At 65.6% G+C, this 115,343-nt stretch carries 95 protein-coding genes and 3 pseudogenes (1 of these 98 running past the window's edge); 57 read left to right on the top strand and 41 right to left on the bottom strand.

The window, feature by feature from the left end; translation table 11 throughout:
* The 5 genes from aceE to msrA all read left to right on the top strand — a co-directional run.
* Window positions 1-2,283 carry the 3' portion of a pyruvate dehydrogenase (acetyl-transferring), homodimeric type gene (aceE, locus tag CAG29_RS20795; protein WP_085585318.1) on the top strand. It extends 363 nt beyond the left edge of the window, so the window shows 2,283 of its 2,646 coding nt (coding positions 364-2,646); the start codon falls outside the window, past its left edge; the stop codon is at window positions 2,281-2,283.
* An 11-nt stretch (window positions 2,284-2,294) separates the two neighbouring features.
* Window positions 2,295-4,259: a dihydrolipoyllysine-residue acetyltransferase gene (aceF, locus tag CAG29_RS20790; protein ID WP_085640368.1), complete on the top strand. Its 1,965-nt coding sequence runs from the start codon at window positions 2,295-2,297 to the stop codon at window positions 4,257-4,259.
* 278 nt (window positions 4,260-4,537) lie between these two features.
* Window positions 4,538-5,935: an alkaline phosphatase D family protein gene (locus tag CAG29_RS20785; protein WP_085640370.1), complete on the top strand. Its 1,398-nt coding sequence runs from the start codon at window positions 4,538-4,540 to the stop codon at window positions 5,933-5,935.
* 236 nt (window positions 5,936-6,171) lie between these two features.
* The gene (locus tag CAG29_RS20780) at window positions 6,172-8,868 is read left to right on the top strand and encodes a GGDEF and EAL domain-containing protein (protein WP_085585324.1); all 2,697 of its coding nucleotides are present in this window, start codon (window positions 6,172-6,174) and stop codon (window positions 8,866-8,868) included.
* A 119-nt stretch (window positions 8,869-8,987) separates the two neighbouring features.
* Window positions 8,988-9,653, top strand: coding sequence for a peptide-methionine (S)-S-oxide reductase MsrA (gene msrA, locus CAG29_RS20775; RefSeq protein ID WP_085585326.1), 666 nt, complete (start codon window positions 8,988-8,990; stop codon window positions 9,651-9,653).
* Between the two features lie 54 nt (window positions 9,654-9,707).
* On the opposite strand, the gene CAG29_RS20770 is transcribed toward msrA, so the two are convergent.
* The 4 genes from CAG29_RS20770 to putP form a co-directional block, all read right to left on the bottom strand.
* Complete coding sequence (locus CAG29_RS20770; RefSeq protein WP_085585328.1) at window positions 9,708-10,547, bottom strand: 23S rRNA (adenine(2030)-N(6))-methyltransferase RlmJ; 840 nt, start codon at window positions 10,545-10,547, stop codon at window positions 9,708-9,710.
* A 97-nt stretch (window positions 10,548-10,644) separates the two neighbouring features.
* A complete protein-coding gene (locus CAG29_RS20765) occupies window positions 10,645-11,391 on the bottom strand; it encodes a DUF4123 domain-containing protein (protein ID WP_085585330.1) in 747 nt (248 codons plus the stop codon).
* Window positions 11,336-13,351, bottom strand: coding sequence for a type VI secretion system tip protein VgrG (locus tag CAG29_RS20760; protein WP_085695066.1), 2,016 nt, complete (start codon window positions 13,349-13,351; stop codon window positions 11,336-11,338). Before CAG29_RS20760 ends, CAG29_RS20765 begins: the two co-directional genes overlap by 56 nt.
* A 362-nt stretch (window positions 13,352-13,713) precedes the next feature.
* On the bottom strand, window positions 13,714-15,198 hold the full coding sequence (putP, locus tag CAG29_RS20755; RefSeq protein ID WP_085585334.1) for a sodium/proline symporter PutP: 1,485 nt from the start codon (window positions 15,196-15,198) through the stop codon (window positions 13,714-13,716).
* 458 nt (window positions 15,199-15,656) lie between these two features.
* On the opposite strand from putP, the gene putA reads away from it, so the two are divergent.
* Window positions 15,657-19,610 carry a trifunctional transcriptional regulator/proline dehydrogenase/L-glutamate gamma-semialdehyde dehydrogenase gene (putA, locus tag CAG29_RS20750; protein WP_085695065.1) on the top strand — a complete coding sequence of 1,318 codons (3,954 nt, stop codon included), beginning with the start codon at window positions 15,657-15,659 and terminating at the stop codon, window positions 19,608-19,610.
* 143 nt (window positions 19,611-19,753) lie between these two features.
* Entirely contained in the window at window positions 19,754-21,556 is a 1,803-nt protein-coding gene (locus CAG29_RS20745) for an acyl-CoA dehydrogenase (protein ID WP_085695064.1), read from the top strand.
* A 106-nt stretch (window positions 21,557-21,662) separates the two neighbouring features.
* Here CAG29_RS20745 and CAG29_RS29150 read toward each other — a convergent pair whose 3' ends face one another.
* The 4 genes and pseudogenes from CAG29_RS29150 to CAG29_RS20730 form a co-directional block, all read right to left on the bottom strand.
* On the bottom strand, window positions 21,663-22,394 hold the full coding sequence (locus tag CAG29_RS29150; RefSeq protein ID WP_371857108.1) for a methyl-accepting chemotaxis protein: 732 nt from the start codon (window positions 22,392-22,394) through the stop codon (window positions 21,663-21,665).
* 135 nt (window positions 22,395-22,529) lie between these two features.
* Window positions 22,530-23,555: pseudogene (locus CAG29_RS29145) on the bottom strand (cache domain-containing protein); the annotation flags it as partial.
* Window positions 23,556-23,699: 144 nt separating this feature from the next.
* The gene (locus CAG29_RS20735; protein WP_085585342.1) at window positions 23,700-23,999 is read right to left on the bottom strand and encodes a cell division protein ZapA; all 300 of its coding nucleotides are present in this window, start codon (window positions 23,997-23,999) and stop codon (window positions 23,700-23,702) included.
* Window positions 23,996-24,226: a hypothetical protein gene (locus tag CAG29_RS20730; RefSeq protein WP_085585344.1), complete on the bottom strand. Its 231-nt coding sequence runs from the start codon at window positions 24,224-24,226 to the stop codon at window positions 23,996-23,998. Before CAG29_RS20730 ends, CAG29_RS20735 begins: the two co-directional genes overlap by 4 nt.
* A 274-nt stretch (window positions 24,227-24,500) precedes the next feature.
* Here CAG29_RS20730 and CAG29_RS29140 point away from each other — a divergent pair.
* From CAG29_RS29140 to selO, 5 genes and pseudogenes are all read left to right on the top strand, one after another.
* Window positions 24,501-25,223: pseudogene (locus CAG29_RS29140) on the top strand (MCP four helix bundle domain-containing protein); the annotation flags it as partial.
* Window positions 25,224-25,253: 30 nt separating this feature from the next.
* Window positions 25,254-26,126, top strand: coding sequence for a methyl-accepting chemotaxis protein (locus CAG29_RS29135; protein ID WP_371916646.1), 873 nt, complete (start codon window positions 25,254-25,256; stop codon window positions 26,124-26,126).
* Between the two features lie 178 nt (window positions 26,127-26,304).
* Window positions 26,305-28,047, top strand: a complete 1,743-nt coding sequence (locus tag CAG29_RS20720; protein WP_085695063.1) for a potassium/proton antiporter — start codon at window positions 26,305-26,307, stop codon at window positions 28,045-28,047.
* Window positions 28,048-28,081: 34 nt separating this feature from the next.
* Entirely contained in the window at window positions 28,082-31,435 is a 3,354-nt protein-coding gene (gene mscK / locus CAG29_RS20715) for a mechanosensitive channel MscK (RefSeq protein ID WP_085585351.1), read from the top strand.
* 48 nt (window positions 31,436-31,483) lie between these two features.
* On the top strand, window positions 31,484-32,947 hold the full coding sequence (gene selO / locus CAG29_RS20710) for a protein adenylyltransferase SelO (protein ID WP_085640380.1): 1,464 nt from the start codon (window positions 31,484-31,486) through the stop codon (window positions 32,945-32,947).
* A 6-nt stretch (window positions 32,948-32,953) separates the two neighbouring features.
* Here the strand turns inward: selO and CAG29_RS20705 are convergent, their stop codons facing one another.
* Together CAG29_RS20705 and CAG29_RS20700 are read right to left on the bottom strand one after the other, a co-directional pair.
* A complete protein-coding gene (locus CAG29_RS20705; RefSeq protein ID WP_085640382.1) occupies window positions 32,954-33,316 on the bottom strand; it encodes a type II toxin-antitoxin system PemK/MazF family toxin in 363 nt (120 codons plus the stop codon).
* Window positions 33,316-33,585 (bottom strand): AbrB/MazE/SpoVT family DNA-binding domain-containing protein, encoded by a 270-nt coding sequence (locus CAG29_RS20700; protein ID WP_085695062.1) that lies wholly within the window; start codon window positions 33,583-33,585, stop codon window positions 33,316-33,318. Before CAG29_RS20700 ends, CAG29_RS20705 begins: the two co-directional genes overlap by 1 nt.
* A gap of 237 nt (window positions 33,586-33,822) precedes the next feature.
* On the opposite strand from CAG29_RS20700, the gene trxC reads away from it, so the two are divergent.
* Window positions 33,823-34,257 (top strand): thioredoxin TrxC, encoded by a 435-nt coding sequence (gene trxC / locus CAG29_RS20695; RefSeq protein WP_085695061.1) that lies wholly within the window; start codon window positions 33,823-33,825, stop codon window positions 34,255-34,257.
* A 109-nt stretch (window positions 34,258-34,366) separates the two neighbouring features.
* Here the strand turns inward: trxC and CAG29_RS20690 are convergent, their stop codons facing one another.
* A complete protein-coding gene (locus CAG29_RS20690) occupies window positions 34,367-35,137 on the bottom strand; it encodes a ParA family protein (protein WP_085585361.1) in 771 nt (256 codons plus the stop codon).
* 364 nt (window positions 35,138-35,501) lie between these two features.
* Here CAG29_RS20690 and CAG29_RS20685 point away from each other — a divergent pair, with 364 nt between their 5' ends.
* The 21 genes from CAG29_RS20685 to CAG29_RS20585 all read left to right on the top strand — a co-directional run bounded on the left by CAG29_RS20685 (window position 35,502) and on the right by CAG29_RS20585 (window position 54,494).
* Window positions 35,502-36,227 (top strand): beta-ketoacyl synthase chain length factor, encoded by a 726-nt coding sequence (locus tag CAG29_RS20685; protein WP_085585363.1) that lies wholly within the window; start codon window positions 35,502-35,504, stop codon window positions 36,225-36,227.
* Window positions 36,203-37,012 carry a 1-acyl-sn-glycerol-3-phosphate acyltransferase gene (locus CAG29_RS20680; RefSeq protein ID WP_085585365.1) on the top strand — a complete coding sequence of 270 codons (810 nt, stop codon included), beginning with the start codon at window positions 36,203-36,205 and terminating at the stop codon, window positions 37,010-37,012. The genes CAG29_RS20685 and CAG29_RS20680 overlap by 25 nt, the downstream gene beginning before the upstream one ends.
* Complete coding sequence (locus CAG29_RS20675) at window positions 36,993-37,253, top strand: phosphopantetheine-binding protein (RefSeq protein ID WP_085585367.1); 261 nt, start codon at window positions 36,993-36,995, stop codon at window positions 37,251-37,253. The genes CAG29_RS20680 and CAG29_RS20675 overlap by 20 nt, the downstream gene beginning before the upstream one ends.
* Window positions 37,254-37,261: 8 nt before the next feature.
* Window positions 37,262-37,516 carry an acyl carrier protein gene (locus CAG29_RS20670; protein WP_007947135.1) on the top strand — a complete coding sequence of 85 codons (255 nt, stop codon included), beginning with the start codon at window positions 37,262-37,264 and terminating at the stop codon, window positions 37,514-37,516.
* The gene (locus CAG29_RS20665; RefSeq protein ID WP_085585369.1) at window positions 37,513-38,058 is read left to right on the top strand and encodes a hypothetical protein; all 546 of its coding nucleotides are present in this window, start codon (window positions 37,513-37,515) and stop codon (window positions 38,056-38,058) included. Before CAG29_RS20670 ends, CAG29_RS20665 begins: the two co-directional genes overlap by 4 nt.
* Complete coding sequence (locus CAG29_RS20660) at window positions 38,055-39,758, top strand: acyl-CoA synthetase family protein (RefSeq protein WP_085585371.1); 1,704 nt, start codon at window positions 38,055-38,057, stop codon at window positions 39,756-39,758. Before CAG29_RS20665 ends, CAG29_RS20660 begins: the two co-directional genes overlap by 4 nt.
* Window positions 39,751-40,485, top strand: a complete 735-nt coding sequence (locus CAG29_RS20655) for a glycosyltransferase family 2 protein (protein ID WP_085585373.1) — start codon at window positions 39,751-39,753, stop codon at window positions 40,483-40,485. Before CAG29_RS20660 ends, CAG29_RS20655 begins: the two co-directional genes overlap by 8 nt.
* On the top strand, window positions 40,482-41,429 hold the full coding sequence (locus tag CAG29_RS20650) for a glycosyl transferase (RefSeq protein WP_085695060.1): 948 nt from the start codon (window positions 40,482-40,484) through the stop codon (window positions 41,427-41,429). Before CAG29_RS20655 ends, CAG29_RS20650 begins: the two co-directional genes overlap by 4 nt.
* Window positions 41,410-42,954, top strand: a complete 1,545-nt coding sequence (hutH, locus tag CAG29_RS20645) for a histidine ammonia-lyase (RefSeq protein WP_085631032.1) — start codon at window positions 41,410-41,412, stop codon at window positions 42,952-42,954. The genes CAG29_RS20650 and hutH overlap by 20 nt, the downstream gene beginning before the upstream one ends.
* Window positions 42,947-43,372, top strand: a complete 426-nt coding sequence (locus tag CAG29_RS20640; protein ID WP_085585379.1) for a thioesterase family protein — start codon at window positions 42,947-42,949, stop codon at window positions 43,370-43,372. Before hutH ends, CAG29_RS20640 begins: the two co-directional genes overlap by 8 nt.
* Complete coding sequence (locus CAG29_RS20635; RefSeq protein WP_085585382.1) at window positions 43,369-43,971, top strand: outer membrane lipoprotein carrier protein LolA; 603 nt, start codon at window positions 43,369-43,371, stop codon at window positions 43,969-43,971. The genes CAG29_RS20640 and CAG29_RS20635 overlap by 4 nt, the downstream gene beginning before the upstream one ends.
* A complete protein-coding gene (locus CAG29_RS20630) occupies window positions 43,955-46,312 on the top strand; it encodes an MMPL family transporter (RefSeq protein WP_085695059.1) in 2,358 nt (785 codons plus the stop codon). Before CAG29_RS20635 ends, CAG29_RS20630 begins: the two co-directional genes overlap by 17 nt.
* On the top strand, window positions 46,309-47,472 hold the full coding sequence (locus tag CAG29_RS20625; RefSeq protein WP_085695058.1) for a sodium:proton antiporter: 1,164 nt from the start codon (window positions 46,309-46,311) through the stop codon (window positions 47,470-47,472). The genes CAG29_RS20630 and CAG29_RS20625 overlap by 4 nt, the downstream gene beginning before the upstream one ends.
* Window positions 47,459-48,706 (top strand): NAD(P)/FAD-dependent oxidoreductase, encoded by a 1,248-nt coding sequence (locus CAG29_RS20620; RefSeq protein WP_085695057.1) that lies wholly within the window; start codon window positions 47,459-47,461, stop codon window positions 48,704-48,706. Before CAG29_RS20625 ends, CAG29_RS20620 begins: the two co-directional genes overlap by 14 nt.
* Window positions 48,703-49,428 carry a class I SAM-dependent methyltransferase gene (locus CAG29_RS20615; RefSeq protein ID WP_085640398.1) on the top strand — a complete coding sequence of 242 codons (726 nt, stop codon included), beginning with the start codon at window positions 48,703-48,705 and terminating at the stop codon, window positions 49,426-49,428. The genes CAG29_RS20620 and CAG29_RS20615 overlap by 4 nt, the downstream gene beginning before the upstream one ends.
* An 89-nt stretch (window positions 49,429-49,517) precedes the next feature.
* Complete coding sequence (locus tag CAG29_RS20610) at window positions 49,518-50,000, top strand: hypothetical protein (protein WP_085585501.1); 483 nt, start codon at window positions 49,518-49,520, stop codon at window positions 49,998-50,000.
* The gene (locus CAG29_RS20605) at window positions 49,997-51,193 is read left to right on the top strand and encodes a beta-ketoacyl-[acyl-carrier-protein] synthase family protein (protein ID WP_085695056.1); all 1,197 of its coding nucleotides are present in this window, start codon (window positions 49,997-49,999) and stop codon (window positions 51,191-51,193) included. Before CAG29_RS20610 ends, CAG29_RS20605 begins: the two co-directional genes overlap by 4 nt.
* On the top strand, window positions 51,190-51,669 hold the full coding sequence (locus tag CAG29_RS20600; RefSeq protein ID WP_085695055.1) for a hotdog family protein: 480 nt from the start codon (window positions 51,190-51,192) through the stop codon (window positions 51,667-51,669). The genes CAG29_RS20605 and CAG29_RS20600 overlap by 4 nt, the downstream gene beginning before the upstream one ends.
* Window positions 51,662-52,390, top strand: coding sequence for a 3-oxoacyl-ACP reductase FabG (fabG, locus tag CAG29_RS20595; protein WP_085631047.1), 729 nt, complete (start codon window positions 51,662-51,664; stop codon window positions 52,388-52,390). The genes CAG29_RS20600 and fabG overlap by 8 nt, the downstream gene beginning before the upstream one ends.
* Complete coding sequence (locus tag CAG29_RS20590; protein WP_085585397.1) at window positions 52,390-53,616, top strand: beta-ketoacyl-ACP synthase; 1,227 nt, start codon at window positions 52,390-52,392, stop codon at window positions 53,614-53,616. Before fabG ends, CAG29_RS20590 begins: the two co-directional genes overlap by 1 nt.
* Before the next feature lie 440 nt (window positions 53,617-54,056).
* Window positions 54,057-54,494 carry an excinuclease gene (locus CAG29_RS20585; RefSeq protein ID WP_085640404.1) on the top strand — a complete coding sequence of 146 codons (438 nt, stop codon included), beginning with the start codon at window positions 54,057-54,059 and terminating at the stop codon, window positions 54,492-54,494.
* Between the two features lie 75 nt (window positions 54,495-54,569).
* On the opposite strand, the gene CAG29_RS20580 is transcribed toward CAG29_RS20585, so the two are convergent.
* Window positions 54,570-55,475, bottom strand: a complete 906-nt coding sequence (locus CAG29_RS20580; RefSeq protein WP_085585403.1) for a LysR family transcriptional regulator — start codon at window positions 55,473-55,475, stop codon at window positions 54,570-54,572.
* 178 nt (window positions 55,476-55,653) lie between these two features.
* Between CAG29_RS20580 and CAG29_RS20575 the strand changes: the two genes are divergently transcribed.
* Window positions 55,654-56,868 carry an MFS transporter gene (locus CAG29_RS20575; protein WP_371857676.1) on the top strand — a complete coding sequence of 405 codons (1,215 nt, stop codon included), beginning with the start codon at window positions 55,654-55,656 and terminating at the stop codon, window positions 56,866-56,868.
* Between the two features lie 126 nt (window positions 56,869-56,994).
* On the opposite strand, the gene hemE is transcribed toward CAG29_RS20575, so the two are convergent.
* The 11 genes from hemE to CAG29_RS20515 form a co-directional block, all read right to left on the bottom strand.
* Window positions 56,995-58,062: a uroporphyrinogen decarboxylase gene (gene hemE / locus CAG29_RS20570; RefSeq protein WP_085585407.1), complete on the bottom strand. Its 1,068-nt coding sequence runs from the start codon at window positions 58,060-58,062 to the stop codon at window positions 56,995-56,997.
* 240 nt (window positions 58,063-58,302) lie between these two features.
* Window positions 58,303-59,721 carry an FAD-dependent oxidoreductase gene (locus tag CAG29_RS20565; protein ID WP_085585409.1) on the bottom strand — a complete coding sequence of 473 codons (1,419 nt, stop codon included), beginning with the start codon at window positions 59,719-59,721 and terminating at the stop codon, window positions 58,303-58,305.
* 31 nt (window positions 59,722-59,752) lie between these two features.
* Window positions 59,753-64,198, bottom strand: a complete 4,446-nt coding sequence (gene gltB / locus CAG29_RS20560; RefSeq protein ID WP_085631053.1) for a glutamate synthase large subunit — start codon at window positions 64,196-64,198, stop codon at window positions 59,753-59,755.
* 350 nt (window positions 64,199-64,548) lie between these two features.
* Window positions 64,549-66,156: an AAA family ATPase gene (locus CAG29_RS20550; protein ID WP_085585413.1), complete on the bottom strand. Its 1,608-nt coding sequence runs from the start codon at window positions 66,154-66,156 to the stop codon at window positions 64,549-64,551.
* A gap of 10 nt (window positions 66,157-66,166) precedes the next feature.
* Complete coding sequence (gene aroB / locus CAG29_RS20545) at window positions 66,167-67,267, bottom strand: 3-dehydroquinate synthase (RefSeq protein WP_085695054.1); 1,101 nt, start codon at window positions 67,265-67,267, stop codon at window positions 66,167-66,169.
* Window positions 67,268-67,398: 131 nt separating this feature from the next.
* On the bottom strand, window positions 67,399-67,917 hold the full coding sequence (gene aroK / locus CAG29_RS20540; RefSeq protein WP_085585417.1) for a shikimate kinase AroK: 519 nt from the start codon (window positions 67,915-67,917) through the stop codon (window positions 67,399-67,401).
* A 4-nt stretch (window positions 67,918-67,921) separates the two neighbouring features.
* The gene (gene pilQ, locus CAG29_RS20535; protein WP_085585419.1) at window positions 67,922-70,000 is read right to left on the bottom strand and encodes a type IV pilus secretin PilQ; all 2,079 of its coding nucleotides are present in this window, start codon (window positions 69,998-70,000) and stop codon (window positions 67,922-67,924) included.
* A gap of 13 nt (window positions 70,001-70,013) precedes the next feature.
* Window positions 70,014-70,538, bottom strand: coding sequence for a pilus assembly protein PilP (locus CAG29_RS20530; protein WP_085585421.1), 525 nt, complete (start codon window positions 70,536-70,538; stop codon window positions 70,014-70,016).
* On the bottom strand, window positions 70,535-71,176 hold the full coding sequence (pilO, locus tag CAG29_RS20525) for a type 4a pilus biogenesis protein PilO (protein ID WP_085585423.1): 642 nt from the start codon (window positions 71,174-71,176) through the stop codon (window positions 70,535-70,537). The genes CAG29_RS20530 and pilO overlap by 4 nt, the downstream gene beginning before the upstream one ends.
* A complete protein-coding gene (locus CAG29_RS20520; RefSeq protein ID WP_085585425.1) occupies window positions 71,173-71,739 on the bottom strand; it encodes a PilN domain-containing protein in 567 nt (188 codons plus the stop codon). The genes pilO and CAG29_RS20520 overlap by 4 nt, the downstream gene beginning before the upstream one ends.
* Window positions 71,739-72,803: a pilus assembly protein PilM gene (locus CAG29_RS20515; protein ID WP_085695053.1), complete on the bottom strand. Its 1,065-nt coding sequence runs from the start codon at window positions 72,801-72,803 to the stop codon at window positions 71,739-71,741. The genes CAG29_RS20520 and CAG29_RS20515 overlap by 1 nt, the downstream gene beginning before the upstream one ends.
* A 219-nt stretch (window positions 72,804-73,022) precedes the next feature.
* Here CAG29_RS20515 and CAG29_RS20510 point away from each other — a divergent pair, with 219 nt between their 5' ends.
* Window positions 73,023-75,461 carry a penicillin-binding protein 1A gene (locus CAG29_RS20510; RefSeq protein ID WP_371916645.1) on the top strand — a complete coding sequence of 813 codons (2,439 nt, stop codon included), beginning with the start codon at window positions 73,023-73,025 and terminating at the stop codon, window positions 75,459-75,461.
* A gap of 174 nt (window positions 75,462-75,635) precedes the next feature.
* Here CAG29_RS20510 and CAG29_RS20505 read toward each other — a convergent pair whose 3' ends face one another.
* From CAG29_RS20505 to rpmE, 3 genes are all read right to left on the bottom strand, one after another.
* Window positions 75,636-76,904, bottom strand: a complete 1,269-nt coding sequence (locus CAG29_RS20505; RefSeq protein ID WP_085585431.1) for a malic enzyme-like NAD(P)-binding protein — start codon at window positions 76,902-76,904, stop codon at window positions 75,636-75,638.
* Between the two features lie 182 nt (window positions 76,905-77,086).
* Complete coding sequence (locus CAG29_RS20500; RefSeq protein ID WP_085585433.1) at window positions 77,087-77,869, bottom strand: thermonuclease family protein; 783 nt, start codon at window positions 77,867-77,869, stop codon at window positions 77,087-77,089.
* A gap of 41 nt (window positions 77,870-77,910) precedes the next feature.
* Entirely contained in the window at window positions 77,911-78,129 is a 219-nt protein-coding gene (gene rpmE, locus CAG29_RS20495) for a 50S ribosomal protein L31 (protein ID WP_085585435.1), read from the bottom strand.
* A gap of 203 nt (window positions 78,130-78,332) precedes the next feature.
* On the opposite strand from rpmE, the gene CAG29_RS20490 reads away from it, so the two are divergent.
* The 10 genes from CAG29_RS20490 to CAG29_RS20445 all read left to right on the top strand — a co-directional run bounded on the left by CAG29_RS20490 (window position 78,333) and on the right by CAG29_RS20445 (window position 91,172).
* Window positions 78,333-80,552, top strand: a complete 2,220-nt coding sequence (locus CAG29_RS20490; protein WP_085631063.1) for a primosomal protein N' — start codon at window positions 78,333-78,335, stop codon at window positions 80,550-80,552.
* Between the two features lie 174 nt (window positions 80,553-80,726).
* Window positions 80,727-82,463: an arginine--tRNA ligase gene (gene argS, locus CAG29_RS20485; RefSeq protein WP_085695052.1), complete on the top strand. Its 1,737-nt coding sequence runs from the start codon at window positions 80,727-80,729 to the stop codon at window positions 82,461-82,463.
* A gap of 1 nt (window position 82,464) precedes the next feature.
* Window positions 82,465-83,184, top strand: a complete 720-nt coding sequence (locus CAG29_RS20480) for an SPOR domain-containing protein (RefSeq protein ID WP_085695051.1) — start codon at window positions 82,465-82,467, stop codon at window positions 83,182-83,184.
* Window positions 83,185-83,425: 241 nt separating this feature from the next.
* Entirely contained in the window at window positions 83,426-83,956 is a 531-nt protein-coding gene (gene hslV, locus CAG29_RS20475) for an ATP-dependent protease subunit HslV (protein ID WP_007968352.1), read from the top strand.
* Between the two features lie 53 nt (window positions 83,957-84,009).
* On the top strand, window positions 84,010-85,347 hold the full coding sequence (hslU, locus tag CAG29_RS20470) for an HslU--HslV peptidase ATPase subunit (RefSeq protein ID WP_085585443.1): 1,338 nt from the start codon (window positions 84,010-84,012) through the stop codon (window positions 85,345-85,347).
* Window positions 85,348-85,488: 141 nt separating this feature from the next.
* Window positions 85,489-85,860, top strand: coding sequence for a gamma-butyrobetaine hydroxylase-like domain-containing protein (locus CAG29_RS20465; protein WP_085585445.1), 372 nt, complete (start codon window positions 85,489-85,491; stop codon window positions 85,858-85,860).
* Between the two features lie 259 nt (window positions 85,861-86,119).
* Window positions 86,120-87,799, top strand: coding sequence for a class II poly(R)-hydroxyalkanoic acid synthase (phaC, locus tag CAG29_RS20460; protein ID WP_085585447.1), 1,680 nt, complete (start codon window positions 86,120-86,122; stop codon window positions 87,797-87,799).
* A gap of 61 nt (window positions 87,800-87,860) precedes the next feature.
* On the top strand, window positions 87,861-88,715 hold the full coding sequence (phaZ, locus tag CAG29_RS20455) for a poly(3-hydroxyalkanoate) depolymerase (protein WP_085585449.1): 855 nt from the start codon (window positions 87,861-87,863) through the stop codon (window positions 88,713-88,715).
* A 126-nt stretch (window positions 88,716-88,841) separates the two neighbouring features.
* Window positions 88,842-90,524: a class II poly(R)-hydroxyalkanoic acid synthase gene (gene phaC, locus CAG29_RS20450; RefSeq protein WP_085631067.1), complete on the top strand. Its 1,683-nt coding sequence runs from the start codon at window positions 88,842-88,844 to the stop codon at window positions 90,522-90,524.
* A gap of 27 nt (window positions 90,525-90,551) precedes the next feature.
* Window positions 90,552-91,172, top strand: coding sequence for a TetR/AcrR family transcriptional regulator (locus tag CAG29_RS20445; RefSeq protein WP_085585453.1), 621 nt, complete (start codon window positions 90,552-90,554; stop codon window positions 91,170-91,172).
* 201 nt (window positions 91,173-91,373) lie between these two features.
* On the opposite strand, the gene CAG29_RS20440 is transcribed toward CAG29_RS20445, so the two are convergent.
* The 3 genes from CAG29_RS20440 to CAG29_RS20430 form a co-directional block, all read right to left on the bottom strand.
* Window positions 91,374-92,183, bottom strand: coding sequence for a phasin family protein (locus tag CAG29_RS20440; RefSeq protein WP_085585455.1), 810 nt, complete (start codon window positions 92,181-92,183; stop codon window positions 91,374-91,376).
* A 10-nt stretch (window positions 92,184-92,193) separates the two neighbouring features.
* Entirely contained in the window at window positions 92,194-92,616 is a 423-nt protein-coding gene (locus CAG29_RS20435) for a phasin family protein (RefSeq protein WP_085585457.1), read from the bottom strand.
* 251 nt (window positions 92,617-92,867) lie between these two features.
* The gene (locus CAG29_RS20430; protein WP_085695050.1) at window positions 92,868-93,143 is read right to left on the bottom strand and encodes a polyhydroxyalkanoic acid system family protein; all 276 of its coding nucleotides are present in this window, start codon (window positions 93,141-93,143) and stop codon (window positions 92,868-92,870) included.
* Between the two features lie 154 nt (window positions 93,144-93,297).
* Between CAG29_RS20430 and ubiE the strand changes: the two genes are divergently transcribed.
* The 11 genes and pseudogenes from ubiE (at window position 93,298) to CAG29_RS29125 (ending at window position 101,417) form a co-directional block, all read left to right on the top strand.
* Window positions 93,298-94,068, top strand: a complete 771-nt coding sequence (gene ubiE / locus CAG29_RS20425) for a bifunctional demethylmenaquinone methyltransferase/2-methoxy-6-polyprenyl-1,4-benzoquinol methylase UbiE (RefSeq protein ID WP_085585461.1) — start codon at window positions 93,298-93,300, stop codon at window positions 94,066-94,068.
* Window positions 94,068-94,691 (top strand): SCP2 domain-containing protein, encoded by a 624-nt coding sequence (locus CAG29_RS20420; protein WP_085585463.1) that lies wholly within the window; start codon window positions 94,068-94,070, stop codon window positions 94,689-94,691. The genes ubiE and CAG29_RS20420 overlap by 1 nt, the downstream gene beginning before the upstream one ends.
* Entirely contained in the window at window positions 94,688-96,292 is a 1,605-nt protein-coding gene (gene ubiB, locus CAG29_RS20415) for a ubiquinone biosynthesis regulatory protein kinase UbiB (protein WP_085631068.1), read from the top strand. The genes CAG29_RS20420 and ubiB overlap by 4 nt, the downstream gene beginning before the upstream one ends.
* 81 nt (window positions 96,293-96,373) lie before the next feature.
* The gene (gene hisI / locus CAG29_RS20410; RefSeq protein WP_085585467.1) at window positions 96,374-96,778 is read left to right on the top strand and encodes a phosphoribosyl-AMP cyclohydrolase; all 405 of its coding nucleotides are present in this window, start codon (window positions 96,374-96,376) and stop codon (window positions 96,776-96,778) included.
* A complete protein-coding gene (locus tag CAG29_RS20405; RefSeq protein ID WP_085585469.1) occupies window positions 96,771-97,103 on the top strand; it encodes a phosphoribosyl-ATP diphosphatase in 333 nt (110 codons plus the stop codon). Before hisI ends, CAG29_RS20405 begins: the two co-directional genes overlap by 8 nt.
* Window positions 97,104-97,128: 25 nt before the next feature.
* Window positions 97,129-97,407 (top strand): twin-arginine translocase TatA/TatE family subunit, encoded by a 279-nt coding sequence (locus CAG29_RS20400; RefSeq protein WP_085585471.1) that lies wholly within the window; start codon window positions 97,129-97,131, stop codon window positions 97,405-97,407.
* 10 nt (window positions 97,408-97,417) lie between these two features.
* Window positions 97,418-97,864, top strand: a complete 447-nt coding sequence (gene tatB, locus CAG29_RS20395; RefSeq protein ID WP_085695049.1) for a Sec-independent protein translocase protein TatB — start codon at window positions 97,418-97,420, stop codon at window positions 97,862-97,864.
* Window positions 97,861-98,649, top strand: a complete 789-nt coding sequence (gene tatC, locus CAG29_RS20390; protein ID WP_085585475.1) for a twin-arginine translocase subunit TatC — start codon at window positions 97,861-97,863, stop codon at window positions 98,647-98,649. The genes tatB and tatC overlap by 4 nt, the downstream gene beginning before the upstream one ends.
* Complete coding sequence (locus CAG29_RS20385; RefSeq protein WP_085695048.1) at window positions 98,646-99,353, top strand: 16S rRNA (uracil(1498)-N(3))-methyltransferase; 708 nt, start codon at window positions 98,646-98,648, stop codon at window positions 99,351-99,353. Before tatC ends, CAG29_RS20385 begins: the two co-directional genes overlap by 4 nt.
* 147 nt (window positions 99,354-99,500) lie before the next feature.
* Window positions 99,501-100,502 (top strand): annotated as a pseudogene (locus CAG29_RS29130) (methyl-accepting chemotaxis protein); the annotation flags it as partial.
* A 42-nt stretch (window positions 100,503-100,544) separates the two neighbouring features.
* Complete coding sequence (locus CAG29_RS29125) at window positions 100,545-101,417, top strand: methyl-accepting chemotaxis protein (RefSeq protein ID WP_371857106.1); 873 nt, start codon at window positions 100,545-100,547, stop codon at window positions 101,415-101,417.
* A gap of 287 nt (window positions 101,418-101,704) precedes the next feature.
* Here the strand turns inward: CAG29_RS29125 and CAG29_RS20375 are convergent, their stop codons facing one another.
* From CAG29_RS20375 to CAG29_RS20320, 12 genes are all read right to left on the bottom strand, one after another.
* On the bottom strand, window positions 101,705-102,439 hold the full coding sequence (locus CAG29_RS20375; protein ID WP_085585481.1) for an amino acid ABC transporter ATP-binding protein: 735 nt from the start codon (window positions 102,437-102,439) through the stop codon (window positions 101,705-101,707).
* Window positions 102,432-103,391: an amino acid ABC transporter permease gene (locus CAG29_RS20370; protein WP_085656850.1), complete on the bottom strand. Its 960-nt coding sequence runs from the start codon at window positions 103,389-103,391 to the stop codon at window positions 102,432-102,434. Before CAG29_RS20370 ends, CAG29_RS20375 begins: the two co-directional genes overlap by 8 nt.
* 129 nt (window positions 103,392-103,520) lie before the next feature.
* Window positions 103,521-104,318, bottom strand: a complete 798-nt coding sequence (locus CAG29_RS20365; protein WP_085585485.1) for a transporter substrate-binding domain-containing protein — start codon at window positions 104,316-104,318, stop codon at window positions 103,521-103,523.
* Between the two features lie 220 nt (window positions 104,319-104,538).
* A complete protein-coding gene (gene mdoH / locus CAG29_RS20360) occupies window positions 104,539-107,112 on the bottom strand; it encodes a glucans biosynthesis glucosyltransferase MdoH (protein WP_085631077.1) in 2,574 nt (857 codons plus the stop codon).
* Window positions 107,105-108,889: a glucan biosynthesis protein G gene (locus CAG29_RS20355; RefSeq protein WP_371856121.1), complete on the bottom strand. Its 1,785-nt coding sequence runs from the start codon at window positions 108,887-108,889 to the stop codon at window positions 107,105-107,107. The genes mdoH and CAG29_RS20355 overlap by 8 nt, the downstream gene beginning before the upstream one ends.
* A gap of 306 nt (window positions 108,890-109,195) precedes the next feature.
* Window positions 109,196-109,633, bottom strand: coding sequence for a D-aminoacyl-tRNA deacylase (gene dtd / locus CAG29_RS20350; protein WP_085585489.1), 438 nt, complete (start codon window positions 109,631-109,633; stop codon window positions 109,196-109,198).
* Window positions 109,630-110,601, bottom strand: coding sequence for a prolyl aminopeptidase (gene pip, locus CAG29_RS20345; RefSeq protein WP_085585491.1), 972 nt, complete (start codon window positions 110,599-110,601; stop codon window positions 109,630-109,632). Before pip ends, dtd begins: the two co-directional genes overlap by 4 nt.
* 104 nt (window positions 110,602-110,705) lie before the next feature.
* Complete coding sequence (locus tag CAG29_RS20340; RefSeq protein WP_085695047.1) at window positions 110,706-111,623, bottom strand: alpha/beta hydrolase; 918 nt, start codon at window positions 111,621-111,623, stop codon at window positions 110,706-110,708.
* Between the two features lie 67 nt (window positions 111,624-111,690).
* Entirely contained in the window at window positions 111,691-112,638 is a 948-nt protein-coding gene (locus CAG29_RS20335; RefSeq protein ID WP_085631081.1) for a choline ABC transporter substrate-binding protein, read from the bottom strand.
* Window positions 112,639-112,938: 300 nt separating this feature from the next.
* Window positions 112,939-113,742, bottom strand: a complete 804-nt coding sequence (gene hutG / locus CAG29_RS20330; protein ID WP_085695046.1) for an N-formylglutamate deformylase — start codon at window positions 113,740-113,742, stop codon at window positions 112,939-112,941.
* 10 nt (window positions 113,743-113,752) lie between these two features.
* Window positions 113,753-114,958 carry an imidazolonepropionase gene (gene hutI / locus CAG29_RS20325; RefSeq protein ID WP_085631085.1) on the bottom strand — a complete coding sequence of 402 codons (1,206 nt, stop codon included), beginning with the start codon at window positions 114,956-114,958 and terminating at the stop codon, window positions 113,753-113,755.
* 100 nt (window positions 114,959-115,058) lie between these two features.
* On the bottom strand, window positions 115,059-115,343 hold a 285-nt coding region (locus tag CAG29_RS20320), incomplete at its 5' end, for an aromatic amino acid lyase (protein WP_170930459.1).

Here is a 115,343-nt window from a genome sequence, read left to right as displayed (position 1 = left end):
GCCCCGACCGACGAGCACGGCGGCGACCTGATCTACTTCCAGGGCCACACCTCTCCGGGCGTCTACGCCCGTGCGTTCATGGAAGGCCGCATCAGCGAAGACCAGATGAACAACTTCCGTCAGGAAGTCGACGGAAACGGTCTGTCGTCCTACCCGCACCCATGGCTGATGCCTGACTTCTGGCAGTTCCCGACCGTGTCCATGGGTCTGGGCCCGATCCAGGCGATCTACCAGGCGCGCTTCATGAAGTACCTGGAGCACCGCGGCTTCATCCAGCCGGGCAAGCAGAAAGTCTGGTGCTTCCTGGGCGACGGCGAGTGCGACGAGCCGGAATCCCTGGGCGCGATCTCCCTGGCCGGCCGCGAGAAGCTGGACAACCTGATCTTCGTCATCAACTGCAACCTGCAGCGCCTCGACGGCCCGGTCCGCGGCAACGGCAAGATCATCCAGGAACTCGAAGGCGTGTTCCGCGGCGCCCAATGGAACGTGACCAAAGTCATCTGGGGCCGTTTCTGGGATCCGCTGCTGGCCAAGGACGTCGACGGCATCCTGCAGCGCCGCATGGACGAAGTCATCGACGGCGAATACCAGAACTACAAGGCCAAGGACGGCGCGTTCGTCCGCGAGCACTTCTTCAACACGCCTGAACTCAAGGCCATGGTCGCCGACCTGTCCGACGACGAGATCTGGAAGCTCAACCGTGGCGGCCACGACCCGTACAAGGTCTACGCGGCGTACCACGAAGCGGTCAACCACAAAGACCAGCCGACCGTTGTCCTGGCCAAGACCATCAAGGGTTATGGCACCGGCGCCGGCGAAGCGAAAAACACCGCGCACAACACCAAGAAGGTCGACGTCGACAGCCTGAAGCTGTTCCGCGACCGCTTCGACATCCCGGTCAAGGACGAAGACCTGGAAAACCTGCCGTTCTTCAAGCCGGAAGAAGGCAGCGCCGAAGCCCGTTACCTGGCCGAGCGCCGCGCCGCGCTGGGCGGTTTCGTGCCGCAGCGCCGCGCGCAGAGCTTCAGCGTGCCGACCCCGGACCTGGACACCCTCAAGGCCATCCTCGATGGTTCGGGCGACCGTGAGATCTCCACCACCATGGCGTTCGTGCGCATCCTCGCGCAACTGGTCAAGGACAAGGAAATCGGCCCGCGCATCGTGCCGATCATCCCGGACGAGGCCCGTACCTTCGGCATGGAAGGCATGTTCCGTCAGTTGGGCATCTACTCGTCCGTCGGTCAGCTCTACGAGCCGGTCGATAAAGACCAGGTGATGTTCTACAAGGAAGACCAGAAAGGTCAGATCCTTGAGGAAGGCATCAACGAAGCGGGCGCCATGAGCTCCTTCATCGCGGCCGGTACTTCGTACTCCAGCCACAACCAGCCGATGCTGCCGTTCTACATCTTCTACTCGATGTTCGGCTTCCAGCGCATCGGCGACCTGGCCTGGGCGGCCGGCGACAGCCGTACCCGTGGTTTCCTGATCGGCGGCACCGCCGGCCGCACCACCCTCAACGGTGAAGGCCTGCAGCACGAAGACGGTCACAGCCACATGCTGGCCGCGACCATCCCGAACTGCCGCACCTACGATCCGACCTACGGCTACGAGCTGGCGGTGATCATTCAGGACGGCATGAAGAAGATGACCGAAGAGCAACAGGACGTCTTCTACTACATCACCGTGATGAACGAGTCCTACCAGCAGCCAGCCATGCCGGCCGGTGCCGAAGAAGGCATCAAGAAAGGCATGTACCTGCTGGAAGAAGACACCCGCGATGCGGCGCACCACGTTCAGCTGATGGGCTCCGGCACCATCCTGCGCGAAGTGCGTGAAGCGGCGAAGATCCTGCGTGAAGAGTTCAACATCGGCGCCGACGTGTGGAGCGTCACCAGCTTCAACGAACTGCGTCGCGACGGCCTGGCCGTAGAGCGCAGCAACCGTCTGCACCCGGGCCAGAAGCCGAAGAAGAGCTATGTCGAAGAGTGCCTGAACGGCCGCAAGGGTCCGGTCATCGCCTCCACCGACTACATGAAGCTGTTCGCCGAGCAGATCCGTCAGTGGGTGCCGTCCAAGGAGTTCAAGGTCCTGGGCACCGACGGCTACGGCCGCAGCGACAGCCGCAAGAAACTGCGTCATTTCTTCGAAGTCGACCGTCATTTCGTGGTGTTGGCAGCCCTGGAAGCCCTGGCTGACCGCGGCGATATCGAACCTAAGGTGGTGGCCGAGGCCATCGTCAAGTTCGGCATCGACCCGGAAAAACGCAACCCACTGGACTGCTGAGGAGAAACTCTGTGAGCGAACTCATTCGCGTACCTGACATCGGCAGCGGTGAAGGTGAAGTAATCGAACTGTTTGTGAAGGTCGGCGACCGCATCGAAGCCGACCAGAGCATCCTGACCCTGGAATCGGACAAGGCCAGCATGGAAGTGCCGGCCCCGAAGGCCGGCGTCATCAAAAGCCTGAAAGTGAAGCTGGGCGACCGCCTGAAGGAAGGCGACGAGCTGCTGGAGCTGGAAGTCGAGGGCGCCGCCGCTGCGGCCCCTGCGCCTGCCGCCCCTGCTGCTCCGGCCGCCGCGCCTGCCGCTGCACCGGCTGCCGCCCCTGCGGCAGCTGCAGCCCCTGCTGCCGCTTCGGTGCAGCAAGTGCACGTGCCGGACATCGGTTCGTCGGGCAAGGCCCAGATCATCGAGATCCAGGTCAAGGTCGGCGACAAGGTCGAGGCTGACCAGTCGCTGATCACCCTGGAATCCGACAAGGCGAGCATGGAGATCCCGTCGCCCGCCGCTGGCGTGGTCAAGGCCATCAGCGTCAAGCTCAACGACGAAGTCGGCACCGGCGACCTGATCCTGGACCTGGAAGTGGCGGGCGCTGCGGCCCCTGCCGCCGCTCCGGCCCAGGCGGCTGCCCCGGCGCCCGCCGCTGCCGCGCCTGCCCCGGCTGCCGCCCCTGCGGCGCCGGTGGCCGACAGCGTCCAGGACATCCACGTTCCGGACATCGGCTCGGCCGGCAAGGCCAAGATCATCGAAGTGCTGGTCAAGGCCGGCGACAGCGTCGAAGCCGACCAGTCGCTGATCACCCTGGAATCCGACAAGGCGAGCATGGAGATTCCATCGCCTGCCGCCGGCGTGGTGGAAAGCGTCTCCATCAAGCTGGATGACGAAGTCGGCACCGGCGACCTGATCCTGAAGCTGAAGGTCAAGGGCGCCGCTCCGGCTGCTGCCCCGGCTCCAGCTGCCGCTGCTGCTGCCCCAAGCGCTCCGGCACCAGCCGCTGCTGCTCCGGCTGCCGCTGCACCTGCCGCTGCCGCTCCGGTCGCCGCCCCAGCCAAACCGGGCGCCAAGGTTCACGCAGGTCCGGCCGTGCGTCAGCTGGCCCGCGAGTTCGGCGTCGAGCTGAGCGCCGTGAGCCCGAGCGGTCCGCACGGTCGCATCCTGAAGGAAGACGTGCAGGTCTACGTCAAGGCCATGATGCAGAAGGCCAAGGAAGCCCCGGCCGCCGCTGCCGGCGCGACCGGCGGCGCGGGCATCCCGCCGATCCCGGCCGTGGACTTCAGCCGCTTCGGCGAGATCGAAGAAGTGCCGATGACCCGCCTGATGCAGGTCGGCGCCGCCAACCTGCACCGCAGTTGGCTGAACGTGCCGCACGTGACGCAATTCGACTCGGCGGACATCACCGAGCTGGAAGCTTTCCGCGTCGCCCAGAAAGCCGTTGCGGAGAAGGCCGGCGTCAAGCTGACCATCCTGCCGCTGCTGCTCAAGACCTGCGCGCACCTGCTCAAGGAACTGCCGGACTTCAACAGTTCGCTGGCCCCGAGCGGCAAGGCGATCATCCGCAAGAAGTACGTGAACATCGGCTTCGCCGTCGACACCCCGGATGGCCTGCTGGTGCCGGTCATCAAGAACGTCGACCAGAAGAGCCTGCTGCAACTGGCTGCCGAAGCCGCTTCCCTGGCTGAGAAAGCCCGGACCAAGAAGCTGTCGTCGGACGAGATGCAGGGCGCCTGCTTCACCATCTCCAGCCTCGGCCACATTGGCGGCACCGGCTTCACGCCGATCGTCAACGCGCCGGAAGTGGCGATCCTCGGTGTCTCCAAGGCAACCATCCAGCCGGTCTGGGACGGCAAGGCCTTCCAGCCGAAGCTGATGCTGCCGCTGTCGCTGTCCTACGATCACCGTGTGATCAACGGCGCCGCCGCCGCACGCTTCACCCAGCGCCTGGGCAGCCTGCTGGCGGACATCCGCACCATCCTGCTGTAAAACGCTCGGCCCTCCCGCCACGGAGGGCCGAACGCCGCACGATTTCGGGCGCCACACGCCCGTACCTCAACCCCGCCTTTGGCGGGGCTTTTTTTGCCCTGAATACCCGCCTTCGCAGCGCTTATTCCCACAAGCCACGCTGACTTCGGCCACAGCCCGGGTCGACTTCCCGTCGATATTTTTTTAAGCCCCGCAACTAACCTTGGCGCGCAAAAGTTCACCCAGAAACTTCATTGCCTGTTTCTTTTTGTTCCACCTACATTCGAATGGATTCGAACATGTTCAAACCGACCGTTGGGCCGATTCTCGGCCACGTAACAACTCATCACGCCCGGATATTCATTCGCGGCGAGCACAATGGAAACACACCGGTATTTGCCGGTGTCCGCTATCGAAAGATCGGCGAAGCGCGTTGGTCAAACGCAACTTTCGTCAAACTCGATGCATGCAGTGACATGTCAGGCGTCGTGGCGCTCAACAACTTGAGCGAAGACACCGAACACGAATACCAGGCGGGCTGGTTCAGCCCGATGAGTCCGGCGCACACCGTGGAGAGCGTCGCGGAGTTGCCGCTGCAATGGCCCAGGGCGACCTATCGCCTGCGTACGCGCTCGGGCAAGCGGTCGCAGCCCCGGGCCTATGTCGTGGGTTCGTGCCGCTACTTGCGGATGACCGCCGGCATCGCCACGCTGCCCGCTCTGGGTGACCGGATCTTCGCGTCGATCCATCGGCTGGCCCATGATGCGCAACCGCCGGTGAGCGCCATGCTGATGACCGGGGATCAAGTCTATGTCGATGACCTGAACCGGATCGCGCCGGATCGGGAACACGAGGACATTCATAAAAAGTATCGAACTGCGTTCTCTCAACCGAACATTCGGCAACTAATGTCCGGCACTTCCACTTACATGATCCTCGATGACCACGAGATCGAAGACAACTGGCCGGCCAATGCCACAAAGAACGATCACGCGTTGTTTCGCAATGCCATGGCCGCCTACGAAAGTTACCAGGTCAGCCATAGCCCGGCACATGAGCTGGATGAACAGTCGCAAATCAATCGCGCGAAACCCGAACGCTATTGGTATCGGTTCGCCGACGGTGACATCGAATGGTTCGTGACCGACAGCCGCACCCGGCGCAACCTGGCAGCCGGCGACCGGCGCATCCTCGACGAGGAACAGGAGCAGGCCCTGCTCAAGTGGCTGATCCACAGCCCGGCGCGGGTGAAGTTCGTGGTCACCAGCGTGATGTTCTACCCGGACCGCAAGCTCAACGGCGACGATGCCTGGATGGGTTTCCCCGAGCAGCGCCTGCGCCTGTTGGAGACCATCCGCCGGCACAGGATCGAGAATGTCGTGTTCGTCAGCGGCGACGTGCACGGCTCGCTGACCGCCCGCCTGAGCCACAGCGAAGATCCGGACTTCGAGGTGCACACCGTCGTGTCCTCGCCGCTGCACAACAGCATGCTGTTGCCCTACGCCAAGGCGTCCACCTTCATCCTCGACAAGCCGCTGGCCTGCACCGCGACCGGCGATTACCGACATGAACTGACCGGTCAGGTGATCAGCCAGGACAATTTCGCCCACCTGGTGGTGGAGGCCGACCGTCTGCAGGTTCACTATCACGACCGCGACGGCAAGCGTCTGCAGTCGGTCAGCATCCCGCTGCGCTGATCCGCCAGCACTGCCGTTCCGTGAGCAAAAGGCTCTGGGACGGCACTCTTGCGCCACCCCCGGATTGTTTTTCGCGGCCCGCTGGAGAAATGCGCCGGTCAGCCGACACATTCTTATAGCACTTGGCCTTCATCTCTCTTGTCAGTCGGTGCCGCAATGATGCAACCTTGCCGCAGGCAACAGTAAAGAGGGCGAGAGCCCGGCGCGTTCAGCATATTTCCAAGCGAGTTCCCTTCATGAAGAGCCAACCCGATGCCGCCAGCCGTATGGTGGCCGAGGTAGTGACGCAGTTGCCTGTGCCCTCGCGGCTCGGCATGCTGCGTTTCGAGCGCCTGAATGAAGCGAGCTGGGCGATGCTGTTCCTCGACCCCAACTGCGAACGCCAGTTCGGCCAGCCGGCCGTCGAGCTCTGCGCCCTAGTCGGCTCGCCCTACGCCAGCCTGATGGAGCCGGAGGCGCGCTATCAGCTGCACGACACGATCCAGCAGCAACTGAGCGCGAGCCCCCATTACCTGGTGCGCTACACCCTGCACACCGCCGCCGGCGTGCTGAGCGTGCTGGAACTGGGAGAGGCCTACAAACAGCACAACCGCCATCTGCTGCGCGGTTACCTGCTGGTGGTCGACGATGTGTTCGACGACGTGCCGGCGCTGCCCTCCGTCGACCTGGAAACCCAGAACTCACGCCTGCAGATCGCCCTGGAACTCAACCAGCGCGCCCAGCAGGAACAACTGCAGCACCTGGAGCGGGTGCGCGCCCAGCAGGACCTGATCCTGCTGCTGGCCCGCCAGCGCTACAGCAGCCACAACTCGCTGCAGGAAGCGGCCGAACTGATCACCCGCTGCGCCTGCGACATCTATGAGATCGACTGCGCCAGCCTGTGGAACCTCGAAGGCCAACAGTTGGTGCCGATCTCGGCCTACCACCGCGCCAGCCAGGAATACCTGCTGCCGGACGTGATCGACGTCAGCGGTTTCCCCGACTACATGGAGGCGCTGCACAGCAGCCGCGCCATCGACGCCCACAATGCGATGCACGACCCGCGCACCCGCGACATGGCCGAAGCCCTGCGCCCGCGCGACGTCAATGCGATGCTCGACGCCAGCATCCGGGTCGACGGCCAGGTGGTCGGCGTGCTCTGCCTGGAGCAGACCGGCGTGACCCGCGCCTGGCAATCCGACGAGATCGCCTTTGCCGGCGAACTGGCCGACCAGTTCGCCCAAGTCATCAACAACCACAACCGACGCACCGCCACCAGCGCCCTGCACCTGTTCCAGCGAGCGGTCGAGCAGAGCGCCAACGCCTTTCTGCTGGTCAACTGCGAAGGCGTGGTCGAGTACGTCAACCCCAGCTTCACCGCCATCACCCAGTACACCACCGAGGAAGTCCACGGCCAGCGCCTGTCTGAGCTGCCGGCCCTGGAGAACCTCAGCGAGCTGCTGTTCGACGCGCCGTCGGCGCTGGCCAAGAGCAACAGTTGGCAGGGCGAATTCAAGAGCCGGCGCAAGAACCTCGAACCGTACTGGGGGCAACTGTCGATCTCCAAGGTCTACGGCGACAACCGCGAGTTGACCCATTACATCGGCATCTACGAAGACATCACCCAGAGCAAGCTGGCGCAGCAGCGCATCGAACGCCTGGCCTACACCGACAACCTGACCAACCTGGGCAACCGCCCCGCGTTCATCCGCAACCTGGACGAGCGCTTCGCCCGAGACAGCGATACCCCGATCAGCCTGCTGCTGGTGGACATCGACAACTTCAAGCGGATCAACGACAGCCTCGGCCACCAGACCGGCGACAAGCTGCTGATCAGCCTGGCCCGGCGCCTGCGCAACAGCCTGAGCCCGAGCGGCAGCCTGGCGCGGTTCGCCAGCAACGAATTCGCGGTGCTGCTGGACAACACCGACCTTGAGGCCGGCCAACAGATCGCCAGCCAGCTGCTGATGACCCTCGACAAACCGATGTTCGTCGACAACCAGCTGATCAGCGTCACCGGTTCCGTGGGCCTGGCCAGCGCGCCGCTGCACGGCCGCGATCCGCAGACCCTGATGCGCAACGCGGGCCTGGCGCTGCACAAGGCCAAGGCCAACGGCAAGCATCAGGTGCAGGTGTTCACCGAAGCCTTGAACGCCGAGGCCAGCTACAAGCTGTTCGTCGAGAACAACCTGCGCCGGGCCCTGACCCAGAACGAACTGGACGTGTTCTACCAGCCCAAGCTGTGCCTGCGCAGCGGCCGGCTGCTGGGCATGGAAGCGCTGCTGCGCTGGAACCACCCGGAGCGCGGCATGATCCGCCCGGATCAGTTCATCAGCGTCGCCGAAGAAACCGGGCTGATCATCCCGATCGGCAAATGGATCGCCCGCCAGGCCTGCCGCATGAGCAAGGCCCTGACCGCCGCCGGCCTGGGCAACCTGCAGGTGGCGATCAACCTGTCGCCCAAGCAGTTCTCCGACCCGGACCTGGTGGCGTCCATCGCCAACATCCTCAAGGAAGAAGCGCTGCCGGCCAACCTGCTGGAACTGGAACTGACCGAAGGCCTGCTGCTGGAGGCCACCGAAGACACCCACCTGCAGCTCGACCAGCTCAAGCGCCTGGGCCTGACCCTGGCCATGGACGACTTCGGCACCGGCTACTCGTCGCTCAGCTACCTGAAGAAATTCCCGATCGACATCATCAAGATCGACCGCAGCTTCATCCATGAGATCCCGGACAACCAGGACGACATGGAAATCACTTCCGCCGTGATCGCCATGGCCCACAACCTGAAGCTGAAGGTGGTGGCCGAAGGCATCGAGACCGCCGAGCAGCTGGCGTTCCTGCGCCGCCACCGATGCGACGTCGGCCAGGGCTACCTGTTCGACCGGCCGATCCCCGGCGCCGAACTGATCGGCACGCTCAAGCGCTACCCGCGCGGCCCGCTGTCCCTGTAAGCCCTGCCCCGGCCCGGATGGGCCAATCCCACATCGTTTGGCTAGTGATTAACTCGGCATCATTGGGCACACTGGCGGTCTGCTGATTGAACATCCCATCCTGACTGAGAGGAACGATCATGGTTCTGCGCTCGGAAATTCTGGTGAACAAAAACGTGTTACCGACTCAAGATCAAGCCCTGCCCGGCCGCGAAACCCCGATGGCCCTGCCCGAAAACCATTTCGTCTTCAAAGACACCCCGCTGCTCGGCCCGTTCTTCGACGATGTCGAGTTCGCCATTTTCGGCCTGGGTTGCTTCTGGGGCGCCGAGCGCCGCTTCTGGCAGCGCGAGGGCGTGGTCAGCACCGTGGTCGGCTACGCCGGCGGCTACACGCCGAACCCGACCTACGAAGAAGTCTGCTCGGGCCTGACCGCTCACGCCGAAGTGGTGCTGGTGGTGTTCGACAAGGCGAAAGTCAGCTACCAGGACCTGCTGAACATGTTCTGGGAACTGCACAACCCGACCCAAGGCATGCGCCAGGGCAACGACATCGGCACCCAGTACCGTTCGGTGATCTACGCCACCACCCCGGAGCAGCTGGATGCGGCGAACAAGAGCAAGGCTGTGTACCAGGCCGAGCTGAACAAGGCCGGCCTGGGCGAGATCAGCACCGAGATCGAGCAGGCCCCGACCGTGTACTTCGCCGAGGCCTATCACCAGCAGTACCTGGCGAAGAACCCGGAAGGCTACTGCGGAATCGGCGGCACCGGCGTGTGCATGCCGCCGAGCCTGGCGGGCAACTAAGCTTGAAACCGTGGCGAGGGCGTTGCTCCCTCGCCACAACTGGTTAAATGTTGATCAGCTCTCGGCGATCAACCAATCCATCTGCCAGCCGCCCTGGGTCTGCCCAAGCTTCTTGGACAGCCACGGCAGCAGCTCGCGCAACTCCTCTTCCAGCCCCCACGGCGGATTGGCGATCGCCAGTCCCGAGCCGTTCAGGCTGTTGGGCGTGTCCAGGGGATGCACCAGCAGTTCGACCCGCAGCAGTTTCGGTGCGCCGGTGCCGGCCAGATCCTGGTAGAAACGGCGCAGGGCGCGCTGGTCCTTCACCGGGTACCAGATCGCCGCCACGGTCTGACGCATCCGCGAGATCGCCTCTTTCAGGGAAGCGGCGCAGCGCTGCATCTCGTCGAGCTTCTCGAACGGCGGATCGATCAGCATCACCGCACGTTTTTCGGCCACCGGCAGCAGCGCCCGCGCCACGTGCCAGCCTTCGCCCAGGTGCACCGCCACCCGACGGTCGCCCTTCATGTTGTCCTTGAGCAGCACGCCGTCCTGCGGGTGCTTCTCGTTGAGCAACACCCGATCCTGCGGCCGGGTCAGGCGCCGCGCCAGTTCCGGCGAGCCGGGGTAGTAGCGCAGCTGGCCGTCCGGGTTCATCTCGTGCAGCACCTGCATGTAGTCGGCGGTCAGCGCCGGCAGGTCAGGCTGGTTCCACAACCGTGCGATGCCTTCCAGGTATTCGCCGGTGCGGTTGGCCTGATCGCCCTGCAGGTCATACAGGCCGATGCCGGCGTGGCTGTCGAGATAGGCAAACGGCTGCTCCTTGCGCGACATCAGGGCGATGAGGCGGGTCAAGGTCAGGTGTTTGAACACATCGGCGTGGTTGCCGGCATGGAAGGCGTGACGATAATTCATGGTGGCTCCTGCGAGGGCCGCAAAGTTTACCTTTTACCGGGCGGCAAGTCAGGGGGCCGCAGCCGAACGGGCCGCTAAGGCCCCTCGCCCGCCAACCTCACTGCGTTTCCTCCAACAGGTAATCCAGCAGCGCCGTTTCCGACGCCTCTTGCGACACCGAAACCCGATAAAACCTTGCGACCTTGTGGCGCAGCACATCGGCTGGAAATGCCTGGGCCAGCGCCGGATGCGCCTCGTTCAGCCACTGCAAAGCGTTGCGCATCCGGACATCGCCGCCGAACGACGCCAGCAGCCCTTGCGGCACCCGCCACCAAGGAAAGGCACACCCCGAGGCTTGCCCCCGGCCACCGACCGTCACCGCCCGGCCATTGACCAGGGCACGCCCGAAGACCGCCAGCAGCGTCTCCGCATCGACCTCAGGCGACGCCAGGATCGGCAACAGGAAGCGCCCGTCCCAGAACCGGAAGAACGCCGGGCGCCCATCCGACAGAAGCACTTGCGTCAGGCTGCAAAGATGCGCGGCCACTTCTTCAAGGCTTGCCGAGGACACCCCCAGCCACCCCCAATCCTCAGACTCGGTGCTCGCCGCCCATTCCAGAAACTCACTGTCGGCGGCAACGACTCCCACGTAAGGCATCACCGCTTCCCACTCGGAAAATGCCGTTTCCGCCCAGACCGGTGTCGGCGCCTGCGAGGGCCAAGCCTTGAGCGGCTCTCCCGCGCTGGCACCGCTCAACACCGCAAACAACTGTTCCGAAGGCTTCAGCGGCTCAGCCGCCAGCCATTGATCAGGTCGCACAGATTCCCTCCTTGCACCGCTCGCACTCTTCGCAGAACGGCGCATCACTTTTCAGGCTCATGATTTGCGCGGCGGTCAGGATCGCCGCCGGCGCTGCCGCCAACCCCGCCGCCTGCCCCGCCACCGCCGGGGCCGCCGCCATCGGCGCCATCGGCGCGCCGCCCACCTGGATCGGCACGCTGCTGAAGATCCCGCCGGGGCCGATATTGATCCACTGTCCGCCCGCCTGGATCGTCGCGCTGGCGCCGCCGTCGATCACCACCTGCTGGCCGGCGCTGACGTGGAACTGTGCACTGGCGCTGAACGCCTGACTGCTCACGCGGACATGCCGGTCGCCGGTCACCGTGAGGTGGTCGTCCTGCTTCACCTCGGCCTGGCGCCGGCCGTGGGTGATGCGCTGTTCGTCGGCCTTCAGTTCGTGCTTCGCCAGACCGGTGACGACGACGCTGCGCTGGTTGTCCACCCGCACCTGTTGGTCGTGCAGCACATGCTGCGTCCAGTTGCGCTGGGCGCGCAGGTAGATTTCCTCGGCGCCCTTGCGGTCCTCGATGCGCAGTTCGTTGTAGCCCCCGCCGCCGGGGCTGCTCTGGCTGCGGAACACACTGCGGGTCTTGTCTGCCGGAAGCTCCAGCGGCACTGGGGTGGCGGCGTTCGGCAGGCAGCCCATGACCAGCGGCTTGTCCGCGTCGGCATCGACGAACCCCACCAGCACTTCCATGCCGACCCGCGGGATCAGCACGCTGCCGTAGCGGTCGTGGGCCCAACCGGTGGCGACCCGCAGCCAGCAACTGGAATGCTCATTGAGTTCGCCGTCCCGGTCCCAGGCCAGTTGCACCTTGATCCGCCCGTACTCGTCGCAGTGGATCTCGCTGTCTTTCGGCCCGGTGACGACCGCCGGCTGGTAGCCGGACATCCGCGGTTTTTCCGGAACCGCTGACGGGCGGAAGAAGACGTCCCACGGCGTGGCGAGAAAAGTGTTGCGGTAACCCTGGAACGCTTCCCCGTCGCTGGTGACCGATTCCTCCAGCACCTGTGGCTGGCGCCCCCGGTGCTCGACGGCGGTCAACAGCCACAGGTCGTTCCAGTCCTGGCGTGGATGCTCGATCAGTTGCAGGAAATGTCCGCTGAGCAACGCGGATTCGTCGCTGTGCCCCTCCGCCAGGCAGTGGTCGGCCAGGTGCCGCTCCAGGGTTCGCCGGGCCATTCGCTTGCCGGCCTCCCGCTCGGTGAACTGGCCGGGAAAGTGATAGTCCTCCAGCACCGGCCGCTGCTCGCTGTCGACCCGGGCCTCCAGGGACAGCTGCGGCTTTTCGAAATCGTAGTCACGGCGGGTGACCACGCTGGTGCGGGTCTCGACCCGGACACTCAGGCGCTTGACCGCCGGCGCCGCGGCGGCCATGCCGCTGCCCGGCAGGTAGGGCGTCGCCCCGGCCAGGCGGGGAAACACGGTCTGGTCATCGCCGAACACCAGCAGATGCCCTTCCGGGCTGTGCTGAAAGTGGAAGTGAATGCCGACTTCGCCGCACAGCCGCTGAATGAACGTCAGGTCGCTTTCGGCGTATTGCACGCAGTATTCCCGGGGCGGGTATTCGCTGCCCAGACGGAATTCGAAGGCATCGCGCAGGATCCCGTGATCCTTGAGCACCTGCGCCACGATCTGCGGCACGCTTTGCCGCTGGAAGATCCGTTGGTTGATTCGGTGCCCGAGGTACGCCAGGCGCGGAACGAGGCTGACGTGATAGCGGGTCAGACGCTTGCCCGAATCCCCTTGGCCGACGCGATGGATCTGACCGTGGATGCCGGATCCTTGCACACCGAAATTCAGAAACGCCTGACGGTGCAGCAGGCTTTCGAGATCCAGGTCCGGTCGTTCGCTGACCAGTTCCAGGTCGAAGCGAAAAGGTTGGCTGATGGCTTCCTTGCCCGTGAACTCAAGCACTTTGAGGTCATAGTGGGCGCCTTCGAGGGTCAACGTGAAACGCGGTTGATGGGCAGGCGCGAACATCCGATGTGTCTCTGCAGAATGAAGGCGGGCGATTCTGCATGAGGGGCCAAGACTGGAGAGCCAGTGACAGGAAAATCAGATTTGCCCTACTTGAAACTTCGATCTCCCCTTCAAAAATCAGCGCTTTCAACTACAGACACATCCCTCAAATACATCGCTGAATCTGTGGGAGCTGGCTTGCCAGCGATGAGGTCGGCAGATTCGACTGTTCGCTGACCGACACGCCGCCATCGCTGGCAAGCCAGCTCCCACAGGGTTCTCCAATACTCTTGAAAAATTGCAGGCATGAAAAACGGCCCGCCTCCGGGGGGGAGACGGGCCGTTTCAGGTCAGGCAATGGGCTGAGGCTCAGCCCGTCGCCCTCACTTGTTCAGGTGGTAATCCTGCTCGGCCGCCTCGAAGCGCTGAACCATGCCGGCGCTCGGCTGGCCCATCAGGCTGACCAGGTAGATCGCCAGGCTGGCGAAGATGAAGCCCGGGATGATTTCGTACAGGCCCAGCAGTTCGAAATGCTTCCACACGATCACGGTCACCGCGCCGACCAGGATGCCGGCCAGGGCGCCGTTGCGGGTCATGCCCTTCCAGATCACCGAAATCAGCACGACAGGGCCGAACGCCGCACCGAAACCGGCCCAGGCGTAGGACACCAGACCCAGCACGCGGTTTTCCGGGTTGGCCGCCATGGCGATGGCGATCAGCGCCACCAGCAGCACCATGGCGCGGCCGACCCACACCAGTTCCAGCTGCGAAGCGGACTTGCGCAGGAAGGTCTTGTAGAAGTCTTCGGTCAGGGCGCTCGAGCACACCAGCAGCTGGCAGCTCAGGGTGCTCATCACCGCCGCCAGGATGGCCGACAGCAGCACACCGGCGATCCACGGGTTGAACAGCAGCTTGGCCAGTTCGATGAACACACGCTCATGGTTCTCGCTGACCGGAGTGGCCACGGCCGGGTTGGCCGAGAAGTAAGCGATGCCGAAGAAGCCCACAGCCACGGTGCCGCCCAGGCACAGGATCATCCAGGTCATGGAGATGCGGCGGGCGTTGGCGATGGATTTCACCGAGTCGGCGGCCATGAAGCGCGCCAGGATGTGCGGCTGGCCGAAGTAGCCCAGGCCCCAGCCCATCAGCGAGATGATGCCGATGAAGGTGGTGCCCTTGAGCATGTCGAAGTTGCTCGGGTCGTTGGCCTCGATGGCCAGGAACGTGGTGTCCACGCCGCCGGTGGCCAGCAGCACGATGATCGGCGTGAGGATCAGGGCGAAGATCATTAGGGTGGCCTGGACGGTGTCGGTCCAGCTCACCGCCAGGAAGCCGCCGACGAAGGTGTAGGCGATGGTCGCCGCAGCGCCGGCCCACAGCGCGGTCTCGTAGGACATGCCGAAGGTGCTTTCGAACAGGCGGGCGCCGGCCACGATGCCGGACGCGCAATAGATGGTGAAGAACACCAGGATCACCACCGCCGAGATGATCCGCAGCAGGCCGCTCTTGTCTTCGAAACGGCTGGCGAAGTAGTCCGGCAGGGTCAGCGCATCGCCGTTGTGCTCGGTCTGCACCCGCAGGCGGCCGGCGACGAACAGCCAGTTCAGGTAGGCGCCGACGATCAGGCCGATGGCGATCCAGCTTTCGGACAGGCCGGACATGTAGATGGCGCCCGGCAGGCCCATCAGCAGCCAGCCGCTCATGTCGGAGGCACCGGCGGACAGGGCCGTCACGACGCTGCCGAGGCTGCGGCCGCCAAGAATGTAGTCGGAGAGGTTGTTGGTGGAGCGATAGGCCATGAAGCCGATCAGCACCATTGCTGCGATGTAGATCACGAACGTGATCAGTGTTGGATTGCTTGCGCTCATTACGTTTCGGCCCTGGCTTTGTTTTTATGTAGCGGCGGCGGTTGCACCGTCTGCAGACTGACGCCTGAAGGACGAAATGCACGGCCGCGCATTTATGACCGATGTTTCCCCAGGAAAGCCATCGGCCGATGCACCGGGTTGTCCCGGTTGCACCTAGGGCGCGAATCCTATGCAACAAAACAGAACAGGTGCAACCTGTTTCTTGGGAATCAGTTGCACCTACATCGCTTTTTCGGACGAAACGGCTGTTTTTGCCCCCAGCCTGGCGCATTGTCTGCACGACGCCCCCGCGAAAGCAGCACGCTAGAGCGGTCACTTCAAGCCAGAAAATAATTCCTGACGAGCTGCCGATAATTCCGACAAAAAATGGGTTGCACCCGGTTGCACCTCTTCCGGGCCGAAGCTAATCTTGCCGCCAGCTGTTGCCGCGCAATTGCGGCACCTATGAGGATAAGAATATGGCTACCACCACCCTTGGGGTCAAACTCGACGACCCGACCCGCGAGCGCCTGAAAGCCGCCGCGACCTCGATTGACCGCACGCCGCACTGGCTGATCAAACAGGCGATTTTCAATTACCTGGAAAAACTCGAGGGTGGTGCAACCCTGAACGAGCTCAACGGCCTGGCCGTCAAGGACGCCGATGACGCGGGCGAAGTCCACGTGGACCATGCCCACCAATGCTTCCTCGAATTCGCCGAAAGCATCCTGCCGCAATCGGTGCTGCGCGCCGCGATCACCGCCGCCTACCGCCGCCCCGAGCCGGAAGTGGTGCCGATGCTGATCGAACAGGCCCGCCTGCCGGCGCCGATGGCCGAAGCCACCAACAAGCTCGCCGCGACCATCGCGGAAAAACTGCGCAACCAGAAGAGCGCCGGCGGCCGTGCCGGCATCGTCCAGGGCCTGCTGCAGGAATTCTCCCTGTCGTCCCAGGAAGGCGTGGCGCTGATGTGCCTGGCCGAAGCGCTGCTGCGCATCCCGGACAAGGGCACCCGCGACGCCCTGATCCGCGACAAGATCAGCACCGGCAACTGGCAGCCGCATCTGGGCAACAGCCCGTCGCTGTTCGTCAACGCCGCCACCTGGGGCCTGCTGCTGACCGGCAAGCTGGTCTCCACCCACAACGAAGCGGGCCTGACCTCGTCCCTGAGCCGCATCATCGGCAAGAGCGGCGAGCCGATGATCCGCAAGGGCGTGGACATGGCCATGCGCCTGATGGGCGAGCAGTTCGTCACCGGCGAAACCATCGCCGAAGCGCTGGCCAACGCGAGCAAGTTCGAAGCCAAGGGCTTCCGCTACTCCTACGACATGCTCGGCGAAGCCGCGCTGACCGAACACGACGCCCAGAAGTACCTGGCCTCGTACGAACAAGCCATCCACTCGATCGGCAAAGCCTCCCACGGCCGTGGGATCTATGAAGGCCCGGGCATCTCGATCAAGCTGTCCGCCCTGCACCCGCGCTACAGCCGCGCCCAGTACGAGCGCGTGATGGACGAGCTGTACCCGCGCCTGCTGTCGCTGACCCTGCTGGCCAAGCAGTACGACATCGGCCTGAACATCGACGCCGAAGAGGCCGACCGCCTCGAACTGTCGCTGGACCTGCTGGAACGCCTGTGCTTCGAGCCGCAGCTGACCGGCTGGAACGGCATCGGCTTCGTGATCCAGGCCTATCAGAAGCGCTGCCCGTACGTGATCGACTACGTCATCGACCTGGCGCGCCGCAGCCGCCACCGCCTGATGATCCGCCTGGTGAAAGGCGCGTACTGGGACAGCGAGATCAAGCGCGCCCAGCTCGAAGGCCTGGAAGGCTACCCGGTCTACACCCGCAAGGTGTACACCGACGTTTCCTACATCGCCTGCGCCCGCAAACTGCTGTCGGTGCCGGAAGTCATCTACCCGCAGTTCGCCACCCACAACGCCCACACGCTGTCGGCCATCTACCACATCGCCGGCCAGAACTATTACCCGGGCCAGTACGAGTTCCAGTGCCTGCACGGCATGGGCGAACCGCTGTACGAACAAGTCGTGGGCAAGGTCGCCGAAGGCAAGCTGAACCGTCCGTGCCGCGTGTACGCCCCGGTCGGCACCCACGAGACCCTGCTCGCCTACCTGGTGCGCCGCCTGCTGGAAAACGGCGCGAACACCTCGTTCGTCAACCGCATCGCCGACCAGTCGATCTCGATCCAGGAACTGGTGGCCGATCCGGTCGCAAGCATCGAGCAGATGGCCACCGTGGAAGGCGGCTTCGGCCTGCCGCACCCGCGCATTCCGCTGCCGCGTGACCTGTACGGCTCCGAGCGCGCCAACTCCAGCGGCATCGACATGGCCAACGAACACCGTCTGGCGTCGTTGTCCTGTGCCCTGCTGGCCACCGCGCACAACAACTGGAAAGCCGCGCCGATGCTCGGCTGCGCCTCCAGCAACGAAGCGCCGGCGCCGGTGCTGAACCCGGCGGACCACCGCGACGTGGTCGGCCACGTGCAGGAAGCCACCGTCGACGACGTCAACAATGCGATCCAGTGCGCCCTGAGCGCCGCGCCGATCTGGCAGGCCACCCCGCCGGCCGAACGCGCCGCGATCCTCGAGCGCGCCGCCGACCTGATGGAAGCCGAGATCCAGCCGCTGATGGGCCTGCTGGCCCGCGAAGCCGGCAAGACCTTCGCCAACGCCATCGCCGAAGTCCGCGAAGCCGTCGACTTCCTGCGCTACTACGCCGTGCAGGCCCGCAATGACTTCAGCAACGACGCCCACCGTCCGCTGGGCCCTGTGGTGTGCATCAGCCCGTGGAACTTCCCGCTGGCGATCTTCAGCGGCCAGGTCGCCGCCGCGCTGGCCGCCGGTAACCCGGTGCTGGCCAAGCCGGCCGAACAGACCCCGCTGGTGGCCGCCCAGGCCGTGCGCCTGCTGCTCGAAGCCGGGATTCCGGAAGGCGTGCTGCAACTGCTGCCGGGCCGCGGCGAAACCGTCGGCGCCGGCCTGGTGGGCGACGAGCGCGTCAAAGGCGTGATGTTCACCGGCTCCACCGAGGTGGCGCGCCTGCTGCAGCGCAACATCGCCGGCCGCCTGGACAACCAGGGCCGTCCGATCCCGCTGATCGCCGAGACCGGCGGCCAGAACGCGATGATCGTCGACTCTTCGGCGCTGACCGAACAGGTGGTGATCGACGTGGTGTCCTCGGCGTTCGACAGCGCCGGCCAGCGTTGCTCGGCCCTGCGCGTGCTGTGCCTGCAGGAAGACTCCGCCGACCGCGTCATCGAAATGCTCAAGGGCGCGATGGCCGAATCCCGTCTCGGCAACCCTGAGCGCCTGGCCGTGGACATCGGCCCTGTGATCGACGCCGAAGCCAAGGCCGGCATCGAGAAGCACATCCAGGGCATGCGCGACAAAGGCCGCAGCGTTTACCAGGTGGCCATCGCCGACGCCGAGGAAGTCAAGCGCGGCACCTTCGTCATGCCGACCCTGATCGAGCTGGAAAGCTTCGACGAGCTGCAGCGCGAAATCTTCGGCCCGGTGCTGCACGTAGTGCGCTACAAGCGCAAGGACATCGACCAGCTGATCGGCCAGATCAACGCCTCCGGCTACGGCCTGACCCTGGGCGTGCACACCCGCATCGACGAGACCATCGCCAAGGTGATCGACAACGTCAACGCCGGTAACGTCTACGTCAACCGCAACATCGTCGGCGCCGTGGTCGGCGTCCAGCCGTTCGGCGGCGAAGGCCTGTCGGGCACCGGCCCGAAAGCCGGCGGCCCGCTGTACCTGTACCGCCTGCTGTCCACCCGCCCGGCCGACGCCATCGGGCAGTCGTTCGCCCGCGGCGACGCGACCAACGCGCCGGACGTGCGCCTGCGCGACGCCATGGCCAAGCCGCTGGCCGCCCTGAAGGCCTGGGCCGACAGCAACCAGTACGCTGACCTCAGCACCCTGTGCGTGCAGTACGGCGCCCAATCGCAGAGCGGCATCACCCGCGTGCTGGCCGGCCCGACCGGCGAGCGCAACAGCTACACGATCCTGCCGCGCGAGCACGTGCTGTGCCTGGCGGACATCGAAGGCGACCTGCTGACCCAGCTGGCCGCGGTGCTGGCGGTGGGCGGCTCGGCGGTCTGGCCGGAGTCCGACACCAGCAAGGCATTGTTCGCACGCCTGCCGAAGGACATTCAGGCGCGGATCAAGCGCGTGGCCGACTGGAACAAGGACGAGACGGTGTTCGACGCCGTGCTGCACCACGGTCATTCCGACCAGCTGCGCGCGGTGTGCGAGCAGGTGGCCAAGCGCAGCGGCGCGATCGTCGGCGTCCAGGGCCTGTCCCAGGGCGAGACCAACATTGCGCTGGAGCGTCTGGTGATCGAGCGGGCGTTGAGCGTCAACACCGCCGCGGCGGGCGGCAACGCCAGTCTGATGACTATCGGTTAATCAGCGACTCTGCCAGCCACACAAAAATGGGCGCCCTCACCGGCGCCCATTTTTTTTGCCTCTCCATCACCGTTATCAATCTTCCTGTTCAGCCTTTATTCGCACACCTAGACTCGATCCATTCCAAATACAGGTAGGCCGCCATGTCCGAGACGCTGCTCAGTTCCCGCAATCTGGCTTTCGAGCTGTACGAAGTCCTCGACGCCGAAGGTCTGACCCGGCGCGAGCGGTTTGCCGAACACAGCCGCGAAACCTTCGACGCCGCCATCGACACCGCCCGCAGCATCGCCGAGCAGCGCTTTGCGCCGCACAACCGCAAGGGCGACGAGAACGAACCGCGCTACGAGAACGGCCAGGCGATCCTGATTCCTGAAGTGAAGCCGGCGGTGGACGCGTTCCTGGAGGCCGGCTTCCTCAATGCGGCGCGCAGTTTCGAGGCCGGCGGCATGCAGTTGCCGACGCTGCTGTCCCAGGCCTGCTTCGTGCATTTCCAGTCGGCCAACGCGGCGACCACCTCGTACCCGTTCCTGACCATGGGCGCGGCCAACCTGATCGAGAGCTTCGGCACCGAGGAGCAGAAGCAGCGCTTCCTGGAGCCGATGATCGACGGCCGCTTCTTCGGCACCATGGCCCTGACCGAGCCCCACGCCGGCTCGTCGCTGTCGGACATCCGCACCCGCGCCGAACCGGCGGCCGACGGCACCTACCGCCTGAAGGGCAACAAGATCTTCATTTCCGGCGGCGACCATCCGCTGTCGGAAAACATCGTGCACATGGTGCTGGCCAAGCTGCCGGACGCGCCGCCGGGCGTGAAAGGCATTTCGCTGTTCATCGTGCCCAAGTTCCTGGTCAACGACGACGGCAGCCTCGGCCCACGCAACGACGTGCTGCTGGCCGGGCTGTTCCACAAGATGGGCTGGCGCGGCACCACCTCCACGGCGCTGAACTTCGGCGACAACGGCGAGTGCGTCGGCTATCTGGTGGGCAAGCCGCACCACGGCCTGAGCTACATGTTCCAGATGATGAACGAGGCGCGGATCGGCGTCGGCATGGGCGCGGTGATGCTCGGTTACGCCGGCTACCTCTATTCGCTGGAATACGCCCGCGAACGGCCGCAAGGGCGGCTGCCGGACAGCAAGGATCCGACCACGGCGCCGGTGGCGATCATCCGCCACGCGGACGTGCGGCGCATGCTGCTGACCCAGAAGGCCTACGTGGAAGGCGCCTTCGACCTCGGCCTGTACGCCGCCCGACTGTTCGACGACACCACCACGCTCGAGACCGAAGACGGGCGCAAGCAGGCCCATGAGCTGCTGGACCTGCTGACGCCGATCGTCAAATCCTGGCCGTCGGAGTTTTGCCTGAAGGCCAACGAACTGGCGATCCAGATCCTCGGCGGCCACGGCTATACCCGTGAATACCCGGTGGAGCAGTATTACCGCGACAACCGCCTGAACCCGATCCACGAAGGCACCCATGGCATCCAGTCCCTCGACCTGCTCGGGCGCAAACTGGCGCAGAACGGCGGCGCGGGGCTCAAGCAACTGATCCGCCTGATCGCCGACACCGCCGAACGCGCCCAAGCGTTCGATGCGCTCACGCCGCTGCGTGAGCCGTTGGAGAAACTGGTGGCCCGCCTCCAAGGCGTGACCCTCGGCCTGCTGACCGACCTGGCCCAAGGCAAGGTCAACGGCAGCCTGGCGAATTCGGCGCTGTACCTGAAAGTGTTCGGCCACGCGGTGATCGGCTGGCGTTGGCTGGAGCAGTCGATCCGTGCCGAGGAAGGCCTGGCCAAGGGCAATGCGGCGGACGCCGACTTCTATAAGGGCAAGCTGCAGGCGGCGCGGTATTTCCTGACCTGGGAGGTGCCGGGGTGCCACCATGAGCTGACCTTGCTGGAGGCTCGGGACGATACCTGCCTGGCCATGCAGGACGCCTGGTTCTGATCCAAGTCATGTGTGGTTTTTGAGGGCCATTCGCCAACAGGCTGGCTCCCACAGGAGAACGCGTTCCAAGGTGGGAGCCAGCCTGCTGGCGATGGCGTCGACCCCATCAACTCAGCTTGAACCCGCCCATCTGCCGCGCCAGGTCATCGGCCAGGCGCCGCAGCATCTGACAGTCCTCGCGGCACGCCCTGACCTCTCCCGCCGTGGCCCGGGCCAGATCGGAAATGCCCTGAACGTTGCGGTTGATCTCTTCGGTCACCGCCGACTGCTCTTCGGTCGCCGTCGCCACCTGATGGTTCATGTCGCTGATGCGTTCCACCTGCCCGGTGATAGCGGTCAGCGACGCGCCGGTGCGCTGGCTCGACTCGACCCCGGTGCCGGTGGCGGCCTGGCCGGAGCGCATCGACGAGACGGCGTTTTCCGCGCCTTGCTTGAGGCTGCCGATCATCTGCTGGATCTCGTCGGTGGAGGCCTGGGTGCGCCGCGCCAACGTGCGCACCTCATCGGCCACCACCGCAAAGCCACGGCCCATGTCTCCGGCCCGGGCCGCTTCGATGGCGGCGTTGAGCGCCAATAGGTTGGTCTGCTCGGACACGCCGCGGATCACCGCCAGCACCTGATCGATGGACGCCACCTGCTGGGCTAGCTCGCCGACCGCGCCGGCCGCGACACCGATCTCGTCGGACATGCTTTCGATATGGCGGATTGAGCCGCCGACCACTTCCTGCGCCTGCTGAGCCTCGTCGCGGGCGGTCTGCGAGGCGAGCGCGGCATTGCCGGCGTTCTGCGCGATCTCCTGCACGGTGAGGCCCATTTCGTGGACGGCGGTGGCGACCATGTCGGTCATTTCCTGCTGGCGGCCGGAACGCTCGGCGGTGTTGTCCACCACCCGGGCAACCTGGCCGACGGCGACGCGCAGGCTTTCGCTGGTGGTCAGCACTTCGCCGATCATGGCGCGCTGGCTGTCCAGGAAACGGTTGAAGCCGCGGGCGAGGTCGCCCAGCTCATCGGCACGGCTGGAATCTAACCGATGGGTCAAATCTCCACCACCGCTACCGATCGCTACCAATGCCGCTGTTACCTGACGGATCGGCCGCACCAATCCCTGGGCCAGCCACACCACCAGCGCCAGGCACAGCAGCGCCACCGCGACGCCGATGCCGCTGCTCATCCACATCGCCCGGCGGGCCTCGGCGTAGATCTGCGACTGCGGCACTTCGGCCACCAGCGTCCAGCCCAGATCGCGCAGCGGCAGGCTGAAGGCGAGGAAATCTTCGCCATCGCGCCTGAAGGTGGCGTTCACCGCGGTCTTCTGGCCCAGCACGGCTTGCGCGGCACCTGCGCCGATCTGCTCGCTCAGCGTGCGCTTGCCGCTGAACTGCGCCTCGGGGTGCACCTGGATCAGACCGTCGGAACGCACGAGATAGACCTTGCCACGCTCGCCGAAGCTGAAGTCGTGGATCAGCTGCGACAGCTCTTTCATGCTCAGCCCGAGCCCCGCCACGCCCACCGTCTTGCCGGCCTGCTCGACCTTGAGGTCGATGAACAGCGCCAGCTCGCCGGTGGCGCCGTCCTTGTCGATGTTGAGGGTGCGCGGCTGGCCGCTGTCCAGAAAGGCATAGAACCAGGCATCGGCCGGGTTGGAGCGGCTGAGGGTGCGGTCCAGGCCCTTTTCGGTGAGGTAATGGTTGGAGGCGGTACCGACGATCAACGCCGTGAACGCTTTATGTTCGGCGCGGATGCCTTCCAGATACTGCACGAAGGCTGCCGTTTGGCTGCTGTCTTCGCCGTTGGCGAGCCAGTCGCGCACCATCTGGTTGCTGGCGATGTCCTTGGCGGCCGTCAGCGGCTGGACGAGGATGCGTTCGATGTCGTTGCGCGTCGCCTCGATGCTCGACGGCAGCGCCTGTTCCACCAGATAGCTCTGGGCGAGGCGGTTGACCACCAGGGTATAAATGCCGACCACGATCAGAATGCTGACCAGCAGGGCGGTGCCCATGCCGAGGATCAACTGCCACTGAATACTGCGCCGCCAGAACTGCATGGATCACCCCCGAGGAATAAGAGGCTGAAACACTGCAACAGCCGTGCCGATTGTATACAGCTCGATCGACAATCTTATTCCCAGGTTGTGCTCAGGCCATCAACCCTGGTGGATGGTCTTGGCGATGGTCTCGACCGTGGCGCTGACTTGCTCTTGGTAACGCTCGAGTTCCTGCTGGTGCTGCTTCTTCATTTCGATCTGCTGCGAGCACAGGTTCATCGCCGCCAGCACCAGCAGGCGGTCGCCGATCAGGGTCGGGTACTTGCGCTTGGTGTCGGCCAGCGCGGCCTTGAGCATCATGGCCGCGTCCATCAGGGTCTGTTCTTCCCCGGCCGGTGCCTTGATCGAATAGTCTTCCCCGAGAATGGAGATGACCTTTACCCCGGCTCCGTGGCTCATACGCTGACCGGACCTGCGTTGACCCGGTCGACCAGGGCCTGGATGCGGGCGGCGGTGGCGCCGTGCTTCTCTTCCTGCTCCATCAGGCTCAGTTGCAGGCTTTCGTTTTCATCCTTGGCCTGGGCCAGTTCCGCGGTCAGGGACTGGTTGGTGTGCGAAAGGGTCTGGTTCTGTTGCACCAGGTCGCTGACGAGCTGTTCCAATTGGCTGAGGGAGGCTTCCAACATTTTGATTTCCAGGCATTTTTCAAAGGGCGCGTACGATAAAGAAAAGTCACCGTGGATGCCAGGGTTAAACCGGCGCAAGGCCTTGATTTTCCTGGCGGTCGACCGTTCTCGCGAGCTTTAGAGACTGCCGTCGGCCGATTGGGTTCCTGCACTTCGTCGCTTGGGGCCCGATGCGGCAAATGCGCACAGGGGCTCAAGACTTCCATCCCATGACCGATAAGTCAGCCAACAGCAGTCTCAGCCCGCAAGGACGCGGCCCTTCCTGGTATCCCCAATGTCCCTTCGCAACATGAACATCGCCCCCCGGGCCTTCACCGGTTTCTCGCTGATCGGCGCCCTGATGCTGATCCTCGGCGTCTTCGCCCTGAACCAGATGAGCAACATCCGCAGCGCCGCCGAGAACATCACCACCAGCAGCGTGCCGAGCATCAAGAACCTCGACGAGTTCACCCAGCTGTCCCTGCGCCTGCGGGTGCTGTCGTACCGCCTGCTGGTGAACCGCGAGCCGGACGTCCAGCAAAAGACCATCGAGCTGCTGGAGATGCGCAACCAGCAGATCCGCAAGGCCCAGACCGACTACGAGCCGCTGATCAGCAGCCCGCAGGAACGTGCCGCCTATGACCAGTACGTGCAGTTGCTGGCGCAGTACCGCCAGATCGAAGACCGGATGAAGACCCTGTCGCGCAACAATCAGGTGGATGCGCTGCGCAATCTGGTGAACACCGAGCTTTTGGACAACTCCGAAGCGATCAACACCGTGCTCAACCAGCTGATGCAGATCAACGGCGAGCAGATCAGCAAGACCAACCAGAACGCCGCCGACCAGTACGCCACCGCGTTCACCCTAGTGGTGAGCCTGCTGGTGATCGCCACCGGCCTGACGTTCCTGTTCGCCTGGCTGCTGACCGTCAGCATCACCAAGCCGATCGCCAAGGCCCTGGACGCGGCGGAAACCATCGCCGAAGGCAACCTGACCCGCTCGATCCACGTCGACGGCAGCGACGAAGCCGGTCGCCTGCTGGCGGCCATGGCCAAGATGCAGTCCAAGCTGCGCGATACCCTGCAGCGGATCTCCGGCTCGGCCACCCAACTGGCCTCCGCCGCCGAAGAGCTCAACAGCGTCACCGACGAAAGCGCCCGTGGCCTGACCCAGCAAAACAACGAGATCGAGCAGGCCGCCACCGCGGTCAACGAAATGACCAGCGCCGTGGAAGAGGTCGCCCGCAACGCGGTCAGCACCTCCGAAGCCTCCAGGCACGCCACCACCTCCGCCGGCGACGGCCGCGACCTGGTGATGGAGACCGTCAGCGCCATCGAACGCATGAGCGCCGACGTGCAGAGCACCGCCACCCTGATCGGCGACCTGGCCAACGAATCCCGCGACATCGGCAAGGTGCTGGACGTGATCCGCGGCCTGGCCGACCAGACCAACCTGCTGGCCCTCAACGCCGCCATCGAGGCCGCCCGTGCAGGCGAAGCCGGACGCGGCTTCGCGGTGGTGGCCGACGAAGTGCGGGCCCTGGCCCACCGCACCCAGCAGTCGACCAGCGAGATCGAGCGGATGATCGGCAGCATCCAGAGCGGCACCGAACATGCCGTGGACTCGATGCGCAACAGCACCGAACGCGCCGAATCGACCCTGAACATCGCCCGCGGCGCCGGCCTGTCGCTGGACACCATCAACAGCGCCATCGTCGAAATCAACGAGCGCAACCTGGTGATCGCCAGCGCCGCCGAAGAGCAGGCGCAGGTTGCCCGGGAAGTGGACCGCAACCTGGTGAACATCCGCGACCTCTCGGTGCAGTCGGCCACCGGCGCGAATCAGACCAGTGCGGCGAGCAACGAACTGTCGCGCCTGGCGTTGGATCTGAACAACATGGTCGGCCGCTTCAGCCTCTAAGCCCTCCAGCGGTGAGGGAGCCTGCTCCCTCACCACAAAATCCAAGTCTGTCCGCGGTATCGCAAGGGGTGCGCAAAAAGCTCTTTGACAGCCGCGCATTTGCGCAGGTTATTATCGCTGGCACACAGACTGCATGGTCAGTCCGTGCCCGCCTTTACGCTTTTCTGGAGTGATGCCTTTGAATGCGACGACCATCAACAGCCTGTTCTTGATCGGCGCGTTGCTGGTAGGTGCAAGCATTCTGGTGAGCTCACTGTCCTCCCGCCTGGGCATCCCGATCCTGGTCATCATCCTCGCCGTGGGCATGACCGCCGGGGTCGACGGCGGCGGGATCATCTTCGACAACTACCCGACGGCCTACCTGGTCGGCAACCTGGCGCTCGCGGTGATCCTGCTCGACGGCGGCCTGCGCACCCGGGTGTCGAGTTTCCGCGTGGCGCTGTGGCCGGCGCTGTCGCTGGCCACGGTCGGGGTGCTGATCACGACGGGCCTGACCGGCATGGCCGCGGCCTGGCTGTTCGACCTGAACCTGATCCAGGGCCTGCTGATCGGCGCCATCGTCGGCTCCACCGACGCCGCGGCGGTGTTCTCGCTGCTCGGCGGCAAAGGCCTGAACGAGCGGGTGACCGCCAGCCTGGAGATCGAATCCGGCAGCAACGACCCGATGGCGGTGTTCCTCACCGTCACCCTGATCGACATGCTCGCCAGCGGCCAGACCGGCCTGCACTGGAGCCTGCTCACCCACCTGATCTGCGAGTTCGGCATCGGCGGGGTGATCGGCCTGGGCGGCGGCTGGCTGATGCTGCAACTGGTCAACCGGATCAACCTCGCCACCGGCCTGTACCCGATCCTGGTGATCGCCGGCGGCCTGGTGGTGTTCGCCCTGACCAACGCCCTGCACGGCAGCGGCTTCCTGGCGGTGTACCTGTGCGGCCTGGTGATCGGCAACCGCCCGGTGCGCAGCCGCCACGGCATCCTGCACATGCTCGACGGCATGGCCTGGCTGGCGCAGATCGGCATGTTCCTGGTGCTGGGGCTGCTGGTCACCCCGCACGACCTGCTGCCCATCGCCCTGCCCGCCCTGGGCCTGGCGCTGTGGATGATCCTGTTCGCCCGGCCGCTGTCGGTGGTGGTCGGCCTGCTGCCGTTCAAGGCGTTCCACGGCCGCGAGAAAGCCTTCATTTCCTGGGTCGGCCTGCGCGGCGCGGTGCCGATCATCCTGGCGGTGTTCCCGCTGATGGCCGGGCTGCCCAATGCACAGCTGTACTTCAACCTCGCTTTCTTCATCGTGCTGGTGTCGCTGCTGGTGCAGGGCACCAGCTTGCCCTGGGTCGCCCGCCTGCTGAAGGTCACCGTGCCGCCGGAGCCGGCGCCGATCTCCCGCTCGGCGCTGGAGGTGCACGTCACCAGTGAGTGGGAGCTGTTCGTCTACCGCCTCGGCGCGGAGAAATGGTGCATCGGTTCGCCCCTGCGCGAGCTGAAAATGCCCGAAGGCACCCGCATCGCAGCCCTGTTCCGTGGCCAGCAACTGCTCCATCCGTCGGGTAGTACGGTGCTGGAAGTCGACGATCTGCTGTGCGTCATCGGCCACGAACACAACCTGCCGGCCCTCGGAAAACTGTTCAGCCAGGCGCCGCAGCGGGGCCTGGACCTGCGCTTCTTCGGCGACTTCGTGCTCGAAGGAGACGCCCAGCTTAAAGCCGTCGCCGCCCTTTACGGCCTGTCCGCCGAGGGCATCGATCCGGACATGACCCTGGGCCGCTTCATCGCCCAGAAAGTCGGGGGCGCCCCGGTGGTCGGCGACCAGGTGGAGTGGAACAACACCCACTGGACGGTCGCGGTCATGGACGGGAACAAGATCGGCAAAGTGGGCGTCAGATTCCCCGAAGGAAGTCGCCCGGGCCCCGGGCTCTTCCTCTAAACTGCGTCCACCTTCACTTGCTTGACCGGTCTCTATGCCTACCCTGCGTTCCTTTTTCGCCGCGGCCCTGCTGGGCCTGAGTCTTTCCGTCGGCCCGCTCCACGCCGCCGAGCCGCCGTCCAGCGAAGCCGTGCAGGCCAGCCTGGACAAGATCGCCGACCGCAAACTGCCCGAGGCCGACCAGAAGGCCCTGCAGACAGTGCTGCAGAACACGCTGACCCAGCTCAACAACCGGCGCGACTACGAACGCAAGCTGAGCGACCTCAAGCAGCAGCTGGCCACCGCCCCCAAGCAGACCCTCGACAACACCCGCGAACTGACGCGGCTCAAGGCCAGCAGCGTGGTGCCGGTGGCGCAGCGCTTCCCCAAGGAATCGATCGCGCAACTGGAACAGATGCTGGCCGAGCGCTCGACCCAGCAGAGCGACATGCAGAAGGCCCTGGCCGACGCCAACAGCCTGATCATCACCGCCCAGACCCGCCCCGAGCGCGCCCAGGCCGAGATCGCCGGCAGCCAGACGCGCATCCAGCAGATCAACACCGTGCTCAAGACCGGCAAGGACAGCGGCAAGCCGCTGACCGCCGAACAGCGCGACCTGCTCAATGCCGAACTCGTGGCCCTGAACGCCCTGATCCCGCTGCGCCGCCAGGAACTGGCCGGCAACAGCCAGCTGCAGGACCTGGGCAACAGCCAGCATGACCTGCTCTCGGAGAAGTCCGACCGCCTGGACCGCGAGCTTCAGGAACTGCAGACCCTGATCAACCAGAAGCGCCTGGCCCAGTCCCAGGAGACCGTCACCCAACAGTCCATCGAGGCCCAGAAGGCCGGCGGCAGCAGCCTGCTGGCCACCGAAAGCGCGGCCAACCTGAAGCTCTCGGACTACTTGCTCAAGAGCACCGACCGCCTCAACGAAGTCACCCAGCAGAACCTGCAGACCAAGCAGCAGCTGGACAGCCTGACCCAGAGCGACTCGGCCCTCGACGAGCAGATCAACGTGCTCAAGGGCAGCCTGCTGCTGTCCAAGATCCTCTACAAGCAGAAGCAGGCGCTGCCGCGGCTGCGGGTCGACCGTGACCTGGCGGACCAGATCGCCGACATCCGCCTGTACCAGTTCGAAGTCAGCCAGCAGCGTGAGCTGCTGAGCAACCCGGCCGCCTACGTCGACAACCTGCTGTCCACCCAGCCGCCGGAGCAAGTCACCCCGCAACTGCGCAAAAGCCTGCTGGAGCTGGCCAACACCCGCGCCGACCTGTTGGAGCGCCTGAACCGCGAACTGAGCGCGGTGCTCAACGAATCGATCACCCTGCAACTGAACCAGAAGCAATTGCTGAGCACCGCCCAGAGCCTGCGCGCGACCCTCGACGAGCAGATGTTCTGGATCCCCAGCAACAAGCCGCTGGACCTGGAATGGATGCGCGGCATTCCGGAGCGCCTCAAACGGCAGATCGACACCCTGCCGCTGGCCTCCAGCCTCAGCGAACTGACCGACGGCCTGACCCAGCGTCCGCTGCTGTTCCTGCCGCTGGCGCTGCTGATCGGCGCGCTGCTGTGGCGGCGCAAGCACCTGTATGCGCGCCTGAACAAGGTCCACCAGGACATCGGCCACTTCAAGCGCGACAGCCAGTGGCACACGCCTCAGGCGATCCTGATCAACATCCTGCTGGCGATGCCGGTGACCCTGGGCCTGGCCCTCTGCGGCTTGGCCCTGCAGATCGACGCCCGGGGGCAGAACGCCAACATGGGCGCGGCCTTGCTGCAGATGGCCCAGGCTTGGCTGGTGTTCTACACCGCCTACCGGATCCTCGCGCCGGGCGGCGTGGCCGAGCTGCATTTCCGCTGGGAAAAGCCGCAGGTCGAGTTCCTCCAGGGCTGGATCCGCCGGCTCGGGCTGGTGGTGATGGCGCTGGTGGCCGTGGTGGCGGTCGCCGAGCTGCAACCGGCGGCGCTGGCCGACGACGTGATCGGCATGCCGGTGGTGCTGACCTGCTACGCCCTGATGGCCTGGCTGCTCAGCCGCCTGCTGATCAGCAGCCCGACCCACGAGAACGCCTCGCTGTTTCGCAAGGCCGTGGGGATCATGTTCACCCTGCTGCCGATCGCGCTGTTCGTCGCCGTGTGCTTCGGCTACTACTACACCGCGCTGAAGCTCAGCGACCGCCTGATCAACACCCTGTACCTGCTGATGCTCTGGCTGGTCATCGAGGCCACCTTCGTGCGCGGCCTGGCCGTGGCGGCGCGGCGCCTGGCCTACCAGCGGGCGCTGGCCAAGCGGCAGGCGGCCAAGGAGGCCGGCGACGGCGAGGCCGTCATCGAAGAGCCGACCCTGGACATCGAGAAGGTCAACGAACAGTCCCTGCGCCTGATCCGCCTGGCCCTGCTCGGCGGCTTCATCGCCGCGCTGTACTGGGCGTGGGCGGACCTGATCACGGTGTTCTCGTACCTGGACAACGTCACCCTCTACGAATACACCAGCGGCACCGGCGCCAACATGAGCATGGTGCCGATCAGCATCGGCGACATGCTCGGCGCGCTGATCATCATCGGCATCACCTTCGCCCTGGCGCGCAACCTGCCGGGCCTGCTGGAAGTGTTCGTGCTGTCGAAACTGAACCTGGCCCAGGGCAGCGCCTACGCCACCACGACGCTGCTGTCCTACGTGATCGCCGGGGTCGGTTTCGTCTCCACCCTCTCCACCCTCGGCGTGAGCTGGGACAAGCTGCAATGGCTGGTGGCGGCGCTGTCGGTGGGCCTGGGCTTCGGCATGCAGGAGATCTTCGCCAACTTCATCTCCGGCATCATGATCCTGTTCGAGCGCCCGGTGCGGATCGGCGACACCATCACCATCGGCAACCTGTCGGGCACGGTGAGCAAGATCCGCATCCGCGCCACCACCATCACCGACTTCGACCGCAAGGACATCATCGTCCCGAACAAGACGTTCATCACCGGGCAACTGATCAACTGGTCGCTGACCGACACCATCACCCGGGTCACGCTCAAGCTGGGCGTGGACTACGGCTCGGACCTGGACCTGGTCAAGGAACTGCTGCTCAAGGCCGCCCGGGAAAACCCGCGGGTGCTCAAGGAGCCGGAGCCGCACGTGTACTTCCTCAACTTCGGCGAAAGCACCCTGGACCACGAGCTGCGCATGCACGTGCGCGACCTCGGCGACCGCAACCCGGTGATCGACGAGGTCAACCGCTTCATCAACCGCGAGTTCAAGAAGCAGCACATCAACATCTCGTTCCGCCAGATGGAGGTCTACCTGAAAAACCTCCACGGCCAGGAATACAAGATGGTGCCCATCGAGCCCGAGGCCAAAACCATCGTGCCGGTCGCCGACAACCAAAAGCCGCTGCAGGAACCGCCGCCGGCCAAGCTCGACTAACCGGCCTATTCCCAGCAGAATGCTCGGACATTCTGCTGGAGCCGGCCCTTGAAAGCCCTCGACGAACTGACCTTCGACAACCGCTTCGCCCGCCTGGGCGATGCGTTCTCGGCCCATGTGCTGCCCGACCCCATCGACAATCCGCGGCTGGTGGTCGCCAGCCCGGCCGCCCTGGCGCTGCTGGATCTCGACCCCGCAACGGCCGAAACGAAGGAATTCGCCGAACTGTTCGGCGGCCACAAGCTCTGGGCCGAGGCTGAACCGCGGGCGATGGTCTATTCCGGGCATCAGTTCGGCGGCTACACGCCGCAGTTGGGCGACGGTCGCGGCCTGCTGCTGGGCGAAGCGGTCAACGATGCCGGCGAACACTGGGACCTGCACCTCAAGGGCGCCGGGCAGACGCCGTTCTCGCGCATGGGCGACGGCCGTGCGGTGCTGCGTTCGTCGATCCGCGAGTTCCTCGCCTCCGAGGCGCTGCATGCCCTGAACATCCCCACCAGCCGCGCCTTGTGCGTGATCGGCTCAGACACCCCGGTATGGCGCGAGAAACAGGAACGCGCGGCGATGGTGCTGCGCCTGGCGCCGAGCCACATCCGCTTCGGCCACTTCGAATACTTCTACTACACCCAGCGCACCGAGCAGCAGAAGCAACTGGGCGAACACGTGCTGGCCGAGCATTTCCCCCATTGCCTGGAACAACCGGAACCGTACCTGGCGATGTTCCGCGAGATCGTCGAGCGCAACGCCGGACTGATCGCCCAATGGCAGGCCTACGGCTTCTGCCACGGAGTGATGAACACCGACAACATGTCGATCCTCGGCATCACCTTCGACTACGGCCCGTATGCCTTCCTCGACGACTTCGACGCCCACTTCATCTGCAACCACTCCGACGACCAGGGGCGCTACTCCTTCAGCAACCAGGTGCCGGTCGGCCAGTGGAACCTCAGCGCCCTGGCCCAGGCCCTGACGCCGTTCATCAGCGTCGAGGCCCTGCGCGAAACCCTCGGCCTGTACCTGCCGCTGTTCCAGGCCCATTACCTGGACCTGATGCGCCGCCGCTTCGGCTTCACCACCGCCGAGGACGGGGATCAGGCATTGCTCGAACAGTTGCTGCAACTGATGCAGAACAGCGGCGTCGACTACACCCTGTTCTTCCGCCGCCTGGGCGAAGAGCCGGCGGAGCAGGCCGTCGCCCGGCTGCGCGACGACTTCGTCGACATCAAGGGCTTCGATGCCTGGGGCGAGCGCTATGTCGCCCGCGCCGCACGGGACGGCGACACCGGCCAGGAGCAGCGCCGGGCGCGCATGCACGCGGTCAATCCGCTGTACATACTGCGCAACTACCTGGCCCAGCGGGCCATCGAAGCGGCCGAGAGCGGCGACTATTCAGAGGTTCGCCGCCTGCACGCGGTGCTGAGCAAGCCGTTCGAGGAACAGCCGGGGATGGAAAGCTACGCCGAGCGACCGCCGGAGTGGGGCAAGCATCTGGAGATCAGTTGTTCGTCGTGAGCCGTTTCATTCCAGAGGGTCGATGGCGCTCACGACACGGGCGACGATGTCCGCCATCGTCACGTCGTCCAACCGCTCGATGAACTTGGCCGAGCCTTCTCGCACGCGCTGCTCGATATCGAAACTTCGCACCTGGTTGCACACCGCCACACCATTGGTCTCATGGCCGCTGACGGTCACGGCAAGGCCAGAACTGCGGGCAAAGTTGCCTCCGCTGGTCACCGGGACGGTCATGCTGACGCCCAACGCGTTGATCTCGCATGGCGTGATAACGACAAAGCGGTGGCGGTTCATCATTTCCCTTCCGGCAACGGGATTGGGATCAATCCAGTACACATCCCCCCGCTGCGGGGGTTGCCTGCGCACCATCAACCCAATTCCCGCCCGATCGGACTGCCTTCCCGGGCTTCAGCCGTCTGAGCATTCAACTCTTGTAGCTGCTCGGCCCCCTCAAGCAGCTCAGACAACCGGTAGCGTTTACGTGCGGGTGGATCCACCGGGCGGGCAACCAGTTCGCCATCCACCACATTCAGTTCAAGCTGCGCCCCCACTTCGAGGTGCATGAGCTTGAGCAGTGTCGGCGGTATCGTGATGATCGCCGCCCCACCTTGGCGACGGATCCTGGAGGTTACAGACATGGCGTCACTCCGTTCCGAGAAAAAGGAGTCGTTGGACTCCCCGAAAGTGCAACAAAAGTAGCACGCAGATTCAGGCAAAGCGATCTCCTGGCGATAGACGCACAAAACGTTCAGGTGCCTTGCAGCGTAGTTTTGATTCGAGCCGGGAACCGGTTGAAACTGTGAGCAGTTGCGACATTGATAATTCGCTCCCGCGACACCAATTAATGCTCACCGAACGCCTATCGAAGAATCCCCATGACTGAAGCACTGCTCATCCCCTGCCCCACCTGCAACGGCCTCAACCGCATCCCCGCCGATCGCCTGGGCGACCACCCGAAATGTGGGCGCTGCAAGGCCGATGTCCTGCTGGACAAGCCTTTCGAGCTGAATCAGGGCGACTACGCCAGCCAGATCAAGGGCGACCTGCCGTTGCTGGTGGACGTGTGGGCGGACTGGTGCGGGCCGTGCAAGTCGTTTGCGCCGGTGTTCGCGCAGGCCGCGGCGCAACTGGCGGGCAAATGCCGGCTGGCCAAGCTCGACAGCGAGGCCAATCAGCAGTTGGCGGCGCAGTTGGGGATCCGCTCCATTCCGAGCCTGATCCTGTTCAGGAACGGCAAAGAGGTGGCGCGCCAGAGCGGCGCGTTTCCGCTGCCGCAACTGATGGCCTGGCTGCGCAGCCAGGGCATCTGACAGCGGCCCCAACAATGTGGGAGCGAGCCCGCTCGCGAAGGCGGTTTCCCGTTCGGCATCTGCGCTGAGCAAACGTCCCTCATCGCGAGCAGGTTCGCTCCTACCCTTTTCAGGCGTCCGTCAGCAGGTTGTGCAGCTCGACGAACTGCTGGGTGAGCTTGTGCCGCGGATCCAGGTGGATCAACGGGATGCTGGCCTGGTGCGACTCACGCATCTTGACCGAACTGGCCAGGTAAACCGGCAGCACCGGCAGGCCTTCGGCGATCAGTTCGTCGAGCATCTGCTGGGGCAGGCTGGCCCGGGCCTGGAACTGGTTGACCACGATGCCCTCCACCTCCAGCGCTTCGTTGTGGTCGTCCTTCAGTTCTTCGATCTCCGCCATCAGGCCGTACAGTGCCTGGCGCGAGAAGCTGTCGCAATCGAAGGGGATCAACACACGGTCAGCGGCGATCAACGCCGATACGGCATAAAAGTTCAACGCCGGCGGGGTATCGAGGTAGATCCGGTCGTACTCGCCGTCCAGCTCTTCCAGCAGCTTTCGCAGCTTGTTGATCTTGTGCTTGGCCTCAAGCTTGGGCTGCAGGTCGGCCAGCTCGGCGGTGGCGGTGATGACATGCAGGTTGTCGAACGGGGTCTCGTAGATGTCCACCTGGTTCTTCTTCGAGAACGGCCCCGACGAGAGCGTCTGTTTGAAGAAGTCGGCGATGCCCATCGGGATGTCTTCCCCGGTGAGCCCGGTCAGGTACTGGGTCGAGTTGGCCTGGGCGTCGAGATCCACCAACAGCGTGCGATAGCCTTCGCTGGCGCTGACCGCCGCCAGATTGCAGGCAATGCTGGATTTGCCCACGCCACCTTTCTGATTGAACACCACGCGCCGCATGACTAGACCTCCGTCCATCAAAGAATGACCGAGTGTAGATGCGCCTGGCCCTGCTTCGCTACCTTCGCCGAAGCGGACTACAAGGTCATACGCAAATAGCCGACAACATTCGCGCAGACTCTGCCCGCTCACGCTGACTTGGCTGACAGACACGGCTTGCTCAATCTGGAAAATAGCCACCGGCAGTCCGCAATGCGTACCATTCGGTACATTGTGCTGTACAAAATGTAACCAACATTTGCTACACACTCGTCGCACCGGGATAATGCGCGCCACCCGGCGCCAAGCGCCGCGCCCACGGCACCTGAAGCCCGGCCGCGGCATCGGTCGAACCGCGTCAACGAAGCCCGCAGGGGCGGGATGAATGTCCGTGATCAACTTCAACATTGCCCAATGGCGCGCATGGGCCCCGGGGCTCGACAGCGAGCAGGCCTGGCAGGAATGGAGCCAGCGGCCGCTCGTGCCCGAGGCCAGCGACGCCGCCCCCGATGTGTCGTTCCTGCCGGCCATGCAGCGCCGCCGTCTCAGCCGTCTGGCACGGATGGCGTTCAGCGTCGGCTGGCCCCTGGCCGAAGGCCGGGACGACCTGCCGCTGGTGTTCGTGTCGCGGCACGGCGAGACCCCGCGCACCTTCGACATCCTCAGCGATCTGGCCACGGAACAGCCACTGTCGCCGACCCAGTTCAGCCTGTCGGTGCACAACGCGATCATCGGCCTGTGGTCGATCATGCGCGGCGAAACCAGCGAGATGACCGCGCTCGCCGCCGCCGGCGACGGGCTGGAGCACGGCATGCTCGAAGCCTGCGCACTGCTGGACGAAGGCGCACCGGCCGTCCTGCTGGTGATCGCCGAAGAACAGCCGCCCCAGGCCTATTCGGCGTGGATCGACGACGTGCCGTTCCCCTACGCCCTCGGCCTGCTGCTGACGCCGGGCACCGGCTGGCGGCTGACGCTGAACAGCGCCCCCGGTGCGCTGTCCAACGCGCACTGGCCCCACGCGCTGAACCTTGTGCAGACCCTGCTCGGCCAGCAAACCCTTTGCCAACATGCCTGGAAAAATCGAGTATGGACCTGGCAACGCAACCTGTGACCGGAAAACACCGCGACGCCTACCACTGGCGCCTGCTGGCCACTGCCGCAAGCTTCGCGTTGTTCGGGCTCGGCGGCCTGTGCCTGCGCCTGCTGGTGTTTCCGTTGCTGGCCTGCCTGCCGGGCGACGCCCAGGCCCATCGCCGGCGGGCGCGCCAGACCGTCAGCCGGCTGTTCTGGTTCTTCGTGCGGTTCATGGCCCGCACCGGCGTGCTGACCTACGACATCCAGGGCGCCGAACGCCTCGGCCGGCCCGGCCAGATGATCATCGCCAACCACCCGTCGCTGATCGACGTGGTGTTCCTGATCGGCCTGGTGCCCCACGCCAACTGCGTGGTGAAACAGAGCCTGTGGACCAACCCGTTCACCCGCGGCCCGCTGCGCCGCACCGGCTACATCAGCAACGACGGCAGCCTGGAAATGCTCGATGCCGCCGCCGACGCCCTGAAGGACGGCCAGCCCCTGATCATTTTCCCCGAAGGCACCCGCACCCGCCCGGGCCAGGCGCCGGCCTTTCATCGGGGGGCCGCGGCCATCGCGCTGCGCGGTGCCAGACTTCTCACACCGGTGATCATCAAGGTCAGCCCCACCACGCTGACCAAGGCCGAACCCTGGTATCGGATCCCCAGCCGCCGCGTGCATTTCAGTTTTCGCGTCGGCGCCGATATAGACCCACAGACCTTTGCCGCGCAGGGGCCCGCACCCCAGGCCTCGCGCAAGCTCAACGATCATTTGCACCAACTTTTCATTAAGGAGCTCGCCGAAGATGAGCGATCTGCACCGTGAGATAAAACGGCTGATCATCGATGCCCTGGGCCTCGAAGACATCAGCGTCGACGACATCGGCGACGACATGACGCTGTTCGGCGAAGGCCTGGGCCTGGATTCCGTCGACGCCCTGGAACTGGGCCTGGCCATCCAGAAAAAGTACGGCATCAAGATCGACGCCGATGCCAAGGACACCCGCAACCACTTCGCCAACGTGACCAGCCTCGCGGCTTTCGTCACGGCCAAACAGGCAGCTTGAGACCCACCATGCAAACTCGTGACGACATTTTCAACACCCTGCGCGACGCCCTGGTCGAACTGTTCGAACTGGATCCGGCCCGCGTGAGCCTGGAGTCGAACCTGTACCAGGACCTGGAAATCGACAGCATCGACGCCGTCGACCTGATCGATCACATCAAGCGCCAGACCGGCAAGAAAATCGCCGCCGAGGAATTCAAGTCGGTGCGCACCGTCAGCGACGTGGTCGAGGCGGTCTACCGTCTGGTTCAGCCGGCCGCATGAGCCGACTGATCGGCCTCGGCCTGCTGCTGGCGGGTCTGCTGTACCCCTTTGCGGTGTATTTCGGCATGGAGCACTTTGCGCCGTGGCAGTTCGGGCTGCTGCTGGGCGGCCTGTGGCTGGCCCGGGCGCTGACCGGTCGGCGCAAGCCCGGCAGCCTGTGGATGGCCGCCACGGCCATCGGCTTCTGCCTGGTGCTGGCGGTGTTCGACAGCCCGCGCCTGCTGCGCTGGTATCCGGTGCTGATCAGCGGCTTCATGCTGGCGCTGTTCGGCCTGAGCCTGAAGTACGGCCCGCCGATGGCCGAGCGCCTGGCGCGCCTGCGTGAACCGCACCTGCCGCCCGCCGCGGTGCGCTACACCCGCCGGGTCACCGTGGCCTGGAGCGTGTTCTTCTTCTGCAACGGTTTGTGCGCCGCCCTCCTGACCCTGTGGGCGCCGCTGCATTGGTGGATGTTGTACACCGGCCTGATCTCCTACGGACTGATCGGCCTGATGTTTGCCATTGAATGGCTGATACGACAACGGGTAAGAGGCCGTACATGAACTGGACAAGACTTGAGCGACTGTTGCTCAAGGAACTGCCGGCCCGCGCAGTCGCCTGCGCACCGGCGCTGAACCACGCGCAACTGCGCCGGCAGGCCCTGAGCCTGGCCGCCGGCCTGCAGGCCCGGGGCGTGCGGCAGATCGCCGTGCACCTGGAGGACGCCGCCGAGCTGGCCGTGGCGCTGCTCGGCGCCTGGCGCGCAGGCGTCGGCGTGCTGCTGCCTGCGGACCTGCAGGCCCAGACCCGCCAGCGCTGGTCGGACGACGTCGACCTGTGGCTGACCGACCAGGCCGGCGACCCGCACCTGAACGATTTCGACCCTCCGCCCCTGGACGCCGCCGAGCTCGACCTCGACCGTTGCCGGCTGAGCCTGTGCACGTCCGGCTCCAGCGGCGAACCCAAGCGCATCGACAAGACCCTGCGCCAACTGGCCAACGAGGTCGAAGCCCTCGAACAGCTCTGGGGCGCGGATCTGGGCGACGCCTGCATCATCGGCAGCGTGGCCACCCAGCACATCTACGGCCTGCTGTTCCGCGTGCTGTGGCCGCTGTGCGCCGGGCGCCCGTTCGTGCGCCGGCAACTGCCGTTCCCCGAAGACCTGCAACGCGCCAGCCGCGAACACCCGTCCTTCGCCTGGGTCGCCAGCCCGGCCTTGCTCAAGCGCATGGGCGACAACCTCGACTGGCCGGCCCTGAGCGCCGTGCGCCGGGTATTTTCCTCCGGCGGCGCGCTGCCGCCGGACGCCGCGCAGGATCTGCACCGGCGCCTGGGGCAATGGCCGACGGAAATCCTCGGCAGCTCCGAGACCGGCGGCATCGCCTGGCGCCAGGGCGAACCGCTCTGGCAGCCCTTCCAGGGCGTCGAGCTGAGTCAGGACAACGACGGCGCCCTGCTGATCGCCTCGCCTTACTTGCCCGCCGGCCACATCGAACACACCGCCGACGCCGCCCGCATGGCGGCCGATGGCCGGTTCGAGCTGCTGGGCCGGCTGGACCGGATCGTGAAACTGGAGGAGAAGCGCATCTCCCTGCCGATGCTCGAACAGGCACTGACGGCCCACGACTGGGTCGCCGAGGCGCGACTGGGCGTGGTGCAGGAAAACCGCGCCTCCCTCGGCGCCTTGCTGGTGCTCAGCGAGCAGGGATTGCACACCCTGCGCGAGCACGGCCGGCGCCACCTGACCGAAACCCTGCGCCGGCACCTGAGCCCGCACTGCGAGGCTTTGGCCCTGCCCCGGCGCTGGCGGTTGATGCGGCAATTGCCCCTGAACACCCAGGGCAAACTGCCCCAGGCCGATGTCGACGCATTGCTGCTGGCGCCCCGGCCGAAGGCGCCGGAGGTGCTGGAGCAACTCGAGAGCGACGGCGAATGGAGCCTGCAACTGGCGGTGCCGCCGGATCTGGCCCACTTCAGCGGGCACTTTCCCAAGGCGCCGGTGCTGCCCGGCGTGGTGCAGGTGGAATGGGCATTCAACCTCGCCCGGCACTGCATGAACCTCGGCGGAACGTTCGCCGGCATGGAAGTGCTCAAGTTCCAGCAACTGGTGCGCCCCGGCGACGAGATCCAGCTGCACCTTCGCTTCGATCCCGAGCGCGGCAAGGTGTATTTCGCCTACCGCAACGAAACCGCCACCTGCTCCAGCGGCCGGATCCTGCTGGGGGATCCCCGCCCTTCCCAAGCGGAGGGCCGGCATGCATAACCCCTGCGCGGTGATCCCCGTCTACAACCACGAAACCGCCGTCACCACGGTGGTCGACGCCCTGCTCGCCCAAGGCCTGCCGTGCATCCTGGTGGACGACGCCAGCCACCGCGCCTGCGCCCAGGTGCTCGACGCACTGGCCGGGCGCGAACGGGTTCACCTGGTGCGCCTGACCGCCAACCAGGGCAAGGGCGGCGCGGTGATGACCGGCCTGCGCGAAGCGGCGCGGCTTGGCTTCACCCACGCCTTGCAGGTGGACGCCGACGGCCAGCACGACCTGCAGGACGTCGCCCGCTTCATCGAAGCCTCCCGCGCGCTGCCCGGCGCGGTCATCTGCGGCTATCCGCTGTACGACGCCAGCGTGCCCAAGGGGCGCCTGTACGCGCGTTACCTGACCCACGCGATGGTGTGGATCAACACCTTGTCGCTCAAGATCCGCGATTCGATGTGCGGCTTTCGCGTGTACCCGCTGGAGCCGACGCTGGCGGTGATCGACTCGGCGCGGATCGGCAAGCGCATGGACTTCGATTCGGACATCCTCGTGCGCCTGGCGTGGCGCAACCGGCCGATGCACTGGCTGCAGACCCGCGTGCACTACCCGCTGGACGGCGTGTCGCACTTCCGGCTGTTCCACGACAACCTGCTGATCTCGGGCATGCACACCCGGCTGTTCTTCGGCATGCTCGTGCGGGCGCCGGCGATCCTCTGGCGACGGTGGCGGACATGAGCGCCGAGACCGAAGACAAGCACTGGGCCGACCGCCAGGAGCGCGGCAGCTTCCTGCTGATGAAATTCACAGCCTTCGCCGCACGGGTGCTGGGCCGGCGCCTTCTGAGCCCGCTGCTCTACGGCATCGTCCTGTACTTTTTCCTCTTCGGCCGCAGCGCCCGGCAGAGCGCCTGGCAATACCAGCGGCGCCTCGCCGACTGGAGCGGGCGCAACGACCTGCGCCCCGGCCTGTGGCGGGTGTTCAGCCAGTTCATGGCGTTCGCCGATGCGATGCTCGACAAGCTCGACGTGTGGCACGGCAAGATCGGCCTCGAACAGATCGAGATCGTCGACCCGGCGCTGCTGCGCCACCAGATGCGCGGCAAGCGCGGGCAACTGCTGGTGGGCTCGCACCTGGGCAACCTGGAGGTGTGCCGGGCGCTGGCGGAGATCGGCGAGAAGGTCACCATGAACGTGCTGGTGCACACCAAGCACGCCGAACAGTTCAACCGCCTGCTGGGCGAGGCCGGGGCCACCAACCTGCGGCTGATCCAGGTCAGCGAGCTGGATCCTGTGATCATGCTGCAGCTGCACGAACGCCTGGAGCGCGGCGAATGGCTGGCGATCGCCGGCGACCGCGTGCCGCTGCACGGCGGGCGCAGCGTGACCGTGGACTTCCTCGGCCATCCGGCCGCGTTCCCCCAGGGACCGTGGCTGCTGGCCGGGCTGCTCAAGTGCCCGGTCAATCTCCTGATGTGCCTGAAGCGGCCCGACGGCCGCTACCGCCTGACCCTCGAACCCTTCGCCGACAGCGTGGAATGGAAGCGCAGCGAACGCGAACAGGTCATTCATCAGTGGGCATCCCGCTATGCCCGGCGACTGAGTCACTATTGCCTCGAAGCACCGCTGCAATGGTTCAATTTCTACCCATTCTGGAAAACCGATGACCACGCCAACCCCTGAGCCGGTAACCTTCGGCGAACGCCCCTTGCGCATCGAAGACGTGCTGGCCCTGGCCGAACGCCGGGCGCCCGCGCAGTTGCAGAGCGACGCCGACTACCGTCGGCGCATCGCCAAGGGCGCGCAGTTCCTCGACTCGCTGCTGGACAAGGAAGGCGTGATCTACGGCGTGACCACCGGCTACGGCGACTCCTGCGTGGTCGCGGTGCCGCTGCACCACGTCGAGGCGCTGCCGCAGCACCTGTTCACCTTCCACGGCTGCGGGCTGGGCAAGCTGCTCGACGCCCAGGCCACCCGTGCGGTGCTGGCCGCGCGGCTGCAGTCGCTGTGCCACGGCGTGTCCGGGGTGCGGGTCGAACTGCTGGAGCGGCTGCAGGCATTCCTTGAGCACGACATCCTGCCGCTGATTCCGGAGGAGGGCTCGGTGGGCGCCAGCGGCGACCTGACGCCGCTGTCCTACGTCGCCGCGACCCTGTCCGGCGAGCGCGAAGTGATGTTCCGCGGCGAGCGCCGCCAGGCCGCCGACGTGCACCGCGAACTGGGCTGGACGCCGCTGGTGCTGCGGCCCAAGGAGGCCCTGGCCCTGATGAACGGCACGGCCGTGATGACCGGCCTGGCGTGCCTGGCCTTCGCCCGCGCCGATTACCTGCTGCGGCTGGCCACCCGCATCACCGCGCTCAACGTGGTGGCGCTGCAAGGCAATCCGGAGCACTTCGACGAGCGCCTGTTCGCCGCCAAGCCGCATCCGGGGCAGATGCAGGTCGCCGCCTGGCTGCGCCAGGATCTGGCCATCGACGCGCCGACCGCGCCGCTGCACCGCCTGCAGGACCGCTACTCCCTGCGCTGCGCGCCCCACGTGCTCGGCGTGCTGGCCGACAGCCTGGGCTGGCTGCGCGGGTTCATCGAGACTGAACTCAACAGCGCCAACGACAACCCGATCATCGACGCCGAGGCCGAACGCGTGCTGCACGGCGGGCACTTCTACGGCGGCCACATCGCGTTCGCCATGGACAGCCTGAAAAACCTTGTGGCCAACGTCGCCGACCTGCTCGACCGCCAGCTCGCCCTGCTGGTGGACGAGCGCTACAACCACGGCCTGCCAAGCAACCTGTCCGGCGCCGACGCCGAACGGGCGATGCTCAACCACGGCTTCAAGGCCGTGCAGATCGGCGCCAGCGCCTGGACCGCCGAAGCCTTGAAGAACACGATGCCGGCCAGCGTGTTCTCGCGCTCCACCGAATGCCACAACCAGGACAAGGTGAGCATGGGCACCATCGCCGCCCGGGATGCGATCCGCGTGCTGGAGCTGACCGAGCAGGTGGCCGCCGCCACGCTGCTCGCCGCCCAGCAGGGCGTGTGGCTGCGCAGCCGGGCCGAAGACGCGCGGCCGTTGCCGCCGGCGCTGGCCGCGATGCACGAAGCGCTCGCCGAGGACTTTGCCCCGGTGATCGAAGACCGCGCCCTGGAAGGCGAACTGCGCCTGTGCCTGCAACGCATCGGCGAACGCCGCTGGAGGCTGCATGCGTAGCGCCGGGGTGCTTCACGCCGATGCGGAAGTGGTCGTGCCGTTCTTCGACGTCGATTCCATGCACGTGGTCTGGCACGGCCATTACGTCAAATACCTGGAAGTGGCGCGCTGCGCGCTGCTGGACAAGATCGGCCACAACTACAGTCAGATGTCCGACTCGGGCTACGCCTGGCCGGTGATCGACCTGCAGTTGCGCTATGTGCGCGGCGCGGTGTTCGGCCAGCGGCTGAACGTGCGCGCCAGCCTGGTGGAATGGGAAAACCGGCTGAAGATCCATTACCTGATCACCGACGCCGTCACCGGCGAGCGCCTGACCCGCGCAAGCTCGGTGCAGGTGGCGGTGGAGATCGGCAGCCGCGAGATGCAACTGGCGTCACCGAAAGTCTTCACCCAAGCCGTGGAAAGGATGCTGCGATGACCGTTCTCTGCAAATGGCTCGGCGCTTTGGCGTTGCTGGCCGTGACGACGCTGGCCAATGCCTTCGACCTGGAGCAGCTGCGCGATCAGCTGGCCAAGCCTGACGTGATCCATGGCCGGTTCATCCAGGAAAAGCACCTGCGCGCGCTGCCCAAGCCGCTGATCAGCCAGGGCCGTTTCGTCCTGGCCAAAGACCACGGCCTGCTCTGGCTGCTGAAGACCCCGCTGCAGCAGGACTACCGCATCACCGCCCAGGGCATCGCACGGCGCGATGCCGGCGGCTGGCAGATGCTGCCGGACAAGAGCGCCGGCGCCGAACAGAACCGACTGTTCCTCGCCGTGCTGCAAGGCGACAGCAGCGGCCTGCAGCGGGATTTCGAACTGGCCCTGAGCGGCGACGCCGGTCAGTGGAAACTGACCCTGACCCCGCGTTCGGTGCTGCTCAAGCAGGTGTTCGACCGGATCGACATCGGCGGCGGCGCCTTGGTGCAGACCATCGAACTGCAGGAAACCCAGGGCGACAGCACCGTGCTGCGCATGCAGGACAGCACCGCCGGCCAACCGCTGAGCGACGCGGAGCGCCATGACTTTGCCCCGTGAACGCACGCCGGGCGAACGCCGGCTGCCCTGGCTGTTCCTGATCCTGCTGCTGGCGGTCGTCGCCCTGGGCGCCTGGCAATGGCGCAACGGCGCGCCGCTGTCGGCCAACCTGATGGAGCTGGTGCCGGGCACCCTCCCCGACGCGCTGGAGCTTAAGGCCGAACAGCGCATGCAGGAGCCGCTCAACCGCGAGATCCTGGTGCTGGTGGGCCACGCCGACCGCCGGCAAGCCGTCGCCATGGCCCAGGCCCTGAGCGAGCGCTGGCAGGCCAGCGGTCTGTTCGACAAGGTGCAGTGGAACCTTCAGGCGGACCTGCCGGCCCTGCGCACGCAACTGCTGCAAGGGCGGCTGGCGATGCTGTCGGCGGATGACCGGCAACTGCTGACCGAGCACCCGGATGCGTTCATCCAGCAACGGGTGCAGGCGCTGTTCGACCCCTTCGCCGGTTTCAGCCTGGTGCCCAGCCAGGACGACTGGCTGGGCCTGACCGGGCGCATCCAGAACAGCCAGCCCAAGCACGGCACCGTGCAACTGGACATCGGCAGCGGCGCGCTGGTCGCCGAGGCCGACGGCAAGCAGTGGGTGCTGCTGCGCGCCCGCAGCACCGGCAACGCGTTCGACATGAACCTGCCGCCGCAGGTCGCCGCATTGCTGCAGCACAGCCGCGAACAGGCGGCGACGGCGGACGTGCAACTGCTGGCCGCCAGCGGCCTGCTGTACGCCGCCAGCGGCCAGCGGCAAGCCACGCAGGAGATGACCTGGGTCGGCGGCGGCGCCACCCTCGGCATCCTGTTGCTGCTGCTGTTCGCCTTCCGCCGCTGGCGGGTGCTGCTGGCGTTCGTTCCGGTGCTGGCGGGCATGTTGTTCGGCGCGGTCGCCTGCGTGGCGCTGTTCGGCCACCTGCATGTGATGACCCTGGTGCTCGGTTCCAGCCTGATCGGCGTGGCGGTGGACTACCCGCTGCATTACCTGTCCAAGGGCTGGAGCCTCAAGCCCTGGCGCAGCTGGCCGGCCCTGCGCCTGACCCTGCCGGGGCTGACCCTGAGCCTGGTGACCAGCGCCATCGGCTACCTGGCCCTGGCCTGGACGCCGTTCCCGGCCCTGACCCAGATCGCCGTGTTCTCCGCCGCCGGGCTGCTCGGCGCGTACCTGTCGGCGGTGTGCCTGCTGCCGGCGCTGCTGGACAACGTCGAGCTGCGGCCGGCGCAATGGCCGCTGCGCCTGGCCGAACGACTGGTGACCCTGCGCGAACGTCTGCTGGCGCACGCCAAGACTCCCGTCCTGTTGGCGCTGCTGATCGCCTTCTGCACCGCAGGCCTGCTGCAGCTGGACACCCGCAACGACATCCGCCAGTGGATCGGCGCACCGAAACGACTGACCGACGAAGCCCAGGCCATCGCCCGCATCACCGGCTTCCAGCCCACCAGCCAGTTCTTCCTGGTGCGCGCCGCCAACCAGCAGGAACTGCTGGAGCGCCAAGCGGCGTTGAGCGAACGCCTGCAGCAACTGGTCAACCTCGACAAGCTGCAGGGCTATCTGGCCCTCGACCAGTTGCTCGGCCCGCCGGACCAACAGCAGCGGGTGCGCGAAGCCTTGGGCAAGCTGCCGCAGTTCTGGCAGCCGCTGATCGACCTCGGCGTGCCGCCCGAAGCGCTGCACGCCGAACTGGCCCGGTTGCAGGCCCTGCCGGCCGAGGACATCGACACCGCCCTGGCAGGCCCGCTCGGCGAGCCGTACCGCACCTTGTGGCTGGGCCCCACCGAAGACGGCGGCGTGGCGGCGATGACCAGCCTGCAAGGCCTGAACAACCCGGCGCTGCTGCGGGTGCAGGCGCGGGACTTGCCGGGGGTGGTGTTGGTGGACCGCCTCGGCGAGCTGAACGAGGTGTTCGCCGCCACCCAGATCAGCGCCGCCGAACTGAAGCTGGCCTCCTGCGTGTTGATCGTGCTGGTGCTGATCCTGCCGTTCGGCCTCGGCGGCGCGCTGCGCATCGTGTCCCTGCCGCTGCTGGCGGCGCTGTGCAGCCTGGCCAGTCTCGGCTGGCTGGGCCAGCCTTTGACCCTGTTCAGCCTGTTCGGCCTGTTGCTGGTGACGGCGATCAGCGTCGATTACGCGATCCTCATGCGCGAACAGGTCGGCGGCGCCGCCGTCAGCCTGCTCGGCACCCTGCTGGCGGCGGCCACGACCTGGCTGTCGTTCGGCCTGCTGGCGGTGTCGAGCACCCCGGCGGTGAGCAACTTCGGCCTGTCGGTGAGCCTGGGGCTGGCGTTCAGCTTCCTGCTCGCCCCCTGGGCCGGCCGTCATGCCCATGAGACCGTCGCCGCGGAGCCGGCAGCATGACGGTCGCCGCGTTCTGGCTGATGGCCTTGGCGCTGTTCGCCGGGGCGACCCGTGCCGGCCGGTGCCTGGGCCTGATCCCGATCGTCAGCCAGTTGCTGCTGGCCAGTTTCGTCCTGCCGGTGCTGATGTATTTCTGGATCGAACCGCAGTGGCACCTGAGCGGTGCGCAACTGATCGCGCCGGACTGGCTGAAACACCTCTACAGCCTGAGTTTCGCCCTGCTGCTGGGGCACATCCTCAGCGACGTGATCGACCTGCGCCTGGACCGCCAGAGCGTGAAGATCGCCGCGCCGAGCTTTGCCGTGCCGTTCGCCTGCGGCCTGGCGACCGCGCACTGGCTGCTGCCGGCGCAACCGTGGATCAGCTCGCTGGCCATCGGCCTGGTGTTCGCCATCACCGCGATCCCGGTGCTGTACCTGTACCTGCGCCACATCGGTTACCCGCCGGCCGCCACCCGGCGCCTGGTGCAGACCGCCATCCTGATCGACCTGGCCTGCTGGACGCTGTTCGGCCTGGCCCAGGGCAGCCTGCACCTGAGCAGCCTGCTGCTGCCGCTCGGGTTGGCCTGCGTGCCGTTGCTGCTGCGCCTGTTGCGCGTGCGTCGGCCGCTGTTCTACAGCCTCGCTTTCTTCGGCCTGCTGGTGGCGGCCGAACACTTCAAGCTCAATGCGCTGATCTTCGGCATCGGCTACCTGCTGTGCATGGCGGCGCTCAAGGTGCCGCTGGTGCTGCCGCTGCCGGCACGCTGGATGAACCGCCTGCAGACCTGGATCGCCATTCCGCTGATCCTCACCTTCGGCATCGTCCAGATCGACGTGCACAGCGCCCTCGCCAGCCTCGGAGCCGCGCAATGGGCGGCGCTGCTGCTGTTGCCGGTCGCCAGCAAACTGCTGGGCAACTGGCTCGGCCTCGGCTGGGCCGGCGCCTCGTTCCCGGGCGCCAGCCGCTGGCGCGAAAGCGTGCTGCTGAACATCCGCGGACTGAGCGAAATCGTCTTTCTCAACCTGCTGCTGCAACAAGGCCTGATCAGCCCGGCGCTGTACTTCGCGCTGATGCTGATGGGGCTGTTCGCGACCCTGATGCCGGCCCTCATCGGCCTGCACCGCGCGTCGCCGAACCCTACCGCCGCCCCGGCCAGGAGCTCACGTGCCGACCGTTGAAATGGAATCCCGCCAGGTGGCCGTGATCGGCGCCGGCCCGTCCGGCGCCATCGCCGCCGCGCTGCTCAAGCGCCAGGGGCACGATGTGCTGGTGATCGAGCGCCAACACTTCCCGCGTTTCTCCATCGGCGAGAGCCTGCTGTGCCATTGCCTGGACTTCGTCGAGGAAGCCGGCATGCTCGATGCCGTCAACGCCGCCGGGTTCCAGCGCAAGACCGGCGCCGCGTTCGCCTGGGGCGAGCGTTACAGCGCCTTCGACTTCAGCGACACCTTCACCGCCGGCAAACCGACCACCTTCCAGGTGCAGCGCGCCGCTTTCGACAAGCTGCTGGCGGATCAGGCCGCCCTGCAAGGGGTGGAGATCCGCTACGGCGAAACCATCGCCGGCGTCGACTTCGACCGTCCGCGGCCGCAACTGACCGTGCAGCGGGAGGACGGCGGCGAGTACCGCGTCGAAGCGGATTTCGTGCTCGACGCCAGCGGTTACGGCCAGGTGCTTGCGCGCTTGCTGGACCTGGAGGCGCCGTCGGACTTCCCGCTGCGCCAGGCGGTGTTCACCCACGTCGAAGACCGCATCGCCCACCCGGGCTTCGACCGCGAGAAGATCCTCGTCACCGTCCACCCGCAGCAGCGGGACGTCTGGTTCTGGACCATTCCGTTCAGCGACGGCCGCTGCTCGGTGGGCGTGGTGGCCGGTGCCGAACACTTCCAGGGGCACGAGGGCGACCTCGACGCCTGCCTGCGCGGCTTCATCGCACAAACGCCGAGCCTGGCCGGCGTGCTGGCGCATGCCGTGTGGGACACCCCGGCGCGTTCCCTCGGCGGCTACGCGGCCAACGTCAAGGCCCTGCACGGCCCGGGCTTCGCGCTGCTGGGCAACGCGGCGGAATTCCTCGACCCGGTGTTTTCCTCCGGGGTGACCATCGCAATGCGCTCGGCGAGCATGGCCGCCGGCCTGCTGCACCGCCAGCTGCAGGGCGAAACGGTCGATTGGCACAGCGAATTCGCCGTCCCCCTCAAACGCGGCGTCGACACGTTCCGCGCCTACGTCGAAGGCTGGTATGCCGGCACCTTCCAGGACGTGATCTTCCATGAGCACGCCTCCCCCGACATCCGCCGGATGATCTGCTCGATCCTCGCCGGCTACGCCTGGGACGGGCGCAACCCGTTCGTCAGCGAAGCGCGCCGCCGGCTGAAAACGATTTCCGAACTCTGCGCAAAGGACGCCCCATGAACTACTTGAGCGACAGCTACGTCGAGGAGACCCGTTTCGGCTTCTGGTTCCTGCGCAGCCACACCTGGCAGCACCATGTGCTGCGCGTGGCGATCAACGACCTGCGCGGTCTGTTCGACGGGCCGCTGCCGGAGCGCCCGGTGCTGCTGGACGCCGGCTGCGGCCAGGGCAAATCCTTCCGTCACCTGCACCAGACCTTCGCGCCGAAGCACCTGATCGGCCTCGACGCCGACCCCCACAGCCTCGCCCTGAGCGCCGAGGAAGCCGCCAGCCTGAACCTGGACGTCGAGCTGATCGGCAGCGACTGCGCCAGCCTCAAGGTGGCCGACAACAGCGTCGACCTGCTGTTCTGCCACCAGACCTTCCATCACCTGGTGGAACAGGAAAAGGCCCTCGCCGAGTTCTACCGGGTGCTCAAGCCCGGCGGCCACCTGCTGTTCGCCGAGTCCACCGAGGCCTACATTGATACATGGGTGATCCGCTGGCTGTTCCGCCATCCGATGCAGGTGCAGAAGAGCGCGGCGCAGTACCTGGAGATGATCCGCGGGCAGGGCTTCGAGTTCACCGGGCGCAACGTCTCGTACCCGTACCTGTGGTGGAGCCGGGCGAAGGATTTCGGCCTGCTCGAACGCTTCGGCCTGCGCCGGCCCAAACCGTTCGGCCAGCGTGAGGAAACCCTGGTCAACGTCGTCGCCCGCAAACCGCTGGAGGTCGCCGACTGATGCTGTGCGTACCGTATGGGCGCGGGCTCGCCCGCGAAGGCCGTGTGCCGGCCGCCCCCGTTGCCGGGCTTTGGCGCGCCGTGTCCGCGCTGCTGCGCCTGTTCGCGCTCGCGGGCCTGGCCTTGCTGGGCGCCTGCGCCAGCCAGGCGCCGCTGCCGGCGGCCGACCCGACGCTGCCTTTGCCGCTGCAACTGCACATCGAGCGGCAACTGGCCGGCCAGCGCCAGGACTGGCTGCTGGTGATACAGCGCGAAGGCGGCGGGATCCGCTGGTCGATGATGGATCCCTTGGGCATTCCCCAGGCCCGCCAGCGGCTGGTCGACGGACGCTGGCAGGCCGACGGCCTGCTGCCGCCCAACCCGGAAGCCCGGGAACTGTTCGCCGCGCTGCTGTTCGCCCTGACCCCGTCCGCCGAACTGACGCACAATTACCCCGCCGCGCAACAGGGCGGCGGGCATCGTTCCCTGCCGGCGCGCTGGGACATCCGTTACGCACAACCGTTGAGCTTCGAATTGAATCTGCCCCAAGGCCCGCACTACCGCGTGTCCCCGCTCGGTGAACCGACGCCATGACCACCTACCTCAATGCCCTCGGAGTGATCTGCGCCCTGGGCCGCGACAAGCCTGAAGTCGCCCGCAACCTGTTCGCCGGCGACTGCTCGGGCATGCGCCGCGAGGCCGGCTGGGTGCCGGAGCGCGAGCTGCCGGTGGCGGGCGTCCACGGCGACCTGCCTCCCGTTCCGTCGGCGCTGGCGGCGCACGGCAGCCGCAACAACCGGCTGCTGCTCGAAGCCGCCCTGCAGATCCGCGACGACATCGAACAGGCGATCCGCACCTACGGCCCCGACCGCGTCGGCGTGGTGCTCGGCACCAGCACCTCGGGCATCGACGAAGCCAGCCAGGGCCTGGCCCGCTACCTCCGCGAGCAGCGCTTCCCGGCCGACTACGACTACCGGCAACAGGAACTGGGCGCTCCGGCGAACTTCCTGGTCGACTGGCTGCAACTGAGCGGCCCGGCCTATGTGATTTCCACCGCCTGCACCTCCAGCGCCCGCGCGCTGATGAGCGCCCGCCGCCTGCTCGATCTGGGCGTGTGCGACGCGGTGCTGTGCGGCGGCGTCGACAGTCTGTGCAAGCTGACCCTCAACGGCTTCACGGCGCTGGAAGCGGTATCGGACGAACGCTGCAATCCGTTCTCGGCCAACCGCGACGGCATCAACATCGGCGAGGCGGCGGTGCTGTTCGTGATGAGCCGCGAACGCGGCGCAGGTCCTGCGATCGCGTTGCTGGGCGATGGCGCCAGTTCCGATGCGCATCACATCTCCGCACCGGAGCCCTCCGGCCGCGGCGCGCTGCAAGCGATGCAGAAGGCCTTGGCCCGCGCCGGCCTGCAAGCCTCGCAGATCGGCTACCTGAACCTGCACGGCACGGCGACCCAGCACAACGACGCCATGGAAAGCCTGGCCGTCGCCGGCCTGTTTCCGGACGGCGTGCCGTGCTCCTCGACTAAGCCGATGACCGGCCACACCCTCGGCGCCGCCGGGGCCCTGGAGGCCGCGTTCTGCTGGCTGAGCCTGGCGGCCGAGAACCGCGAAGGGCGCCTGCCGCCGCACATCTGGGACGGTCAGGCGGATCCGGCGTTGCCGGCCCTGCGCTGGGTGACCGCGCACGACCGCCTGTCGTCCATTGCACCCCGCTACCTGATGAGCAACTCGTTTGCCTTCGGCGGCAACAACGTCAGCCTGATTATCGGAGACGCACCATGAACGACTGGCCGCTCGCCGAACTGCTGCCCCACGCCGGCGACATGATCCTGATCGACCGGATTCTAGGCTTCGACGACGAGCAGATCCGCACCACCCTCACGGTGCGCCCCGATGGCCTGTTCAGCCTGCCCGACGGCAGCCTGCCGGCATGGGTCGGCCTCGAACTGATGGCGCAGAGCGTCGCCGCCTTCGCCGGCTGCCACGCCCGGCAAAAGGGCAACCCGGTGGAGCTGGGCTTCCTGCTCGGCACCCGCCGCTTCGAGTGCAATGTCGAGGCGTTCCCGGCCGGCAGCGAGCTGACCGTCCACGGCATCCGCTCGCTGGAGGACGACAACGGCATGGGCGTGTTCGAATGCCACATCGATGCCCCCGGCATCCACGCCAGCGCCCGGCTCAACGTGTTCCGCCCGCCGCGGCCGGCCGCTTACCTCGATCAAACAACCTCTGGACAGAAAAGGGAGTCGAACGATGACTGAATCCGTACTGGTCACCGGCTCCAGCCGTGGCATCGGCCGCGCCATCGCCTTGCGCCTGGCCCGCGCAGGCCATGACATCGTCTTGCATTGCCGCAGCGGCATGGCCGAGGCGCAGGCCGTGAAGGCCGAGATCGAAGCGATGGGCCGCAACGCCCGGATCCTGCAGTTCGACGTGTCCGACCGCGAGGCCTGCAAGGCCGTGCTGGAAGCCGACGTCGAAGTCCACGGCGCCTGCTACGGCGTGGTGCTCAACGCCGGCCTGACCCGTGACGGCGCCTTTCCGGCCCTGGGCGAGGACGACTGGGACGTGGTGCTGCGCACCAACCTCGACGGTTTCTACAATGTCCTGCACCCGCTGACGATGCCGATGATCCGCCGCCGCGCCGCCGGTCGGATCGTCTGCATCACCTCGGTGTCGGGGCTGATCGGCAACCGCGGCCAGGTCAACTACAGCGCCTCCAAGGCCGGCGTGATCGGCGCGGCAAAGGCGTTGGCGATCGAGCTGGCCAAGCGCAAAATCACAGTGAACTGCGTCGCGCCGGGCCTGATCGACACGGCGATGCTCGACGAGAACGTGCCGGTGGAGGAACTGATGAAAATGATCCCGGCGCAACGCATGGGCACCCCGGAAGAGGTGGCCGGCGCGGTGAATTTCCTGATGTCGGCGGAAGCGTCGTACATCACCCGCCAGGTGCTGGCGGTCAACGGAGGCCTGTGCTGATGAAACGCGTCGTCGTCACCGGCATGGCCGGCATCACCTCGCTTGGCAGCGACTGGGATACCATCGCCGGCAACTTCGCCGCCAACCGCAGCGGCATCCGCCGGATGGACGAATGGGACCGGTTCAGCGAACTCAACACGCGCCTGGCCGGCCCCATCGATGACTTTTCCGTGCCCGCGCACTGGACGCGCAAGCAACTGCGCAGCATGGGCCGGGTGTCGCGCCTCGCCGTCGGCGCCGCCGAACAGGCGCTGGCCGACGCCGGGCTGCTCGGCGACGACTCGATCCGGGACGGCCGCATGGGCGTGGCCTGCGGTTCGTCCACCGGCAGCACCGACGAGATCAAGGCGTTCGGCAACATGCTGCTCAACTCGGTGGCCGAAGGCCTGAACGCCAACTCCTACGTGCGGATGATGCCGCACACCACGGCGGCCAACATCAGCATATTCTTCGGCCTCACCGGGCGCCTGATCCCGACGTCCAGCGCCTGCACCAGCGGCAGCCAGGGCATCGGCTACGCCTACGAGGCGATCAAGTTCGGCCGCCTGCCGATGATGCTCGCCGGCGGCGCCGAAGAGCTGTGCCCGACCGAAGCCATGGTGTTCGACGCCCTGTACGCCACCAGCCTGAAGAACGACGCCCCGCACACCTCCCCGCGCCCCTACGACAAGGGCCGCGACGGCCTGGTGATCGGCGAAGGCGCCGGAATGCTGGTGCTGGAGGAGCTGGAGCACGCCCTGGCCCGCGGCGCGCGGATCCACGCCGAGATCGTCGGCTTCGGCAGCAACGCCGACGGCCAGCACACCACCCGTCCCGAGCTGGTCACCATGCGCCGGGCCATGGAACTGGCGCTGGAGGACGCCGGCCTTGCGCCGGACGCCATCGGCTACGTGAACGGCCACGGCACCGCCACCGAACAGGGCGACATCGCCGAGACCCTGGCCACCAGCGGCCTGTTCGGTGAACGCATGCCGATCAGCTCGCAGAAGAGCTTCCTGGGCCACACCCTGGGGGCCTGCGGGGCGCTGGAGTCGTGGTTCAGCATCGAAATGCTCAACCGCGACCTGTACGTGCACACGCTCAACCTCGACGAGATCGATCCGCTGTGCGGCAAGCTCGACTACCTGCGCGGCGAATTCCGGCAGATGAGCCATGACTACGTGATGAACAACAACTTCGCCTTCGGTGGCGTCAACACGTCGTTGATCTTCCGGCGTTGGCGCTGAAAGGCGATCTGATGAAGGTGCAGTGGCGCCGGAAATGACAAAGGGCGCCTTGCGGCGCCCTTTCACAGGCAGGTCGGCGTGTCATGGCCCATCACCTGCCTGGCTCTGCGATAGCTGCTTGCACAGGATCCTCAGAGTCTCACAAGCCCCTTGCGGGAACATCGACAGTATTGCCCGACAAGCGATATCGGGCAACGGCTGGCATTTGGCCCCTAACCATCAGAAGACGGCCATGAGACTCGTTTTAATGAAGGGCTGATTCTGGGCAAGACCGAAGACTTTCCCAACGACAGTTCCGTTACGCGAGATGTATAGCGGCAACCTCAATACCGAATCCCTTCGCCAGCACCATCTACACTCGCTCAAGCAGGCCTGCGCAAACGCCTGTCGGAACGGCGGGCCTTTCACTCGCGGTTCTCTTTCGCGTCAAGGAGAAGACCATGCCAGTGAAAGCCCTGATCGCCGCCGCTGTCCTCGCCCTGCTGCCGGTGGCCAGCCACGCCACCAACCTGATGTACATGCCGTTCGAGACCGTGCTGTCGGACGCGATCCGCGCCGGGCGGCTGGACGGCAGCGTGAAGTTCTACCTGACCGGCAACACGCCGCCGGGGGTTCAGCAGATGCTGCGCCGGGACGTGGTCAGCGATCTGGAAACCAACGGGTTCAACAAGAGCGATCACGACTCGTGCGAATGGGTGCTGCAATCGAACCTGATCGCGTTGCAGGCCGAGGCCAAGCGCGTCGGGGCGAATGCGGTGACCAACATCGTGAGTGTCTACGACGGGCACGTGCGCAAGGATCTGAACACCTACGAATGCCGGGCCGGGGTGTTCGTGACGCGGGTGGCGCTCAAGGGGGATCTGGTCAGAGTGCCTTGAGCGTCCTGGCCCCTCCCACAATAGCCGACGCAATCCCTGCGGGAGCGAGCCTGTTCGCGATCGACGGCGCAGCCCTCACGCCGTCAAGGGCTCGACCTTGCGCGTCAGCAGCTCCACGAACGCCTTGGCCATCGGCGATTTCTGATCCTTGCGCTGCACCAGCCACACCGCCGACACCGCCGCCGGGTCGAGCAGCGGGCGGTAGACCACGCCGTCGATGCGCATCCGCTGGAAGGACGCCGGCAGCACCGACACGCCCAGCCCTGCCGCCACCAGGCCGATGATGGTCATCGCCTCGCCGGCCTCCTGGGCGAAATGCGGGCTGAAACCGGCGTCGCGGGCCAGGCTCAGCAGTTGTGCATACAGGCCGCTGCCGTAGCTGCGCGGGAAAAACACGAACGGCTCCAAGGCCAACGCCGACAGGAACAGGCCGTCTTCGCTGCCCGACGCCAACGGATGCTTGGCGCTGAGCACCGCCACCAGCGGCTCCCGGGTCAGTTCCACCACGCTCAGCGAATCCGGCAGCCCCGCCAGCGGGCGCATGATGCCGACCTCGATCGACTCGTCCAGCAGCGCATCGGCCACCATCGTGCTGCTCATCTCCCGCAGCTTCAGGTGCACTGCCGCAAAACGCTGGCGGAAAGCGAAGATCGCCTGGGGAATGGTCGAGTTGAACGGCGCCGACGAAGTGAAACCGATCTTCAGTTCACCTAGTTCCCCCAACTGCGCACGCCGTGCGACGTCCGCCGCCTTGTCGACCTGGGCCAGCGCCAGCCGCGCCTCTTCCAGGAACAGCCGTCCGGCCTCGCTGAGCTCGACCCGACGGTTGGTGCGCTCGAACAGGCGCGCACCGATTTCCTGCTCCAGCGCCTGGATCTGCTGGCTCAACGGAGGCTGGGAAATGCCCAGCGACTGGGCGGCGCGGCCGAAATGCAGCTCTTCGGCCACGGCGATGAAGTAGCGCAGGTGACGTAATTCCATGGCGCTCCCAATAGGTCGTCAAAGCTATCAAACAGGTCGAACAATATATTGGATAGAAACATTAGCCAGCTATATGATTTTTTCACTGCCCGCCTGCCTGTGCCCTCCGAGGTCTGAAGTGAAAACCGCCGTCGCACCCCTCGCCCATGAAATCCCTCCCGTCGCGAAAGACGACGTGATGGCCGAACTGCAAGAGATCTACATCGAAAAAGGCACGCCGGCGTTCATGCGCACGGTGCTGGCGCTGTTCTGCGGCGGCTTCGCGACGTTCGCCCTGCTGTACTGCGTGCAGCCGATGATGCCGCTGCTGTCCAAGGAGTTTTCGGTCAATGCCGCGCAAAGCAGCCTGATCCTGTCGGTCGCGACCGCGCTGCTGGCCGTGGGCCTGTTGATCACCGGTCCCGTATCCGACCGCATCGGCCGCAAGCCGGTGATGGTGGCCGCCCTGTTCGCCGCAGCGCTGTGCACGGTCGGCAGCGCCCTGATGCCGGGCTGGCACGGCGTGCTGTTCATGCGTGCATTGGTCGGGCTGTCGCTCAGCGGCCTGGCGGCGGTGGCCATGACGTACCTGAGCGAAGAGATCCATCCGCAGCACCTGGGCCTGGCCATGGGCCTGTACATCGGCGGCAACGCGATCGGCGGCATGTGCGGGCGCCTGATCGTCGGCGTGCTGATCGACTTCGTCAGCTGGCACACGGCAATGCTGGTGCTCGGCGCCTTGGCGCTGATCGCGGCAGCGGTGTTCTGGCGGATCCTCCCCGAATCGCGCAACTTCCGCCCGCGTTCGCTGCACCCGCGCAGCCTGCTCGACGGTTTCCTGATGCACTTTCGCGACGCCGGCCTGCCGCTGCTGTTCCTGGAAGCCTTCGTGCTGATGGGCGCGTTCGTCACCCTGTTCAACTACATCGGCTACCGCTTGCTGGCCGAGCCGTATCACCTGGATCAGGCGTTCGTCGGCCTGCTGTCGGTGGTGTACCTGTCGGGCATCTACAGCTCGGCGAAGATCGGCGCTTTGGCCGACCGGCTGGGCCGGCGCAAAGTGCTGTGGGCCACCATCGTGCTGATGTCCGCCGGCCTCGCCTTGACGATGGCCACACCGCTGGCGCTGGTGATCACCGGCATGCTGATCTTCACCTTCGGCTTCTTCGGCGCGCACTCGGTGGCCAGCAGTTGGATCGGCCGCCGCGCGACCAAGGCCAAGGGCCAGGCCTCGTCGCTGTACCTGTTCAGCTACTACGCGGGGTCAAGCATCGCCGGGACGGCGGGCGGGGTGTTCTGGCACGTGGGCGGGTGGAACGGCATCGGCCTGTTCATCGGCGCGCTGTTGCTGGTGGCGCTGCTGGTGGCGTTGAAGCTGGCCAAACTGCAACCCCTCGGCGGCGTGAAGGCCTGACAGACCGCCAAAAAACAACGGTGGGAGCGAGCCTTCCCGCGATAGCGGTGAATCCGTCAGAACTTGCGTGTCTGACGCTCCGCCATCGCGAGCTGGTTCGCTCCCACCGTTCGTATCGGGTGTCGGTTACTCGTGATACTGCGCCGACAACTCATGCACCGCCCGCAGGAAGGCGCCGGCGTGTTCCGGATCGACCTCGGGGGTGATGCCGTGGCCGAGGTTGAACACATGGCCGCTGCCCTTGCCGTAGCTGGCGAGGATGCGTCCGACTTCGGTGCGGATCGCTTCCGGCTTGGCGTAGAGCACGGTCGGGTCCATGTTGCCTTGCAGCGCGACCTTGTCGCCGACACGGGCGCGGGCGTTGCCCAGATCGCACGTCCAGTCCAGGCCCAGCGCGTCGGCGCCGGCCTCGGCGATGCTCTCCAGCCACAGGCCGCCGTTCTTGGTGAACAGGATCACCGGCACCTTGCGGCCTTCGTGCTCGCGGATCAGGCCGCTGACGATTTTCTTCATGTAGGCCAGGGAGAATTCCTGGTAAGCCGCCGCCGACAGGTTGCCGCCCCAAGTGTCGAAGATCTGCACCGCCTGCGCGCCGGCCTTGATCTGGCCGTTGAGGTAGGAAGTCACCGACTGCGCCAGCTTGTCGAGCAGCAGGTGCATGGCCTGCGGGTTGTCGTAGAGCATGGCCTTGGTCTTGCGGAAGTCTTTCGACGAGCCGCCTTCGACCATGTAGGTCGCCAGGGTCCACGGGCTGCCGGAGAAACCGATCAGCGGCACGCGGCCGTTCAGTTCGCGGCGGATGGTGCTGACCGCGTCCATCACGTAGCCCAGGTCCTTCTGCGGATCGGGGATCGGCAGGGCTTCGATGTCGGCCAGGGTGCTGACGACTTTCTTGAAGCGCGGGCCTTCGCCGGTCTCGAAGTACAGGCCCTGGCCCATGGCGTCGGGAATGGTGAGGATGTCGGAGAACAGGATCGCCGCGTCCAGCTGCGGATAGCGGTCGAGGGGTTGCAGGGTGACTTCGCAAGCGAACGCCGGGTTCATGCACAGGCTCATGAAGTCACCGGCCTGGGCACGGCTGGCGCGGTATTCAGGCAGGTAGCGGCCGGCCTGGCGCATCATCCACACCGGGGTGACGTCAACGGGTTGCTTGAGCAGGGCGCGGAGGAAACGGTCGTTCTTCAGGGCAGTCATGTCGGCATCCGGAAAAAAAGTGCGGGCATTTTCTCAGAGCGCGACGCAAAAGGCACGGATGCAGGTCAGCCTTTTGTCTATCGGGTCAATTTGTCGCAATGAATGCGCAGGTTTCGGCAACACCGAGAAACAACTGTAGGAGCGAGCCTGCTCGCGATGGCGGCGGATCAGCCACTGTGCAGTGACTGAAATACCTTCATCGCGAGCAGGCTCGCTCCTACAGGGTTTTGTGCCGCCCGGTCAGACACCCAGGTAGTCGAGGATCCCTTCCGCCGCATTGCGGCCTTCGAAGATCGCCGTCACCACCAGGTCAGAACCGCGCACCATGTCGCCGCCGGCGAAGATCTTCGGGTTGCTGGTCTGGTGCTTGTACTGGCCCTTCTCCGGAGCCACGACGCGGCCCTGGCTGTCGGTCTGGATGCTGAACTGCTCGAACCACGGCGCCGGGCTCGGGCGGAAACCGAAAGCGATGACCACGGCGTCGGCCGGGATGATCTCTTCGGAGCCCGGGATCGGCTCAGGGCTGCGGCGGCCGCGGGCGTCCGGTTCACCGAGACGGGTCTCGACCACCTTCACGCCTTCGACCTTGTCTTCGCCGACGATGGCGATCGGCTGGCGGTTGTAGAGGAACTTCACGCCTTCTTCCTTGGCGTTCTTCACCTCTTTGCGCGAGCCGGGCATGTTCGCTTCGTCACGGCGGTAGGCGCAGGTCACCGATTTGGCGCCCTGGCGGATGGAGGTGCGGTTGCAGTCCATCGCCGTGTCGCCGCCGCCGAGCACCACGACCTTCTTGCCTTTCATGTCGACGAAGTCTTCCGGCGACTTCTCGAAGCCCAGGTTGCGGTTGACGTTGGCGATCAGGAAATCCAGCGCGTCATAGACGCCCGGCAGATCCTCGCCGGCGAAGCCGCCCTTCATGTAGGTGTAGGTGCCCATGCCCATGAACACCGCATCGTATTCGGCGAGCAGTTGCTCCATGGTCACGTCCTTGCCCACCTCAGTGTTGAGGCGGAACTCGATGCCCATGCCGGTGAAGACTTCGCGCCGGTTGCTCAGCACGGTCTTCTCCAGCTTGAACTCGGGGATGCCGAAGGTCAGCAGACCGCCGATTTCCGGGTTCTTGTCGAACACCACCGGGGTCACGCCGCCGCGCACCAGCACGTCGGCACAACCCAGGCCCGCCGGGCCCGCGCCGATGATCGCGACGCGCTTGCCGGTCGGCTTGACCCTGGACATGTCCGGACGCCAGCCCATGGCGAACGCGGTGTCGGTGATGTACTTCTCGACCGAACCGATGGTCACCGCGCCGAAGCCGTCGTTGAGGGTGCAGGCACCCTCGCACAGACGGTCCTGCGGGCACACCCGGCCGCAGACTTCCGGCAGGGTGTTGGTCTGGTGCGAGAGTTCGGCGGCCTGGAGGATGTTGCCCTCGGCCACCAGCTTCAACCAGTTGGGAATGAAGTTGTGCACCGGGCACTTCCATTCGCAGTACGGGTTGCCGCAACCCAGGCAGCGGTGGGCCTGGTCGGCCGACTGCTGGGGTTTGAACGGTTCGTAGATCTCGACGAACTCTTTCTTGCGCTGACGCAACAGTTTCTTCTTCGGATCCTTGCGCCCGACATCGATGAACTGGAAGTCGTTATTCAGACGTTCAGCCATTGTTAAAACCTCATCAAACTCTTCAGGCGCATCACTGCGGGTTGGCACGGGTGCTGGAAAGCAACGATTTCAGGTTGGCGGCCTTCGGCTTGACCAACCAGAAACGGCGCAGGTAATCGTCGAGGTTCTCGGCGAGTTCACGACCCCACTCGCTGTCGGTTTCCGCGACGTACTCGTTCAGCACGTTCTGCAGGTGGCTGCGATAGGCCTCCATCGCCTCGCCGCTGATCCGCTGGATCTCCACCAGTTCGTGGTTGACCCGGTCAACGAAGGTGTTGTCCTGGTCGAGCACGTAGGCGAATCCGCCGGTCATGCCGGAGCCGAAGTTGTAGCCGGTCTTGCCCAGGACGCAGACAAAGCCGCCGGTCATGTATTCGCAGCAGTGATCGCCGGTGCCTTCCACGACCGTGTGGGCGCCGGAGTTGCGCACGGCGAAACGCTCGCCTGCGGTGCCGGCGGCGAACAGCTTGCCGCCGGTGGCGCCGTACAGGCAGGTGTTGCCGATGATGGCGCTGTTCTGAGTCTGATAGGCGCTGCCCTTGGGCGGCACGATGGTCAGCTTGCCGCCGGTCATGCCTTTGCCGACGTAGTCGTTGGCGTCGCCTTCCAGGTGCATGTTCAGGCCGCCGGCGTTCCACACGCCGAAGCTCTGGCCCGCCGTGCCCTTGAAGCGGAAGGTGATCGGCGCCTTGGCCATCCCTTGGTTGCCGTGCTTGCGCGCGATTTCGCCGGAGACCCGCGCACCAATCGAACGGTCGCAGTTGCAGATGTCCAGGCTGAATTCGGCGCCGCTGAGGTCGTTGATCGCCGCGGTCGCCATCTCGACCATTTTCTCGGCCAGCAGGCCCTGGTCGAACGGCGGGTTGCGTTCCACGCCGCAGAACTGAGGCTTGTCCGCCGGCACGTGGTCGCTGCCCAGCAGCGGCGTCAGGTCCAGGTGGTGCTGCTTCTCGGTCTGGCCTTCGAGCACTTCCAGCAGGTCGGTGCGGCCGATCAGCTCTTCGAGCGAGCGCACGCCGAGCTTGGCCAGCCACTCGCGGGTCTCTTCGGCGACGTAGGTGAAGAAGTTCACCACCATGTCGACGGTGCCGATGTAGTGATCCTTGCGCAGCTTCTCGTTCTGGGTCGCCACGCCGGTGGCGCAGTTGTTCAGGTGGCAGATGCGCAGGTACTTGCAGCCCAGGGCGATCATCGGCGCGGTGCCGAAGCCGAAGCTTTCGGCGCCGAGGATCGCGGCCTTGATCACGTCGAGGCCGGTCTTCAGGCCGCCGTCGGTCTGCACCCGCACCTTGCCGCGCAGGTCGTTGCCGCGCAGGGTCTGGTGGGTTTCGGCCAGGCCGAGCTCCCACGGCGCGCCGGCGTACTTGATCGAGGTCAGCGGGGAAGCGCCGGTGCCGCCGTCGTAGCCGGAGATGGTGATCAGGTCGGCATAGGCCTTGGCCACGCCGGCGGCGATGGTGCCGACGCCCGCTTCAGCCACCAGCTTCACCGAGACCAGCGCCTGGGGGTTGACCTGCTTCAGGTCGAAGATCAGTTGCGACAGGTCTTCGATCGAATAGATGTCGTGGTGCGGCGGCGGCGAAATCAGGGTCACGCCCGGCACCGCATAGCGCAGCTTGGCGATCAGGCCGTTGACCTTGCCGCCCGGCAGTTGACCGCCCTCGCCCGGCTTGGCGCCCTGGGCGACCTTGATCTGCAGCACTTCGGCGTTGACCAGGTACTCGGGAGTCACGCCGAAACGGCCGGTCGCGACCTGCTTGATCTTCGAGCTCTTGAGGGTGCCGTAACGCGCCGGATCCTCACCGCCTTCGCCAGAGTTGGAACGCGCGCCGAGGCGGTTCATGGCTTCGGCCAGGGCCTCGTGGGCCTCGGGCGACAGGGCGCCGAGGGAGATGCCGGCGGAGTCGAAGCGCTTGAGCACCGATTCCAGCGGCTCGATCTCACTGAGATCCAGCGGCTTGTCGAGGGTCTTGACCTTGAGCAGGTCGCGGATCATCGACACCGGACGGTTGTCCACCAGCGCGGTGTATTCCTTGAACTTGGCGTAGTCGCCCTGCTGCACGGCGGCCTGCAGGGTGTTGACCACGTCCGGGTTGTACGCGTGGTATTCGCCGCCGTGGACGAACTTCAGCAGGCCGCCCTGCTGGATCGGCTTGCGCGGGCTCCAGGCTTCGGTCGCCAAGGCCTTCTGCTCGGCTTCGATGTCGACGAAACGCGCGCCCTTGATGCGGCTCGGCACGCCGCGGAAGCTCAGGTTGCACACTTCCTCCGACAGGCCGATGGCTTCGAACAGCTGGGCGCCGCGGTACGAGGCGATGGTCGAGATGCCCATCTTCGACAGGATCTTGAGCAGGCCCTTGGTGATGCCTTTGCGGTAGTTCTTGAACACCTCGTAGAGGTCGCCCAGCACTTCGCCGGTGCGGATCAGGTCGCCCAGCACCTCATAGGCCAGGAACGGGTAGACCGCCGACGCGCCGAAGCCGATCAGCACCGCGAAGTGATGCGGGTCGCGGGCGGTGGCGGTCTCGACGAGGATGTTGGAATCGCAGCGCAGGCCCTTTTCGGTCAGGCGGTGGTGCACCGCGCCGGTGGCCAGCGAAGCGTGGATCGGCAGTTTGCCCGGCGCGATGTGGCGGTCGCTCAGGACAATCTGGGTACGGCCGGCGCGCACGGCCTCTTCGGCCTGGTCGGCGACATTGCGGATCGCCGCTTCGAGGCCGACGCTTTCGTCGTAGTTCAGGTCGATGATGTGCCGCTCGAACCCCGGACGGTCGAGGTTCATCAGCGAACGCCACTTGGCCGGCGAAATGACCGGCGAGCTGAGGATCACGCGGGAGGCGTGCTCCGGCGATTCCTGGAAGATGTTGCGCTCGGCGCCGAGGCAGATCTCCAGCGACATCACGATCGCTTCGCGCAGCGGGTCGATCGGCGGGTTGGTCACCTGGGCGAACTGCTGACGGAAATAGTCGTACGGCGTGCGCACGCGCTGGGACAGCACGGCCATCGGCGTGTCGTCGCCCATCGAGCCGACGGCTTCGTAGCCTTGCTCGCCGAGCGGACGCAGCACCTGGTCGCGCTCCTCGAACGTGACCTGGTACATCTTCATGTACTGCTTGAGCTGGTCGACGTCGTAGAAGGCCGAACCGTGGTCGTTGTCTTCCATGGTCGCCTGGATGCGCAGGGCGTTCTTGCGCAGCCATTGCTTGTACGGATGGCGGGACTTGAGACGGTTGTCGATGGCGTCGGTGTCGAGGATCTGCCCGGTTTCGGTGTCCACGGCGAAGATCTGGCCAGGGCCGACGCGGCCCTTGGCGAGCACGTCCTCAGGCTGGTAGTTCCAGACGCCGATCTCCGACGCCAGGGTGATGAAACCGTTCTTGGTGGTGACCCAGCGCGCCGGGCGCAGACCGTTGCGGTCGAGCAGGCAGACCGCGTAGCGGCCGTCGGTCATCACCACGCCCGCAGGGCCATCCCACGGTTCCATGTGCATCGAGTTGTACTCGTAGAACGCACGCAGGTCAGGATCCATGGTCTCGACGTTCTGCCAGGCCGGCGGAATGATCATCCGCACGCCGCGGAACAGGTCGATGCCGCCGGTGACCATCAGTTCGAGCATGTTGTCCATGCTCGAGGAGTCGGAACCGACGCGGTTGACCAGCGGGCCGAGCTCTTCCAGGTCCATCAAATCGTTGGTGAACTTGGTGCGGCGGGCCTGGGCCCAGTTGCGGTTGCCGGTGATGGTGTTGATCTCGCCGTTGTGGGCGAGGAAGCGGAACGGCTGGGCCAGCGGCCACTTCGGCAGGGTGTTGGTGGAAAAGCGCTGGTGGAACACGCAGATCGCGGTCTGCAGGCGCTGGTCACCCAGGTCCGGATAGAACGCGGCCAGGTCGGCCGGCATCATCAGGCCTTTATAGATGATGGTCTTGTGGGAAAAGCTGCAGATGTAGTGGTCGGTGTCGGCGGCGTTGGCCACGGACGAGCGACGGCGGGCGCTGAACAGCTTGACCGCCATGTCCTGGTCGCTCAGGCCTTCGCCGCCGATGAACACCTGCTCGATCTGCGGCAGGCGCTCCAGGGCCAGGCGGCCGAGGACGCTGGTGTCGATCGGCACCTTGCGCCAGCCGATCAGCTGCAGGCCTTCGGCGAGGATCTCGCGGTTCATGTTTTCGCGAGCGGCTTCGGCCTTGGCCGGATCCTGATTGAAGAAGACCATGCCCACGGCGTATTGCTTGGGCAGTTCGACGCTGAAGGCTTCCTGGGCGATGGCGCGCAGGAACGCATCAGGCTTTTGAATCAGCAGACCGCAACCGTCACCGGTCTTGCCGTCCGCGTTGATCCCACCGCGGTGGGTCATGCAGGTCAGGGCCTCAATGGCCGTTTGCAAAAGGGTATGACTGGGCTCGCCCTGCATGTGGGCTATCAGGCCGAAGCCGCAGTTATCCTTGAATTCATCTGGTTGGTACAGACCTGCTTTCATAGACACTTTCTCACCAGGCTGCCTCTTTTCGAGGCAAATTTCTTTTCAATTCAACCACTTGCATCTCGCGCCGAACGTACGCCGGCTTTGCGGGGGCAAAAGGGTGGTCATTGTACACAGCGACACAGAGGCTCACAAATTTGACGACGAAATGTCGCAAATTCATGTCGCGTTTGTGAAATGTTTAAAGCGATCTGCTGTGCTAGTCAAAACTTTTTTAATTCTGACCGCAACGACTCAAAGACTACTGTGACGCAGACACCACAAGGCACGCGACCTTGGAAGGAAGCGCGCACTCGTGGAGATTTTGAGGTGCCGGGAGAGGCGGCCTGGGTAAGGCCGCCGAATCTTCAGCGAGTTGTAGCCAGTTCCTGTTGGACGCTGGCGACAGTGCGAGGCCAAGGTTTACCAGCCTGAACCTTCGCTGGCAAGGCCTTGATGGCAGAAACGGCCGCATCACGGTTGGCGAAGCTGCCATAGGTGATCACGTAGAGAGGCTTGCCGTTGAGGACTTTCTTGAAATAGCGGTACTCGCCGCCCTGCTCCTTGACGAAGCTTTGCGCGGTCGCTTCGGAGCTGGTGCCGAGGATCTGCACCACGTAGTTGCCCGGCGCCTGGCCGGCGTACCAGCTGCCGCCGGCAGCCTTGGCGACCGGCTTCTCGGCGGGCTTCTCGGCCGGTTTGGCGGCCGCCACAGGCTTGGCCGGCGCCGGGGCCGGTTTGGCCGCTGGCGCGACAGGAGCAGGCTTGGCGACGGCGACTTGGGTCGGGGCCGGCGCAGGCTTCGCCGCCGGCACGGGCACAGGCACCGGAACCGGGGTCGGCGCAGGACCGGCCGGCACACCTGCCGGCGGCGCGGTGGTGGTCACGGTCGGCGGCGTGGCGCTGGAGCCCTCGACCGGCACACCGTCGTCGCCTTCGGTGATGCCGCCGGCCGCTTCGGCCAGCGGGCCGCGCATCACCGGCTGCGAGTTGCCGACCAACGGCAACGGCATCGGCTGGGTGTTGCCGTTGAACTCGACGGACGGAGCACCGCCCTGACCGCCCTGGCCCAGCGGCAGTTGGGCCTGTTCGTTGGCCGGTGCCCCGGCGGTCGGCGCCTTGCTGCGGCCCGGCATCAGCCAGGCAGCCGCGACCGCGACCACGACCACGGCGGAAATCGCCAATACGTGTTTCTTCGGCATGTTGAACCCCATACTTGGACGCTTGACCGCAGTGCGGCTGGCGATCATGGCTTCGATCATCGCATCGCGGGCGACCTGGTTGATGTTGCCCGGCCAGCCCTCGGAGCTTTCGTGAATATCAGAGATCTGATCTGCGGTGAAAAGTTCGATGCCGCGGCCTGCGCCTTCGAGCCGCTGGTCGAGGTACTCGCGGGTTTCCTCTTCCGTGTACGGCTGCAGCTCGATCACATGGAAGCGCTCTTCCTCAAGCTGCAGCGCGTCGAGCTGGGCGATCAGCGACGACTCGCCGAACAGGAACACGTGCGGACGGCCCTCCGGCGCCCCGGCGCCCAAGGCCATCAGGGCCTCGAGGGCCGACTCGTCGAGCTGCTCGGCATCGTCCACCAGCAGGTAGACTTCCTGACCGGTCAGCGCCAACTGCACCACCTGGGCGAGGATCGCGTTGACGTCGGCCTGGACCACGTCCAGCGCCTGGGCCACCTGGCGCAGCACACCGGCCGCGTCGCCGGCGCCACGGGCCGAGACGACGACGCTCTGCACCGACTGCTTGTTGGTGCTGGCCACCAGCGCCTGGCGCAACAGGGTCTTGCCGCTGCCCTGAGGGCCGGTGACCACCAGCAGCAACTGGCTGTAGCGCGCCAGATGATGGAGCTGGCCCAGCACTGGCTTGCGCTGGGCGGGGAAGAATTTGAAGCCCGGCACCCTTGGCGCGAACGGGTCGTGACTTAACTGGAAATGGCCGAGGAACGCCTCGTCGGCATGCAAACTGGTCATCGGAATCCTATCAACCTTTAAGCTGAGCCAGGGCGCGGTAGTCCGCTCCCAGCGTGGCCTGTAGAACCTCTTTCGGATAATCGTCGGTCACCACCGCTTCGCCCATCCGGCGCAGCAGCACCAGGCGCAAGCGACCGTCGATCACTTTCTTGTCAATTACCATGTGTTCGAGGAAATCGGCCTCGGTCATCTCTTCGGGCGGCACCACCGGCAGGCCGGCGCGCTGGAACAGGCGGATGCCGCGGTCACGCTCCCGGGCGCTGATCCAGCCCAGGCGCGCGGACATGTCCAGGGCCATGACCGTACCGGCGGCGACCGCCTCGCCATGCAACCAGACACCATAGCCCATGTGGGTCTCGATGGCGTGGCCGAAGGTATGGCCGAGGTTGAGGGTGGCGCGAACGCCGGACTCCCGCTCGTCGGCGCCGACCACGGCGGCCTTGGCCGCGCAGGAACGCTCGATGGCGTAGGTCAGCGCCTGCGGGTCGAGGTTGCGCAGCTTGTCGACGTTGTCTTCGAGCCAGGTCAGGAACGGCTCGTCGCAGATCAGCCCGTACTTGATGACTTCCGCCAGACCGGCGGACAGCTCGCGCGCCGGCAAGGTCTTGAGCGAGGCGGTGTCGATCAGCACCACGTTCGGCTGATAGAACGCGCCGACCATGTTCTTGCCCAGCGGATGGTTGATCCCGGTCTTGCCGCCCACCGACGAATCGACCTGGGACAGTAGCGTGGTGGGGATCTGGATGAAGTCGACGCCGCGCTGGTAGCAGGCGGCCGCAAAACCGGCCATGTCGCCGATGACGCCGCCGCCCAGGGCGATCACGGTGGTGCGGCGGTCGTGCCGGGCGGTCAGCAGGCCGTCGAAGATCAGTTGCAGGGTTTCCCAGTTCTTGTGCGCCTCGCCGTCTGGCAGCACCACCGAGATCACCGAGTACGGCGCCAGAGTGCGGGTCAGACGCTCAAGATAGAGCGGCGCCACGGTCTCGTTGGAGACGATCGCCACTTGCCGCCCATGGATGTGCGGAGCCAACAGTTCAGGCCGGTCCAACAAACCTTCGCCAATATGAATCGGGTAGCTGCGCTCGCCCAGATCGACCTTGAGTGTCTGCATGTGTCCCCACAGTGAAGATGGCTGAATTATCGGATGTCCGCGGTCTTAGCCGGTATGACGTCGCCCGCACGCCATCCGCCACACCCCCGGGCATGACGGGACGCCGAGGATAGCGCATTTCGGGCGGCGCTTTAACGGGGCGGAAGCTGCTGCAGACGGTCGAGGATGTCGAGCACCACCAGGCGCGGTGGCCGCTCGTCGGTTTCCACCACCAGATCGGCGATCTCCCGGTACAGCGGGTCACGGATCGCCAGTAGGTCGCGCAGGGTCTTTTCCGGATCGGCGGTGCGCAGCAACGGCCGGTTGCGGTCGCGTGACGTGCGCCCGACCTGCTGCTCGACGGAGGCGTGCAGGTACACCACCCGCCCGCCCTCGTGCAGGGCCTTGCGGTTGGCGTCGCGCATCACCGCGCCCCCGCCGGTGGCCAGCACCACGCCGTCGAACGCGCACAGCTCGGCGATCATCGCCTGCTCGCGGTCACGAAAGCCGGGCTCGCCTTCCTTGTCGAAGATCCACGGGATATTGGCGCCCGTGCGCAGTTCAATTTCCTTGTCGGAATCTTTGAACGGCAGGCGCAGCTCTTTGGCCAGCAACCGGCCGATGGTGCTTTTTCCAGCGCCCATCGGGCCTACAAGAATCAAATTTCGCACAGAATCAACGACTCACAGCAATCGCCTGGTTATTCATGATACGCGGAGTGAGGAAGACCAGCAGCTCGGATTTTTTCTCCGAGACCACATCACGCCGGAAAAGGCGGCCAAGATACGGCACATCGCCAAGAAATGGCACCTTATCTACGACCTTGCTTTGAGTATTTGAGAAAACGCCCCCGATCACGATGGTTTCGCCGTCGTTCACCAGCACCTTGGCGTTGACCTCGTTTTTCTTGATCGGCGGCACATCCTGCACCTTGTTCAGGTAGTCCGGTTCGTCCTTGGTGACCTTGACCTCCATGATGATGCGGTTGTCCGGGGTGATCTGTGGCGTCACCTCCAGCGACAGCGAAGCCTCCTTGAACGACACCGAGGTGGCGCCGCTGGAGCTGGCTTCCTGGTAGGGGATTTCGGTGCCCTTGAGGATCTTGGCGGTTTCCTTGTCGGAGGTGACCACCTTCGGCTGGGAGACGATTTCCCCGTTGCCGGTCTTCTCCATGGCAGTCAGTTCGAGATCGAGCAGCACGTTGTCGGTGATGAAGGCGATGCCGATCCCCGAGGTGTTGCCGGTGGTGCCCATGTCGACGAACGGCGTGTTGGTGCTGGTGCTGCCCGGCGTGCCGATGGTGGTGGACGCGCCGTTGGTCACGCCGGAGGTGTTCCAGTTGCCCTTGTTGCGGATCGATCCGCCCCAGCGCACGCCCAGGCTCTTGTCGTAATCGACGTTGGCCTCGACGATCCGCGCCTCGATCATCACCTGGCGCACCGGGATGTCCAGTTGCGCCACGATCCGCCGCAGCTCGTCGAGGCGATCCTGGGTCTGGTAGGCAATGATGTTGTTGGTGCGTTCATCGACGGTGATCGACCCGCGTTCGTCGACTTTCGCCTCGGCGCTGGTCACCGACTGGAACAGCTTGGCGATGTCCGCCGCCTTGGCGTAGTTGACCTGCAGCAGCTCGCGGCGCAGCGGCGCCAGTTCGGCGATCTGCTTCTGCGACTCGAGTTCCTGCCGCTCGCGGGCGGCGATCTCATCGGCCGGCGCCACCAGCAGCACGTTGCCGATCTTGCGCTTGTCCAGCCCCTTGGTCTTGAGCACCAGGTCCAGGGCCTGATCCCACGGCACGTTCTGCAGACGCAAAGTGATCCCGCCCTGCACCGTGTCGCTGGCCACCAGGTTGAGGTTGGTGAAGTCGGCGATCAGCTGCAGCACCGAGCGCACGTCGATGTCCTGGAAATTCAGCGAAAGCTTCTCGCCGCTGTAGCTGTTGCGGTCGGCGTTGCGCTTTTGCAGGTCATCGACCGTCATCGGCCGGATGCTGACGGTGAGCTTGTTGTCGGTCTGGTAGGTCGAGTACTCGTAGGTGCCGACGGGCTCGACGGTCACGGTCGCCCGGTCGCCGCTGACGCTGGAGCTGACGAACTGCACCGGCGTGGCGAAGTCCTTGACGTCGAGGCGCACCCGCAGCGGTTCGGGCAGTTGGGTGCGGGTGAAGTTGAGGACGATCTTGCCGTCGCGTTCCTGGATGTCCGGGGCGATGGCCGGGTCGGACAGGTCGATGACCACATTGCCCTCGCCCGCCGTGCCACGCTGGAAGTCCACGCCCCGGATGGCCCTGGCCGTCGGGGCGTAAGCCTTGGCCGGCGCGGCGGCCGGCACGGGGCGCGATGTGGCCGCCGCCGTGCGGGGCGCAGCCTTGCGGGCGCCCTGGCCGACCACGACGAACAGCGTGTTGCCTTCGACCCGGGTGTCGTAGGGCACCAGCTGGGTCAGGTTGATGATCATCCGCGTCCGGTCCTTGGCCTCGACCACCGTGGCCGAGCGGGCATTGCCGCTGCCCAGGTCACGGGTCTTGTTCGCCAGCTGGCTGGAGACGCCCGGCAGGTCGAGGGCGATCCGTGCCGGCGAATCGGTGGTGTAGCCCTTGGGCTGCGGCGGCGGGCCGTCGAAGGACAGCTTCAGCTCGACCCGGTCACCCGGCAGCGCCGCCACGTCCAGGGCCTTGAGGGTGGCCGCATCGACCATCGGCGACAGCAGCGCTATCCATAGCGAAAGACCGAAGGTTGCGAAAATCCTGTTCATTGTTCGTCTTCCACTATGAGTGCTCTTTCAAAGGAATGGTGCGCGGCCGCTCCAGCCAGGCGCCCTCGCCGTCGGGAACGATTTCGACCACATCGACCTGGGAGGCGCTGATGGCGACGATGCGACCGTCGTTGCGCCCCAGGTAGTCGCCGACCTTCAGCCGGTGCACCCCGCCCGCCCCGCGCAGCAGCGCGAAGGCGCCGGAGGCGTTGGAAATCGTGCCGACCATCTCGAACTGCTCGATGTTGAAACCTTCGAGGTACTGCTTGACCCGGTTGGGGTCGGGCCGAACATTGCGCGAGCCGTGCCGCTGCCCCGCCAGGTCGACCCGCACCTGGCGGGAGAACGGGCTGCGCAGGTTCGCTGCGCTGTAGGTGAAGGTCGGATAGGCATGGAAGACCGGCGTGGGCTCGATCTTGCCGGGCGGGCGCTGGCGGATCTCGTTCATGTACGCGTCGAGGTCGCTGAAGTCGCCGCCCCCGCAGCCACCCAGCCCCAGCGCCAGGGCAAGCGCAATGAAACACCGGATCGGGCTCATGGCGTCGGCCCCTTGTCTTGCGGCTGTCCCTTGTCGTTGTAGCGGTAGGTCTTGGCCAGGATGCTCATGCGCAGCTTCGAGCCGCCTTCGGGGTTGGCCGGCGCGAGTTCGAAATCGTGCAGGGTGACGATCCGGGGCAACCCGGCCACGCCGCTGACGAATGTCGCCAGGTCGTGATAGCCGCCGGTGACGGTGATCTGGATCGGCAGCTCGATGTAGAACTGCTGGACCACCTCCGGCAGCAGCTTGATCTCTTCGAACTCGAGCCCGCTGCCGAGCCCCGTCCGGGTGATGTCCTCCAGCAGGCCCGGCACCTCGGTGTCGCTGGGCAACTGACGCAGCAGCACGCCGAACGAGTTTTCCATCTCCTTCATCTGCCGGGTGTAGAGCTCGAGGTTGGCCGCCATGTGCGCCTTGGTCGCGAACTGCTCCTTCAGCGTGGCCTCTTCCTCGCGCTTGAGCTCGAGCTGGTTCTCCAGGTCGCTGATGAAGAAGTTGTAGCCAAGCGCCAGCACCAGCACCATCAGCAACGCGCCGGCCAGCCCCTTCACCGCGGTCGGCCAGGAGCCGATGTTGCCGGTGTCCAGGTCGTTGAAGTCGATGCTGCGCAGGCTGCCCAGCCATTCGGACGGCTTCATTGGACATCCTCCGCCAGCTTGGGCCGGGTCTGGCGAACGGTCAGCTGAAAGGTGTTGGCCTGATCCAGCTGCCCGGCGGTGGTCGCCTTCACTTCGTTGAGGACCGGCGCATCGAACCAGTCGGAGGCGTCGAGGTTGCGCATCAGGTCGGAGACGCGGTTGTTCGACTCCGCCGCACCGCTGATCGACAAGGTCTTGCCGACCATCTTCACGTCGGTGAAGTACACCCCGTCAGGCAGGGTGCGGGCGAGCTGGTCGAAGATCCGCCCGCTGACCTGCCGGTTGCCCTGCAGATCCTGGATGATGCGCATGCGCTCCACCAGTTGCTGGCGACGGGCCTTGAGTTCGCTGATCTGTTTGATCCGCTCGTCGACCGAGGCGATCTGCTTGCCGATGTAGTCGTTGCGCGACGTTTGCCGCTCGATGGCCGCGCCGATGATCTGGTCGGCGATCAGCACCGCGCCCACCGACCCCACCAGCACGCCGGTCAACGCCAGCAGGAAACGCTTGCGCCGCTCTTCGCGGCGCTCCTCGCGCCAGGGCAGAAGGTTGATCCGCGCCATCAGTCGAAACTCCTGAGCGCCAGCCCGCAGGCGATCATCAGGGCCGGCGCATCGCTGGCCAGCGCCCCGGCGTTGACCTTGCCGCTCAACGCCATGTCGGAAAACGGGTTGGCGACCTGGGTCGGCGTGCCCAGGCGCTGTTCGATCAGGCTGTCGAGCCCCGGCACCGATGCCGTGCCCCCGGCCAGCAGGATATGGTCGACCGCGTTGTACTGGCCGGACGCGAAGAAGAACTGCAGCGAACGCGACACCTGCTGCACCAGCGCCTCGCGGAACGGCTGGAGCACTTCGCCGACATAGTCGTCCGGCAGGCCGCCCTGTTTCTTCGCCAGCCCCGCCTGCTCGAAGGTCAGGCCATAGCGGCGCTGGATCTCCTCGGTGAGCTGGCGCCCGCCGAACAGTTGCTCGCGGGTGTAGATGATCCGGCCGTTGTGCAGGACGCTCAGGGTGGTCATGGTCGCACCGATGTCGACCACGGCGACCGTCAGGCGCTCCTGGGATTGCGCCAGCTGGGTCGCGAGCAGGCCGAACGAGCGCTCCAGGGCATAGGCCTCGACATCCACCACCCGCGCCGTGAGCCCGGCCAAGGCCAGGGCCGCTTCGCGGACTTCGACGTTCTCCTTGCGGCAGGCCGCCAGCAGCACGTTGACCCGCTCGGCATTGCGCGGCGACACGTCCTGCACCTCGAAATCGATGGCGACTTCGTCCAGCGGATAGGGAATGTACTGGTCGGCCTCGATCCGGAGCTGGTTCTCCATCTCGTCGTCGGACAGGCCGGCGTCCATCTCGATGACCTTGGTGATCACCGCCGATCCGGCCACCGCCACCGCCACGCCCTTGAGCCCCGTGCGCGCCTTGGCCAGCACCCTGGACAGGGCATGGCCGACGCCTTCGAGTTCGGCGATGTTCTTTTCGACCACGGCGTTCGCCGGCAACGGCTCCACCGCGTAGGCCTCGACCCGGTAGCGCTCGCCCTGGCGGCTCAGCTCCAGCAGCTTCACCGACGTGGAGCTGATGTCGATCCCCAGCAGCGTGTTGGTCTTTTTGTTGAAGAGTCCTGGCACTGCCCAATCCCTATGACTATCCGTGACTTACGGACTCCGTTATGCGCCTTGCGTTCCCTCGCCCCGTCTTGACAGAAGCGCAAATGACGCCCCCAGCGGAAAAGTGCTTATAATGCCCAGCGATTTTTTCCGCTTTTACCGCCAGCGCGGGCCCTTCGTGCATGTCGCCGCAAGCCCGTCGCCAATTTCATTCTTTGCCCTGGATGTCCAAGAGCCTTGATTCGTCTGCTGAAATTTTTCGGTTGGTCCATCGTCGCCGTTTTCTGCGGACTGCTTTTAGGTCTCAGCGGCGCGTTCCTTTACCTTAGTCCGGGTTTGCCATCTGTGGAGGCGCTGAGAAGCATTCAGTTGCAGATTCCGCTCCGGGTGTACAGCAGCGACAACAAGTTGATCGCAGAATTTGGCGAAATGCGCCGCACGCCGATCCGTTTCGCCGACATTCCCCCCAATTTCATCAATGCGTTACTAAGTGCTGAAGACGACAACTTCGCCAACCACTACGGCGTCGATCCGAGCAGCCTGATGCGCGCCGCGACCCAACTGCTCAAGAGCGGCCATATCCAGTCCGGCGGCAGCACCATCACCATGCAGGTGGCGAAGAACTTCTTCCTGACCAGCGAACGCAGCTTCTCGCGCAAGACCACCGAAATCCTCCTGGCCCTGCAGATCGAACGGCAGCTGACCAAGGACGAGATCCTTGAGCTGTACGTGAACAAGATCTATCTGGGCAACCGCGCCTACGGCATCGAGGCCGCGGCGCAGGTGTACTACGGCAAGTCGATCCGCGAGGTCAGCCTGGCGCAGATGGCGATGATCGCCGGCCTGCCCAAGGCCCCGTCGCGCTTCAACCCGCTGGCCAACCCGGCGCGCAGCAAGGAGCGCCGCGACTGGATCCTGGGGCGCATGTACAAGCTGGGCAAGATCACCGAGGCGGACTACACCGCCGCCGTCAACGAGCCGCTGAACGCCAGCTACCACGTGCCGACCCCGGAAGTGAACGCCCCGTACATCGCCGAAATGGCCCGGGCGGAAATGGTCGGTCGCTACGGCAGCGACGCTTACACCGAAGGCTTCCGCGTCACCACCACGGTGCCGAGCAACCTGCAGGAAATGGCCAACAACGCCTTGCATGAAGGCCTGATGACCTACGACCAGCGCCACGGCTACCGCGGCCCCGAATCGCGCCTGCCCGGCAAGACCCGCGAGGCCTGGGCCAACGAGCTGACCAAGCAGCGCACCATCAGCAGCCTGGAGCCGGCCATCGTCACCCAGGTCGACAAGAACGGCCTGCAGGTGCTCACCCGCACCGGCGAAGAACACGTCGCCTGGGACACCATGAAGTGGGCCCGGCCGTTCCTCAACACCAACAGCATGGGCGCCGCCCCGCGCCAGCCATCGGACGTGGCGCAGGTGGGCGACCTGGTGCGCGTGCAGCGCCAGGCGAACAACTCGCTCAAGTTCAGCCAGATTCCTCAGGCCCAGGGCGCGCTGGTGTCGCTGGATCCGCAGAACGGCGCGATCCGCTCGCTGGTCGGCGGCTTCGCCTTCGAGCAGAGCAATTACAACCGCGCCATGCAGGCCAAGCGCCAGCCGGGTTCGAGTTTCAAGCCGTTCGTCTACAGCGCCGCGCTGGACAACGGCTACACCGCCGCCAGCCTGGTCAACGACGCGCCGATCGTGTTCGTCGACGAATACCTGGACAAGGTCTGGCGTCCGAAGAACGACACCAACACATTCCTCGGCCCGATCCGCCTGCGCGAAGCGCTGTACAAGTCGCGTAACCTGGTGTCGATCCGCCTGCTGCAGGCGATGGGCGTCGGCAAGACCATCGACTACATCACCCGCTTCGGCTTCAACAAGCAGGACCTGCCACCGAACCTGTCCCTGGCGCTGGGCACCGCGACCCTGACCCCGATGGAGATCGCCACCGGCTGGAGCACCTTCGCCAACGGCGGCTACAAGGTCACGCCGTACATCATCGACAAGATCGAAAGCCGCAACGGCGACACCCTGTTCGTCGCCAACCCGCCGACGGTGCCCCAGGGCACGGCGGCGACCGACGGCATCGCCGCCCCGGCCACTCCAGCGTTCACCGTCAACGCGACACCGGGCGAAGCCCCCGGCAGCACCGTGGCCCCGCAGACGCCGGCGGTGGCCGAGCGGATCGTCGACGGCCGCACCACCTACATCCTCAACAGCATGCTGCAGGACGTGATCAAGCTCGGCACCGGCCGCCGTGCGCTGGCCATGGGCCGCAGCGACATCGCCGGCAAGACCGGCACCACCAACGAATCGAAGGACGCCTGGTTCTCCGGCTACAACGCCGATTACGTGACCACGGTCTGGACCGGTTTCGACCAACCAGAAAGCCTCGGCCGCCGGGAGTTCGGCGGCACCGTGGCGCTGCCGATCTGGATGAACTACATGTCCGCCGCCCTCAAGGACAAGCCGCCGCATGTCCAGGCGGAGCCGGAAGGCATCCTCAGTCTGCGGGTGGATCCGGTCAGCGGCCGCGCCGCCTCGCCGAGCACGCCGGGCGCGTACTTCGAGCTGTTCAAGGCCGAAGACACACCGCCGTCGGTCAACGAGATCGGCAATGGCGCCGTGCCGGGCAGTCCGCTGCCGGCGGACGAACAGGCGCCGATCGATCTGTTCTGATCCTCGGTGCCGCAAAAAGCCCCGCCTTCGAGAGAAGCGCGGGGCTTTTTCATGCCTGTGCCTTTTGCGTCGCCTGAGTTCGCGAAGAAGCCCTCAACGGCGCCGCAGAACCCTCGGCCACAAAAAAGCCCCGGCTCACAGAGCCGGGGCTTTCGGTTGAAGCGCTACGACGGCTTAGCCGTTGAACACGTCATCCACGCTTTTCAGCGGGTAGTTCTTCGGATACGGCAGGGTCGCCACACCGGTCTCGATGGCGGCCTTGGCCACCGCGTCGGAAACGACGGTGATCAGGCGGGCGTCCATCGGCTTCGGAATGATGTACTCACGGCCGAACTCCAGCGCGTCGACGCCGTAGGCGGCGCAGACTTCCTTCGGCACCGGCAGCTTGGCCAGGTCCTTCAGGGCGTTGGCGGCGGCGATCTTCATTTCTTCGTTGATGCGCTTGGCGCGAACGTCCAGGGCACCGCGGAAGATGAACGGGAAGCCCAGCACGTTGTTGACCTGGTTCGGGTAGTCCGAACGGCCGGTGGCCATGATCACGTCGTTGCGGGTGGCGTGGGCCAGTTCCGGGGCGATTTCCGGATCCGGGTTGGAGCAGGCGAACACGATCGGGTTGGCCGCCATGCGCTTGAGCTGCTCGGCAGTCAGCAGGTTCGGGCCGGACAGGCCGACGAACACGTCCGCGCCTTCGATGGCGTCGTCCAGGGTGCGCTTGTCGGTAGCGTGGGCGAACACGGCCTTGTACTGGTTCAGGTCGTCACGGCCGGCGTGGATCACACCGGTGCGGTCGATCATGTAGATGTTCTCGACCTTGGCGCCCATGCTCACCAGCAGCTTCATGCAGGAGATGGCGGCGGCGCCGGCGCCCAGGCAGACGATCTTGGCGTCGGCCAGGGTCTTGCCGGCGATTTCCAGGGCGTTGATCATGCCGGCGGCGGTCACGATGGCGGTGCCGTGCTGGTCATCGTGGAACACCGGGATGTCGCACTGTTCGATCAGGGCGCGCTCGATCTCGAAGCACTCGGGTGCCTTGATGTCTTCCAGGTTGATGCCGCCGAAGGTGATGGAGATGCGCTTGACGGTGTCGATGAAGGCTTGCGGGCTTTCCGAGTCGACTTCGATGTCGAACACGTCGATGCCGGCGAAGCGCTTGAACAGCACGCCCTTGCCTTCCATCACAGGCTTGGAGGCCAGCGGGCCGAGGTTGCCCAGGCCGAGAATCGCGGTGCCATCGGAAATGACTGCAACCAGGTTGCCCTTGCCGGTGTACTTGTAGGCCAGTTCAGGATCGCGGGCGATCTCGCGTACCGGCTCGGCTACGCCGGGGCTGTAGGCCAGCGACAGGTCGCGGGCGGTGGCGGTGGCCTTGGTGAGCTCGACACTCAGCTTCCCTGGACGAGGATTGGCGTGATATTCGAGAGCGGCAGTTTTCAGATCAGACATTTTGGCATTCCGCTTTTTACTGTTGGACAGACTGGTCAGCGAGGATACGCGCCTCGCAAAGTCCTCACAAGACTGGCCGGTCACCCCTGTCAAGCGCGCTGTCCTACGACTTTGGGCCAAGAGCCACGGCCCGCAAGGGCTGGACTGTTCACAATCACCGGCCAAAATGTCTACAATTTTTTTCAGCGGGAAGGCTGCAGCATGGCCGGATCCGTCAACGGCAGCAGCCAGCGCGGCTGCCCCGGCGACGATCCGCCGCGCCGCGAGCGGTCGACCACCCAGCCACGGGCCTCGATCTGCCTGCCTTCCAGCCGTTGCAGCGCCGCGCCGTCGAAACGGTCTAGCAGATTGGGCGCAACGCGCAGTACAAGCGCGTCCTGTATTTCGATCAAGATTGCGCCCCGATTGCGTCGGACCGTGCTCACACGCCCGCTGACCACGGCAAAGCCCGAGCGGGCGATCTGCTCCGCTTTCAGTACAGGCGAGCGCTTCCACACGCCGCGCCCGGCCCGTCGCGCCTGGCGCTCGGCGGCCTGCTGGCAGGCGACGAAATCCACGTTCGGCGCCACCGCCACCTGATACCCGAGGCCGTCAGCGAGCATTTGCGCTTCGAGATTGACGCCGCCGCGGCTGAAAACGTGCGCCAGCGTCCGACCGTAACGGTCCTTGGACTCCTTGCCGGGCAGCAGGCCGACGCGCCCGCCGCTGTCGGCCACCAGCGACGCCAGGCGTTGGCGCGCCGCCTCGGCGAACGGCTCGTCGCGGCGGCCCTGCTTGCCCAGCTCCGGGGTGTTGAGCCCGATCATCCGCACGCTGCGCCCGTCGCTCAGGCGCAGGGTGTCGCCGTCCACCACGCGCTGCACCGCGACATCAGCCAATCCGCCGGGCGCCGGGCAGAACGCCTGGGCGCCCGGCAGCCAAATCGCGGACACAAAAAAGGCGCCCGCAAGGGACGCCTTTTTCATCAGACCGGAAAAGCCTTGAAGGTTTTCCAGAATGAGCGGCCTTAGGCCTTTTTCGCGCCGAAAGCACCGAAACGGTCGGCGAACTTCTGAACGCGACCACCGGTGTCCAGAGTCTTCTGCTTACCGGTGTAGAACGGGTGGCACTCGTTGCAAACGTCGATCGGCAGAGCTTTGCCGTGAGTCGAACGGGTGACGAACTTGTTACCGCAGCTGCAGGTAACATCGATTTCAACGTAGTTTGGATGAATATCGGCTTTCATGGTGCTTTCCTCAGCTAGCGTGCCGCCACCCAACACGATTGTTGAATACCGCACGGAATTAGGGCGCGGATTCTACCAGACCTTGCCGATCACGCAAGCTGTCCCTTGAACCGACCGTCTGCTAGGCTCCCGCCCCATAGGCGACGCCCCACAGGTCATGTGCGCGACCGCTCCTTTCATCAGTCTGCCGATCGAGACCCCGCGTGCCCGACGCCATCTTGCGCCTCGCCTTGCCCTCCCCCCTGCGCCGCCTGTTCGACTACCGCGCTCCGGCCGGCGTGCCGCGCGACCGTCTGCAGCCGGGCATGCGCCTGCGGGTGCCGTTCGGCCGGCGGGAAATGATCGGGATCCTGGTGGAGGTCTGCGACACCAGCGACGTGCCGGCGGACAAGCTCAAGCCCGCGCTGGCCCTGCTCGACGCCAGCGCACCGCTGCCGCCGGCCCTGTTCAAGCTGTGCCTGTGGACGGCCCAGTACTATCAGCACAGCCTCGGCGACACCCTGAACTGGGCGCTGCCGGTGCTGCTGCGCCAGGGCGAGCCCGCCGAGGCCCGCCAGGAACGCTTCTGGTCGGCGGCCCCAGGCGCCAGCCTCGACGACCCGCGCATCGCCCGCGCCCCGCGCCAGCGGGAGGCCCTGGCCACACTGGCCCAGCATCCGCACGGCGTCGCCCACGGGCTGCTGGGCAAACTGATGCTGAACAAGGACAGCCTCGACCTGTTGCTGGCCAAGGACCTGGTGCAGGTGGAGGTGCGCCGCCATGCGCCGGGCGTGCGCCACGAGCATTGGCTGGCGCAGCCGGAGCTGCCGCTCAACGCCGAACAGCGCGCAGCCTATGAGGCGATCCGCGCCGGCTTCGACAGTTATCACGCGTTCCTGCTGGCCGGCGTCACCGGCAGCGGCAAGACCGAAGTCTACCTGCAACTGATCCGCGAAACCCTCGAAGCCGGCAAGCAGGCCCTGGTGCTGATCCCCGAGATCAACCTCGGCCCGCAGACCCTGGCGCGCTTCGAGCAGCGCTTCAACGCGCGCATCGCCCTGCTCCATTCGGCGGTCAACGACCGTGACCGCCTCGACGCCTGGCTCGCCGCCCGGGACGGCGAGGCCGACATCATCATCGGCACCCGTTCGGCGCTGTTCACCCCAATGAAGAACCCGGGGCTGATCATCATCGACGAAGAGCACGACGGCTCCTATAAACAGCAGGAAGGCCTGCGCTACCACGCCCGGGACCTGGCGCTGGTGCGCGCACGGCAGGAGAACATCCCGATCGTCCTCGGCTCCGCGACGCCTTCGCTGGAAAGCCTGCACAACGCCTACACCGGCCGCTACGGCCTGCTGCGCCTGAACGAGCGCGCCGGCGGCGCCAAGCAACCGCGTTTCCTGCGCCTGGACGTGAAGAGCCGGCCGCTGGACAGCGGCATCAGCGGCCCGATGCAGCAAGCCATCGGCCAGACCCTCGCCGCCGGCCAGCAAGTGCTGGTGTTCCTCAACCGCCGGGGCTTCGCGCCGACCCTGCTGTGCCACGACTGCGGCTGGATGTCCGAATGCCAGCGCTGCGATGCGCGGATGACCGTGCACCAGCGCTACGGCGAACTGCGCTGCCACCATTGCGGCCATGTCGAGCGCGTGCCGCGCCAGTGCCCCAAGTGCGAGCGGGTCGACCTGCGGCCGGTGGGCGCCGGCACCGAACGGGCCGAGGAGCGGCTGGCGATCCTGTTCCCGGACTACCCGGTGCTGCGGGTCGACCGCGACAGCACCTCGCGCAAGGACGCGATGAACCAGCTGTTCGCCACCATCCAGAAAGGCCAGCCGTGCATCCTGGTCGGCACCCAGATGCTGGCCAAGGGGCACCACTTTCCCCGGGTCACGCTGGTGTCGATCCTCGACGCCGACGGCGGCCTGTTCTCCGGCGACTTTCGCGCAAGCGAAAGGATGGCGCAGCTCATCGTGCAGGTGGCCGGCCGCGCCGGACGGGCGGAGGAGCCGGGCAAGGTGATCATCCAGACCCACCTCGCCGACCATCCTTTATTGGTGCAACTGACCGAACAGGGCTACTTCGCCTTCGCCGAGCAGGCCTTGAGCGAGCGCCGCGCCGCCGGCCTACCGCCGTTCGCCCACCTGGCGCTGCTGCGCGCCGAGGCGCACAAGCCGGGCCAGGCCGAAGCTTTTCTCGACGAAGCGTGCAGCGCAGCCGAACGCATGCTGGCCGAGCAGAACCTCGGCGGCATCGAACTGCTGGGCCCGGTGCCGGCACCGATGGAGCGCCGGGCCGGGCGCTATCGGGCTCAATTGCTGCTGCAGGCGACGGCGCGGGCTCCGCTGCACCGGCTGCTGGCCGGTTGGCTGCTGGCCCTTGAGCAGATGCCGAGCGGGCGGGCGGTGCGCTGGTCGCTGGATGTCGATCCGGTGGATCTGTACTGACGGACGGATCGCCATCCGGCCGGCCCTCTGCCACAAGGAATCGCGGCGCAATTGTCGCCGCACATCCACATCCGGCCTGCTAAGGTTGGCAAGCCCGTCTTCGCAACGGATAATGCCCAGTTTTTCCACCCGCGCACCGATGCGCCGCCGCGCCAGCGGTCGAAAGAGACGACCATGAAAGACACCATTCGCCAGCTGATCCAGCAAGCCCTCACCCAACTCGTCAACGAAGGTGTGTTGCCTGAAGGCCTGTCGCCGGCGATCCAGGTGGAAAACGCCCGCGACAAGACCCACGGCGACTTCGCCAGCAACATCGCGATGATGCTGGCCAAGCCTGCGGGCATGAAGCCGCGCGACCTGGCGGAAAAGCTCATCGCCGCCCTGCCGGCCGACGAGAACGTCACCAAGGCCGAGATCGCGGGCCCCGGCTTCATCAACTTCTTCCAGAACACCCAGGCCCTGGCCAACCGCCTTGACGCCGCCCTGGCCGACACCCGTGTGGGCGTGCGCAAGGCCGGTCCTGCGCAGCGCACCGTGGTCGACCTGTCGGCACCGAACCTGGCCAAGGAAATGCACGTCGGCCACCTGCGCTCGACCATCATCGGCGACGGCGTGGCCCGCGTCCTCGAGTTCCTCGGCGACGACGTGATCCGCCAGAACCACGTCGGCGACTGGGGCACCCAGTTCGGCATGCTGATGGCCTACCTGCAGGAAAACCCGATCACCAGCGACGAGCTGTCGGACCTGGAGAACTTCTACCGCGCCGCCAAGCAGCGCTTCGACGAGTCCGCCGAGTTCGCCGACCGCGCCCGCGGCCTGGTGGTCAAGCTGCAGGCCGGCGACGCCGAGTGCCTGGCGCTGTGGACCCGGTTCAAGGACATCTCGCTGTCGCACTGCCAGAAAATCTACGAGCTGCTCAACGTCAAGCTGACCATGGCCGACGTGATGGGCGAGAGCGCCTACAACGACGACCTGATCAACGTGGTCAACGACCTCAAGGCCGCCGGCATGCTGGTGGAGAGCAACGGCGCCCAGTGCGTGTTCCTCGACGAATTCAAGAACGCCGACGGCGACCCGCTGCCGGTGATCATCGTCAAGGCCGACGGCGGCTACCTGTACGCCACCACGGACCTTGCGGCCGTGCGCTACCGCAGCGGCAAGCTCAACGCCGACCGCGCGCTGTACTTCGTCGACCAGCGTCAGGCCCTGCACTTCCAGCAAGTGTTCGCCGTGGCGCGCAAGGCCGGTTTCGTGACCCATCCGATGGAGATGGAGCACATGGGCTTCGGCACCATGAACGGCGCCGACGGCCGTCCGTTCAAGACCCGCGACGGCGGCACCGTGAAGCTGATCGACCTGCTGACCGAGGCCCGCGAGCGCGCCTATAGCCTGGTCAAGGAAAAGAACCCGACGCTGGCCGAGGACGAACTGCGCAACATCGCCCGGGTGGTGGGCATCGGCGCCGTGAAATACGCCGACCTGTCCAAGCACCGCACCAGCGACTACAGCTTCAACTTCGACCTGATGCTCAACTTCGAAGGCAACACCGCGCCGTACCTGCTGTACGCCTACACCCGCGTGGCCGGCGTGTTCCGCAAGCTGGGCAAGGACTTCAGCGAAGTCGACGGCCAGATCGTCCTCGAAGCGGCGCACGAGCTGGAACTGGCGGCCAAGCTTGCGCAGTTCGGCGAAGTGCTGAACAACGTGGCCGAGAAAGGCACGCCGCACGTGCTGTGCACCTACCTGTACGACGTCGCCGGCCTGTTCTCCAGCTTCTACGAGAACTGCCCGATCCTCGCCGCCGACACCCCGGCGCAGATGCAAAGCCGCCTGCGCCTGGCCGCGCTGACCGGCCGTACCCTCAAGCAAGGCCTGGAACTGCTGGGCCTGGAAACCCTGGAGCGCATGTAAGTTGGCTGCCAAGAAAAAACCCGCCCCCAAGCGCGGCGCCAGCCGCTACCAGGCCCCGGCCAAGCAACCGATTCCGGGCTGGCTGTGGATGGCCATCGGCCTGACGGTCGGTGCGTTCATCGTGTTCCTGATGAAACTGGAGCCGGGCAAGGGCAGCGACACGGTCAAGCGCGAGAAGGTCGAGCAGCAGCAGCAACAGCAGAAGGCCACCAAGATCGCCGAGGCCAACAAGACGCCTCCGAGCCCGACGCAACCGGTGAAGCCGAAGTACGACTTCTACACCCTGCTGCCGGAATCGGAAGTGATCGTGCCGCCGGACGCCGTACCGGAGAAAACCTTGCCGACGCCGCAGGTGCCGGCGATCCCGACCACCCCGGTGACCCCGGCGGAAGCGGCGAAGATCGACACCGCGCGGGCCCAGGCGGCGCTGGCCGGCATCACGCCGCCGCCGGCCCCGCCGGTGGCGAAGGCGGCGCCGGTGACCAAGTTCTTCCTCCAGGCCGGTTCGTTCCGCAAGGAAGCCGACGCCGACAAGGTGCGGGCGCAGATCATCCTGCTGGGCCAGGCGGTGTCGGTGGAGTCCGGCACGGTGAAGGACGAGACCTGGTACCGCGTGCTGGTCGGACCGTTCAGCAACCGTGAGCAACTGACCACCGCACAGAAGCAGCTGGCGGGCAGCGGCTTCAGCAACTTGCTGTTACAACAACGCCAGAGCCGCTGACCCGGCACGTTGCGGCGAGGGCGCTGGCTCCCGACGGGGCGCCAAGCGCCCCCGAACCCTGCGGATCCTGCGCTTCAGACAGGCCAGGATCCCAGGACTTGCGGCGGGAGGGAGCGAACGCCCTCGCCACAGCCGCGCCCACCGCTCGTCCCCTCGCCACCCCCGCAGTTGAAATACCGTCCTCCACCCCCATATGGGTGTGCATAAGGCATTTTCGCCCCGCTGCGTGGAGACTCTTCCCTTGACCACCATCGTTTCAGTCCGCCGCCACGGCAAAGTCGTCATGGGCGGCGACGGCCAGGTTTCCCTCGGCAACACCGTGATGAAAGGCAACGCGAAGAAGGTTCGCCGCCTGTACCACGGCCAGGTCATCGCCGGTTTCGCCGGCGCCACCGCCGACGCCTTCACCCTGTTCGAACGCTTCGAAGGCCAGCTCGAAAAACATCAGGGCCACCTGATCCGCGCCGCCGTCGAACTCGCCAAGGAATGGCGTACCGACCGTTCCCTGAGCCGCCTCGAAGCGATGCTCGCGGTCGCCAACAAGGACGCCTCGCTGATCATCACCGGCAACGGCGACGTGGTCGAACCCGAAGACGGCCTGATCGCCATGGGTTCCGGCGGCGCCTACGCCCAGGCCGCCGCCAGCGCCCTGCTGAAGAAAACCGACCTGTCGGCCCGCGAAATCGTCGAGACCGCCCTCGGCATCGCCGGCGACATCTGCGTCTTCACCAACCACACCCAGACCATTGAGGAGCAGGATCTCGCTGAATGAGCCTGCCGCGCCCTGCGCCACAGCTCGTTTCTGCTTGAGGACCGTCAATCACCATGTCCATGACTCCCCGCGAAATCGTCCACGAACTCAACCGCCACATCATCGGCCAGGACGATGCCAAGCGCGCCGTCGCGATTGCCCTGCGCAACCGCTGGCGCCGCATGCAGCTGCCTGAAGAGCTGCGCGTTGAAGTGACCCCCAAGAACATCCTGATGATCGGCCCGACCGGCGTCGGCAAGACCGAGATCGCCCGTCGCCTGGCCAAGCTGGCCAACGCGCCGTTCATCAAGGTCGAAGCGACCAAGTTCACCGAGGTCGGCTATGTCGGCCGCGACGTCGAATCGATCATCCGTGACCTGGCCGACGCCGCGATCAAGCTGCTGCGCGAGCAGGAGATGACCCGCGTGCGCCACCGCGCCGAAGACGCCGCCGAAGAGCGCATCCTCGACGCCCTGCTGCCGCCGGCGCGCATGGGCTTCAACAGCGACGACGCGCCGACCCCGGACTCCAACACCCGCCAGCTGTTCCGCAAGCGCCTGCGCGAAGGCCAGCTGGACGACAAGGAAATCGAGATCGAAGTGGCCGAAGCCATGGGCGTCGACATTTCCGCGCCGCCGGGCATGGAAGAAATGACCAACCAGCTGCAGAACCTGTTCGCCAACATGGGCAAGGGCAAGAAGAAGGCCCGCAAGCTCAAGGTCAAGGAAGCGCTGAAGCTGGTGCGCGACGAAGAGGCCGGGCGCCTGGTCAACGAAGAGGAACTCAAGGCCAAGGCCCTGGAGGCGGTCGAGCAGCACGGCATCGTGTTCATCGACGAGATCGACAAGGTGGCCAAGCGCGGCAACGTCGGCGGCGCCGACGTGTCCCGCGAAGGCGTGCAGCGCGACCTGCTGCCGCTGATCGAAGGCTGCACCGTCAACACCAAGCTGGGCATGGTCAAGACCGACCACATCCTGTTCATCGCCTCCGGCGCGTTCCACCTGAGCAAGCCGAGCGACCTGGTGCCGGAGCTGCAAGGCCGCCTGCCGATCCGCGTCGAGCTCAAGGCCCTGAGCCCGGAAGACTTCGAGCGCATCCTCAGCGAACCGCACGCCTCGCTCACCGAGCAGTACTGCGCTCTGCTCAAGACCGAAGGCCTGAACATCCAGTTCCAGCCCGAAGGCATCAAGCGTCTGGCGGAGATCGCCTGGCAGGTCAACGAGAAGACCGAGAACATCGGTGCCCGTCGCCTGCACACGCTGCTTGAGCGCCTGCTGGAAGAGGTGTCGTTCAGCGCCGGCGACCTGGCCAGCGCCCACGACGAGAAGCCGATCCTGATCGACGCCGACTACGTCAACAGCCACCTGGGCGAATTGGCGCAGAACGAAGACCTGTCCCGTTATATCCTGTAAGCCACCCTTACAGATGTAGCGGAACGGTGGAAGCGAGCCTGCTTGCGATGGGGCGGTTCAGACAACCTCTGGGTTGAATGTGCCGCCCCATCGCAAGCAGGCTCGCTCCCACAAGGTTCCGCACCAGACGGATACCCGGTCATGCTGCCCACCGACATCAAACTGCACAAAGCTTCCAAGACCCTGACGCTCGCCTACGCGTCCGGCGAATCGTTCACCCTGCCCGCAGAGTTCCTGCGTGTGCACTCCCCCTCCGCCGAGGTCCAGGGCCACGGCAAACCGATCCTGCAGTACGGCAAGCTCCACGTCGGCCTGACCAAGGTGGAACCGGCCGGTCAGTACGCACTGAAACTGACCTTCGACGACGGCCACGACAGCGGACTGTTCACCTGGGAATACCTGTACGAACTGGGGCGACGTTATGACGCACTCTGGGCCGATTACCTGGACGAACTCAAAGCCGCCGGCAAATCCCGCGACCCGGACGAGTCCGTCGTCAAGCTGATGCTCTAGCCCGTGCCTCGGGCGGTTTAGAGGGCATTTTCTAAATTCATCTGTTTGAATGCTCCGCTTGTGCGGCCGAGGACTGGCCCGCTTGCGAAAAAAACCAATCTCGGGTAACCAATGGAACTGGCAAGTTCCCTGCAGTGTTCCGTGCACTGCAGATCTGCCCTGCAGAATCAACGGTCACCCGAGCGGCAGTACCTGGCACCGGCTGTAAGACTGCACAGTGAGGACCGGGTACTCGTCTCAGGACAATGGAGCGTCGTAGATGAGTAACAAGAACAACGATGACCTGAAGTACCAAGCCTCGGAAAACACCTTGGGGCTCAATCCCGTCGTCGGGCTGCGCGGAAAGGATCTGCTGGCCTCCGCCCGCATGGTGCTGACCCAGGCCATCCGGCAACCGATACACAGCGTCAAGCATGTCGCCCATTTCGGCCTTGAACTCAAGAACGTGCTGTTCGGCAAATCCGAACTGCAGCCTGCCGGCGACGACCGTCGCTTCGTCGATCCGGCCTGGAGCCAGAACCCGCTCTACCGCCGTTATCTGCAAACCTACCTGGCGTGGCGCAAGGAACTCCACGACTGGATCGACGACAGCAGCCTCTCGCCCAAGGACATCGCGCGCGGGCACTTCGTGATCAACCTGATGACCGAAGCCATGGCCCCGACCAACAGCGCGGCGAACCCGGCGGCGGTCAAGCGCTTCTTCGAGACCGGCGGCAAGAGCCTGCTCGACGGCCTCTCGCACCTGGCCAAGGACCTGGTGCACAACGGCGGCATGCCGAGCCAGGTCAACATGGGCGCGTTTGAGGTCGGCAAGACGTTGGGCGTGTCCGAAGGCGCGGTGGTGTTTCGCAACGACGTGCTGGAACTGATCCAGTACAAGCCGATCACCGAGCAGGTGTTCGAGCGACCGCTGCTGGTGGTGCCGCCGCAGATCAACAAGTTCTACGTGTTCGACCTGAGCCCGGACAAGAGCCTGGCCAAATTCTGCCTGCGCAGCAACGTGCAGACCTTCATCGTCAGCTGGCGCAACCCGACCAAGGAACAGCGCGAGTGGGGCCTGTCGACCTACATCGAAGCCCTCAAGGAAGCGGTGGACGTGGTCACCGCGATCACCGGCAGCAAAGACGTGAACATGCTCGGCGCCTGCTCCGGCGGCATCACCTGCACCGCCCTGCTGGGCCACTACGCGGCCATCGGCGAGAACAAGGTCAATGCCCTGACTCTGCTGGTCAGCGTGCTCGACACCACCCTGGACACCGACGTCGCCCTGTTCGTCGACGAACAGACGCTGGAGACCGCCAAGCGCCACTCGTACCAGGCCGGCGTGCTGGAAGGCAAGGACATGGCCAAGGTCTTCGCCTGGATGCGCCCCAACGACCTGATCTGGAATTACTGGGTGAACAACTACCTGCTCGGCAACGAGCCGCCGGTGTTCGACATCCTGTTCTGGAACAACGACACCACACGGTTGCCGGCCGCGTTCCACGGCGACCTGATCGAAATGTTCAAAAACAACCCGCTGACCCGCCCCGACGCACTGGAAGTGTGCGGCACGCCGATCGACCTCAAGCAGGTCACCGCCGACATCTTCTCCCTGGCCGGCACCAACGACCACATCACCCCGTGGAAGTCCTGCTACAAGTCGGCGCAGCTGTTCGGCGGCAAGGTCGAGTTCGTGCTGTCGAGCAGCGGCCACATCCAGAGCATCCTGAACCCGCCGGGCAACCCGAAGGCGCGCTACATGACCAACAGCGAAATGGCCGACGACGCCGATGACTGGCAGGAGAACTCGACCAAGCACACCGACTCCTGGTGGCTGCATTGGCAGGCGTGGCAGGCCCAGCGTTCGGGCGAACTGAAGAAGGCCCCGGCGAAGCTGGGCAACAAGGCGTACCCGGCGGGCGAAGCGTCGCCGGGCACTTACGTGCACGAGCGGTAACCGACACCCCCCGCCCCACCCTGCGGGGCGGGGGTGAACCCAATAGCCACAGGGCCTGAGCATGCCGCACCCGTTCATCTTCCGCACCGTCGACCTGGATGGCCAGACCATCCGCACCGCGGTGCGCCCCGGCAAGCCTCACTTGACGCCCTTGCTGATCTTCAACGGCATCGGCGCCAACCTGGAGCTGGTGTTTCCCTTTGTCGCGGCGCTGGATCCGGATCTTGAGGTCATCGCCTTCGACGTGCCCGGCGTCGGCGGTTCCTCGACGCCGAGCCGGCCGTACCGGTTCGCCGGGCTGGCGAAACTCACCGCACGGATGCTCGACTACCTCGACTACGGCCAGGTCAACGCGATCGGCGTGTCGTGGGGCGGCGCCCTGGCGCAGCAGTTCGCCCACGACTACCCCGAGCGCTGCAAGAAACTGGTGCTGGCGGCCACCGCCGCCGGTGCCTTCATGGTGCCGGGCAAGCCGAAGGTGCTGTGGATGATGGCCAGCCCGCGCCGCTACATCCAGCCGTCCCACGTGATCCGCATCGCGCCGCTGATCTACGGCGGCTCGTTCCGCCGCGACCCGACCCTCGCCGCCAGCCACGCGGCCAAGGTGCGCTCGGCGGGCAAGCTGGGCTACTACTGGCAACTGTTCGCGGGCCTGGGCTGGACCAGCATCCACTGGCTGCACAAGATCCATCAGCCGACCCTGGTGCTGGCCGGCGACGACGACCCGCTGATCCCGCTGATCAACATGCGCATGCTCGCCTGGCGGATCCCCAACGCCCAGCTGCACATCATCGACGACGGCCACCTGTTCCTGATCACCCGGGCCGAAGCGGTGGCGCCGATCATCATGAAATTCCTGGAGGAGGAACGTCAGCGTGCGGTGATGCATCCGCATCCGGCATCGCCGGGGGCATGACCGATCCGGCACGTTTTATGGAAGGTGTGTGGCAGGACGCCGCGCAGGCAACAATCCGCAACAGCGTCTATGGTTCTCTGGTTCGGTGTGTTTGTGTTTGGCCTGAAGACGAAGGAGTGTTGACTCATGCGCGACAAACCAGCGACCGGCGTGGTGCCCAGCCCCGCCGTGTTCATCAATGCACAAAGCGCGATGACCGGGCTGCGCGGCCGGGACCTGATCTCGACCCTGCGCAGCGTCGCGGCCCATGGCCTGCGCAACCCGATCCACAGCGCACGCCATGCCTTGAGGCTAGGAAGCCAGCTGGGCCGCGTCCTGCTCGGTGAGACCCTGCACCCGATCAACGCGCAGGACACCCGCTTCAGCGATCCGGCCTGGAGCCTCAATCCGTTCTACCGGCGCAGTCTTCAGGCCTATCTGAGCTGGCAGAAACAGGTCAAGAGCTGGATCGACGAGAGCAGCATGAGCGAAGACGACCGCGCCCGCGCGCAGTTCGCCTTCAGCCTGCTCAACGACGCCGTGGCGCCCTCCAACACCCTGCTCAATCCGCTGGCGGTCAAGGAGCTGTTCAACTCCGGCGGGCAGAGCCTGGTACGGGGCCTGGGCCACCTGATCGACGACCTGCTGCACAACGACGGCCTGCCGCGCCAGGTCTCGAAGCAGGCGTTCGAGATCGGCAAGACCGTCGCCACCACCACCGGCTCCGTGGTGTTTCGCAACGAGATGCTGGAGCTCATCCAGTACCGGCCGATGAGCGAGAAACAGTACGCCAAGCCGCTGCTGGTGGTGCCGCCGCAGATCAACAAGTACTACATCTTCGACCTGAGCCCGCACAACAGCTTCGTCCAGTTCGCCCTCAAGAACGGCCTGCAGACCTTCATGATCAGCTGGCGCAACCCGGACGTGCGCCACCGCGAATGGGGCCTGTCGACCTACGTCGAGGCGGTGGAGGAAGCGATGAACGTCTGCCGCTCGATCACCGGCGCCCGCGACGTCAACCTGATGGGCGCCTGCGCCGGCGGCCTCACCATCGCCGCGCTGCAAGGCCACCTGCAGGCCAAGCGGCAGCTGCGCCGGGTCTCCAGCGCCACTTACCTGGTGAGCCTGCTCGACAGCCAGTTCGACACGCCGGCGACGCTGTTCGCCGACGAGCAGACCCTCGAGGCGGCCAAGCGCCGTTCCTACCAGCGGGGCGTGCTCGACGGCCGCGACATGGCCAAGGTGTTCGCCTGGATGCGCCCCAACGACCTGATCTGGAACTACTTCGTCAACAACTACCTGTTGGGCAAGGCGCCGCCGCCGTTCGACATCCTCTACTGGAACAACGACAGCACCCGCCTGCCAGCGGCGTTTCACGGCGACCTGCTGGACTTCTTCAAGCACAACCCGCTGACCCACCCCGGCGGCCTGGAGGTGTGCGGCACGCCGATCGACCTGCAGAAGGTCACGGTCGACAGCTTCAGCGTGGCCGGCATGAACGACCACATCACGCCGTGGGACGCGGTGTACCGCTCGACCCTGCTGCTGGGCGGCGAGCGGCGCTTCGTGCTGTCCAACAGCGGCCACGTGCAGAGCATCCTCAACCCGCCGGGCAACCCGAAGGCCAACTACGTCGAGAACGGCAAGCTGAGCGGCGACCCCCGCGCCTGGTACTACGACGCGAAAAAGGTCGACGGCAGCTGGTGGACGCAGTGGCTGGAGTGGATCCAGCAGCGCTCCGGCGCCCAGCGCGAGACCCAGATGACCCTCGGCAGCCCCGACTACCCAACGATGGAAGCGGCACCCGGCACCTACGTGCGCGTGCGCTGACGCCCCGAAACCTTTTAAGAAGACTGGATGAAAACCCGCGACCGGATTCTCGAATGTGCCCTGCAGCTGTTCAACGAAAAGGGCGAGCCGAACGTCTCCACCATGGAGGTTGCCAACGAGATGGGGATCAGCCCCGGCAACCTCTACTACCACTTCCACGGCAAGGAGCCGCTGATCCTCGGGCTGTTCGAACGCTTCCAGGGCGAACTGGCGCCGTTGCTCGACCCGCCCGCCGACGTCGAGCTGGCACCGGAGGACTACTGGCTGTTCCTGCACCTGATCGTCGAGCGCCTGGCGCTCTACCGGTTCCTGTTCCAGGACCTGTCGAACCTGTCCGGACGCCTGCCGAAGCTGGCCAAGGGCATCCGCAACCTGCTCAATGTCCTCAAGCGCACGCTGGCGTCCTTGCTGGCGCGCCTGAAGGCGCAGGGGCTGCTGGTCAGCGACACCCAGGCCCTGGGGCAACTGGTGGAGCAGATCACCCTGACCTTGCTGTTTTCCCTGGACTACCAGCGGATCCTCGACCGCGAGGGCGAGGTGCGGCTGGTGGTGTACCAGATCATGATGCTGGTGGCGCCGCACCTGCTGCCGCCGATCAAGGCGGCGACGGAGCGCTTCGCGCTGCAGTACCTCGAAGAGCACGAGTGACCATTGCATCTCCCTTGTGGGAGCGAGCCTGCTGGGGCCGGTGATGCCACATGACACTGTGGGAGCCAGCCTGCTGGCGATGGTGTCGGCAAGGGCGCTGCCGGGCAGGATCAAAAGGGTAAGGCAGCGTTCTGGATAGACAGGACCACAAACAAAAACGCCCGGCCTTCACAGGCCGGGCGTTTTCTTGGGCCCTGAGGATCAGGACTGACTGGACGGCGCCGACGGGGTCGGTGCGGCAGTCGGGGTCACGGCGGATGCCGGAGCGGCGGCGGAGTTCGACGCGCTGACCGGAGCGGCCGGGGTCGCAGGCTTGGCGGCGGCCGGTTTCGGCGCTGCAGCTTTCGGTGCGGCCGGTTTTTTCACTGCCGGTTTCTTCGCGGCAGCCGGTTTGGCGGCTGGCTTGGCGGCAGCGGTTTTCGCCGCAGGTTTTGCGGCAGGCTTGGCAGCGGGTTTGGCCGCCGCTTTCGCAGCCGGTTTGGCCGCTGCGGTTTTCGCCGCAGGCTTGGCGGCCGGTTTGGCGGCAGCCTTGGCCAGTGGTTTGGCGGCAGGCTTCGCAGCCGGCTTGGCCGCTGCGGTCTTGGCCACAGGCTGGGTTTTCAGACCGGTGAGTTTCTCGATCTGCTTGGTCAGGGTCTCGACCTTGCTGTGCAGGGCCTTGACCTCATTGCGGCTCGGCACGCCCAGGCGCGAAATCGCGCTGTTCAGGCGCTTGTCGAAAGCCTCTTCCAGTTCGTCCCACTTGCCCAGCGCGCGGTCTTTCACGCCGCTGATGCGCGATTTTGCCGAGGAAGCGGAATCCTTGGCGGCGTCGACTTTCTTGCCGACCGCCGACTTGGTGAGCTTCTCGGCCTTTTCGCCGTCTTTGACCAGTGACTCGAAGAGCTTGCTGCCGTCAGTGTCGATCTTCGAGTACACGCCCAGGCCTGCCAGCCAGATCTTGCGGGAGTAGTCTTCGACCTTCCCGATCCACGAGCTGCCTTCTTTATCGGTGTTCTTTTTGCCAGCCATCCCGTTCTCCTTAAGATTTACGCGCGACGCGTTCGAGCAATGCCGTCAGCTCATCGAGCTTAGCAGAGAGTGCCTCAACGTCATGTTTAGACGGAATGCCGATGCGATTCAAGGCACTGGCGACGCGTGTGTCGAACGCCTTCTCGACCTTGTCGAGCTGCACTTCGACCCGGCCCTTGAAGGTGCTGACTTCGCCCTTGGCCTCATCGATCTCGGCGTTGGCCGCTTCGAGTTTTTCGGCGACGGCTTTTTTGCCTTTCTTTTCAACCGCTTGACCGGCCTTGATCAGCTCTTGAAAGTAGTCGCTGCCCTCTTGGCCGACCTTGGCGTAGGCACCCAGGCCTGCCAGCCAGATCTTGCGGGCATAGGATTTGACGTCGCTCAGAGCGGAAGTCGAAGCGTCGATTTTTTTCTTCAAAATGACTTTGGCCATGGTGCACCTCACGCGCAGAAGGTTTGAGGAACTGCCCGGACGAGTGTCGGGCTCAGGCACAAAGTAGGGAGAAAAATTAGAAACGGCACCCTAACAACTGACATAAAGCAGGTGAACGTGACACGGTACCTGTGGGAGCGGGCTTGCCCGCGAAGACCATGTTCCTGCCACAAGAAATCTTGCGGATGCACCGGCCTCTTCGCGGGCAAGCCCGCTCCCACAGGATTATCCGTTCACCGCAAAGGTCGGGATCAGGCCAGCGCCTTGTCCAGCGCCTTCTCGATCTCGGCCTTGATCATGCCGCTCATGGGCGACATCACCATGCCCAGCTCCACGTCGACGCGGATCGAATCCTCCGCCACATGCACCTCGCCCTTCACGCCGGAGCGCTTGAGGTTCAGGGTGTCCCCCGACCACTTCGGTTCCAGGCCGTACTGGTCGGAGAGTTTCTGCGCCAGCTTGTCGGCTTTCTCGCGGGCGGCGTCCTTGCCCAGGCTATGGGCACGTTCAACACTGATTCGGGCCATCGGATGACTCCTGATTGATGAAGGCTTGTCGGCAGATCCTGACCGCGGCTGCGGCAAATCGTCCCGAGGGTCGCCCATCTTACCTTGAGCCATTCCAAGACAAAGCATGGCTTGGGGATTAGAATGTCGCGCATTCTCTTTTGGTGACAGCGATATGACTGATCAGCGCAAAGGCAGCGATGCCGAACCCACCACCCACTTCGGCTTCAAGAACGTCCCGGAAAGCCAGAAGGCCGAAAAGGTCGCTGAGGTGTTCCACTCCGTGGCCGCCAAGTACGACCTGATGAACGACCTCCTGTCGGGCGGCATGCATCGCCTGTGGAAGCGCTTCGCGATCGAGCTGTCGGGCGTGCGCAGCGGCAACCGCGTGCTGGACATCGCCGGCGGCACCGGCGACCTGACCAAGAAGTTCTCGCACCTCGTCGGCCCGACCGGCCAGGTGGTGCTCGCCGACATCAACGAGTCCATGCTCAAGGTCGGCCGCGACCGCCTGCTGGACGTGGGCGTGTCGGGCAACGTCGAGTTCGTCCAGGCCGACGCCGAAAAGCTGCCGTTCCCGGACAACCACTTCGACTGCGTGACCATCGCCTTCGGCCTGCGCAACGTGACCCACAAGGAAGACGCCCTGCGCTCGATGCTGCGCGTGCTCAAGCCCGGCGGCCGCCTGCTGGTGCTGGAGTTCTCCAAGCCGACCAACGCGCTGATGTCCAAGGCCTACGACGCCTACTCGTTCGCCTTCATGCCGCTGATGGGCAAGCTGATCACTAACGACGCGGAAAGCTACCGTTACCTGGCCGAGTCGATCCGCATGCACCCGGACCAGGAAACCCTGAAGTCGATGATGGTCGAGGCCGGCTTCGACCGCGTGACCTATCACAACATGACCTCGGGCATCGTCGCCCTGCACCGCGGCATCAAGCCCTGATGCTGCTGACCGGGCTGCTGGCCAGCGTCGAAACCGGCCTGAACCGGGTGCTGCGTCTCGACAGCACCGCGCTGCCGCGCCTGGCGCACCTGACCGGCAAAGTCATCGCCGTCGACTGCGCAAGCCCGGCGCTGCAACTGTTCATCCTGCCCAGCGACGAAGGCCTGATGCTGGCCTCGCGCTGGGAGACCGGCGTCGACTGCACCCTGCGTGCGCCGGCGTCGAGCCTGGTGAAGCTGGCCCTGAGCAAGGACAAGACCGCGGTGCTGCACGCGCCGGAGGTCGAGCTCGACGGCGACAGCGGCGTGCTGCTGGAACTGGCGGGCATCCTGCAGGACCTGGAGCTGGACTGGGAGTACGAACTCTCGCGCTGGCTCGGCCCCGTCGCCACGCAACTGGTCGGCGGCCACCTGCGCAGCCGTGCCCGCTGGTACCGGCAAGGCTTCGCCAGCCTCAACCAGAACCTCGCCGAATACCTGGCCGAAGAATCGCGCACCCTCGTCGGGCAGCGCGAAGCCGAAGCCCGGTTCCGCGAACTGGACCGGATCAAGCTTGATCTGGAACGTCTCGAGGCGCGTTTCGAGCGCCTTTCCCGATCCCTCGACCCAAGCGATAACGCATGAAGCTGCTTGCCGTCCGCCGTCTGTTGCGCATCCAGCGCGTCGTGATCCGCTACCGACTCGATGACCTGCTGTTCGAACTCCCGTTGCCGTGGTTCCTGCTGGGCCTGCGCTATGTGCTGCCGTGGCGCTGGTTCCCGCGCAAGCCACTGGCGCTGAGCCGGGGCGCGCGCCTGCGCCTGGCGCTGCAGGACCTGGGGCCGATCTTCATCAAGTTCGGGCAGATCCTCTCGACCCGCCGCGACCTGCTGCCGGAAGACATCGCCGACGAACTGATGCTGCTGCAGGACCGGGTGCCGCCGTTCGACTCGCAACTGTCGGTGCGGCTGATCGAAGAGCAGTTGGGCAAGAGGATCGACGAGGTGTTCAGCCGCTTCGACGTCGAGCCGCTGGCCTCCGCCTCGGTGGCGCAGGTGCATGCCGCCCAGCTCAAGACCGGCGAAGAGGTGGTGGTCAAGGTGATCCGTCCGGGCCTCAAGCCGGTGATCGCCCAGGATCTGGCGTGGCTGTTCATCCTCGCCCGCGCCGCCGAGAAGGTCTCGGCCGATGCCCGCCTGCTGCACCCGGTGGACGTGGTCAGCGACTACGAAAAGACCATCTACGACGAACTCGACCTGCTGCGCGAGGCGGCCAACGCCAGCCAGCTCAAGCGCAACTTCGACGGTTCGCCGCTGCTCTATGTGCCGCAGGTCTATTGGGACTGGTGCCGGCCGAAGGTGCTGGTGATGGAGCGCATCTACGGCATCCAGGTGACGGACCTGGCGACCCTGGCCGACCAGCGCACCGACATGAAGATGCTCGCCGAACGCGGCGTGGAGATCTTCTTCACCCAAGTGTTCCGCGACAGCTTCTTCCACGCCGACATGCACCCGGGCAACATCTTCGTCAGCACGGTCAACCCATGGAGCCCGCAGTACATCGCCATCGACTGCGGCATCGTCGGCAGCCTGACCCCGCAGGACCAGGACTACCTGGCCCGCAACCTGTTCGCCTTCTTCAAGCGCGACTACCGCCGCGTGGCGCAGCTGCACATCGATTCGGGCTGGGTGCCGGCGGAAACCAAGCTCAACGAATTCGAAGCGGCGATCCGCACCGTGTGCGAACCGATCTTCGAAAAACCGTTAAAAGATATTTCATTTGGCCAGGTACTGATGCGCCTGTTCCAGACGGCGCGGCGCTTCAACATGGAAGTCCAGCCGCAACTGGTGCTGCTGCAGAAGACCCTGCTGAACATCGAAGGCCTGGGTCGTCAGCTGTATCCGGAGCTGGATCTGTGGAACACCGCCCAGCCGTTCCTCGAACGCTGGATGCGCGAGCGCGTGAGCCCCAAGGCCTTGATCGGCAACGTGCAGAGCCAGTTCGAACAACTGCCGCACCTGGCCAACATGGCCCGCGACCTGCTCGAGCGCCTGTCCCAGCCCCACGCCAGCGACCCGCCGCCGCCCTGGAAAAAGCGCAAGGACGACTGGTTCCTGCGCCTGCTCGGCAGCGCCCACCTGGCGGGCGGCACGATCCTCGCCGCCGGCGGTCCGCTGCACGAACTGGGGCACTGGCCCGCCGGGATCATGGTGGCAGTGGGCTTGTATCTGGTCGTTCGCCGATAGCCAGTTCCGCGATCGGCTGGCACACTGTTCGAACGCCTGAACCCGACCAATGAAGCGTGGGGTTCGCTGTCGGAGTCGAAGATGAAAAACTGGCTGGACGAGATCAAGTGGGACGCCGATGGCCTGGTGCCGGCGATCGCCCAGGATCACAAGACCGGACGCGTGCTGATGATGGCCTGGATGAACCGCGAGGCGCTCGAGCTGACCGCCGCGGAAAACCGTGCAATCTACTGGTCACGTTCCCGTGGCAAGCTGTGGCGCAAGGGAGAGGAGTCCGGCCATGTGCAGACCCTGCACGAGATGCGCCTGGACTGCGACGCCGACGTGATCATCCTGATGGTCGAGCAGATCGGCGACATCGCCTGCCATACCGGCCGTCAGAGCTGCTTCTACCGCGTCTTCGAGAACGGCGACTGGAAAACGGTCGACCCGGTCCTGAAAGACCCGCACGCCATCTATTCCGCCGCAGGACACACACATGAGTGACACCCTGACCCGCCTCGCCCAGGTGCTCGAAGAGCGCAAGGGCGCGGCCGCCGACACCTCGTATGTCGCCAGCCTGTACCACAAGGGCCTGAACAAGATTCTGGAGAAGGTCGGCGAAGAGTCGGTGGAGACCATCATCGCCGCCAAGGACGCCGCCGTCAGCGGCGACTGCAGCGACGTGATCTACGAGACCGCCGACCTGTGGTTCCACAGCCTGGTCATGCTCGCCCAGCTGGGGCAGCATCCGCAGGCCGTGCTGGATGAGCTGGACCGTCGCTTCGGCCTGTCCGGACACGCCGAGAAAGCCTCGCGTCCGTCCGCCTGAAAACCAATTAGAGAGGAGCTGCAAGATGGGCATTTTTGACTGGAAACACTGGATCGTCATTCTGGTGGTCGTGGTGCTGGTGTTCGGCACCAAGAAACTGAAGAACCTGGGCACCGACGTCGGCGAATCGATCAAGGGCTTTCGCAAGGCCATGAACGACGACGAGAAACCGGCCGACCCGGGCGCCGCGCCTGCCCAACCGGTGCCGCCGGTGCAGCCGCAAGCCACCGCCCAGGCCAACCCGCCGCACACCATCGACGTGCAGGCGCAGAAGGTCGAAGAGCCGATCCGCAAAGACGTGTGAGCACTGACTAATGTTTGGTATCAGCTTCTCTGAACTGCTGCTCGTCGGCCTCGTCGCCCTGCTGGTGCTGGGCCCCGAGCGCCTGCCGGGCGCTGCGCGCACCGCCGGCCTGTGGGTCGGGCGCCTGAAGCGCAGCTTCAACGCGATCAAACAGGAAGTTGAACGTGAGATCGGTGCCGACGAAATCCGCCGGCAACTGCACAACGAGCACATCCTGTCCCTGGAGCAGGAGGCCCGCAAGATCCTCACGCCGGTCCAGCAGGAACCGACGCCGGTCGAGCACGTGGGCGGGCAGACGATCCACAGCCCTGCGGCGCCGACACCTGCGGCCCCTGCGCCAGCGCCAGCCGAACCCGCGCCGGCCGCCGCAGCGGCCCCGGCCGAACCCGTTGCCCCAGCTGCCGCGCCGACCGCGCCGGCCCCTCACGACCCGACATTGCCACCGCGAGCCCCATGAGCGATCTCCCCGAAAACGACCAGCACATGCCGCTGGTTTCGCACCTCACCGAGTTGCGCACCCGTCTGCTGCGTTGCGTCGCGGCGATCTTCATCATCTTCGCCGGGCTGTTCGCCTTCACCCAGCAGATCTACACCTTCGTCTCGACGCCGCTGCGCCAGTACCTGCCGGCCGGCGCGACGATGATCGCCACCGACGTGTCGTCGCCGTTCCTGACGCCCCTGAAGCTGACGATGATGGTCTCGCTGTTCCTGGCGATCCCGGTGATCCTGCACCAGATCTGGGGCTTCATCGCGCCGGGCCTGTACAAGCATGAGAAACGCGTCGCGGTGCCGCTGCTGATCTCCAGCATCCTGCTGTTCTACACCGGCATGGCGTTCGCCTACTTCTTCGTGTTCCCGCTGATCTTCAAGTTCTTCGCCTCGGCCACCCCGGCCGGCGTCGAGATGATGACCGACATCACCAGCTACCTCGATTTCGTCATGACGCTGTTCTTCGCCTTCGGCGTGGCGTTCGAGATCCCGGTGGCCGTGGTGCTGCTGGTGTGGATCGGCGTGGTCGACGTCAAGTACCTGAAGAAGATCCGCCCGTACGTGATCATCGGCTGCTTCGTGGTCGGCATGATCCTCACCCCGCCGGACATCTTCTCCCAGACCCTGTTGGCCGTGCCGATGTGGATGCTGTTCGAGGTCGGCATCCTGTTCGGCAGCCTGGTGAGCAAGCGCGAACGCCCGGACGAGACCGCCGACGACCACAACGACCAGCCGCCAGCGACCCAGCCATGAACCTGCTGCTGCTCGAAGAGGCCGATTTCATTGCGGCCGACCGCGTCGTGCTGCGCGACCGCCGCCTGACCCACATGCAGGAGGTCCACCGTTCGGAAGTCGGCGACAGCCTGCGGGTGGGGCGCATCGGCGGGCTGATGGGCTCGGCGCAGGTGCTGCGCCTGGACGCCAATGAGGCGGAGCTGCAGATCAGCCTCGACCAGCCGCCGCCGGCCAAGCTGCCGCTGACCCTGGTGCTGGCCCTGCCCCGGCCGAAGATGCTGCGCCGGGTGTTCCAGACCGTGGCGACCATGGGCGTGCCCAAGGTGATCCTGGTCAACAGCTACCGGGTCGAGAAAAGCTTCTGGCAGACCCCGTTCCTGGAACCCGACGCGATCCGCGAACAATTGATCCTGGGCCTCGAACAGGCCCGGGACACCGTGTTGCCGCAGGTCATCATCGAAAAGCGCTTCAAGCCGTTCGTCGAGGATCGGCTACCGGCGATCGCCGACGGCACCCTCGGCCTGGTGGGCCATCCAGGCGATTTCCCGCCCTGCCCCCGCGCGCTCAGCGAGCCGGTCACCCTGGCCATCGGCCCGGAAGGCGGCTGGATCCCCTACGAAATCGACCTGCTGAACAAGGCCGGGCTGCAACCGGTGCAACTGGGCGACCGCATCCTGCGGGTCGAAACCGCCGTCACCGCCCTGCTCGCCCGGCTGTTCTGACGGCCGCAAACCGCTCAAGCCCGTGGTGAGGGAACAAGCGCCCTCACCCCAGGATCCCTCGCTGCGGACAAATCGCGTTACAGAATGCCATCACGCCGCCGATACACTCTCCACAAGTCCAATTAGTGGTCCGAGGGGAGTCGTCGCATGTACCGTTGGTTAGCCGAGAATCTTGGAAACGTCAGCGTCAAACGCAAGCTGGGCATCGGCTTCGGCCTGGTGCTGCTGCTGACCTTGCTGATCACCGTGACCGGCTGGACCGGCATGAGCGGCATCATCAGCCGGGGCGACAAGCTCGGCTTCATCTCCAGCCTGAACGAGCTGACCAAGGACCTGCGCCTGGCCCGCCTGGACTATGAGATGCGCCGCGGCGAACAAGGCCCCGGCGCCGTCAACGACCTGCTCGGCAAGCTCGACAGCGGCCTGCAGACCGCCCGCGGACTGATCGAGCAACCGGCCGACGTGGCGATGATCGACCAGCAGCTGGCCGCCGTGGCCGAGTACAAGCGCGCCTTCGCCGACATGACCCAAGCCACCGCCCTGCGCGAAGACGCCCGCGGCAAGCTCGGCGCCACCGCCGACAACGCCGTGGCCCGGGTGGCCGAAGTCGAGAAATCGATGCTGCAGGGCGACAGCGTCGCCCAATTCAACGCGGTGATCGAGCTCAGCAAGCTGATCCAGCAGGCGCGCTTCCAGGTGCGCGGCTACACCTACAGCGGCAAGGCCGAAGCCGAGCAGCCGGCATTGGACGCCATCGACAACGCCCTGAAGAACCTCGAAAGCCTGCCGGCCAAACTGCCGGAACAGCACATCGCCAACCTGCAGCAGGCCACCGAATCGCTCAAGGCCTACCGCGCGGCGGTCAGCCAGTTCCGCGACTCCCAGGTGGCCAGCGCCAAGGCGCTGGCGCGCATGGCGGCCCAGGGCGACATCCTGCTCGACGTCAGCAAGAAGCTCACCGAGTCGCAGACCCTCGTGCGCGACACCGACGCCGCCGCCGCCAAGAACCAACTGCTGATCGCCACCCTGCTGGCCGTGGCCTTCGGCCTGCTGGCCGCCTGGGCGATCACCCGACAGATCATCATTCCACTGAACCAGACCCTCAAGGTCGCCGAGCGCGTGGCCGCCGGCGACCTCACCCATAACCTGGTGTCCCAGCGCCGCGACGAACTGGGCCAACTGCAGCGCTCGATGCAGAGCATGAACCAGGGCCTGCGCGAACTGATCGGCGGCATCAGCGACGGCGTCACCCAGATCGCCAGCGCCGCCGAAGAACTGTCGGCCGTGACTGAGCAGACCAGCGCCGGGGTGAACAATCAAAAGGTCGAGACCGACCAGGTGGCCACCGCCATGAACGAAATGGCCGCCACCGTGCAGGAAGTCGCGCGCAACGCAGAGGAAGCCTCCGAGGCCGCCGTGGCCGCTGATCAGCAGGCCCGCGAAGGCGACAAGGTGGTCGGCGAGGCCATCGCCCAGATCGAGCGCCTGGCCGCCGAGGTGGGGCATTCCACCGAGGCCATGGGCGAGCTCAAGCGCGAAAGCGACAAGATCGGCAGCGTGCTCGACGTGATCAAGTCCGTGGCCCAGCAGACCAACCTGCTGGCCCTCAACGCCGCCATCGAAGCGGCCCGCGCCGGCGAGGCCGGCCGCGGCTTCGCGGTGGTGGCGGACGAAGTGCGCAGCCTGGCCCAGCGCACCCAGAAATCCACCGAAGAGATCGAAGAGCTGATCGTCGGCCTGCAGAACGGCACCCAGCAAGTGGCGACGATCATGGACAACAGCCGCACCCTGACCGACAGCAGCGTGGAACTGACCCGCCGCGCCGGCGGCTCGCTGGACAGCATCACCCGCACCGTGTCGGCGATCCAGGCGATGAACCAGCAGATCGCGGCGGCGGCCGAGCAGCAGAGCGCCGTGGCCGAAGAGATCAACCGCAGCGTGCTGAACGTGCGGGACGTGTCGGATCAGACCTCGGCGGCCAGCGAAGAGACGGCGGCCTCCAGCGTCGAGCTGGCGCGCCTGGGCACCCACCTGCAGACGCTGGTGGGGCGGTTCAAGGTTTGAGCTGATGCATAGACCTCGGTTCACTGCGGACCGAGGTGATGCCATCGCTGGCAAGCCAGCTCCCACAGTGACCGAGTTGAACACAGACTTTATGGTCGACCGAAAACCTGTGGGAGCTGGCTTGCCAGCGATGGCGTCCAAGAGGACGCCGCCGCTAGAGCACCTGACGCAGGAAGGCCTGCGCCCGCGGATCCTCCCACAGTGACCGAGTTGAACACAGACTTTATGGTCGACCGAAAACCTGTGGAGCTGGCTTGCCAGCGATGGCGTCCGAAAGGACGCCGCCGTTAGAGGACCTGACGCAGGAAGGCCTGCGCACGCGGATCCTTCGGCGCCGCGAAGAACTGCTCCGGCGAAGCGTCCTCCAGCAGCTTGCCGTGATCGAAGAACAGCACCCGGTCCGCCACTTCCCGGGCGAAGCCCATTTCGTGGGTGACGCAGACCATGGTCATGCCCTCCACGGCCAGGTTCTTCATCACATCCAGCACTTCGCCGACCATTTCCGGGTCGAGGGCCGAGGTCGGCTCGTCGAACAGCATCACCTTCGGATCCATCGCCAGCGCCCGGGCGATGGCCACGCGCTGCTGCTGGCCGCCGGACAGGCGCGACGGGTACTCGCGGGCCTTCTGGGCGATGCCGACCTTCTCCAGCAGCGCCAGGGCCTTGGCCTCGCTTTCTTTCTGCCCGCGCTTGCGCACGATCTTCTGCGCCAGGCACAGGTTCTCCAGCACGGTCATGTGCGGGAACAGGTTGAAATGCTGGAACACCATGCCGACTTCGCGGCGGTAGGCGTTGATGTCGGTCTTGGGGTCGGCCAGTTGCAGGCCGTCGATGCTCACCGAGCCTGAGTCGAACTGCTCCAGGCCGTTGAGGCAGCGCAGGAAGGTCGACTTGCCCGAACCGGACGGGCCGATCACCACCAGCACTTCGCCCTTGGCGACGGCGGTGCTGACGTTGTCCACCGCACGCACCACCTGGCCGCGGGTGTCGAAGACTTTTACCAGATCGCGGACTTCAATCACTTTGCGCGAGCCTCCGCTCGAGCCGGCTGGCGATTTTCGACAGCGGCAGGTTGATCAACAGGTACAGGCCGGCGACGCAGAACAGGATCTCGAACGGCGAGAACGAGGTGGTGATGACTTCCCGGCCGCTCTTGAGCAGTTCGGTGATGGCGATCACCGACACCAGCGAGGTGTCCTTCACCAGGCTGATGAACTGCCCGGCCAGCGGCGGCAGCACGCGCTTGAACGCCTGCGGCAGCACCACATGGCGCATCGACTGGCCGGCGCTCAGGCCCAGCGAGCGGGCGGCCTCGTTCTGGCCGCGGGCGATCGACTGCACGCCGGAGCGGATGATCTCGGCCACATAGGCGCCGGTGAACAGCGACAGCGCGGCGATCCCGGCGAACTCCCGGGACAGGTTCATCACCGTGCCGATGAAGAAGTAGAAGATGAAGATCTGCACCAGCAGCGGCGTGCCGCGCACCAGCTCGACGTAGATCGTCGAAAGGTCGCGCAGGGTCGGGTTGTTCGAGAGGCGGCACAGCCCCGTCGCCAGGCCGATCAGCAGGCCCAGCACGCCGGACACCACCGACAGCCACAGCGTCGTCCACAGCCCCCACAGCAGCGGCCCTGCCGCCCAATGCCGGGTGACGCCCACCACGTCGCCTTCGGCGACATCATCGCCCTGGGCGAACTGCAGGCTGTTCTCGTCGACGGTCAGGCGCTGCTCGTCACCGGCGTCGTTGCGCAGGGTGACCTCGGCGCTGCCGCCCTTGCGCACCAGTTCGCTGACGGTGGAGATGTCGGCGGCACGGTGGGTTTCCTCGGCCTGATAGGCGAAGTACTGCGGCACGCGGTTCCAGCGCCACTCGTAGGACATCAGCGACGTCGCGTAGTACAGCGCACCGGCCAGGCCGATCAGCACCAGCACGGTCAGGATGTGCCAGGGCCATTGGGCGTTCTTGTGTTTCATGGGTTGGGCAGGATCCGAAAGTTGTGTCACCGGGAAGGCCGCCATCGCCAGCAGGCTGGCTCCCACACGGGATCAGCGCCTGTGGGAGCCAGCCTGCTGGCGATCGGAGCGACGCGGTCTGTCTGACCGTTATTCCATGTCCTTGAGCCACTCGGTGCTCTTGAACCACTTGTCATGGATGCGATCGTAGGTGCCGTCTTCGTGGATCTGGTGCAGAAAGTTGTTGATGAAGTTGATGCTGTCGTAGTCGCCCTTCTTCAGGCCAAAGGCCAGCGGCTCGTAGGTGAACGGCTTGTCGAGGAACACCAGCTTGCCGGCGCCGACCTTGTTCACCGCCACCACGTTGTACGGCGCGTCGTAGATGAAGGCGTCGGCCTTGCCGTTGACCACGTCGAGCACGGCTTCCTGCTCGTTGTCGTAGCCGTGGTACTTGGCCTTGGCGATCAGCTTCTTGGCCACCAGCTCGCCGGTGGTGCCGAGCTTGGAGGTGATGCGGTAGTCGGCGGTGTTCAGGTCCTTGTAGGACTTGACGGTGCCTTCCAGCTCCTTGCGGATCAGCAGGGTCTGGCCGACCACGATGAACGGTTCGCTGAAGTTCAGGCGCAGGTTGCGTTCCTGGGTCAGGGTCATGCCGCTGCCGATCATGTCGAACTTGTCGGTCATCAGCGCCGGGATGATCCCGTCGTAGCCGGTGGACACCAGCTCCAGCTTGACGCCCATGGCCTTGGTCATGGCCTTGAGGATGTCGACTTCGAAGCCGATGATCTCGCCGCGCTTGTTGGTCATCTCGAACGGCATGTAGGTCGGGTCCATGCCGACCTTCAACGAACCGCGCTTGACCGCGTCGTCGATGGCGCCGGCCTGCGCCGCATTGACCGCAACCAGTGCCGTGACGCCGACCAGCAGCATCGACAGATACTTCTTCATCTTCAAGTCCCCAAAACCATTGCATGTGCGGCGCGAAAACGACAGAAGCAGGCAAGAACGCCCGGGCGCGCCAATTCGGGGACGGATGCTAACGCACTCGCTCGATTGCACAAGGGTTAATGGACGATTTGTTTAACAATCGACAGCGGTTTCCCACCGCGCCCTGAAGGACAGGCGGGCAGCGCAAACAAAAAAGCCCCGCCAGGAGGCGGGGCTTTCGTCAGGCCGGCTGGGCCTGCAGGCTGACCGGCGGCCGCAACGGCAGCAACGGCGCGTGCGGGTCGGCTTTCACCGACGCCCGCCAGGCGTCCAGCCAGTCGCCCAGGCCTTCGCTCCAGACCTGCTCGTGCAGGCGGGCCAGGGCCACCGGGTCGCTCAGCAGTTGCAGGCGGTCGTGGTTGTTCAGCCCGGCGGGGCCGACCTTGACCGCATGGCGCACGCGCTCCTGGCGCAGCCACTCGATCGGCTCGGCCTGACCGTGACGGGACGTCGCCAGCGAGCACGCCAGGGCGTTCTGCTGCGGGTCGACCACGGCGCGGACGAAACCGTCGTTCAGCGCATGCCAGCGGTTCTCGTGGGTGTACTGGTCGGTGGCCAGCAGCGCCTGCGGCGGATTGTATTCCTCAGGGATGAGGAACAGGCTCTCGTCGCGGGACTTGAGGCCCAGGCCCACGCGGCTGGAGATCACCGACACCGGGATCGACAGCATCAGGGAACCGACGATCGGCACCAGCCACCACAGGAAGCTCGGGTTCAGCCAGATCACCAGCAGCGCCCAGAAGAAGCCCAGCAGCGTCTGCGGGCCGTGGCGCTTGACCGCTTCGCTCCACGGCGTGGAGTCGTCGTCACGCTGCGGCGAGTTCCAGGTCGCGGCCCAGCCCAGGAACGCGGCGAGGACGAAGCGGGTGTGGAAGATCATCCGCACCGGCGCCAGCAGCATGGAGAACAGCATCTCCAGCAGCATCGACACGGTCACCTTGAACTTGCCGCCGAACTCCTTGGCACCCTTGGCCCAGATCAGGATGATGCTCAAGAGCTTGGGCAGGAACAACAGCACGATGGTGGTCGAGAACAGGGCGATGGCCTTGTCCGGGTGCCACTGCGGCCACAGCGGGTAGAGCTGGCGCGGTTCGAGGAAGTACTGCGGCTCCATCAGCGTGTTCACCGCCAGCAGCGCGGTGGACAGCACCAGGAAGAAGAACCACAGCGGCGCCGACAGGTACGACATCACGCCGGTGAGGAACACCGCGCGGTGCACCGGGTGCATGCCCTTGACCAGGAACAGGCGGAAGTTCATCAGGTTGCCGTGGCACCAGCGACGGTCGCGCTTGAGCTCGTCGAGCAGGTTCGGCGGCAGCTCTTCGTAGCTGCCCGGCAGGTCGTAGGCGATCCACACGCCCCAGCCGGCCCGGCGCATCAGCGCCGCTTCGACGAAGTCGTGGGACAGGATCGCACCGGAGAACGCGCCCTTGCCCGGCAACGGCGCCAGGGCGCAGTGGTCGATGAACGGCTTCATCCGGATGATCGCGTTGTGGCCCCAGTAGTGGGATTCGCCCAACTGCCAGAAGTGCAGGCCGGCGGTGAACAGCGGGCCGTACACGCGGGTGGCGAACTGCTGCATGCGCGCATAGAGGGTGTCCATGCCCGAAGCCCGCGGCGCGGTCTGGATGATCCCGGCGTCCGGCGTGGCTTCCATCAGACGCACCAGGCTGGTCAGGCACTCGCCGCTCATCACCGAGTCGGCGTCCAGCACGACCATGTACTTGTAGTCGCCGCCCCAGCGACGGCAGAAGTCGTCGAGGTTGCCGCTCTTGCGCTTCACGCGGCGACGGCGGCGGCGGTAGAAGATTTTGCCGAAGCCTTTGGCTTCGCGGCAGACGTCCAGCCAGGCCTGCTGCTCGGCCACGCAGATGTCGGTGTCGTTGCTGTCGCTGAGGACGAAGAAGTCGAAGCGGTCCAGATCACCGGTGGCGGCGACCGACTCGAACGTCGCCCGCAGGCCGGCGAACACCCGCGGCACGTCTTCGTTGCAGATCGGCATCACCAGTGCGGTGCGGGCGTCCTTGGGAATCGGCTCGTTGCCGGCGCTCTTGCCGGAGATCCGGTACTTGTCGTGACCGGTGAGCAGTTCCAGGAAGCCCATCAGCGCGGTCCAGAAACCGGCCGACACCCAGCAGAACAGGATCCCGAACATGATCAGGATGCTGGTCTGCAGCGCATACGGCAGCACTTGCGTGGCGGTCTGCAGCAGCGGCTGGTGCAGGACCTCTTCCAGGTCGACGAACGACCAGCCCTGGTACGGCATGATGCCTTTCATGTACCAGCCGGCGACGACGGTCTGGCCCAGCATCAGCAGCAGCAGGATGTAGCGGCGGATCGACCCGACGGTGCGCCAGCGGGCCGCCGGCAGCACGTTCTGGTCCTTCGGCGGCTGCGGCGGGTTGGTGCGCCCGGTCAGGCGCCGCCAGCCGCGCACCAGGATGTTGGTGCGCCATGGCTCCGGCACGACCTTGGTGCGCCGGATCGGCGGCGCGGCCTTGAGGCAGACGCGGCCGCTGGCGTCGAGCGCCAGCATTTCCGCGTCCTGCAGCTCTTCGGCGGTGCTCAGGGCCAGGCGCTGGCCCACCGAAGCCTGGGCGGCTTCGGCAGGGGCACCGAACGTGCTGGAGGACAGGCGTTCATGCAGTTCGCTGAAGGACCGGCAGCCCGCGAGTTCCGCGCGCTGCTCGTCGGTCATCGGCAGATGCGCCAGATACTCGGACAGAGTTTCCGGCTGTACTTGAGAGTTACTCATCGGCAGGCAACTGATAGCTCCAGGTCTCGGTCAGGACTTCTTCAGTCGGGGCCGATTCCGGTGTGGCTGGGGCCGCTTCGGCAGCCGCTGGCTGCTTGGCGTCTTTGTTGGCCTTTTCCTTGGCATCTGCCGCAGGCTTGGCGTCGGCTTGCTTAGCCTCCGCTGCCTTGGCTTCCTTGTCGGCTTTTTCCTGTTGCTTGGCGGCGACCTTGTCGGCCTTGGCGACGGACGAGTTCGACGCCGGCACCGAAGTCTTGGCCAGGTCCGCCGGCACCACGTGCTGCACCAGGGCGGCACGCATCTCGGTGGACTTGCTTGCGTCCTTGATCTTCAGGCGCAGGGTCAGGCGCCAGCCCTTGGTCTCAGGGTTGTAGCGCACGCTGTTCTCGACCAGTTCGGCGTTGTCGCCGACGCTGACCTGGCTGCGCACGTCCGCGTCCGGCGACAGCGCCGACAGGGACGGGCCTTCGAAGTCCACCAGGTAGGCGACGCTGCCGTCCGGCTGACGGATCAGGTTGGACTGCTTCACGTCGCCGGTGGAACGCAGGGTCTGGTTGACCCAGGCGCTGTCCGGCGCGTGCAGCGCGGCTTCGTCGATGGTCCAGTGCATGCGGTAGGCGAAGTCCAGCGGCTGGCCCGGCTCCGGCATCTTCTCCGGGCTCCAGAACGCAACGATGTTGTCGTTGGTCTCGTCGGCGGTCGGAATCTCCACCAGGTCGACGGTGCCCTTGCCCCACTCGCCCTTCGGCTCGATCCAGGCGCTCGGGCGCTTGTCGTAGCGGTCGTCGAGGTCTTCGTAGTGGCTGAAGTCGCGGCCACGCTGCAGCAGGCCGAAACCGCGCGGGTTCTCGACGCTGAAATTGCTCACGGCCAGGTGTTTCGGGTTGTTCAGCGGACGCCAGATCCACTCGCCGTTGCCGGCGTGGATCGACAGGCCGCTGGAGTCGTGCAGCTCGCGACGGTAGTTGAGCACCTTCGACGGCTGGTTGGCGCCGAACAGGAACATGCTGGTCAGCGGCGCGATGCCGAGCTTGCCGACCTTGTCGCGCAGGAACATCTGCGCCTTGACGTCGACGATGGTGTCGCTGCCCGGACGCAGGATCAGGCGGTAGGCGCCGGTGGCGCGCGGCGAGTCCAGCAGGGCGAAGATCACCAGGTGCTTGTCGCCCGGCTTCGGTTGCTGGATCCAGAACTCGCGAAAGCGCGGGAACTCTTCGCCCGACGGCAGGGCGGTGTCGATGGCCAGGCCACGGGCCGACAGGCCGTAGGTGTGGCCCTTGCCGACGACGCGGAAGTAGCTCGCGCCCAGCATGGTCATGATTTCGTCTTGCTTGTCGGCCTTGTTGATCGGGTACAGCACGCGGAAGCCGGCATAGCCCAGCTGCTCGGTGGCCTTCGGATCGAACTGCAGGTCGCCGAAATCGAAGCGGGACGGGTCGTACTTGATCTCTTCGACGGTGTTCGCGGTGATTTCGTTGATTTTCACCGGCGTATCGAAGTGCATGCCCTGATGGTAGAAGGACAGTTTGAACGGCGTCTTCTGGTCGGCCCACTCAGCCTTTTCGGTGCGGAAACGGATCTTCTGGTAGTCCGCGAACTTCATTTCGCGGAACTCGGTCGGCAGGTTGCTGCGCGGGGCTTCGAACTTCTGCCCGGCCAGCTCTTTAGCCTTGGCGGACACATCGTCCAGATTGAACGCCCAAAGCTGGCCGGCGCTGAGCAGGCACAGGAGCGCCGAGCCCGCTACCAGCGCGCTTCGCATGCGTTTGGCAGACATTCTTGCTGCATTACAGGGACTAACAATCACGAGCAACCCTCGCCGAAAACAGATCAAAAAACCAACGGCCAGCTATCTATGTGCCAGGTTGGCGAGCATTGTTCCGACTCCGCTGGGGCAAAATGATTCCCCAATCGGATCCGTCCAAGTCTCTACCTAAGTCAAAATGGATCAACGAACGCTGATCCCCATAGCGCGCGATTATCTAGTAGCCCGAGTGACAACGCATCAGGGGCAACAAAGTATTTATCGCGAAAATTCCCTGTTTTCAGTCGAAAAGCCCTTGAAATGATGTTTCAAGGGCTTTCATGTCTGTAACAGAAACGTCACCGGGCCATCGTTGACCAGGTGCACCTGCATATCCGCGCCGAATCTACCTGATGCCACAGTGCCATGCACCTGTTTCGCTTTGCCCAATAGATAGTCGAACAGCTCCTCGCCCAGGGCCGGAGGGGCCGCGGTCGAGAAACTCGGGCGCAACCCGCTTCGGGTGTCGGCGGCGAGGGTGAACTGAGAGACCAGCAGCAGCCCGCCGCCCACATCCGCCAAGGACAGGTTCATCTTGCCCTCGGCGTCACTGAATACCCGATAGTTAAGCAGCTTATGCAGAAGTTTGTCGGCGCTGGCCCGCGTGTCGTCGGGTTCGACCGCCACCAGCACCAGCAGCCCCTGGTCGATCGAGCCGACCGTCTCCCCCGCCACGTCGACCCGCGCGCCTTTCACGCGCTGCAGCAGCCCCTTCATGCTTCTTCGGGCGGCAGGTCGAGCAGGCGGCGCGCCATCTTGCTCGCGGCACGCACCAGCGCATCGGTGATGCCCGGTTCCGACGCGGCGTGGCCGGCGTCGCGGATCACCTGCAGTTCGCTGTTCGGCCAGGCCTGGTGCAGTTCCCAGGCGTTGTCCAGCGGGCAGATCACGTCGTAGCGGCCATGGATGATCACGCCCGGCAGGTGGGCGATCTTGCCCATGTCGCGGATCAGCTGGTTCGGTTCGAGGAAGGCGTTGTTGGTGAAGTAATGGCATTCGATCCGGGCGATGGACAGCGCGCGCTGCGGCTCGGAGAAGCGGTCGACCACCAGCGGGTTCGGCCGCAGGGTCGCGGTGCGCCCTTCCCAGATCGACCAGGCCTTGGCGGCGTGCATCTGGGCGATCTGGTCGTTGCCGGTCAGGCGCTTGTGGAAGGCGCCGAGCAGGTCGTCGCGCTCCTCCGGCGGGATCGGCGCGATGTAGTCCTGCCAGTAGTCGGGGAACAGGCGGCTGGCGCCGGCCTGGTAGAACCACTCGATCTCCTGCGGACGGCAGAGGAAGATCCCGCGCAGGATCAGCCCGTGCACCCGCTCCGGATGGGTCTGGGCGTAGGCCAGCGCCAGGGTCGAGCCCCAGGAGCCGCCGAACAGCACCCACTTGTCGATGCCCAGGTGCTTGCGGATGCGCTCCAGGTCCTCGACCAGATCCCAGGTGGTGTTGTTCTCCAGGCTGGCGTGGGGGGTGGAGCGTCCGCAGCCGCGCTGGTCGAAGGTGACGATGCGGTACAGGTTCGGGTCGAAGTAGCGGCGGCTCTGGGCGTCGCAACCGGCGCCGGGGCCGCCGTGGATGAACACCACCGGCAGGCCTTCGGGCGAGCCGCTTTCATCGACGTACAGCGTGTGGGTTCCATCGACGGCCAGATCGTGCCGGGCATGGGGTTTGATCTGCGGAAACAAAGTCTGCATTGCGCGCTCCGTAAGGGGTCGAGGTCATCCCTGGGGGGACTTCTATTATTCTGCCGTCCGGCATCATAAACCCGATTCACGTCAATGAGCATGCCCGCTCGCAGTCACAATTTGTCAGCCATGAACCTCAGCAGGCTGTCGTACAGACGGTCCACCTCGGGCACCCGCCCACGGCCGCGCAGGCAACCGTGCACCAGCCCTTCGCCATAGTAGAGGTCGGCCTCGCCGCCGTCAGCGGCCAGCCGCTCGGCGTAGCGCACGCCATCGTCGCGCAGCGGATCGAACTCGGCCACGGCGATCCAGGCCGGCGGCAAGCGGCCGAGGTCCTGCGCCAGCAGCGGCATGGCGCAAGCTTCGGGTTGACGGCTGCCGCGCAGGTACAGCGTGTGGTAGCAATCGACGTCGCTGGCTGTGAGCAGCGGCGCATCGGCGCATTCGCTGCGCGACGGCAACCGGTCATCGCCGCCGAGCCCCGGATAGATCAGCACCTGGGCCACCGGCAGCGGCTCGCCGGCATCGCGCAGGGCCAGGCACAACGCGGCGGCGAGGTTGCCGCCGGCGCTGTCGCCGGCCACCAGCAGGCGCTGCGGATCCAGTGCCAGCCCGGCACCGCGCAAGCCGCGCCAGACGCTCAGGCAATCGTCGAACCCGGCGGGGAACGGATGCTCCGGCGCCAACCGGTAGTCCACCGCCACCACCCTCGCTTCCAGCTGCATCGCCAGTTCGAAGCAGATGAAGTCGTGGGAATCCAGGCCGCCGACCACCCACCCGCCGCCGTGCAGGTACAGCACGCACGGCCAGCCCTCAGCCGGCGGCGCGCGGGGCGGCAGGTAGGACCTGACCGGCACGCCGTTCAGCGTAAAGTCCTCCACCGCCAGCCCTTGCGGACGGGCCGGGGTGAACGCCCGGCACATGCTGTCGTAGGCCTTGCGCAGTCCGGTCAGGCTGGAGTCCTCTGCGGTATGGCTCAGGGTTTCGGCGACGAATGCGGCCATTTCGGCGGAAAGCGGATAGGGAACCATGTCATTTCGATCCGACGGCGTCAGTTGGAAGTGGCGAGGCAGCTTGCTCCCTCGCCACAAGGCAGTGTCACTGCTTCAGGCTGGCCTGCACCGTGGCCACGCCGTCCTTGCCGTCGAAGCTGCTGACCCCCGCCAGCCAGCGCTGCAAGTCCTCGGGATGTTCGCGCAGCCACTTCTTCGCCACTTCCTGGGGTGTCTTGCGCTCCATGATCGGCACCATCAACTGGCTTTCCTGAGCGGCGGTGAAGGTCAGGTTCTCCAGCAGCCGGTAGACGTTGGGGCACCGCTCGGCGTAGTCCGGGGCCGTCACGCTCGACACGGTCGCGGCGCCTTCGTTGGGGCCGTAGACGTCTTCGCTGCCGGTCAGGTAGGTGATCTTCATGTTGATGTTCATCGGGTGCGGGGTCCAGCCGACGAACACCACGAATTCCTTGCGGTTCACCGCCCGCTGCACAGCGGCGAGCATGCCGGCCTCGCCGGACTCGACGATCTTGAAGTCCTTCAGGCCGAAGCGGTCGGTGTCGATCATGGTCTTGATCGTGGTGTTGGCGCCGCTGCCGGGTTCGATGCCGTAGATCTTGCCGCCCAGCCGGTCCTTGAATTTCGCGATGTCGGCGAAGGTCCTGAGGCCCGCCTCGGCGACATAGTCCGGCACCGCCAGGGTGGCCTGGGCATCGGCCAGGCTCGGCGTGTCCATGACCTTGACCTGTTTGGCCGCCAGGAACGGCGCGATGTTGTTGTCCATCGCCGGTTTCCAGTACCCCAGGAAGATGTCGAGGCGTTTGTCGCGGATGCCCGCGAAGATGATCTGCTGCACGGCGCTGGTCTGCTTGCTTTCGTAGCCCAGGCCGTTGAGCAGCACGTCGGCCATGCCGCTGGTGGCGATCACGTCGGTCCAGTTGACCACGCCCATGCGCACGGTTTTGCAGGAGGGGTCGTCATTGGCCAGGACAGGGGCGCTGAGCAGGGCACTGCTCGCGAGGATTAACGCACAACGAGTGAACAGTCTTTTCATGGGGTCGTCTCGTGCGGCAGCGGTTTTATTGTCGGATCGGTGTCTTCATGCACCGTGGCCGAAACATTACGCAGCAGACGGGACGCAAAAGCGACCTGTGGCGACCGGGATTTGCACTGGGGCGACTGTCTTGCGGTGCCTGGGCGGACGCCATCGCCAGCAGGCTGGCTTCCACAGGGCTCCCGCCGAACACTGTAGGCGCGAGCCTGCTCGCGAAAGCGGTGTGTCATTCAACCAGGATGTCGTCTGACACGACGCCTTCGCGAGCAGGCCCGCTCCCACAAGGATTTGGATCAGCCGTTACGCTGCGTAACGGCCCTGCGCCCAGCCCAGCAGGCCTTGCAGCAGTTCCTTGAGCACCCCTCGCGTCGGCTCCGCCAGGTCGGCGCGGTAGCGGAACGGTTCGAACTCTTCCATGTAGGTGCACTGGCCCAGCTCCAGCTGCACGGCGTGGATGTGCTCGTCCGGGTTGCCGTAGTGACGGGTGATGTGACCGCCCTTGAAGCGACCGTTGAGCACATGGCTGTAGTCGCCGTGGCGGGCGCAGATGGCTTCCAACTGCGTGGCCAGCTGCGGATCGCAGCTGGCGCCGTTGAAGGTGCCGAGGTTGAAGTCCGGCAACTTGCCGTCGAACAGGTGCGGGATCACCGAGCGGATCGAGTGTGCGTCGAACAGCAGCGCGTAGCCGAACTCGGCCTTCAGCCGCGCCAGCTCTTGCTGCAGGGTGCGGTGGTACGGCGTCCAGATCTGTTGCAGATAGGTCGCACGCTCCGCTTTCGAAGGCTCCAGCCCTTCCTGGAACAGCGGAATGCCGTCGAACAGGGTGGCCGGGTACAGACCGGTGGTCGCCCCCGCATACAGCGGCTTGTCGTCGGATGGCCGGTTGAGGTCGATGACGAACCGCGAATACTCGGCAGCCAACGTGCTGGCGCCCAGTTCCTGGGCGAAGTCGTACAGCTGCGGGATGTGCCAGTCGGTGTCCGGCAGGCTTTTCGCCGCCGGGATCAGCCCGGCCTCGACCGCCGGCGTCAGGCGCACGCCGGCGTGGGGCATGCTGATCAGCAGCGGCACGCGGCCTTGTTTGAAGTTCAGAACCTTATCCACAACCGCTCTCCTACAGGCTTGATTCGACGCCGTGACGCACGACGCGTTTGTCCAGTTCGCCGCCCAGCCAGTAGGCCAGGTCCGCCGGCCGGTCGATCTGCCAGGCGACGAAATCCGCGACCTTGCCGACTTCCAGCGAGCCGTGGGTGGCGGCCATGCCCAGTGCCTGGGCCGCATGGATCGTCGCACCGGCCAGGGCCTCTTCCGGGGTCATGCGGAAACAGGTGCAGGCCATGTTCAGCATCAGGCGCAGCGACAGCGCCGGCGAGGTGCCGGGGTTGAGGTCGCTGGCGACGGCGATCTTCACCTTGTGCTTGCGCAGGGCATCCATCGGCGGCAACTGGGTTTCGCGCAGGAAGTAGAACGCTCCCGGCAGCAATACCGCGACCGTGTCGGCTTCGGCCATGGCGATGGCGTCCTCTTCGGTCATGAATTCCAGGTGATCGGCGGACAGGGCGCGGTAGCGCGCCGCCAGGCTGGAGCCGTGCAGCGACGACAGCTGTTCGGCGTGCAGCTTCACCGGCAGGCCGAGTTTTTGCGCGACGACGAAGACCCGTTCGACTTGCTCCGGCGAGAAGGCCAGGTATTCGCAGAACGCGTCCACGGCGTCCACCAGCCCTTCGGCCGCCAGCGCCGGCAGCATCTCGGCGCAGATGTGATCGATGTAGGCGTCGGCACGGTCGGCGTATTCCGGCGGCAACGCATGGGCGGCCAGGCAGGTGCTGCGCACGCTGACCGGCAGCTCGTCGGCCAGGCGCCGGATGACCCGCAGGATCTTGCGCTCGCTGGCCAGGTCCAGGCCGTAGCCGGACTTCATTTCGACCGTGGTCACGCCGTCGCGCATCAGGCTGCGCAGACGCTTGGCGGCGCTGGCGAACAGTTCGTCCTCGGACGCCTCGCGAGTGGCGCGCACGGTGCTGGCGATGCCGCCGCCCTGGGCGGCGATCTCGGCGTAGCTGACGCCTTGCAGGCGCTTCTCGAACTCGCCGCTGCGGTTGCCGCCGAACACGGTGTGGGTGTGGCAGTCGATCAGGCCGGGGGTGACCCACGCGCCCTGCAAGTCGTTGACCGCCGGGTATTCGCCCGCCGGCAATTGATGGCGCGGGCCGATCCACTCGATGAGCGCACCGGACGTCACAATGGCCGCGTCCTCGATGATCGAGTAGGCGCCCTGCGCCATGGTCGCGACGTGGCAGTGTTGCCAGAGGGTTTTCATCCCAAGTCCTCGTCTTGTTCAAAATCGTTTCGCTGGCAAGCCAGCTCCCACAGGGGACTGCACAGAACCTGTGGGAGCTGGCTTGCCAGCGATGAGGCCCTTACAGGCTCGGCAGCAGCTTCGCCGGCACCAACGCGCTCAGGCACCGCGACGCCAGCAGCCCGGTCGCCGCATCGATGTCCGGCGCGAAGAAACGGTCCTTCTCGTAGAACGGCACCTCGGCGCGCAGGGCCGCGCGGGCCTGCTCCAGCGCCGGCGAGCTCTTCAGGCCGTCGCGCAGATCCAACCCCTGGGCCGCCGCCAGCCATTCCACCGCGAGGATCCCCCGGGTGTTCTCGGCCATTTCCCACAGGCGCTTGCCGGCGGCCGGGGCCATCGACACGTG

Origin of the sequence: Pseudomonas sp. B7(2017) (assembly GCF_002112745.1) — a bacterium.
Taxonomy (GTDB): domain Bacteria; phylum Pseudomonadota; class Gammaproteobacteria; order Pseudomonadales; family Pseudomonadaceae; genus Aquipseudomonas; species Aquipseudomonas ekonensis.
Note: the sequence above shows the minus strand (reverse complement) of the source record. Positions and strands in the feature narration are given on the sequence as shown.

Excerpts from the sequence above, each read along its gene's own strand:
- CAG29_RS20785 (WP_085640370.1), top strand. The coding sequence starts at position 4,538 with ATGTTCAAACCGACCGTTGGGCCGATTCTCGGCCACGTAACAACTCAT.
- CAG29_RS20780 (WP_085585324.1), top strand. The coding sequence starts at position 6,172 with ATGAAGAGCCAACCCGATGCCGCCAGCCGTATGGTGGCCGAGGTAGTG.
- msrA (WP_085585326.1), top strand. The coding sequence starts at position 8,988 with ATGGTTCTGCGCTCGGAAATTCTGGTGAACAAAAACGTGTTACCGACT.
- CAG29_RS20770 (WP_085585328.1), bottom strand. The coding sequence starts at position 10,547 with ATGAATTATCGTCACGCCTTCCATGCCGGCAACCACGCCGATGTGTTC.
- CAG29_RS20765 (WP_085585330.1), bottom strand. The coding sequence starts at position 11,391 with ATGCGCCGTTCTGCGAAGAGTGCGAGCGGTGCAAGGAGGGAATCTGTG.
- CAG29_RS20760 (WP_085695066.1), bottom strand. The coding sequence starts at position 13,351 with ATGTTCGCGCCTGCCCATCAACCGCGTTTCACGTTGACCCTCGAAGGC.
- putP (WP_085585334.1), bottom strand. The coding sequence starts at position 15,198 with ATGAGCGCAAGCAATCCAACACTGATCACGTTCGTGATCTACATCGCA.
- putA (WP_085695065.1), top strand. The coding sequence starts at position 15,657 with ATGGCTACCACCACCCTTGGGGTCAAACTCGACGACCCGACCCGCGAG.
- CAG29_RS20745 (WP_085695064.1), top strand. The coding sequence starts at position 19,754 with ATGTCCGAGACGCTGCTCAGTTCCCGCAATCTGGCTTTCGAGCTGTAC.
- CAG29_RS29150 (WP_371857108.1), bottom strand. The coding sequence starts at position 22,394 with ATGGTCGCCACCGCCGTCCACGAAATGGGCCTCACCGTGCAGGAGATC.
- CAG29_RS20735 (WP_085585342.1), bottom strand. The coding sequence starts at position 23,999 with ATGAGCCACGGAGCCGGGGTAAAGGTCATCTCCATTCTCGGGGAAGAC.
- CAG29_RS20730 (WP_085585344.1), bottom strand. The coding sequence starts at position 24,226 with ATGTTGGAAGCCTCCCTCAGCCAATTGGAACAGCTCGTCAGCGACCTG.
- CAG29_RS29135 (WP_371916646.1), top strand. The coding sequence starts at position 25,254 with ATGGCCAAGATGCAGTCCAAGCTGCGCGATACCCTGCAGCGGATCTCC.
- mscK (WP_085585351.1), top strand. The coding sequence starts at position 28,082 with ATGCCTACCCTGCGTTCCTTTTTCGCCGCGGCCCTGCTGGGCCTGAGT.
- CAG29_RS20705 (WP_085640382.1), bottom strand. The coding sequence starts at position 33,316 with ATGGTGCGCAGGCAACCCCCGCAGCGGGGGGATGTGTACTGGATTGAT.
- CAG29_RS20700 (WP_085695062.1), bottom strand. The coding sequence starts at position 33,585 with ATGTCTGTAACCTCCAGGATCCGTCGCCAAGGTGGGGCGGCGATCATC.
- trxC (WP_085695061.1), top strand. The coding sequence starts at position 33,823 with ATGACTGAAGCACTGCTCATCCCCTGCCCCACCTGCAACGGCCTCAAC.
- CAG29_RS20690 (WP_085585361.1), bottom strand. The coding sequence starts at position 35,137 with ATGCGGCGCGTGGTGTTCAATCAGAAAGGTGGCGTGGGCAAATCCAGC.
- CAG29_RS20685 (WP_085585363.1), top strand. The coding sequence starts at position 35,502 with ATGTCCGTGATCAACTTCAACATTGCCCAATGGCGCGCATGGGCCCCG.
- CAG29_RS20680 (WP_085585365.1), top strand. The coding sequence starts at position 36,203 with ATGGACCTGGCAACGCAACCTGTGACCGGAAAACACCGCGACGCCTAC.
- CAG29_RS20675 (WP_085585367.1), top strand. The coding sequence starts at position 36,993 with ATGAGCGATCTGCACCGTGAGATAAAACGGCTGATCATCGATGCCCTG.
- CAG29_RS20670 (WP_007947135.1), top strand. The coding sequence starts at position 37,262 with ATGCAAACTCGTGACGACATTTTCAACACCCTGCGCGACGCCCTGGTC.
- CAG29_RS20665 (WP_085585369.1), top strand. The coding sequence starts at position 37,513 with ATGAGCCGACTGATCGGCCTCGGCCTGCTGCTGGCGGGTCTGCTGTAC.
- CAG29_RS20660 (WP_085585371.1), top strand. The coding sequence starts at position 38,055 with ATGAACTGGACAAGACTTGAGCGACTGTTGCTCAAGGAACTGCCGGCC.
- CAG29_RS20655 (WP_085585373.1), top strand. The coding sequence starts at position 39,751 with ATGCATAACCCCTGCGCGGTGATCCCCGTCTACAACCACGAAACCGCC.
- CAG29_RS20650 (WP_085695060.1), top strand. The coding sequence starts at position 40,482 with ATGAGCGCCGAGACCGAAGACAAGCACTGGGCCGACCGCCAGGAGCGC.
- hutH (WP_085631032.1), top strand. The coding sequence starts at position 41,410 with ATGACCACGCCAACCCCTGAGCCGGTAACCTTCGGCGAACGCCCCTTG.
- CAG29_RS20640 (WP_085585379.1), top strand. The coding sequence starts at position 42,947 with ATGCGTAGCGCCGGGGTGCTTCACGCCGATGCGGAAGTGGTCGTGCCG.
- CAG29_RS20635 (WP_085585382.1), top strand. The coding sequence starts at position 43,369 with ATGACCGTTCTCTGCAAATGGCTCGGCGCTTTGGCGTTGCTGGCCGTG.
- CAG29_RS20630 (WP_085695059.1), top strand. The coding sequence starts at position 43,955 with ATGACTTTGCCCCGTGAACGCACGCCGGGCGAACGCCGGCTGCCCTGG.
- CAG29_RS20625 (WP_085695058.1), top strand. The coding sequence starts at position 46,309 with ATGACGGTCGCCGCGTTCTGGCTGATGGCCTTGGCGCTGTTCGCCGGG.
- CAG29_RS20615 (WP_085640398.1), top strand. The coding sequence starts at position 48,703 with ATGAACTACTTGAGCGACAGCTACGTCGAGGAGACCCGTTTCGGCTTC.
- CAG29_RS20605 (WP_085695056.1), top strand. The coding sequence starts at position 49,997 with ATGACCACCTACCTCAATGCCCTCGGAGTGATCTGCGCCCTGGGCCGC.
- CAG29_RS20600 (WP_085695055.1), top strand. The coding sequence starts at position 51,190 with ATGAACGACTGGCCGCTCGCCGAACTGCTGCCCCACGCCGGCGACATG.
- fabG (WP_085631047.1), top strand. The coding sequence starts at position 51,662 with ATGACTGAATCCGTACTGGTCACCGGCTCCAGCCGTGGCATCGGCCGC.
- CAG29_RS20590 (WP_085585397.1), top strand. The coding sequence starts at position 52,390 with ATGAAACGCGTCGTCGTCACCGGCATGGCCGGCATCACCTCGCTTGGC.
- CAG29_RS20585 (WP_085640404.1), top strand. The coding sequence starts at position 54,057 with ATGCCAGTGAAAGCCCTGATCGCCGCCGCTGTCCTCGCCCTGCTGCCG.
- CAG29_RS20580 (WP_085585403.1), bottom strand. The coding sequence starts at position 55,475 with ATGGAATTACGTCACCTGCGCTACTTCATCGCCGTGGCCGAAGAGCTG.
- CAG29_RS20575 (WP_371857676.1), top strand. The coding sequence starts at position 55,654 with ATGGCCGAACTGCAAGAGATCTACATCGAAAAAGGCACGCCGGCGTTC.
- hemE (WP_085585407.1), bottom strand. The coding sequence starts at position 58,062 with ATGACTGCCCTGAAGAACGACCGTTTCCTCCGCGCCCTGCTCAAGCAA.
- CAG29_RS20565 (WP_085585409.1), bottom strand. The coding sequence starts at position 59,721 with ATGGCTGAACGTCTGAATAACGACTTCCAGTTCATCGATGTCGGGCGC.
- gltB (WP_085631053.1), bottom strand. The coding sequence starts at position 64,198 with ATGAAAGCAGGTCTGTACCAACCAGATGAATTCAAGGATAACTGCGGC.
- CAG29_RS20550 (WP_085585413.1), bottom strand. The coding sequence starts at position 66,156 with ATGACCAGTTTGCATGCCGACGAGGCGTTCCTCGGCCATTTCCAGTTA.
- aroB (WP_085695054.1), bottom strand. The coding sequence starts at position 67,267 with ATGCAGACACTCAAGGTCGATCTGGGCGAGCGCAGCTACCCGATTCAT.
- pilQ (WP_085585419.1), bottom strand. The coding sequence starts at position 70,000 with ATGAACAGGATTTTCGCAACCTTCGGTCTTTCGCTATGGATAGCGCTG.
- CAG29_RS20530 (WP_085585421.1), bottom strand. The coding sequence starts at position 70,538 with ATGAGCCCGATCCGGTGTTTCATTGCGCTTGCCCTGGCGCTGGGGCTG.
- pilO (WP_085585423.1), bottom strand. The coding sequence starts at position 71,176 with ATGAAGCCGTCCGAATGGCTGGGCAGCCTGCGCAGCATCGACTTCAAC.
- CAG29_RS20520 (WP_085585425.1), bottom strand. The coding sequence starts at position 71,739 with ATGGCGCGGATCAACCTTCTGCCCTGGCGCGAGGAGCGCCGCGAAGAG.
- CAG29_RS20505 (WP_085585431.1), bottom strand. The coding sequence starts at position 76,904 with ATGTCTGATCTGAAAACTGCCGCTCTCGAATATCACGCCAATCCTCGT.
- CAG29_RS20500 (WP_085585433.1), bottom strand. The coding sequence starts at position 77,869 with ATGAAAAAGGCGTCCCTTGCGGGCGCCTTTTTTGTGTCCGCGATTTGG.
- rpmE (WP_085585435.1), bottom strand. The coding sequence starts at position 78,129 with ATGAAAGCCGATATTCATCCAAACTACGTTGAAATCGATGTTACCTGC.
- argS (WP_085695052.1), top strand. The coding sequence starts at position 80,727 with ATGAAAGACACCATTCGCCAGCTGATCCAGCAAGCCCTCACCCAACTC.
- hslU (WP_085585443.1), top strand. The coding sequence starts at position 84,010 with ATGTCCATGACTCCCCGCGAAATCGTCCACGAACTCAACCGCCACATC.
- CAG29_RS20465 (WP_085585445.1), top strand. The coding sequence starts at position 85,489 with ATGCTGCCCACCGACATCAAACTGCACAAAGCTTCCAAGACCCTGACG.
- phaC (WP_085585447.1), top strand. The coding sequence starts at position 86,120 with ATGAGTAACAAGAACAACGATGACCTGAAGTACCAAGCCTCGGAAAAC.
- phaZ (WP_085585449.1), top strand. The coding sequence starts at position 87,861 with ATGCCGCACCCGTTCATCTTCCGCACCGTCGACCTGGATGGCCAGACC.
- phaC (WP_085631067.1), top strand. The coding sequence starts at position 88,842 with ATGCGCGACAAACCAGCGACCGGCGTGGTGCCCAGCCCCGCCGTGTTC.
- CAG29_RS20445 (WP_085585453.1), top strand. The coding sequence starts at position 90,552 with ATGAAAACCCGCGACCGGATTCTCGAATGTGCCCTGCAGCTGTTCAAC.
- CAG29_RS20440 (WP_085585455.1), bottom strand. The coding sequence starts at position 92,183 with ATGGCTGGCAAAAAGAACACCGATAAAGAAGGCAGCTCGTGGATCGGG.
- CAG29_RS20435 (WP_085585457.1), bottom strand. The coding sequence starts at position 92,616 with ATGGCCAAAGTCATTTTGAAGAAAAAAATCGACGCTTCGACTTCCGCT.
- CAG29_RS20430 (WP_085695050.1), bottom strand. The coding sequence starts at position 93,143 with ATGGCCCGAATCAGTGTTGAACGTGCCCATAGCCTGGGCAAGGACGCC.
- ubiE (WP_085585461.1), top strand. The coding sequence starts at position 93,298 with ATGACTGATCAGCGCAAAGGCAGCGATGCCGAACCCACCACCCACTTC.
- CAG29_RS20420 (WP_085585463.1), top strand. The coding sequence starts at position 94,068 with ATGCTGCTGACCGGGCTGCTGGCCAGCGTCGAAACCGGCCTGAACCGG.
- ubiB (WP_085631068.1), top strand. The coding sequence starts at position 94,688 with ATGAAGCTGCTTGCCGTCCGCCGTCTGTTGCGCATCCAGCGCGTCGTG.
- hisI (WP_085585467.1), top strand. The coding sequence starts at position 96,374 with ATGAAAAACTGGCTGGACGAGATCAAGTGGGACGCCGATGGCCTGGTG.
- CAG29_RS20405 (WP_085585469.1), top strand. The coding sequence starts at position 96,771 with ATGAGTGACACCCTGACCCGCCTCGCCCAGGTGCTCGAAGAGCGCAAG.
- CAG29_RS20400 (WP_085585471.1), top strand. The coding sequence starts at position 97,129 with ATGGGCATTTTTGACTGGAAACACTGGATCGTCATTCTGGTGGTCGTG.
- tatB (WP_085695049.1), top strand. The coding sequence starts at position 97,418 with ATGTTTGGTATCAGCTTCTCTGAACTGCTGCTCGTCGGCCTCGTCGCC.
- tatC (WP_085585475.1), top strand. The coding sequence starts at position 97,861 with ATGAGCGATCTCCCCGAAAACGACCAGCACATGCCGCTGGTTTCGCAC.
- CAG29_RS20385 (WP_085695048.1), top strand. The coding sequence starts at position 98,646 with ATGAACCTGCTGCTGCTCGAAGAGGCCGATTTCATTGCGGCCGACCGC.
- CAG29_RS29125 (WP_371857106.1), top strand. The coding sequence starts at position 100,545 with ATGCAGAGCATGAACCAGGGCCTGCGCGAACTGATCGGCGGCATCAGC.
- CAG29_RS20370 (WP_085656850.1), bottom strand. The coding sequence starts at position 103,391 with ATGAAACACAAGAACGCCCAATGGCCCTGGCACATCCTGACCGTGCTG.
- CAG29_RS20365 (WP_085585485.1), bottom strand. The coding sequence starts at position 104,318 with ATGAAGAAGTATCTGTCGATGCTGCTGGTCGGCGTCACGGCACTGGTT.
- mdoH (WP_085631077.1), bottom strand. The coding sequence starts at position 107,112 with ATGAGTAACTCTCAAGTACAGCCGGAAACTCTGTCCGAGTATCTGGCG.
- CAG29_RS20355 (WP_371856121.1), bottom strand. The coding sequence starts at position 108,889 with ATGTCTGCCAAACGCATGCGAAGCGCGCTGGTAGCGGGCTCGGCGCTC.
- dtd (WP_085585489.1), bottom strand. The coding sequence starts at position 109,633 with ATGAAGGGGCTGCTGCAGCGCGTGAAAGGCGCGCGGGTCGACGTGGCG.
- pip (WP_085585491.1), bottom strand. The coding sequence starts at position 110,601 with ATGCAGACTTTGTTTCCGCAGATCAAACCCCATGCCCGGCACGATCTG.
- CAG29_RS20340 (WP_085695047.1), bottom strand. The coding sequence starts at position 111,623 with ATGGTTCCCTATCCGCTTTCCGCCGAAATGGCCGCATTCGTCGCCGAA.
- CAG29_RS20335 (WP_085631081.1), bottom strand. The coding sequence starts at position 112,638 with ATGAAAAGACTGTTCACTCGTTGTGCGTTAATCCTCGCGAGCAGTGCC.
- hutI (WP_085631085.1), bottom strand. The coding sequence starts at position 114,958 with ATGAAAACCCTCTGGCAACACTGCCACGTCGCGACCATGGCGCAGGGC.